General features: G+C 73.5%; 100 protein-coding genes, 3 tRNA genes, 2 pseudogenes and 1 riboswitch (2 of these 106 cut by a window edge). Of the genes and pseudogenes, 66 read left to right on the top strand and 39 right to left on the bottom strand.

What is annotated here, in order from left to right:
* The 4 genes from dxs to AB0F01_RS17165 all read left to right on the top strand — a co-directional run.
* Nucleotides 1-884, top strand: the 3' portion of a protein-coding gene (dxs, locus tag AB0F01_RS17180; protein ID WP_362095735.1) for a 1-deoxy-D-xylulose-5-phosphate synthase. The gene continues 1,111 nt to the left of window position 1, outside the view; the window shows 884 of its 1,995 coding nt (coding positions 1,112-1,995); its start codon lies off the left edge, out of view; its stop codon occupies nt 882-884.
* Nucleotides 881-2,299 carry an aspartate aminotransferase family protein gene (locus AB0F01_RS17175; protein ID WP_362095732.1) on the top strand — a complete coding sequence of 473 codons (1,419 nt, stop codon included), beginning with the start codon at nt 881-883 and terminating at the stop codon, nt 2,297-2,299. Before dxs ends, AB0F01_RS17175 begins: the two co-directional genes overlap by 4 nt.
* Before the next feature lie 85 nt (nt 2,300-2,384).
* The gene (locus tag AB0F01_RS17170; protein WP_362095729.1) at nt 2,385-3,008 is read left to right on the top strand and encodes an XRE family transcriptional regulator; all 624 of its coding nucleotides are present in this window, start codon (nt 2,385-2,387) and stop codon (nt 3,006-3,008) included.
* Nucleotides 3,009-3,013: 5 nt separating this feature from the next.
* A complete protein-coding gene (locus AB0F01_RS17165) occupies nt 3,014-3,124 on the top strand; it encodes a DUF6126 family protein (protein ID WP_362096044.1) in 111 nt (36 codons plus the stop codon).
* A 44-nt stretch (nt 3,125-3,168) separates the two neighbouring features.
* Here the strand turns inward: AB0F01_RS17165 and AB0F01_RS17160 are convergent, their stop codons facing one another.
* Entirely contained in the window at nt 3,169-3,966 is a 798-nt protein-coding gene (locus AB0F01_RS17160) for a tyrosine-protein phosphatase (RefSeq protein ID WP_362095727.1), read from the bottom strand.
* Between the two features lie 402 nt (nt 3,967-4,368).
* Nucleotides 4,369-4,535, top strand: a riboswitch (cyclic di-AMP (ydaO/yuaA leader).
* Between the two features lie 4 nt (nt 4,536-4,539).
* On the opposite strand from AB0F01_RS17160, the gene AB0F01_RS17155 reads away from it, so the two are divergent.
* Both AB0F01_RS17155 and AB0F01_RS17150 read left to right on the top strand, forming a co-directional pair.
* The gene (locus AB0F01_RS17155) at nt 4,540-5,484 is read left to right on the top strand and encodes a peptidoglycan DD-metalloendopeptidase family protein (RefSeq protein ID WP_362095724.1); all 945 of its coding nucleotides are present in this window, start codon (nt 4,540-4,542) and stop codon (nt 5,482-5,484) included.
* A 252-nt stretch (nt 5,485-5,736) separates the two neighbouring features.
* Nucleotides 5,737-6,555 (top strand): SGNH/GDSL hydrolase family protein, encoded by an 819-nt coding sequence (locus AB0F01_RS17150; RefSeq protein ID WP_362095721.1) that lies wholly within the window; start codon nt 5,737-5,739, stop codon nt 6,553-6,555.
* 177 nt (nt 6,556-6,732) lie between these two features.
* Here AB0F01_RS17150 and AB0F01_RS17145 read toward each other — a convergent pair whose 3' ends face one another.
* Nucleotides 6,733-7,356 (bottom strand): TetR family transcriptional regulator C-terminal domain-containing protein, encoded by a 624-nt coding sequence (locus tag AB0F01_RS17145; protein WP_362095719.1) that lies wholly within the window; start codon nt 7,354-7,356, stop codon nt 6,733-6,735.
* 505 nt (nt 7,357-7,861) lie between these two features.
* On the opposite strand from AB0F01_RS17145, the gene AB0F01_RS17140 reads away from it, so the two are divergent.
* Entirely contained in the window at nt 7,862-8,974 is a 1,113-nt protein-coding gene (locus AB0F01_RS17140; RefSeq protein WP_362095716.1) for an MBL fold metallo-hydrolase, read from the top strand.
* Nucleotides 8,975-9,085: 111 nt separating this feature from the next.
* On the opposite strand, the gene AB0F01_RS17135 is transcribed toward AB0F01_RS17140, so the two are convergent.
* Nucleotides 9,086-9,946 carry a helix-turn-helix transcriptional regulator gene (locus AB0F01_RS17135; RefSeq protein WP_362095714.1) on the bottom strand — a complete coding sequence of 287 codons (861 nt, stop codon included), beginning with the start codon at nt 9,944-9,946 and terminating at the stop codon, nt 9,086-9,088.
* A gap of 209 nt (nt 9,947-10,155) precedes the next feature.
* Here AB0F01_RS17135 and AB0F01_RS17130 point away from each other — a divergent pair, with 209 nt between their 5' ends.
* The 17 genes and pseudogenes from AB0F01_RS17130 (at nt 10,156) to ugpC (ending at nt 27,073) form a co-directional block, all read left to right on the top strand.
* On the top strand, nt 10,156-10,869 hold the full coding sequence (locus AB0F01_RS17130) for an SDR family oxidoreductase (protein WP_362096041.1): 714 nt from the start codon (nt 10,156-10,158) through the stop codon (nt 10,867-10,869).
* Nucleotides 10,866-11,771 carry an SDR family oxidoreductase gene (locus AB0F01_RS17125; RefSeq protein ID WP_362095711.1) on the top strand — a complete coding sequence of 302 codons (906 nt, stop codon included), beginning with the start codon at nt 10,866-10,868 and terminating at the stop codon, nt 11,769-11,771. Before AB0F01_RS17130 ends, AB0F01_RS17125 begins: the two co-directional genes overlap by 4 nt.
* Nucleotides 11,772-12,020: 249 nt before the next feature.
* Nucleotides 12,021-12,230: a 4-oxalocrotonate tautomerase family protein gene (locus AB0F01_RS17120; protein ID WP_362095708.1), complete on the top strand. Its 210-nt coding sequence runs from the start codon at nt 12,021-12,023 to the stop codon at nt 12,228-12,230.
* 916 nt (nt 12,231-13,146) lie between these two features.
* Nucleotides 13,147-14,940, top strand: a pseudogene (locus AB0F01_RS17115) (ATP-binding protein); the annotation flags it as partial.
* A 1,187-nt stretch (nt 14,941-16,127) separates the two neighbouring features.
* Nucleotides 16,128-16,562, top strand: a complete 435-nt coding sequence (locus AB0F01_RS17110; protein WP_362095706.1) for a roadblock/LC7 domain-containing protein — start codon at nt 16,128-16,130, stop codon at nt 16,560-16,562.
* Nucleotides 16,563-16,564: 2 nt separating this feature from the next.
* Complete coding sequence (locus AB0F01_RS17105) at nt 16,565-16,936, top strand: DUF742 domain-containing protein (RefSeq protein WP_362095703.1); 372 nt, start codon at nt 16,565-16,567, stop codon at nt 16,934-16,936.
* Nucleotides 16,914-17,567 carry an ATP/GTP-binding protein gene (locus AB0F01_RS17100; RefSeq protein WP_362095700.1) on the top strand — a complete coding sequence of 218 codons (654 nt, stop codon included), beginning with the start codon at nt 16,914-16,916 and terminating at the stop codon, nt 17,565-17,567. Before AB0F01_RS17105 ends, AB0F01_RS17100 begins: the two co-directional genes overlap by 23 nt.
* A 60-nt stretch (nt 17,568-17,627) precedes the next feature.
* Nucleotides 17,628-18,203, top strand: a complete 576-nt coding sequence (locus tag AB0F01_RS17095) for a GAF domain-containing protein (RefSeq protein WP_362095697.1) — start codon at nt 17,628-17,630, stop codon at nt 18,201-18,203.
* A 180-nt stretch (nt 18,204-18,383) separates the two neighbouring features.
* A complete protein-coding gene (gene tdh, locus AB0F01_RS17090; protein ID WP_362095694.1) occupies nt 18,384-19,412 on the top strand; it encodes an L-threonine 3-dehydrogenase in 1,029 nt (342 codons plus the stop codon).
* A 97-nt stretch (nt 19,413-19,509) separates the two neighbouring features.
* On the top strand, nt 19,510-20,709 hold the full coding sequence (locus AB0F01_RS17085) for a glycine C-acetyltransferase (RefSeq protein WP_362095692.1): 1,200 nt from the start codon (nt 19,510-19,512) through the stop codon (nt 20,707-20,709).
* Nucleotides 20,710-20,760: 51 nt separating this feature from the next.
* The gene (locus AB0F01_RS17080) at nt 20,761-21,666 is read left to right on the top strand and encodes a LysR family transcriptional regulator (protein ID WP_362095689.1); all 906 of its coding nucleotides are present in this window, start codon (nt 20,761-20,763) and stop codon (nt 21,664-21,666) included.
* Between the two features lie 92 nt (nt 21,667-21,758).
* Nucleotides 21,759-22,118, top strand: coding sequence for an MmcQ/YjbR family DNA-binding protein (locus AB0F01_RS17075; protein ID WP_362095686.1), 360 nt, complete (start codon nt 21,759-21,761; stop codon nt 22,116-22,118).
* A gap of 132 nt (nt 22,119-22,250) precedes the next feature.
* Nucleotides 22,251-22,324: transfer RNA gene (locus tag AB0F01_RS17070), tRNA-Pro, on the top strand.
* 310 nt (nt 22,325-22,634) lie between these two features.
* Nucleotides 22,635-23,954, top strand: coding sequence for an ABC transporter substrate-binding protein (locus AB0F01_RS17065; RefSeq protein WP_362095683.1), 1,320 nt, complete (start codon nt 22,635-22,637; stop codon nt 23,952-23,954).
* 70 nt (nt 23,955-24,024) lie between these two features.
* On the top strand, nt 24,025-24,987 hold the full coding sequence (locus AB0F01_RS17060) for a sugar ABC transporter permease (RefSeq protein WP_362095680.1): 963 nt from the start codon (nt 24,025-24,027) through the stop codon (nt 24,985-24,987).
* A complete protein-coding gene (locus AB0F01_RS17055) occupies nt 24,987-25,820 on the top strand; it encodes a carbohydrate ABC transporter permease (RefSeq protein ID WP_362095677.1) in 834 nt (277 codons plus the stop codon). Before AB0F01_RS17060 ends, AB0F01_RS17055 begins: the two co-directional genes overlap by 1 nt.
* A gap of 68 nt (nt 25,821-25,888) precedes the next feature.
* The gene (ugpC, locus tag AB0F01_RS17050; RefSeq protein WP_362095674.1) at nt 25,889-27,073 is read left to right on the top strand and encodes a sn-glycerol-3-phosphate ABC transporter ATP-binding protein UgpC; all 1,185 of its coding nucleotides are present in this window, start codon (nt 25,889-25,891) and stop codon (nt 27,071-27,073) included.
* 59 nt (nt 27,074-27,132) lie between these two features.
* Here ugpC and AB0F01_RS17045 read toward each other — a convergent pair whose 3' ends face one another.
* From AB0F01_RS17045 to AB0F01_RS17035, 3 genes are all read right to left on the bottom strand, one after another.
* Nucleotides 27,133-27,660, bottom strand: coding sequence for an NUDIX hydrolase family protein (locus AB0F01_RS17045; protein ID WP_362096038.1), 528 nt, complete (start codon nt 27,658-27,660; stop codon nt 27,133-27,135).
* A gap of 106 nt (nt 27,661-27,766) precedes the next feature.
* Nucleotides 27,767-28,099 carry a DUF3140 domain-containing protein gene (locus tag AB0F01_RS17040; RefSeq protein WP_362095671.1) on the bottom strand — a complete coding sequence of 111 codons (333 nt, stop codon included), beginning with the start codon at nt 28,097-28,099 and terminating at the stop codon, nt 27,767-27,769.
* A 108-nt stretch (nt 28,100-28,207) separates the two neighbouring features.
* A complete protein-coding gene (locus AB0F01_RS17035; RefSeq protein WP_362095668.1) occupies nt 28,208-28,687 on the bottom strand; it encodes a DNA starvation/stationary phase protection protein in 480 nt (159 codons plus the stop codon).
* A gap of 279 nt (nt 28,688-28,966) precedes the next feature.
* Here AB0F01_RS17035 and AB0F01_RS17030 point away from each other — a divergent pair, with 279 nt between their 5' ends.
* Together AB0F01_RS17030 and AB0F01_RS17025 are read left to right on the top strand one after the other, a co-directional pair.
* Nucleotides 28,967-30,154: a thiolase family protein gene (locus AB0F01_RS17030; RefSeq protein ID WP_362095665.1), complete on the top strand. Its 1,188-nt coding sequence runs from the start codon at nt 28,967-28,969 to the stop codon at nt 30,152-30,154.
* 385 nt (nt 30,155-30,539) lie between these two features.
* Nucleotides 30,540-31,313, top strand: a complete 774-nt coding sequence (locus tag AB0F01_RS17025; protein WP_362095662.1) for a sulfite exporter TauE/SafE family protein — start codon at nt 30,540-30,542, stop codon at nt 31,311-31,313.
* On the opposite strand, the gene AB0F01_RS17020 is transcribed toward AB0F01_RS17025, so the two are convergent.
* Together AB0F01_RS17020 and AB0F01_RS17015 are read right to left on the bottom strand one after the other, a co-directional pair.
* Nucleotides 31,267-32,664 carry a diacylglycerol kinase family protein gene (locus AB0F01_RS17020; RefSeq protein ID WP_362095659.1) on the bottom strand — a complete coding sequence of 466 codons (1,398 nt, stop codon included), beginning with the start codon at nt 32,662-32,664 and terminating at the stop codon, nt 31,267-31,269. The genes AB0F01_RS17025 and AB0F01_RS17020 overlap by 47 nt on opposite strands.
* Nucleotides 32,665-33,070: 406 nt before the next feature.
* On the bottom strand, nt 33,071-33,625 hold the full coding sequence (locus tag AB0F01_RS17015) for a DUF309 domain-containing protein (protein ID WP_362096035.1): 555 nt from the start codon (nt 33,623-33,625) through the stop codon (nt 33,071-33,073).
* A 120-nt stretch (nt 33,626-33,745) separates the two neighbouring features.
* Between AB0F01_RS17015 and AB0F01_RS17010 the strand changes: the two genes are divergently transcribed.
* Nucleotides 33,746-33,819, top strand: a tRNA-Pro gene (locus AB0F01_RS17010).
* A gap of 151 nt (nt 33,820-33,970) precedes the next feature.
* Here AB0F01_RS17010 and AB0F01_RS17005 read toward each other — a convergent pair.
* Nucleotides 33,971-34,507, bottom strand: a complete 537-nt coding sequence (locus tag AB0F01_RS17005) for a GNAT family protein (protein WP_362095656.1) — start codon at nt 34,505-34,507, stop codon at nt 33,971-33,973.
* A 36-nt stretch (nt 34,508-34,543) separates the two neighbouring features.
* Here AB0F01_RS17005 and AB0F01_RS17000 point away from each other — a divergent pair, with 36 nt between their 5' ends.
* Both AB0F01_RS17000 and AB0F01_RS16995 read left to right on the top strand, forming a co-directional pair.
* Nucleotides 34,544-35,143 carry a TetR family transcriptional regulator gene (locus AB0F01_RS17000; RefSeq protein WP_362095653.1) on the top strand — a complete coding sequence of 200 codons (600 nt, stop codon included), beginning with the start codon at nt 34,544-34,546 and terminating at the stop codon, nt 35,141-35,143.
* Nucleotides 35,144-35,309: 166 nt separating this feature from the next.
* Nucleotides 35,310-35,972, top strand: coding sequence for an NUDIX domain-containing protein (locus tag AB0F01_RS16995; RefSeq protein ID WP_362095650.1), 663 nt, complete (start codon nt 35,310-35,312; stop codon nt 35,970-35,972).
* 7 nt (nt 35,973-35,979) lie between these two features.
* On the opposite strand, the gene AB0F01_RS16990 is transcribed toward AB0F01_RS16995, so the two are convergent.
* Nucleotides 35,980-36,795, bottom strand: coding sequence for a TetR family transcriptional regulator (locus AB0F01_RS16990; RefSeq protein WP_362095647.1), 816 nt, complete (start codon nt 36,793-36,795; stop codon nt 35,980-35,982).
* Between the two features lie 435 nt (nt 36,796-37,230).
* Between AB0F01_RS16990 and AB0F01_RS16985 the strand changes: the two genes are divergently transcribed.
* The 9 genes from AB0F01_RS16985 (at nt 37,231) to AB0F01_RS16945 (ending at nt 49,369) form a co-directional block, all read left to right on the top strand.
* Nucleotides 37,231-39,330 carry a hypothetical protein gene (locus AB0F01_RS16985; RefSeq protein WP_362095644.1) on the top strand — a complete coding sequence of 700 codons (2,100 nt, stop codon included), beginning with the start codon at nt 37,231-37,233 and terminating at the stop codon, nt 39,328-39,330.
* An 8-nt stretch (nt 39,331-39,338) separates the two neighbouring features.
* Entirely contained in the window at nt 39,339-41,012 is a 1,674-nt protein-coding gene (pelF, locus tag AB0F01_RS16980) for a GT4 family glycosyltransferase PelF (RefSeq protein WP_362095641.1), read from the top strand.
* Nucleotides 41,009-42,409, top strand: coding sequence for a hypothetical protein (locus tag AB0F01_RS16975; protein WP_362095638.1), 1,401 nt, complete (start codon nt 41,009-41,011; stop codon nt 42,407-42,409). Before pelF ends, AB0F01_RS16975 begins: the two co-directional genes overlap by 4 nt.
* Before the next feature lie 29 nt (nt 42,410-42,438).
* Entirely contained in the window at nt 42,439-43,179 is a 741-nt protein-coding gene (locus AB0F01_RS16970) for a sugar phosphate nucleotidyltransferase (protein ID WP_362095635.1), read from the top strand.
* A complete protein-coding gene (locus AB0F01_RS16965; RefSeq protein ID WP_362095633.1) occupies nt 43,176-44,096 on the top strand; it encodes an NAD(P)-dependent oxidoreductase in 921 nt (306 codons plus the stop codon). Before AB0F01_RS16970 ends, AB0F01_RS16965 begins: the two co-directional genes overlap by 4 nt.
* A 12-nt stretch (nt 44,097-44,108) precedes the next feature.
* On the top strand, nt 44,109-45,041 hold the full coding sequence (locus tag AB0F01_RS16960) for an endo alpha-1,4 polygalactosaminidase (RefSeq protein WP_362095630.1): 933 nt from the start codon (nt 44,109-44,111) through the stop codon (nt 45,039-45,041).
* A 27-nt stretch (nt 45,042-45,068) separates the two neighbouring features.
* A complete protein-coding gene (locus tag AB0F01_RS16955; RefSeq protein ID WP_362095627.1) occupies nt 45,069-46,409 on the top strand; it encodes a nucleotide sugar dehydrogenase in 1,341 nt (446 codons plus the stop codon).
* Nucleotides 46,406-47,377: an NAD-dependent epimerase/dehydratase family protein gene (locus AB0F01_RS16950; RefSeq protein ID WP_362095624.1), complete on the top strand. Its 972-nt coding sequence runs from the start codon at nt 46,406-46,408 to the stop codon at nt 47,375-47,377. Before AB0F01_RS16955 ends, AB0F01_RS16950 begins: the two co-directional genes overlap by 4 nt.
* A gap of 123 nt (nt 47,378-47,500) precedes the next feature.
* On the top strand, nt 47,501-49,369 hold the full coding sequence (locus AB0F01_RS16945; protein ID WP_362095621.1) for a glycoside hydrolase family 15 protein: 1,869 nt from the start codon (nt 47,501-47,503) through the stop codon (nt 49,367-49,369).
* A gap of 219 nt (nt 49,370-49,588) precedes the next feature.
* Here AB0F01_RS16945 and galE read toward each other — a convergent pair whose 3' ends face one another.
* From galE to iolC, 7 genes are all read right to left on the bottom strand, one after another.
* The gene (gene galE / locus AB0F01_RS16940) at nt 49,589-50,713 is read right to left on the bottom strand and encodes a UDP-glucose 4-epimerase GalE (protein WP_362095618.1); all 1,125 of its coding nucleotides are present in this window, start codon (nt 50,711-50,713) and stop codon (nt 49,589-49,591) included.
* Between the two features lie 197 nt (nt 50,714-50,910).
* On the bottom strand, nt 50,911-51,696 hold the full coding sequence (locus tag AB0F01_RS16935; RefSeq protein WP_362095615.1) for a GntR family transcriptional regulator: 786 nt from the start codon (nt 51,694-51,696) through the stop codon (nt 50,911-50,913).
* A 36-nt stretch (nt 51,697-51,732) separates the two neighbouring features.
* The gene (locus tag AB0F01_RS16930) at nt 51,733-53,226 is read right to left on the bottom strand and encodes a CoA-acylating methylmalonate-semialdehyde dehydrogenase (protein ID WP_362095612.1); all 1,494 of its coding nucleotides are present in this window, start codon (nt 53,224-53,226) and stop codon (nt 51,733-51,735) included.
* A 31-nt stretch (nt 53,227-53,257) separates the two neighbouring features.
* Nucleotides 53,258-55,129, bottom strand: a complete 1,872-nt coding sequence (iolD, locus tag AB0F01_RS16925) for a 3D-(3,5/4)-trihydroxycyclohexane-1,2-dione acylhydrolase (decyclizing) (protein WP_362095609.1) — start codon at nt 55,127-55,129, stop codon at nt 53,258-53,260.
* Nucleotides 55,126-56,019, bottom strand: coding sequence for a 5-deoxy-glucuronate isomerase (gene iolB, locus AB0F01_RS16920; RefSeq protein ID WP_362095607.1), 894 nt, complete (start codon nt 56,017-56,019; stop codon nt 55,126-55,128). Before iolB ends, iolD begins: the two co-directional genes overlap by 4 nt.
* A gap of 14 nt (nt 56,020-56,033) precedes the next feature.
* Nucleotides 56,034-56,909: a deoxyribose-phosphate aldolase gene (locus AB0F01_RS16915; protein ID WP_362095605.1), complete on the bottom strand. Its 876-nt coding sequence runs from the start codon at nt 56,907-56,909 to the stop codon at nt 56,034-56,036.
* Nucleotides 56,910-56,924: 15 nt separating this feature from the next.
* Nucleotides 56,925-57,917, bottom strand: coding sequence for a 5-dehydro-2-deoxygluconokinase (iolC, locus tag AB0F01_RS16910; protein WP_362095604.1), 993 nt, complete (start codon nt 57,915-57,917; stop codon nt 56,925-56,927).
* A gap of 316 nt (nt 57,918-58,233) precedes the next feature.
* On the opposite strand from iolC, the gene AB0F01_RS16905 reads away from it, so the two are divergent.
* The 5 genes from AB0F01_RS16905 to AB0F01_RS16885 are packed head-to-tail and all read left to right on the top strand — an operon-like array spanning nt 58,234 to nt 63,195.
* Nucleotides 58,234-59,253 (top strand): sugar ABC transporter substrate-binding protein, encoded by a 1,020-nt coding sequence (locus AB0F01_RS16905; protein WP_362095602.1) that lies wholly within the window; start codon nt 58,234-58,236, stop codon nt 59,251-59,253.
* Nucleotides 59,253-60,329: an ABC transporter permease gene (locus AB0F01_RS16900; protein WP_362095601.1), complete on the top strand. Its 1,077-nt coding sequence runs from the start codon at nt 59,253-59,255 to the stop codon at nt 60,327-60,329. Before AB0F01_RS16905 ends, AB0F01_RS16900 begins: the two co-directional genes overlap by 1 nt.
* A gap of 5 nt (nt 60,330-60,334) precedes the next feature.
* On the top strand, nt 60,335-61,246 hold the full coding sequence (locus AB0F01_RS16895; protein ID WP_362095598.1) for an ATP-binding cassette domain-containing protein: 912 nt from the start codon (nt 60,335-60,337) through the stop codon (nt 61,244-61,246).
* A gap of 1 nt (nt 61,247) precedes the next feature.
* Nucleotides 61,248-62,150, top strand: a complete 903-nt coding sequence (locus AB0F01_RS16890; protein WP_164337364.1) for a sugar phosphate isomerase/epimerase — start codon at nt 61,248-61,250, stop codon at nt 62,148-62,150.
* A 25-nt stretch (nt 62,151-62,175) separates the two neighbouring features.
* The gene (locus AB0F01_RS16885) at nt 62,176-63,195 is read left to right on the top strand and encodes a Gfo/Idh/MocA family oxidoreductase (protein ID WP_362095595.1); all 1,020 of its coding nucleotides are present in this window, start codon (nt 62,176-62,178) and stop codon (nt 63,193-63,195) included.
* A gap of 480 nt (nt 63,196-63,675) precedes the next feature.
* Here the strand turns inward: AB0F01_RS16885 and AB0F01_RS16880 are convergent, their stop codons facing one another.
* The 4 genes from AB0F01_RS16880 to AB0F01_RS16865 form a co-directional block, all read right to left on the bottom strand.
* Nucleotides 63,676-63,828: a hypothetical protein gene (locus AB0F01_RS16880; RefSeq protein WP_362095592.1), complete on the bottom strand. Its 153-nt coding sequence runs from the start codon at nt 63,826-63,828 to the stop codon at nt 63,676-63,678.
* 113 nt (nt 63,829-63,941) lie between these two features.
* Complete coding sequence (locus AB0F01_RS16875) at nt 63,942-64,946, bottom strand: Gfo/Idh/MocA family oxidoreductase (protein WP_362095590.1); 1,005 nt, start codon at nt 64,944-64,946, stop codon at nt 63,942-63,944.
* Between the two features lie 98 nt (nt 64,947-65,044).
* Entirely contained in the window at nt 65,045-65,821 is a 777-nt protein-coding gene (locus AB0F01_RS16870) for an SDR family oxidoreductase (RefSeq protein WP_362095588.1), read from the bottom strand.
* Nucleotides 65,822-65,838: 17 nt separating this feature from the next.
* On the bottom strand, nt 65,839-67,029 hold the full coding sequence (locus tag AB0F01_RS16865; protein WP_362095587.1) for a phytanoyl-CoA dioxygenase family protein: 1,191 nt from the start codon (nt 67,027-67,029) through the stop codon (nt 65,839-65,841).
* A gap of 116 nt (nt 67,030-67,145) precedes the next feature.
* Here AB0F01_RS16865 and AB0F01_RS16860 point away from each other — a divergent pair, with 116 nt between their 5' ends.
* The gene (locus AB0F01_RS16860; RefSeq protein WP_362095584.1) at nt 67,146-68,177 is read left to right on the top strand and encodes a LacI family DNA-binding transcriptional regulator; all 1,032 of its coding nucleotides are present in this window, start codon (nt 67,146-67,148) and stop codon (nt 68,175-68,177) included.
* 239 nt (nt 68,178-68,416) lie between these two features.
* A complete protein-coding gene (locus tag AB0F01_RS16855; protein ID WP_362095581.1) occupies nt 68,417-69,031 on the top strand; it encodes a TMEM175 family protein in 615 nt (204 codons plus the stop codon).
* Nucleotides 69,032-69,104: 73 nt separating this feature from the next.
* On the opposite strand, the gene AB0F01_RS16850 is transcribed toward AB0F01_RS16855, so the two are convergent.
* Nucleotides 69,105-70,280, bottom strand: coding sequence for a Gfo/Idh/MocA family oxidoreductase (locus AB0F01_RS16850; protein WP_362095579.1), 1,176 nt, complete (start codon nt 70,278-70,280; stop codon nt 69,105-69,107).
* Between the two features lie 122 nt (nt 70,281-70,402).
* Between AB0F01_RS16850 and AB0F01_RS16845 the strand changes: the two genes are divergently transcribed.
* A complete protein-coding gene (locus tag AB0F01_RS16845) occupies nt 70,403-71,512 on the top strand; it encodes a LacI family DNA-binding transcriptional regulator (protein WP_362095577.1) in 1,110 nt (369 codons plus the stop codon).
* Here AB0F01_RS16845 and AB0F01_RS16840 read toward each other — a convergent pair.
* Nucleotides 71,496-71,849, bottom strand: coding sequence for a cupin domain-containing protein (locus AB0F01_RS16840; RefSeq protein ID WP_362095574.1), 354 nt, complete (start codon nt 71,847-71,849; stop codon nt 71,496-71,498). The two genes, AB0F01_RS16845 and AB0F01_RS16840, sit on opposite strands and share 17 nt — an antisense overlap.
* A gap of 153 nt (nt 71,850-72,002) precedes the next feature.
* On the opposite strand from AB0F01_RS16840, the gene AB0F01_RS16835 reads away from it, so the two are divergent.
* The 3 genes from AB0F01_RS16835 to AB0F01_RS16825 all read left to right on the top strand — a co-directional run bounded on the left by AB0F01_RS16835 (nt 72,003) and on the right by AB0F01_RS16825 (nt 74,135).
* Nucleotides 72,003-72,076 (top strand) — tRNA-Pro (locus AB0F01_RS16835).
* 303 nt (nt 72,077-72,379) lie between these two features.
* Nucleotides 72,380-73,594, top strand: a complete 1,215-nt coding sequence (locus AB0F01_RS16830) for a helix-turn-helix transcriptional regulator (RefSeq protein WP_362095572.1) — start codon at nt 72,380-72,382, stop codon at nt 73,592-73,594.
* A gap of 124 nt (nt 73,595-73,718) precedes the next feature.
* A complete protein-coding gene (locus AB0F01_RS16825; protein ID WP_362095570.1) occupies nt 73,719-74,135 on the top strand; it encodes an ATP-binding protein in 417 nt (138 codons plus the stop codon).
* Nucleotides 74,136-74,274: 139 nt separating this feature from the next.
* Here AB0F01_RS16825 and AB0F01_RS16820 read toward each other — a convergent pair whose 3' ends face one another.
* From AB0F01_RS16820 to AB0F01_RS16795, 6 genes are all read right to left on the bottom strand, one after another.
* Nucleotides 74,275-75,072 carry an N-formylglutamate amidohydrolase gene (locus AB0F01_RS16820; RefSeq protein WP_362095567.1) on the bottom strand — a complete coding sequence of 266 codons (798 nt, stop codon included), beginning with the start codon at nt 75,070-75,072 and terminating at the stop codon, nt 74,275-74,277.
* Between the two features lie 92 nt (nt 75,073-75,164).
* Nucleotides 75,165-76,322: a homoserine O-acetyltransferase gene (locus AB0F01_RS16815; RefSeq protein ID WP_362096033.1), complete on the bottom strand. Its 1,158-nt coding sequence runs from the start codon at nt 76,320-76,322 to the stop codon at nt 75,165-75,167.
* The gene (locus tag AB0F01_RS16810; RefSeq protein ID WP_362095564.1) at nt 76,319-77,668 is read right to left on the bottom strand and encodes a bifunctional o-acetylhomoserine/o-acetylserine sulfhydrylase; all 1,350 of its coding nucleotides are present in this window, start codon (nt 77,666-77,668) and stop codon (nt 76,319-76,321) included. Before AB0F01_RS16810 ends, AB0F01_RS16815 begins: the two co-directional genes overlap by 4 nt.
* A 527-nt stretch (nt 77,669-78,195) precedes the next feature.
* Nucleotides 78,196-80,418, bottom strand: coding sequence for an NADP-dependent isocitrate dehydrogenase (locus AB0F01_RS16805; protein WP_362095561.1), 2,223 nt, complete (start codon nt 80,416-80,418; stop codon nt 78,196-78,198).
* 156 nt (nt 80,419-80,574) lie between these two features.
* The gene (locus tag AB0F01_RS16800; protein WP_362095558.1) at nt 80,575-81,672 is read right to left on the bottom strand and encodes a mechanosensitive ion channel family protein; all 1,098 of its coding nucleotides are present in this window, start codon (nt 81,670-81,672) and stop codon (nt 80,575-80,577) included.
* Nucleotides 81,673-82,063: 391 nt separating this feature from the next.
* Complete coding sequence (locus tag AB0F01_RS16795; RefSeq protein WP_362095556.1) at nt 82,064-83,089, bottom strand: lysylphosphatidylglycerol synthase domain-containing protein; 1,026 nt, start codon at nt 83,087-83,089, stop codon at nt 82,064-82,066.
* Between the two features lie 278 nt (nt 83,090-83,367).
* Here AB0F01_RS16795 and AB0F01_RS16790 point away from each other — a divergent pair.
* Nucleotides 83,368-85,215 (top strand): annotated as a pseudogene (locus AB0F01_RS16790) (ABC transporter ATP-binding protein); the annotation flags it as partial.
* A gap of 382 nt (nt 85,216-85,597) precedes the next feature.
* On the opposite strand, the gene secD reads toward AB0F01_RS16790, so the two are convergent.
* The 4 genes from secD to AB0F01_RS16770 form a co-directional block, all read right to left on the bottom strand.
* A complete protein-coding gene (secD, locus tag AB0F01_RS16785; protein WP_362095553.1) occupies nt 85,598-87,970 on the bottom strand; it encodes a protein translocase subunit SecD in 2,373 nt (790 codons plus the stop codon).
* Between the two features lie 71 nt (nt 87,971-88,041).
* A complete protein-coding gene (locus AB0F01_RS16780) occupies nt 88,042-88,461 on the bottom strand; it encodes a hypothetical protein (protein WP_362095550.1) in 420 nt (139 codons plus the stop codon).
* Nucleotides 88,458-89,126, bottom strand: a complete 669-nt coding sequence (locus AB0F01_RS16775; protein WP_362095547.1) for a response regulator transcription factor — start codon at nt 89,124-89,126, stop codon at nt 88,458-88,460. Before AB0F01_RS16775 ends, AB0F01_RS16780 begins: the two co-directional genes overlap by 4 nt.
* Nucleotides 89,123-90,076: a HAMP domain-containing sensor histidine kinase gene (locus AB0F01_RS16770; RefSeq protein ID WP_362096030.1), complete on the bottom strand. Its 954-nt coding sequence runs from the start codon at nt 90,074-90,076 to the stop codon at nt 89,123-89,125. The genes AB0F01_RS16775 and AB0F01_RS16770 overlap by 4 nt, the downstream gene beginning before the upstream one ends.
* A gap of 297 nt (nt 90,077-90,373) precedes the next feature.
* Here AB0F01_RS16770 and AB0F01_RS16765 point away from each other — a divergent pair, with 297 nt between their 5' ends.
* The 6 genes from AB0F01_RS16765 (at nt 90,374) to AB0F01_RS16740 (ending at nt 95,780) form a co-directional block, all read left to right on the top strand.
* Entirely contained in the window at nt 90,374-90,700 is a 327-nt protein-coding gene (locus AB0F01_RS16765; protein ID WP_362095544.1) for a TraR/DksA C4-type zinc finger protein, read from the top strand.
* 52 nt (nt 90,701-90,752) lie between these two features.
* The gene (locus AB0F01_RS16760; RefSeq protein ID WP_362095542.1) at nt 90,753-91,124 is read left to right on the top strand and encodes a TraR/DksA C4-type zinc finger protein; all 372 of its coding nucleotides are present in this window, start codon (nt 90,753-90,755) and stop codon (nt 91,122-91,124) included.
* Nucleotides 91,125-91,239: 115 nt separating this feature from the next.
* A complete protein-coding gene (locus AB0F01_RS16755; RefSeq protein ID WP_362095539.1) occupies nt 91,240-92,043 on the top strand; it encodes a hypothetical protein in 804 nt (267 codons plus the stop codon).
* 213 nt (nt 92,044-92,256) lie between these two features.
* A complete protein-coding gene (locus tag AB0F01_RS16750) occupies nt 92,257-92,868 on the top strand; it encodes a hypothetical protein (RefSeq protein WP_362095536.1) in 612 nt (203 codons plus the stop codon).
* Between the two features lie 682 nt (nt 92,869-93,550).
* Nucleotides 93,551-94,060 (top strand): hypothetical protein, encoded by a 510-nt coding sequence (locus tag AB0F01_RS16745; protein ID WP_362095533.1) that lies wholly within the window; start codon nt 93,551-93,553, stop codon nt 94,058-94,060.
* 268 nt (nt 94,061-94,328) lie between these two features.
* On the top strand, nt 94,329-95,780 hold the full coding sequence (locus AB0F01_RS16740; protein WP_362095530.1) for an SPFH domain-containing protein: 1,452 nt from the start codon (nt 94,329-94,331) through the stop codon (nt 95,778-95,780).
* Nucleotides 95,781-95,833: 53 nt separating this feature from the next.
* Here the strand turns inward: AB0F01_RS16740 and AB0F01_RS16735 are convergent, their stop codons facing one another.
* The gene (locus AB0F01_RS16735) at nt 95,834-96,478 is read right to left on the bottom strand and encodes a CBS domain-containing protein (protein ID WP_362095527.1); all 645 of its coding nucleotides are present in this window, start codon (nt 96,476-96,478) and stop codon (nt 95,834-95,836) included.
* A gap of 542 nt (nt 96,479-97,020) precedes the next feature.
* Between AB0F01_RS16735 and AB0F01_RS16730 the strand changes: the two genes are divergently transcribed.
* Nucleotides 97,021-98,025, top strand: a complete 1,005-nt coding sequence (locus AB0F01_RS16730) for a nitroreductase (RefSeq protein WP_362095525.1) — start codon at nt 97,021-97,023, stop codon at nt 98,023-98,025.
* Between the two features lie 341 nt (nt 98,026-98,366).
* Here the strand turns inward: AB0F01_RS16730 and AB0F01_RS16725 are convergent, their stop codons facing one another.
* Complete coding sequence (locus AB0F01_RS16725; protein ID WP_362095522.1) at nt 98,367-98,789, bottom strand: pyridoxamine 5'-phosphate oxidase family protein; 423 nt, start codon at nt 98,787-98,789, stop codon at nt 98,367-98,369.
* 398 nt (nt 98,790-99,187) lie between these two features.
* Between AB0F01_RS16725 and AB0F01_RS16720 the strand changes: the two genes are divergently transcribed.
* From AB0F01_RS16720 to AB0F01_RS16685, 8 genes are all read left to right on the top strand, one after another.
* Nucleotides 99,188-99,664 carry a hemerythrin domain-containing protein gene (locus AB0F01_RS16720; RefSeq protein ID WP_362095519.1) on the top strand — a complete coding sequence of 159 codons (477 nt, stop codon included), beginning with the start codon at nt 99,188-99,190 and terminating at the stop codon, nt 99,662-99,664.
* A 248-nt stretch (nt 99,665-99,912) separates the two neighbouring features.
* On the top strand, nt 99,913-103,593 hold the full coding sequence (locus AB0F01_RS16715) for a nitrate reductase subunit alpha (protein ID WP_362096027.1): 3,681 nt from the start codon (nt 99,913-99,915) through the stop codon (nt 103,591-103,593).
* Nucleotide 103,594: 1 nt separating this feature from the next.
* Nucleotides 103,595-105,334 (top strand): nitrate reductase subunit beta, encoded by a 1,740-nt coding sequence (gene narH, locus AB0F01_RS16710; protein ID WP_362095516.1) that lies wholly within the window; start codon nt 103,595-103,597, stop codon nt 105,332-105,334.
* Nucleotides 105,331-105,993, top strand: coding sequence for a nitrate reductase molybdenum cofactor assembly chaperone (narJ, locus tag AB0F01_RS16705; RefSeq protein WP_362095513.1), 663 nt, complete (start codon nt 105,331-105,333; stop codon nt 105,991-105,993). Before narH ends, narJ begins: the two co-directional genes overlap by 4 nt.
* Complete coding sequence (gene narI, locus AB0F01_RS16700; protein ID WP_362095510.1) at nt 105,990-106,757, top strand: respiratory nitrate reductase subunit gamma; 768 nt, start codon at nt 105,990-105,992, stop codon at nt 106,755-106,757. Before narJ ends, narI begins: the two co-directional genes overlap by 4 nt.
* A gap of 106 nt (nt 106,758-106,863) precedes the next feature.
* Nucleotides 106,864-108,150 (top strand): precorrin-6y C5,15-methyltransferase (decarboxylating) subunit CbiE, encoded by a 1,287-nt coding sequence (gene cbiE / locus AB0F01_RS16695; RefSeq protein ID WP_362095507.1) that lies wholly within the window; start codon nt 106,864-106,866, stop codon nt 108,148-108,150.
* Entirely contained in the window at nt 108,147-108,896 is a 750-nt protein-coding gene (cobM, locus tag AB0F01_RS16690; protein ID WP_362095504.1) for a precorrin-4 C(11)-methyltransferase, read from the top strand. The genes cbiE and cobM overlap by 4 nt, the downstream gene beginning before the upstream one ends.
* 179 nt (nt 108,897-109,075) lie before the next feature.
* Nucleotides 109,076-109,381, top strand: a complete 306-nt coding sequence (locus AB0F01_RS16685) for a glyoxalase superfamily protein (protein WP_362095502.1) — start codon at nt 109,076-109,078, stop codon at nt 109,379-109,381.
* 163 nt (nt 109,382-109,544) lie between these two features.
* Here AB0F01_RS16685 and AB0F01_RS16680 read toward each other — a convergent pair whose 3' ends face one another.
* Nucleotides 109,545-110,663 (bottom strand): cobalt-precorrin-5B (C(1))-methyltransferase, encoded by a 1,119-nt coding sequence (locus tag AB0F01_RS16680; protein ID WP_362095499.1) that lies wholly within the window; start codon nt 110,661-110,663, stop codon nt 109,545-109,547.
* A gap of 42 nt (nt 110,664-110,705) precedes the next feature.
* Between AB0F01_RS16680 and AB0F01_RS16675 the strand changes: the two genes are divergently transcribed.
* Complete coding sequence (locus AB0F01_RS16675) at nt 110,706-111,503, top strand: cobalt-precorrin-6A reductase (protein ID WP_362095496.1); 798 nt, start codon at nt 110,706-110,708, stop codon at nt 111,501-111,503.
* A gap of 16 nt (nt 111,504-111,519) precedes the next feature.
* Here AB0F01_RS16675 and AB0F01_RS16670 read toward each other — a convergent pair whose 3' ends face one another.
* The 3 genes in view from AB0F01_RS16670 to cobG are tightly spaced (each overlapping or abutting the next) and all read right to left on the bottom strand, a layout consistent with a single transcriptional unit that may run on beyond the window.
* Complete coding sequence (locus AB0F01_RS16670; RefSeq protein ID WP_362095493.1) at nt 111,520-113,034, bottom strand: precorrin-2 C(20)-methyltransferase; 1,515 nt, start codon at nt 113,032-113,034, stop codon at nt 111,520-111,522.
* Nucleotides 113,031-113,702, bottom strand: a complete 672-nt coding sequence (locus tag AB0F01_RS16665) for a precorrin-8X methylmutase (RefSeq protein ID WP_362095490.1) — start codon at nt 113,700-113,702, stop codon at nt 113,031-113,033. Before AB0F01_RS16665 ends, AB0F01_RS16670 begins: the two co-directional genes overlap by 4 nt.
* Nucleotides 113,699-114,361, bottom strand: partial view of a precorrin-3B synthase gene (gene cobG / locus AB0F01_RS16660; protein ID WP_362095487.1) — the 3' portion only. It continues 735 nt past the right edge of the window; the window shows 663 of its 1,398 coding nt (coding positions 736-1,398); the start codon falls outside the window, past its right edge; its stop codon occupies nt 113,699-113,701. Before cobG ends, AB0F01_RS16665 begins: the two co-directional genes overlap by 4 nt.

Genomic DNA, 114,361 nt, shown 5'->3' with positions numbered 1-114,361 from the left:
CCGTCTCGGCGGCGGGGCTCGCCACCGGCGGCCTCCACCCGGTCGTCGCCGTCTACGCCACCTTCCTCAACCGCGCCTTCGACCAGCTGCTGATGGACGTCGCGCTGCACCGCTGCGGGGTCACATTCGTCCTGGACCGGGCCGGCGTCACCGGCGCCGACGGACCCTCCCACAACGGCATGTGGGACCTGTCCGTCCTCCAGGTCGTCCCCGGCCTGCGGATCGCGGCCCCCCGGGACGCGGACCAGCTGCGCGCCCAGCTGCGCGAGGCGGTCGCCGTCGAGGACGCGCCGACCCTGCTGCGCTTCCCGAAGGAGTCCGTCGGCCCGTGCGTCCCGGCCGTGGACCGGATCGGCGGCATGGACGTGCTGCACCGCGCCGACGCACCCCAGGTGCTGCTGGTGGCCGTCGGCGTCATGGCACCGGTGTGCCTGCGCGCGGCGGAGCTGCTGGAGGCACGCGGTATCGGCTGCACGGTGGTCGACCCCCGCTGGGTCAAGCCCGTCGACCCCGAGCTTCCCGGGCTGGCCGCCGGGCACCGCCTGGTGGCCGTCGTGGAGGACAACAGCCGCGCGGCCGGGGTCGGTTCCGCCGTCGCGCTGGCCCTGGGGGACGCCGAGGTCGACGTGCCCGTGCGCCGGTTCGGCATCCCGGAGCAGTTCCTCCCGCACGCCAAACGCGGCGAGGTGCTCGCCGACATCGGTCTCACGCCCGTCGAGGTGGCCGGCCGGATCGGCGCGAGCCTCGCCCTGCGGCACGAGCCGCGGGACCGGCCGCCGGGCCGGCCGGGGGAGCCGGAGCGCCCCGAGCACGCCCCGAGCCTGGGACCGACCCGGCGGACCCCACCGCCCCCGTCACCACAGCCACAGGAGCACCAGGCATGACCACTGCGGAGTCCGCCTCGGAGTCGTCGCAGGCCGGAGGGTTCGACCTCGCCGGACTGCTGGCCGAGCGCGGGGCGGAGCGCTACGAGCTGCACGCCCGGTACCTCAACCACCAGCTGCCGCGCATGCTGCACACCATCGGCTTCGACAAGGTCTACGAGCGCGCCGAGGGAGCCTACTTCTGGGACGACGACGGCAACGACCACCTGGACATGCTGGCCGGCTTCGGGGTGATGGGCCTCGGGCGCCACCACCCCGTCGTCCGCAAGGCGCTGCACGACGTCCTGGACCTCTCGCCGGCCGACCTCACCCGCTTCGACTGCCAGCCGCTGCCCGGCCTGCTGGCCGAGAAGCTGCTCGCGCACAGCCCGCACCTGGACCGGGTCTTCTTCGGCAACAGCGGGACGGAGGCGGTGGAGGGCGCGCTGAAGTTCGCCCGGTTCGTGACCGGCCGGCCGCGCGTCCTGTACTGCGAGCACGCCTTCCACGGCCTGACCACCGGATCCCTGTCGGTCAACGGCGAGTCCGGTTTCCGTGACGGCTTCGCCCCGCTGCTGCCCGACACCGCCGTGCCGCTCGGCGACCTGGACGCCCTGGAGCGGGAGCTGCGCCGGGGCGACGTGGCCGCCCTGATCGTCGAGCCGATCCAGGGCAAGGGCGTGCACGAGGCGCCCCCCGGCTACCTGCGCGCCGCGCAGGAACTGCTGCACCGGCACAAGGCGCTGCTGATCGCCGACGAGGTGCAGACCGGCCTCGGCCGGACCGGTGACTTCTACGCCTACCAGCACGAGGAGGGGGTGGAGCCGGACCTGGTGTGCGTGGCGAAGGCGCTCTCCGGCGGCTACGTGCCGGTGGGGGCCACGATCGGCAAGGACTGGATCTTCAAGAAGGTGTACTCGTCGATGGACCGGGTGCTGGTGCACTCGGCCAGCTTCGGGTCCAACGCCCAGGCGATGGCGGCGGGTCTGGCGGTGCTGTCGGTCATGGAGAGCGAGCAGGTCGTGGCGAACGTGCGCGCGACCGGCGAGCTGCTGCGGTCCCGGCTGGCGGCCCTCACCGAGAAGTACGAGATGCTCGCGGAGGTGCGCGGCCGGGGGCTGATGATCGGCATCGAGTTCGGCCGGCCCCGCTCACTGAAGCTGCGCGGTCACTGGGCCATGCTCCAGGCGGCCCGCAAGGGCCTGTTCGCCCAGATGGTGGTGGTGCCGCTGCTCCAGCGGCACCGGATCCTCACCCAGGTGTCCGGGGACCACATGGAGGTGATCAAATTGATCCCGCCGCTGATCATCGGTGAGGCGGAGGTGAATCGGTTCGTGGACGCCTTCACGGCGGTCATGGACGACGCGCACCAGGGCGGCGGCCTGATGTGGGACTTCGGCAGGACGCTGGTGAAGCAGGCGGTGGCCAACCGCTGACCGCCCCGTGCGTCGGCAGCCCACAGGTTTTTGCCTGTCAGGCAAGAAATTTGCCCGCCGGGCAATACGGGTGCTGAATAGGAGCATGAGCTCCCCCGAGACAGAGCCGTCGGCCGAACGGTCCGAGGCGCTGGGTCTGGTCGCGCCGCAGTTGCGGGCACTGCGGCGCCGGGCCTCCCTCACCCTGGAAACCGCGGCCCGCGACGCGGGCCTGTCGCCCGCCCACCTCTCCCGGCTCGAGACCGGACAGCGTCAGCCCTCCCTGCCGATGCTGCTGTCCCTCGCGCGTGTCTACGGTACGACGGTCGCCGAGCTCCTCGGTGAGGCGGCCCCCGAACGGGACGCGGTGGTGCGTGCCGCCCGGATGGACCCCACCACCGCCGGAGGCTGGACCTACTGGCAGGCCGGCGGACCGGGACGCGGCATGCAGGCCCTGCGGGTGCGCGTCCCGCACGGCTCGCAGGGCGACATCGTGCGCGTGCACCCCGGCGAGGAGTGGCTGTACGTCCTGCGCGGACGGCTGCTGCTGCGCCTCGGGGAGACGCAGCACCGGCTCGACCCGGGCGACAGCGCGCACTTCGACTCCCTCACCCCGCACCGGATCGCCGCCCAGGACCCCGACGGGGTCGAGCTGCTGTTCGTACACTCCCTGTTGCAGAGCCCCACGTCGGCGCTCTGTCTCGGCCCCGCCCACGGAGACGCCTCGTGAAGAACATGGAAGAGAAGTTCCCCCGCGCCCTGTGGGTGCGCCTGTTCGTCTACGTCGTGGCGGGCCACGTCGTCGCCGGCTTCATCTACGTGCTGTTCACGGTGGGCGCGCAGTAGGACGGGCCGGGGCGGTCGCGCCCCGGCCCGGTGTGCGCGGGCGGTCAGTCCAGCAGGCGGGCGCGCAGCCGCTCCCGGGTCGCGGGGGCGAGGGCCAGGCCGCGCTCCAGGTAGGCGTCGACGCCGCCCCACGTCTCCTCGACCGTCTCCAGGGCCGCCGTCAGGTACTCCGCGCGGGCGTCGAACAACGGGTTGAGCAGGTCCATGACCTCGGGGGAGTAGGCCGAGGCGGAGTCCCCGTTGCGCTGCACCTTGTAACGGCGGTGCCGCTCGTTGGACTTCAGGTAGTCCTCGAAGATCGCGTCGCGCTCCACGCCCACCGCCAGCAGCGTCACCGCCACCGACAGGCCCGCCCGGTCCTTGCCCGCCGCGCAGTGCATCAGCGCGGGGACGCTCTCCTGCGCGAGCGCGTGCAGCACCTGGGAGTGCTCGGCGGTGCGGCCCTTGATGGTGGCCCGGTAGGAGGCGATCATCCGGTCCGCGCCCTTGCCGTCGGCGAGGATCGAGCGCAGCTGCTCCAGGTCGCCGTCGCGGACCATCCGCCAGAACTCCGCCCCGTCGGCCGGGTCGCTGAGCGGCAGGTTGACGTTGCGCACGCCGGGCAGCGCGACGTCCGGTCCCTCCAGCTTCTGGTCGGCCGCGTTGCGGAAGTCGAAGACGGTGTGCAGTCCCAGCGACGACAGGAAGGCGGCGTCCTCGGCGGTCGCGTGGGCGAGGTGGCCGCTGCGGAACAGCACCCCGGGCCGGACGCGCCGGCCGTCCACGGTCGGCAGCCCGCCCACGTCACGGAAATTGCGCACCCCGGTCAGCTCGGGCTCGGTCGACGGGACGTGCTGCGTCACGGGGGCTCCTCCCACTCGGCGTCGCCGGCGCGACTCGCCGACGGCACCTCGACGATACGACATCACCGTCCGGGAAGAAGTCCTGATTCGGCGTTTAGGGCGTTCTGTCCTTTTAGGGGATTTCGCCATAACGTGCCCCGATAGAAAGGGAGATGGGGAGGGGGCGCGTGAGCATCGTCATAATGGTGACGGCGCGTTGTCGCCATGTGCACGTAATTCCCGTGCGGCACAGGCCCGTTCGGGAGGCAGCCGGGCCGGAAGACGACGCACGGTGACGTCAATTGTCCGAGTGGATCACGGAAAAGGGCGTTCAGGGGGAACCCCTCGCTTGTCCCTTTGCGTCTTGGTCGCTTACGTTCGCCACCGATCCGGACGGACGCCTAATCCTGCCGCCGCCCGGAGCCCGCACACTCACTGACCCGTGAACGGCAGGAGCGGGGGACCCACAGGTACGACTGCCTGTTACCGGTCTTCCGGAGAAACAGGCTTGGGGTTAAGCCGCGCCCTGCGCGGCCGGGCATCTCCAGCCCGAACCCGACAGCTCACCTCGCAGGCGCCGGAGAGGAATTCGTCATGCCCGCCAAGGGTAAGCACCGCCGTCCCAGGACCCTGCGTCTCACCCGTTCCATCGCCGTCGCCGGAACCGGTGGCGCCGCTCTCGCCCTGCCGCTCCTCGGCGCCACCGGCGCCCACGCCGCCACCCCCCAGGCGGCTCCGGAGAAGGCCGTCCAGAGCGTGTCCACCGGCGCCAAGGCCGACGCCAAGGACACCGCGAAGAACGGCGAGACCCGCACCTACGTCGTGAAGTCCGGGGACTACCTGGCTAAGATCGCCGACAGCGAGAACGTCGACGGCGGCTGGAAGCAGCTCTACGCCGACAACCGCGAGGCCGTCGGCGACGACCCGTCGCTCATCCACCCCGGCCTGAAGCTGTCGATCGACGGCAAGGCCGCGCCGAGCGCCCCGAAGAAGTCCTCCTCGGCCCCGTCCGCCCAGGACGCGCCGAAGAAGAAGACCGCGCCCGCCAAGCCCTCCGCCGGCAAGAGCGAGGCCCCGGTCAAGAAGACCGCCCCGCAGTCCACGGGCGCCAACCAGGCCGCCAGTGCCTCCGGTTACACCTCCCCGGTGCCCGGCGGCGGCGTCGGCACCGGCTACAAGGTGGCCGGCGGCATGTGGTCCAGCGGCTACCACACCGGTGTCGACTTCAGCGTCCCGACCGGGACCTCGCTGAAGGCCGTCGGCTCCGGCACCGTCGTCTCCGCCGGCTGGGCGGGCGCGTACGGCAACGAGGTCGTCATCAAGCTCAACGACGGCCACTACGCCCAGTACGCCCACCTGTCCTCGCTGTCCGTCTCGGCGGGGCAGACCGTGACCGCCGGTCAGCAGGTCGGCCTGTCGGGTTCCACCGGCAACTCGACCGGCCCGCACCTGCACTTCGAGATCCGCACCTCGCCGAACTACGGCGCGGACGTGGACCCGGTCTCCTACCTGCGCTCGAAGGGCGTCGCCATCGGCTGACCCCCTCGCGCGATCTCCGCGCGGAACCTGCCTGACACGCCGCCGAAGGCCGGACCCGATCCCCGGGTCCGGCCTTCGGTGCTGCGCGGAGAAGCGGAGAGTGGAGCAGTGGAGAAGAGGGGAGAGGAGGGGAGAGGAGGGGGGGAGGAAGCGGGGGAGGAGGCAGGCGGGCGGGACGTGGCTTATCTCACCGTCCGTCAACCCTTTCCTACGGTCGCGTAGGTCACATTCGAAAAGGAATCATGGGTGACTGTGGCAGACGATTCGAAGAGTGACAGCAGAGTAGAGATCGGGTCGTACGTGGCGGTGGGGGACAGCTTCACCGAGGGAGTCGGCGACCCCGGCCCCGACGGCGCGTTCGTCGGCTGGGCCGACCGGCTCGCCGTGCTTCTCGCCGACCGCCGGCCCGAAGGCGCCTTCCGGTACACCAACCTCGCGGTGCGCGGGAAGCTGCTCGACCAGATCATGGCCGACCAGATCCCGAAGGCGGTGGACCTCGCCCCGGACCTGGTCTCCATCTGTGCGGGCGGCAACGACATCATCCGGCCGGGCACCGACCCGGACGAGGTGGCCGAACGGTTCGAGCGGGCCATCGCGGCCCTCACCGCCGTGTCCGGCACGGTGCTGGTCGCCACCGGCTTCGACACCCGGGGCGTCCCCGTGCTCCGGCGGCTGCGCGGCAGGATCGCCACGTACAACGGACACGTACGGGCCATCGCCGACCGCTACGGCTGCCCGGTGCTCGACCTGTGGTCCCTGCGCAGCGTCCAGGACCGCAGGGCGTGGGACGCCGACCGGCTCCACCTCTCGCCCGAGGGGCACACCCGGGTGGCCCTCCGGGCGGGTCAGGCCCTCGGCCTGGCGGTTCCGGCCGACCCCGAGCAGCCCTGGCCCCCGCTCCCGGTCCGCGGCACCCTCGACATCCGGCGCGACGACGTGCAGTGGGCACGCGAGTACCTGGTCCCCTGGATCGGCCGCCGTCTGCGCGGGGAGTCCTCCGGGGACCACGTCACGGCCAAGGGCACGCTGTCCCCGCACGCCATCAAGGAGCGGATCGCCGCGGTGGCGTGAGGGGGAGGGGCGCGCCCGTGCTTCCGGGGCGCGCCCGGCCCGGGCGACGCGGGCCGGGCACGCCCGCGGGCGGTGGCGGGGCGCCGCGAGGCGGGGGTATGAGACCGGATGCGAGCAGAAGCCGGACGCGGGCAGCACCACGGGAGAGTTCCCGGCTGCCGACGCGCGGTCGCGCGCTCAGCGCGCCGCCGTCGCGGTGAGGGCCCGACGTTCCACGCCCAGTTCGCGGGCCAGCGCCTCGTCCACCCAGGCGAGTGCCCGGCTCCTCGGCACCGCCGCGCCGTACGACGTCATCTGCACCGCGAGCCCGTCGAGCAGCGCGGTCAGCCGCAGGGCCGTGCCGGCCGGGTCGGGGCACCGGAACTCCCCGGCGCTCACGCCCTCCCGGATCACCTCGGTCAGCGCGGCCTTCCACTGCCGGTCCAGATCCCCGGCGACCTCGCGCAGCGCCGGCTCGCGCAGCGCCATCGACCAGCTCTCGATCCACAGCCGCCAGCCCTTGGCCGTACCCGTGGGCGCGTACCACCGCACGGCCGCACGCAGCCTGCGCAGGGCGGTCGTACGGCGGCCGAGCAGCTTGCGCAGGTGCGCCAGGTCACCCTCGGCCGCGTACGCGAAGGCGGCGGCGACCAATTTCTCCCTGGTGGAGAAGTGGTACAGGACCAGGGCGTTGCTCACGCCCAACGCCGAGGCCACGTCGGAGATCCGGACCGCTGCCGCTCCCCGCGCCTCGATCTGCTCGATGGTGGCCCGCAGCATCTCGCCCCGCCGCTCCGCCACGCTCAACCGCACCCTGGTCACGCCCGTCACCCTAATCGGGCGCCACGGCACCGCCCAAGAGGCGCTCCCCACCCGGGGCTTGCCCCCGTCCCGCCGGCCTGCGAGCACCGGGCCCGCTCACCCGGCGGCACGGGGACGGTGGAGCTGTTCCACCGCACCGTCGCTCCACCGCGACCACCGGCAGCCGCTGCTCACCGAGGGATGCGCTACCGTCCCGCCCGGACGCCCGCCGGGCCGGACGCACCTCGCACAGGCCGCGGCGCGCCCACGGGCCGGACGCACCTCGCGGAGGCCGCACGGCCGTCGCCGCCGCCGGAGCCGATTCGGTGCGGCGGTCGGTCGGACCGGCCGAACATGGCTGCCTTGTCGGACCGGCCGCACATGGCTGCCCTGTCGGACCGGCCGCACATAATGGAGAGTCCGAACGACTCTCCCAGGAGGTTCCGTGGCCGGCTCCCCCTCCCGAACCTCACCCCTGCGAGCGTGGCGGTCCGCCGCCTTCGGCGCGGATCCCGCCGGGGAGCGCATGGCGCGCATCCGCAGCTCACCGCACTTCCGGGACGGGGTCTTCCAGAATCCCGGCGGTCCCTCGCGGACCCGGCCCTCCGGCTCGGCGCGCGAGCTCGCGAAGGTCTACTTCGACAGGGAACGCCGGGCCCGCCGCGCTCCCACCGGGACCATCCCGGTGCACGCCACCACCCTCGCCGACCTCGCCCGCCCGCCGGCCGACGGACTGCGCGTGACCTGGATGGGTCACTCAGCCGTGCTCGCCGAGATCGACGGGCACCGCGTCCTCTTCGACCCGGTGTGGGGCGAGCGCTGCTCCCCGTTCCCCTTCGCCGGACCGAAGCGGCTGCACCCCGCGCCGCTGCCCCTGGCCGCGCTCGGTCCGGTGGACGTCGTGGTGATCTCCCACGACCACTACGACCACCTGGACATGCCCACCATCAAGGCCCTGGCGGGCACCGACACGCTGTTCGCCGTGCCGCTCGGCGTCGGGGCCCACCTCGAGCACTGGGGCGTCGCCCCGTCCCGGCTCCGGGAACTGGACTGGCACGAGTCGACGCGGGTCGGCGGACTCACCCTCACCGCCACCCCCGCCCGGCACTTCTGCGGCCGGGGGCTGCGCAACACCCAGCACACCCTGTGGGCGTCCTGGGTCGTCGCCGGCGAGCGGCACCGCGCCTACCACAGCGGCGACACCGGCTACTTCGAGGGATTCCGGGACATCGGCGCCGGCCACGGCCCCTTCGACGTGACGATGATCCAGATCGGAGCCTACTCGGACTTCTGGCCCGACATCCACATGACTCCCGAGCAGGGCGTCCGGGCCCACCTGGACCTCCAGGGGGGCCGTCCCGGCGGTGTGCTGCTGCCCATCCACTGGGGCACCTTCAACCTGGCCCCGCACGCGTGGGCGGAACCGGGGGAGTGGACGCGGGACGCGGCCCGCGACGCCGGGCAGCCGGTGGCGGTGCCCCGCCCCGGTGAACCCTTCGAGCCCGGGGGGACGCTGCCGGACCAGCCGTGGTGGCGGGCGGTCTCCCGTCCGGTCGCCCGTCCGTGGCGGCGTCCCGGGCGCGTCGAGGAGGCTCCCGGTACGGACACGGGTGACCTGGACCTCGCCGGAGGGCGTTGACGTAGGCAGGCGCACGGGGGCGAGGGCGTGCCGGACCGCCGGTGTCCCGCCGGACCGGGACGTGGGGGTGTCCACGGCCGGTCCCGGGCCGGTGACCGGGCCGGGCACTGCTCATGGGTGGACGGTCTGCGTGCCGACGACGGACAGCAGGTCCAGGAGGCCGGCGCTGTCGGTGCCGACGGCGGGGGTGAACCAGAGCAGCCGCTGACGGCCGTCCTCGCTGAACAGGTTGAGGCAGTCGACCTCGACCAACCCCAGTGCCGCGTGGAGCAGTCGCTTGCGGTCGTTGCGCCGGAACGCCACGTCGTGGTCGTCCCACAGCGCGGCGAACTCGGCGGAGGAGTCGCACAGGGACGCGATCATCGAGGCGGCTTCGGTGTCGCGGGCGTCCCGCCGTGCCGCGGCTGCCCTCAGGTCCGCGACGAAGGCCCGGGACTGGTGGGCGTGATCGGACTCCGGGTACAGCTGCCGGGCCTCGGGCTCGGTGAACCACCGGTACACGAAGCTGGCCCGGGCGCCCCGCAGACCGGACTGGTCCCCGAGCAGCGCCACCGCCAGGGGGTTCTGGACGAGGGTGACGTGCAGGTCGGTGATGACCTGGGCCGGGGTCGACGTCATGCGGGTGAGCAGGTCGAGCATGCCCGGGTGGACGTGCGAAGCGGGTCCGCCGGAGGCGGGCACCGGGCGGTCGGCCAGGTGGTAGAGGTAGTCGCGTTCGTCGGCGGTCAGGCGCAGGGCCCGGGACAGCGCGGCGAGCATCTGTTCGGAGGGCTGCGAGCCGGCGCCGCGTTCGAGCTCGTTGTAGTAGTCCACCGACGCGCCGGCGAGCTGGGCGACCTCGTCGCGGCGCAGCCCGGGCACCCGGCGGCGGGGCCCGTGGGGCAGACCCACGTCGGCCGGGCGGATGCGGGCACGCCGGGAGCGCAGGAAGGCTCCCAGCTCGGTGTATCGCGCGGACCCCATGTCTGTCATTGTGCGTCCGGCCGGGCCGCCGACCCAGGGGATGACATCCCCTGGTTGCGCCCTCCGTCACCGCGCATCGTGGAGGCATGACTCCCACACATCCCCCTTCCTCTTCCTCTTCCTTTTCCTCTTCCCCTTCCTTTTCCTCGGCCCCTCCGCCTTCTCCGTCCGCCGCACCCTCCGGTTCCGCCTCACCCTCCGCGCCGGGGCGGGTCGCGATCGTCACCGGCGGGTCGCGGGGCATCGGCCGGGCGGTCTCCCTCCGGCTCGCCCGGGACGGCCTCGCCGTGGTGGTGAACTACGCGAGCGACGCGGGCGCCGCCGAGGAGACCGTGGCCGCGATCACCGCCGCGGGCGGGCGGGCGATCGCCTTGCGTGCCGACGTGGCGGACGAGCACGGTACGGCAGCCCTCTTCGACCGCGCCGAGCGGGAGTTCGGCGGCGTGGACGTCGTGGTGAACTGCGCCGGGCGGCTCGCGCTGTCGCCCATCGCCGACCTCGACCTCGCGGTGCTCGACGCCATGCACCGCACCAACATCCGGGGTGCCTTCGTCGTCGCCCAGCAGGCGGCCCGCCGACTGCGCGCGGGCGGCTCGTTCGTCGGCTTCTCGACCTCCGTGGTCGGCACCCGGTTCCCCGCCTACGGCGCCTATGTGGCGAGCAAGGCCGCCGTCGAGTCGATCACACTGATCCTCGCCCGCGAGCTGCGCGGACGGGACGTCACCGTGAACACCGTCGCCCCCGGCCCCACCGCCACGGACCTGTTCCTCGACGGCAAGACGCCCGAGCAGATCGACCAGCTCGCCAAGGCCCCGCCGTTGGAGCGGCTGGGCAGTCCGGAGGACATCGCCCACGCGGTCGCCTTCCTGGCGAGCCCGGAAGGGCACTGGGTGAACGGGCAGGTGCTGCGGGCCAACGGGGGGCTGGTGTGAGCGCGGGGGCCGAGGTCGTCGTCGTCACCGGCGCCTCCAGCGGCTTCGGCAACCTCACCGCACGGGCCCTCGCAGAGGCCGGTCACACCGTGTACGCGGGCATGCGCGCCACCACGGGACGCAACGCCCCCGCCGTGGCCGAGCTCGCCGGGTTCGGCGAGGACCGCGGTGTGCGGATCACCGCCGTGGAGATGGACGTCCAGGACCAGCGGTCGGTCGACGCCGCGGTCGACCGGGTCACGGCGGAGCAGGGCCGTGTCGACGTGGTGGTCCACAACGCGGGCCACATGGTCCTCGGGCCCGCCGAGGCCTTCACCGTCGACCAGCTCGACGATGTTTATGACGTCAACGTGCTGTCGACCCAGCGGGTGAACCGCGCCGTGCTGCCGGTCATGCGCCGGCAACGGCGCGGCCTGCTCGTCTGGGTCGGCTCGTCCTCGACCCGCGGCGGACACCCGCCCTTCCTCGGCCCCTACGTCGCCGCCAAGGCCGCGATGGACGCCCTGGCCGAGAGCTATGCCGCCGAGCTGATCAAGTTCGGCATCGAGACGACCATCGTCGTCCCCGGGGCCTACCCGCACGGTACGAACCACTTCGCCCACGCGGGGACACCCGCCGACGCCGCGCGTGCCTCCCGGTACGACGCTCCCTACGGCCGGATCAGGGACACCCTGGCCCAGGCGCTGAACGACCTCTTCCCTCCGGGGCACGAGGCCGCCGAGGTGGCCGACGACATCGTGCGCGTCGTCGGCCTGCCCCACGGCGAACGCCCCTTCCGCACCCACGTCGACCCCAGCCGGGACGGCAGCGCGGTGGTGTCCGTCGTCCACGACCGGATCCGCGCCGAGTTCTTCCGCCGCATCGGCCTCGACGAACTGCTCACTCCGCACGCGAGCCTGTGACCGAGCCGTCGACCACGCGAGCCGAGCCTGTGACCGCGCGAGCCCCCGATCACGAGGGCCCCCGATCACGAGGGCCCCGATCACGCGAGCCGCGGTCCTGCGCCGGACCCTGACCCGACCGCGCTGTCCCGACCCGGCAGAACGGGCCACGGCCGGACCGGACCGTTCCGCGGAGTCCAGCCCGTGACGGGTCGTCCGGGCCCACTCCGGGCCCTCCCGTCACGCACCTACCGAACCAAGGAGACACCCATGCCCTTCGCCCACTTCAAGGTCCCTGCGGGGACCCTCGGCACCGAGGACAAGAGGAAGATCGTCGAGCGCACCACCGACCTGTACGCGGAGATCTACGGCGAGCGGGCCCGCGCCACCACCGTCGTCCTGGTCGACGAGGTCCCCGACGGCGGCTGGGGAGTGGCCGGCCAGGTCCTCACCGCCGCCCTGCTCAACGGCGACGACTGACCTCGGCGCCGCACCGTCACCCGCCCGGCCGGCAGGGCCCGGTCCCGGGGGGCCGAGGCCGCCGGGGCCCCTCCCGGGCCGCGAACGGCCCGAGCCGGCGCCCTGGCCGGAGCCCGAGCGGGCGCGCAGCCAGGGCGCCGGCTCGGGCCCGCACCCGTCCGCGCGGGCGACCCTGGCCAGGACGCTACGGACAGTGACATTTTCCGCTCGGGTGTACCGGTGACGCGCGGCTGCGCCGGCCTGGTCGACGGGCCAACGGGGAACATGTGTGCGGCGTCCATGTGGCGTCGGCGGGTCGGCTGCTCCCCTTGGCTGCGTGACCGTGAACGACCAGGTCCGACCACTTCTTGACCGCTTCTCGCTGAGATGGCGGCTGGCTTATCGGTCTGTCGTACGAAGCCTCATACCAGAGCGGGACGTCTGCCGTAGGAGTTTGTCAACTGCCCGCCGCACGTGATGCGGTGGCAACTACGGTGAGTGTCGGTCGGGCGACGCGTGGCCGACATGTCTCGTCCCCTCGGCCCGGCCGGTACGACGACGCAGCGACGACTCGGTCGGCCCGCGCGGCAGACCGCGGGCATCGCGTCAACCACAGGTCGGACCAGGGAGCGGGGACCGGTACGTGCAGGCACAAGGCGGACGAGGGAGCGGGCGGGGCGAGGGCCCCCGCCGCCCGGGCCCGGCCGGCGGCGCCCCGGGCGTGAACGGCGCACACGGGGCCTCCGGCACCCCGCGCGGACGAGCGGCCGACGGCCGCACCGGCACCGGCGCTCCGCCCGGACCGGCGGCCGCGCCCGGCGGCGCCCGTGACACGGCGACGCCCGGGGCGGTGACCGGCACCGGGCCGGTGCCCGTCGTCCGTGGGCAGGGTTCCCGGGGTGTCCGGGGCCGGACCGGCGAGCCCGGCCGGGGCGCGGTGAGCCCCTCGGGCGGTCCCGCCGGCCGCCGCTCGGGTGCGCGGGGCGCACCCGACGCCCGCGGCCCGGCCGCGCGCGGCGAACGGCGCGAGGGCGGACGCCACGGGCGGCCCCCCGCCCGGTCCGCCGCCGCACCGGCCGAGACCCACATACGGCCCCAACTGCTGCGCCTCGCCGTGCTGCCGCCGGTCGCGGTGGCCCTCAGCGGGTGCGCGGCCGTGATCTTCGCCGTGCGCTCCTCCGGCGTGCGGCCCGGCCCGACGATGTGGGGCGTGCTCGGCGGTGCCGTGTCCGTGGCCCTCGCCGGCATCGTCATCGCGGCGGTGGCCGCCGACCGCGTCGCCCGGCTGGTGCACGACCGTCTCACCACCCTGCGCCGCAGCACCGCCCGCCGCGAGGCCGACCTGCGCACCCTGGTCGAGGACCTGCGCCGCGGCGACGGCCCGCCGGACCGCGGTCACCGCGGCGAACCTCCCGCCGACGCCGATGACTTCGACCTGCTCGCCGCCGACCTCACCCGCGCCCACGACGGCGCCGTCACCGCCGTGGTCCAGGCCTCCCGCCTGTCCAGCCAGGCGGGCAGCGAACAGAAGCTGGAGGTCTTCGTCAACCTCGCACGGCGCCTGCAGTCCCTGGTGCACCGCGAGATCTCGATCCTCGACGAGCTGGAGAACGAGATCGAGGACCCCGACCTGCTCAAGGGCCTCTTCCACGTCGACCACCTCGCCACCCGCATCCGCCGCCACGCCGAGAACCTCGCCGTCCTCGGGGGCGCCGTCTCCCGGCGGCAGTGGAGCAACCCCGTCTCCATGACGGAGGTGTTGCGGTCGGCGATCGCCGAGGTCGAGCAGTACTCCCGGGTCAAGCTCGTGCCGCCGATCGACGGCACGCTGCGCGGGCACGCCGTCGCGGACGTCATCCACCTCCTCGCCGAACTCGTCGAGAACGCCACGGTGTTCTCCGCGCCGCACACCCAGGTCCTGCTGCGGGCCGGCCTCGTCACCTCCGGCCTCGCCGTCGAGGTCGAGGACCGCGGTCTCGGCATGCCCGCCGGCGAGCAGGAACGGATGAACGCCCTGCTCGCCGACCCCGACCAGGTGAACGTGGCGAGCCTGCTCGCCGACGGCCGCATCGGGCTGTTCGTGGTCTCCCAACTCGCCAAGCGGCACGGCATCCACGTGCGCCTCCAGACCAACATCTACGGCGGGATCCAGGCCGTCCTGGTGGTGCCGCAGGCCCTGCTGGGCACCGAGCCGGAAGCGGAGCCGGCGGGCACCACGGGCCCCGGCGGTCCGGTGACCGCCCCGCACCCCGGCGGCCCCGCGGTCACCGCCGGACACGCGAGGCAGGGCGGCGCTCCCTCCCTCGCCCCCGCCCCCCCGTCCGCCACCGCACCGCAGCGACCGTACGGCGCACCCGCCGGCCCCGCCGGCCCCGTCGGCCCCGCCGACTCCTCGGCCCCGGCCGCCACCGGAGCCCCGGCCGTCCCCCCGCCGCTGCCCGCACGGAGTGGACGCGAGCACCGGCCCACCCCAGCCGAGGCCAGGCCAGGCATCAGCGCCGAGGACCGGCTCGTACTGGAGGAGAACGGTCTCCAGCCGCTCACCCCGCGCGGCGGCGCGGTGCGCGGCACCATGGACAAGCCCCGGCTGCCCCGTCGGCGCGCCCAGGAGCACATCGCACCCCAGCTCCGGGACGCTCCCGCCCCCCGCCAGGAATCCGAGGACGTCGTCGGCCACGACCCCCACCTCATGGCGGCCTTCCAACGGGGCATCAGCCTCGCGGAGGCCCAGCACCAGCTCGAATCCGACGCCGACGAGCCCCGCACCCCGGACGCGGTGACCGGCACCGCCGACGCGGGCACCGGTCCGACGGACGCGGGCACCGGCGGCGACGGCACGGGTTCCGCCCCGGCCGTCGACTCCTCCCCGGGCCACCCGGCCCACGGCCTCACCGCCCCGGACCGTCCCGCCCCCGGCTCCGTCCTCACCTGGCTCCGGGGCCCCGAACCCACGCCGTCGTCCCCCACGCCGTCGCACCCCACGACCTCGCACCCCATGGCGTCGGAACACATGGCTCCTGAACACACGGCTGAACACATGGCTCCGGAACACACGGGCCAACCCCACACGTCCTCCCCGCCCACGAGCGCGCCGGCGACGGACACCCACCCCATGGGTCCGCACACCATGGACCCCGGGTCCATGGGCGCTCCGTCCATGGACTCCCCGTCCCTCGACGCCCCCTCCACGGACGCTCCGTCCAGGGGCGCCCACCCCACTGCCCCCCACCCCACTGCCGTCCACGCCGTCGATGGCCACCCCACAGGTGCCCCCTCCCCGAACCGGCCGGACGCGGACGGACACCACCGGGACCCCGGCCCGTGGGACTCGGGCCACTGGAACCTCGACTTCCAGCCGGCACCGGACCCGGACTCCCCGGCACGGTGGCCCCTCCCGCCGGTGACTTCGGCCCAGCCGCACCTGCCCCGGCAGTCCACCCCGGAGCCTCACATCCAGCCGCAACAGCCGCAGCAGCCCCAGCCCCAGCCGCAACAGCCGCAGGAGCCCCAGCCCCAGCCGCAGCCGCACCCGCAGGCCCCCTCCCCGCCCCGGTCCTCATCCCCGTCACCGCCTCTGTCGCCCACCGGGACGCACGCCACGGACCACCCTCCGACGGACCCGGCCCCGACGGCCGCCTCGCTGCCGTCCACGCCGTTGCCGACCTCCACCGGCACGCCCACGCCCTACCTGGACGCGCTGGCCGACCTCGCCCCGCACCCGCGGGACGACGGGACCGCGGCCCGTCCCGCCCCCGCCCACCGGCAGGACGGGAACCCGCCCACCGGATGAGCAGCACCCCCACCACCATCACCCCCAGCACCGTCACCCCGACCACCGTCACCCCCACCACCCCGACGACCTCAGCGCCCACCCCCGGCGCTCCCGCAGACCTTCGTACCCCTAGGAGTCGATCCACCATGGCGAGCGATGCGCCGACCGCCCACACATCCGACCTCGACTGGCTGATGAGCGGTCTCGTGCAACGCGTACCGCACACCTCCAGCGCCGTCCTGCTGTCCTGCGACGGACTGGTGAAGTCCGTCCACGGCCTTGACCCGGACAGCGCCGACCACATGGCCGCCCTGGCCTCCGGCCTGTACTCCCTCGGCCGCAGTGCCGGCATCCGCTTCGGCGACGGCGGCGACGTCCGCCAGGTCGTCGTCGAGCTCGACTCGACCCTGCTGTTCGTCACCACCGCCGGGTCCGGCACCTGCCTCGCCGTGCTGGCCGGCCGCGAGGCCGACGCGGCGGTGCTCGGCTACGAGATGGCGATGCTGGTCAAGAGCGTCCGGCCGTACCTGATGACCGCCCCCCGTCAGCACTCCGTCGAACCCCCGGCGATGAGGCCTTGAGCGTGGCGACGGCCGGTGACGGGCCCTGGCTCGACGACGCGGCCGGACGGCTGGTGCGCCCTTTCACCGTCAGCGACGGCCGCACCCGCCCCACCGTCGCGCTCGACCTGATGTCGCAGGTGATGGCCACCGGTGCCACCCCCCTCGGCTACCTGGGCCCCGAGCACACACAGGCACTCGACCTGTGCCGCGCTCCGCTCCCGGTCGCCGAGGTCGCGGCACACCTCACGCTGCCGATCGCGGTCGCGAAGGTGCTGCTGGCCGACCTCGTCGACTGCGGGGCGCTGACCACCAAACCCCCCGCGTTCCACCACACCCCGACGGACCGGGCCCTTCTGGAGGCAGTGCTCGATGGACTACGACGACAGCTCTGACCACGGCGACGGCCGCGCGTACGGCGCCGCACCCGGGACCGGCACCGCAGCCGATCCCTTTCCCACCGCCCTCAAGATCCTGGTGGCGGGCGGCTTCGGGGTCGGCAAGACGACCTTCGTGGGCGCCGTCAGCGAGATCGCGCCGCTCAGTACGGAGGAACTGCTCACCACGGTCAGTGCCGCCACCGACAAGCTCGACGGCATCGAGAACAAGGTCGAGACGACCGTGGCCATGGACTTCGGCCGCATCACCCTCGACGCCGAACACGTGCTGTACCTGTTCGGCACCCCGGGCCAGGAACGGTTCTGGTTCATGTGGGACGAACTCTGCGAGGGCGCCCTCGGCGCGGTCATCCTGGCCGACACCCGGCGCCTGGAGGAGTGCTTCGCCGCCGTCGACTTCTTCGAGCAGCGCGGCCTCGGATTCATCGTCGCCGTCAACGAGTTCGACGGCGCCTTCCGCTACGACCCCGAGGAGGTGCGGGCCGCCCTGGACCTGCACCCCGGGATCCCCGTCGTCCGCTGCGACGCCCGGATCTCCAGCTCCGGTGTCCAGACCCTCCTGACCCTCGTCCGCCACCTCATCGCCCACGCCCCGGCCCCCACCACGGGCTACGGCGCCCACATGTGATGCCCGCACACCGCCACGGAGCCCGTATATGAGATTCGCCCACACCCCGGGAGACCGCCCATGAGCTACGACCCGCCACGCCCGGCCGGTCGTCTCCTGCTCACCCCCGAGGACCGGGACGCCCCCGCCCGCACCCGGCGGCTGCGCGAACTGGGCCTGGGGGAGCACCCGGAAGCCGCACTGGACGCCTTCGCGTACGGCCTCGCGGAACTCACCGGGACGCCGTACGCCATGGTCAACTTCCTGGGGGAGCACGGGCAGTTCTTCGCGGGGCTGCAGACCCCGGCCGCCGCCCCGGTGGTCCGCGGCGACGGCACCGGCGCGATGCTGGGCCGCGTCCTGCCCCGCGACCACGGCTTCTGCCCGCACGTGGTGGTCCGGCGCAAGGCGCTGGTGCTGGAGGACGTGAGCGACTACCCGCGGTTCGCGGGCAACCCGGTCGTCGACGAGTTCGGTGTGCGCTCCTACCTCGGCGCCCCGCTCATCGACAGCACCCACATGGTCCTCGGCACCGTCTCCGTCTGCGACGTCCAGCCGCGGGCCTGGGGCCGGGAGGGCCTGGCCGCCATCAAGGAGCGGGCCGCGGAACTCGTCGGGCGCCTGGAGCGCCGGCAGGGCGACGGGCTGCCCCCGTAGCCCACGCGCGCCCGCCGGACGGGTGACGGCGTGAAGGAAAGCTGTGGCCGCGCTTAAGAAATCCTCGATGGACCCCCGAGGGTGTTGTACGGCAGATTGCAGTGCGCATCCCCTCTTCGTCCCGGCCCGGGGCCTGCTCCGGCATGCCCGCGGCGGGACCTCACCCACAGGAGCCGTAGCTTGAAGGCGCTGGTCAAGCAGAAGGCGGAACCCGGGCTGTGGCTCGCGGACGTCCCGGAACCCGCCGTCGGACCGGGCGATGTGCTGATCAAGGTGCTGCGCACCGGGATCTGCGGCACGGACCTGCACATCCGGGCCTGGGACGGCTGGGCCCGGCAGACGATCACCACCCCCCTGGTCCTCGGGCACGAGTTCGTCGGCGAGGTCGTCGAGACCGGCCGGGACGTCACCGACATCCGCCCCGGTGACCGGGTCAGCGGCGAGGGCCACCTGGTGTGCGGCAAGTGCCGCAACTGCCTGGCCGGACGCCGCCACCTGTGCCGGGCCACCGTCGGCCTCGGGGTGGGCCGCGACGGCGCCTTCGCCGAGTACGTCGCCCTGCCCGCCGGCAACGTGTGGGTGCACCGGGTCCCCGTCGACCTCGACGTCGCCGCGATCTTCGACCCGTTCGGCAACGCCGTGCACACGGCCCTGTCCTTCCCGCTCGTCGGCGAGGACGTCCTGATCACCGGCGCCGGGCCGATCGGCCTGATGGCCGCCGCGGTGGCCCGGCACGCCGGCGCCCGGCACGTGATGATCACCGACGTCAGCGAGGAACGTCTGGAACTCGCCCGCAAGATCGGCGTGAGCCTGGCGCTGAACGTCGCCGAGTCCTCCATCGCCGACGGACAGCGGGCCCTCGGCCTGCGCGAGGGCTTCGACATCGGCCTGGAGATGTCCGGCCGGCCCGAGGCCATGCGCGACATGATCGCCAACATGACGCACGGCGGCCGCATCGCGATGCTCGGCCTGCCGGCCGAGGAGTTCCCCGTCGACTGGGCCCGGATCGTCACCTCGATGATCACCGTCAAGGGCATCTACGGCCGGGAGATGTTCGAGACCTGGTACGCCATGTCCGTCCTGCTGGAGGGCGGCCTGGACCTCGCCCCCGTGATCACCGGCCGCTACGGCCACCGCGACTTCGAGGCGGCCTTCGAGGACGCGGCGAGCGGCCGTGGCGGCAAGGTCATCCTCGACTGGACCTCGTAGGCCGCGCCACCGCCCGCCCGCCGGCGTCACGGCCGGTCCCGTGACCGCCCGCCGGCCCGCCGACCCTCACCCGCCAGCACCTTCCAGGAGCCCCCTCATGTTCGACTCCGTGCGCGACGACCTCCGCGCCACCCTCGACGAGATCCGCGCCGCCGGCCTGCACAAGCCGGAGCGCGTCATCGGCACCCCGCAGTCCGCCACTGTGAACGTCACCGCGGGCGGACGCCCCGGGGAGGTCCTGAACTTCTGCGCCAACAACTACCTCGGTCTCGCCGACCACCCCGACGTGATCGCCGCGGCGCACGCCGCCCTCGACCGCTGGGGCTACGGCATGGCCTCCGTCCGCTTCATCTGCGGCACGCAGGAGGTGCACAAGGAGCTGGAGGCCCGCCTGTCGGCGTTCCTCGGCCAGGAGGACACCATCCTCTACTCCTCCTGCTTCGACGCCAACGGCGGTGTCTTCGAGACGCTGCTCGGCCCGGAGGACGCGGTGATCTCCGACGCGCTGAACCACGCGTCGATCATCGACGGCATCCGCCTGTCCAAGGCGCGCCGCTTCCGCTACGCCAACCGCGACATGGCCGACCTGGAGCGGCAGCTGAAGGAGGCCGCCGACGGCGGCGCCCGCCGCACGCTGATCGTCACCGACGGCGTGTTCTCCATGGACGGGTACGTGGCCCCGCTGGACGAGATCTGCGACCTCGCCGACCGGCACGGTGCCATGGTCATGGTCGACGACTCCCACGCCGTCGGCTTCGTCGGCCCCGGCGGGCGCGGCACGCCCGAACTGCACGGCGTCATGGACCGCGTCGACATCATCACCGGCACCCTCGGCAAGGCACTCGGCGGTGCGTCCGGCGGCTACGTCGCCGCCCGCGCGGAGATCGTCGCCCTGCTGCGCCAGCGTTCGCGCCCCTACCTGTTCTCCAACACGCTGGCCCCGGTCATCGCCGCCGCCTCGCTGACGGTCCTCGACCTGCTGGAGTCCGCCGACGACCTGCGGGTGCGGCTGGCCGAGAACACCGCCCTGTTCCGCCGCCGGATGACCGAGGAGGGCTTCGACATCCTCCCCGGCGACCACGCCATCGCCCCGGTGATGATCGGCGACGCGGCCCGCGCCGGTCGCATGGCGGAACTGCTGCTGGAGCGCGGGGTCTACGTGATCGGCTTCTCGTACCCGGTCGTGCCGCAGGGGCAGGCGCGGATCCGCGTCCAGCTGTCCGCCGCCCACTCCACGGACGACGTGAACCGCGCGGTGGACGCCTTCGTCGCGGCCCGGGCGGAGCTCGACGCCTGAGCGGAGCGCGCGGCGGCGGGCGCGACCACCGCGTTTGAGACAATCGGTCGCATGATCGAGGCACGGCGGCTCCACATCCTCCGCGCGGTGGCGGACCACCGCACGGTCACGGCGGCGGCCGCCGCGCTGTACCTGACCCCCTCCGCCGTCTCCCAGCAGCTGGCCGCCCTGGAGCAGGAGACGGGGCACCGCCTCGTGGAGCGCGGTGCCAAGGGGGTCCGGCTGACGCCGGCCGGGGAGATCCTGCTGCACCACACCCACGCGGTCATGGCCCAGCTGGAGCGTGCCGAGGCCGAGCTGGCCGCCTACGGCTCCGGCTCGGCCGGCACGGTCACGGTGGCGTCCTTCGCCACCGGCATCGCCGAGGTCGTCGCCCCCGCGGTGGCCGGGATCGCCCGGTCCGCGCCCGGCATCCGCATCCGCGTCCAGGACGCCGAGGGCGACGCCAGCCTGCCGATGGTGCTGGACCGCCAGGTCGACGTCGCCGTGGCGGTCGAGTACCGGGGGGCGCCGTCGGCCGACGACCCGCGCCTCACCCACCTGCCCCTGTACGCGGAGCCCTTCGACGCGGTCGTCCCGGTCGGCCACCGCCTCGCCGACGCGGCCGAGGTGCCGCTGGCCGAGCTGGCCAAGGACCCCTGGATCGGCCCCTACCCCGGCAACCCCTGCCACGACGTCGTCGTCCTGGCCTGCGAGCACGCCGGTTTCCAGCCCCGGATGGAGCACTCCTCGGACGACTTCCGCGCGGTGGTGGCCCTCGCGGCGGCCGACGTGGGGGTGGCCCTCGTGCCCCGTTCGGCGCTGCGCGGCACGGACCTCACCGGTGTCGTGGTGCGGCCGGTGGACGGTGCGGCGCCGACCCGCCGGGTCTTCGCCGCCGTCCGCCGGGGAGCGGAGGAGCACCCGCTGATCCGGCCCGTCCTGGACGCGCTCGGCGAGGCCGCCGCCCGGACGTGACCCGGGTGCCGCGGGGCCCCGGCACGGCTGCCGGAACCGCCGCGCCCCGCCGCCCGGGGCCGGTGTCGGTGGCTGCCGCTACGGTGCCTGTCATGCCGGATGCCGACGACGTACGACGTATCGCCCTGTCCCTGCCGGAGACCACGGAGAAGACCGCCTGGAGCATGCCCACGTTCCGGGTCGCGGGCAAGATGTTCGCCACCCTGCCCGAGGACGAGACGTCGATCGCCGTGCGGTGCCCCGCGCAGGAGCGGGACGAACTGGTGCTGGCCGAGCCGGAGAAGTTCTGGATCGCGGACCACGAGGCGAAGTTCGCGTGGGTCCGCGCCCGGCTCGCGGCGCTGGAGGACGAGGAGGAACTGCGCGTCGTCCTCGCCGACTCCTGGCGCCAGGCCGCACCGCCGCGGCTCCTCCAGGCGCACCCCCGCCTGGGGCTGCCGCCCGGGACGTGACGGCCCCGGGGCACGGGCAGCACGACAGGGGCGCCGGCCCCGGCGCGGGAAAGGGATGCGCGATCACCGGCCCGAGTGCGGTATTGTTTCCGTGCGCGTCCGGCCGGGGGGAAGCCCAGGTCAGACGGGCAACGGGACGTGGCGCAGCTTGGTAGCGCACTTGACTGGGGGTCAAGGGGTCGCAGGTTCAAATCCTGTCGTCCCGACCGGCTTCACGCGGGTCGCAGGCCGTCTTCTCAGCGATGGGAAGGCGGCCTTCGTCGTGTCCGGGCCTCGGCCGTGTCCCGGACGTCATGCGGGGCCTCGGCCGTGTCCCGGACGTCATGCGCCGTCCTCGATCGTGTCCGTGTCCGTGTCCGAAGCGTTCGCCCGGAACAGCGTGAATGCCCGATACGGGAAGTCCGGCGTCGGATGTCCTTGATGTTGCCTTCTGTGCTGCTTAATGTTCCCCGGGACACAGACCTTCGCGGGCCGCAGAACCCGCGTTCACCGTCCCGGAAGCGAGGTGTGCAGCGCGTGCGCGTGACGTGCGGGTGCCGACCGGTTTCGGCGAGCACCAGGAAGCGCCGGCGCCCCCGGGGAGCACGGCGGACGCGGGCCCTGGTCGCGCTGGCGCTGCTGGCGTCGACGCTGGCCGCCTGCGGCGACGACGGCGGTTCCGGCCGCCCCACGCTCAACTGGTACAACTTCCCCGACGACTCCGGCGCCCTGCAGTCGGCCGCCGACCGGTGCAGCAAGGCCTCGGGCGGCCGCTACCGGATCAACTACAGCAAGCTCCCCCGGGGCGCCGACGACCAGCGCCAGCAGCTCGTGCGCCGGCTCGCCGCCGAGGACGAGTCCATCGACATCATGGGTCTCGACGTCACCTGGGCCGCCGAGTTCGCCGAGGCCCGCTGGATCCGCGAGTGGACGGGCGAGAACAAGCGCCGCGCCACCGAGGGCACCCTCGACGTGCCGCTCCAGACGGCCACGTGGAAGGACAAGCTGTACGCGGTCCCGTACAACACCAACACCCAGCTGCTGTGGTACCGCGAGGACCTGGTGCCCACCCCGCCCAAGACCTGGGCCGAGATGCTGGAGATGGCGGGCGAACTGGCCCGGCAGGGCAAGCCGCACTACGTGGAGATCCAGGGCGCCCAGTACGAGGGCCTCACCGTCGGGTTCAACTCGCTGATCAACAGCGCGGGCGGCTCCATCCTCAACGAGAGCGCCACCGAACCCTCCCTCGGCCCGCCCGCGGTCCGGGCCGCCACGATCATGCGCGACCTCGCCAACTCCCCGGCGGCGGACCCCTCCCTGCCCAACCAGATGGAGGACCAGAACCGCCTCGCCATGGAGTCCGGGGTGGCCGCCTTCGAGATCAACTACCCGTTCGTCTATCCGTCGATGAAGGCGAACAACCCCGAGCTGTTCAAGAACTTCCGCTGGGCGCCCTATCCGCGCGTGGACGCCGACCGGCCCTCCCGGCCGACCATCGGCGGCATCGACCTCGCCGTCAGCACCCACTCCCGCCACCCCGACCTCGCGTTCGAGGCGGCCCTGTGCCTGCGCAACCGGGAGAACCAGCTCACCGCCGCCATCGACGGCGGACTGCCCCCCACCCTGCGCGCGATCTACGACGACCCGGCGTTCATGAAGGAGTACCCCTTCTCCAAGGAGGTGCTGGCCGCGCTGGAATCCGCGAGCGTCCGGCCGATCACCCCGGCCTACCAGAACGTGTCGATCGTCGTCTCCCACACGCTGTCCCCGCCGGCCGACATCGAGCCGGAGAGTTCGGTCGCCACCATCGAGGGTCAGATCCACGATGCCCTGGAATCCGAGGGTGTGATCCCGTGAACCACCGCCCCCCGCAGCACTCCACCGCCCAGCGCCCCGCCGCGCCGGCCCGTCGGCCGGGTGGTTCCGCATGAGCACCATGGCCGGCCCGGACGGGGCCCCGCCGCCCGCCGGCGGCACCACGACCGCTCAGGACGACAAGGCCAAGGCCGCCCTCTCGGCCGGCGCCCGGCAGGAGCGGCGCCTGGGCTGGATGCTCTGCGCACCGGCCGTCATCGTGATGGTCGCGGTGACCGCCTACCCCATCGGTTACGCCATCTACCTGTCCCTGCAACGTTACGACCTGCGCTTCCCCGGTCAGGCCGAGTTCGTGGGCCTGAGCAACTACGGGGCGGTCCTGTCCTCCCCGTACTGGTGGGACGCCTTCTGGGTCACCCTGTTCATCACGGCGGTGTCCGTCGCCATCGAACTCGTCCTGGGCATGGGCCTCGCCCTGGTCATGCACCGCACCCTCTTCTGGCGCGGCACGGTGCGGACCGCGGTGCTCATCCCGTACGGGATCGTCACCGTGGTCGCCGCGTTCTCCTGGCAGTACGCCTGGACCCCGAACCTCGGCTACCTCGCCGAGCTGCTGCCCGAAGGGGACGCGCCGCTCACCGAGCAGTGGCCGGCGCTGTGGCTGATCATCCTCGCCGAGGTGTGGAAGACCACCCCGTTCATGGCCCTGCTCCTGCTCGCCGGCCTCGCCCTGGTCCCCGAGGAGACCCTGAAGGCGGCCATGGTGGACGGCGCGAGCGCCTGGCAGCGGTTCATCCGGGTGATGCTGCCGCTGATGAAGCCGGCCATCCTCGTGGCGCTGCTGTTCCGCACCCTCGACGCGTTCCGGATCTTCGACAACATCTACATCCTGACCTCGGGCGCCCAGGGCACCGGCTCCGTGTCGATCCTCGGCTACCACAACCTGTTCACGGCGCTGAACCTCGGCATCGGGTCGGCGATCTCGGTCCTGATCTTCATCTGTGTCGGGATCATCGCCTTCACCTTCGTCAAGCTGTTCGGTGCCGCCGCACCCGGCGCGGAGGTGAAGCGCTGATGGCCGCCGCAGGCAGCACGCACGCGACCCGATGGGGCGTCATCAACATCGTGGTGGTGCTGTACGCCCTGTTCCCGGTGTGGTGGATCGCCGCACTGTCGTTCAAGGACCCCAGCACCCTCACCGACGGCAACTACATCCCGCGGGACTGGACCTGGGAGAACTACAAGGGGATCTTCGAGACCTCCGAGTTCACCCGGGCGCTGATCAACTCGATCGGCATCGCCCTGATCTCCACCGCGATCGCGGTGGCCCTCGGCACCATGGCCGCCTACGCGGTCGCCCGGCTGCGGTTCCCCGGCAAGCGCCTGCTCATCGGGATGTCGCTGCTGATCGCGATGTTCCCGCCGATCTCGCTGGTGTCGCCGCTGTTCAACATCGAGCGGATCATCGGCATCTTCGACACGTGGCCCGGCCTGATCGTGCCGTACATGACCTTCTCGCTGCCGCTGGCGATCTACACCCTGTCGGCGTTCTTCCGGGAGATCCCCTGGGACCTGGAGAAGGCCGCCAAGGTCGACGGGGCCACCCCCGCGCAGGCCTTCCGGATGGTCATCGTCCCGCTCGCCGCACCCGGCGTGTTCACCACCGCCATCCTCGTCTTCATCTTCTGCTGGAACGACTTCCTGTTCGCGATCTCGCTGACCTCCACGGAGTCCGCGCGGACGGTGCCCGCCGCGATCGCGTTCTTCACCGGCAGTTCCCAGTTCCAGCAGCCCACCGGGTCGATCGCCGCCGCAGCCGTGGTGATCACCGTCCCGATCATCGTTTTCGTCCTGCTCTTCCAGCGGCGGATCGTCGCCGGACTGACCTCCGGGGCGGTCAAGGGATGAGCGCGGACGCACCGCGCCGCCCGCGCCGCGGCCGGACCCGGCAGGCCTGAGGCAAGGAGGAACCACCCATGGCCGAGATCGTCCTCGAGGGCGTCACCAAACGTTTTCCCGACGGTTCCGTCGCCGTGCGGGACGTGGACCTCACCATCGCCGACGGCGAGTTCGTGATCCTCGTCGGCCCGTCCGGATGCGGCAAGTCCACCACCCTCAACATGATCGCCGGGCTGGAGGACATCACCGAGGGCACCCTGCGCATCGGGGGCAAGGTCGTCAACGACCTCGCACCCAAGGAGCGGGACGTCGCCATGGTCTTCCAGAGCTACGCCCTGTACCCGCACATGAGCGTGCGCGAGAACATGGGCTTCCCGCTGCGCCTCGCCAAGGTCGACAAGGAGACCATCGACTCCAAGGTCGAGGAGGCGGCCCGGGTGCTGGACCTCACCGAGTACCTGGACCGCAAGCCGGCCAACCTCTCCGGCGGGCAGCGCCAGCGGGTCGCCATGGGCCGGGCCATCGTCCGCGACCCCAAGGCGTTCCTGATGGACGAGCCGCTGTCCAACCTCGACGCCAAGCTGCGCGTGCAGATGCGCACCCAGATCTCCCGGATCCAGCGCCGCCTGGGCACCACCACGGTGTACGTCACCCACGACCAGGTCGAGGCGATGACGCTCGGCGACCGGGTGGTGGTCATGCGGCAGGGACTGGTCCAGCAGGTGGGTACGCCCGCCGAGCTGTACAACTCGCCCCGGAACCTGTTCGTCGCCGGATTCATCGGCTCCCCGGCGATGAACTTCCTCAACGCCGCCATCGACGGCGACCGGCTGCGCTCACCGTTCGGCGATCTCCCCCTGGACGACGCCACCCGGCAGGCGCTGGAGCGGCGCAACGCCCCCCGCGACGTCATCATCGGGCTGCGCCCGGAGGCCTTCGAGGACGCCGAGCTGGCCCGGGAGGACAGCGGCGCCGAGATCACCGTCACCGTGGACGTGCTGGAGTCGCTCGGTTCCGACGCCTACGTCTACTTCAGCGCCGAGGGCGGGCCGGCGCGGACCGCCGAACTCGAGGAACTGGCCACCGACTCGGGCCGGGGGGACACCGGCGCCGGGGACGCCCAGCAGGTCGTGGCCCGGCTGGACGCGGCGACCCGCGCCCGCGAGGACGAGCCCGTGCGCCTGCTGGTCGACATGCGCAAGGCGCACATCTTCGACCCGTCGACGGGCAAGAACCTCACCCACCCGCAGGCGGACGACTGACCGCCGGTCTCGTGTCCGGGCGCCGCCAGGGCGGCCCGGACACGGGACCGGACGGCCGGTCAGATCACACAGCCGACGTGGGCCAGTGCCTGCTTGAGCAGCACCCCGTGGCCGCCCGGCATCTCGCTCTGGACCGCCGGGGACAACGCCTCCTGCGGGCTGAACCACACCAGGTCCAAGGCGTCCTGACGGGGCCGGCAGTCGCCCGCCACCGGCACGACGTAGGCCAGCGACACAGCGTGCTGCCGGGGGTCGTGGTACGGCGTGACGCCGTGCGTCGGGAAGTACTCCGCGACCGTGAACGGCTGGAGCGACGCCGGGACGCGGGGGAGTGCCACCGGTCCGAGGTCCTTCTCCAGATGGCGCAGCAGGGCGTCCCTGACCCGCTCGTGGTGCAGCACCCGGCCGGAGACCAGCGTCCGGCTGACCGTTCCGTCGGGTCCGATGCGCAGCAGCAGGCCGACGCTGGTGACTTCGCCGCTGTCGTCGACCCGCACGGGGACGGCCTCGACGTACAGGATCGGCATGCGGGCGCGGGCCATCTCCAGGTCGTCCGTGGAGAGCCAGCCGGGCGTGGTCTCGGTCATGTCTGACATTGCTTGATCATACTTTCAACCGTGCGGACGCGGGGAGGAGCCGCACCGGACGCCTCCGGCCGCGGCCACGCACGCGGCCGGTCCCGCCGTCCGCCGCTCACGCCTTGAGCGGGTCGTGCCCCAGGGTCATCAGCCGGTGCCGCCGGCGGGTGTCACCGGCGGCGGGCTCGTTCTCCGGGTCGGCCTGTGCGCCGACGGCCTCCACGACCTCGCTCATCACCCGCAGGTCGTCCTCGGTGAGGTCGGTGCGGCGCTTCTGCAGGATGGCGAGGACGTGCTGCCCGGTGGCGGTGCCCGCCTCCTCGGGCAGCGGCTCGGCCTCCTCCTCGGCGTCCCGGACCCGCAGCCAGGCCGAGAGTTCCGCGGAGGTCATGTTCACCGCACGGTGGAAGTCCTCCCACAGCGCGTCGAGTTCGAGGGGATCGGTCATCGTGTGGCCCCTTGCCTGCGTAGGGTGCGGCCGGGTCCGGCGGACGCCGGACGGCCGCCGTGCTCGGGTGCCGTGCCGGCCGCGACGGGCGCGGTGGGCGGGGCGCGGTCAGGACTCGGGGTAGTTCTCCGCCTCGAACATCCAGCGCTGCTTCTCCAGTTCGGCCGTGATGGCGATCAGCAGGTCCTGGGTGACCGGGTCCGCCGTCTCCGTCGCCTCGATGTGGCCGCGCAGCCGCTCGACCGCCGCGCCCAGCGCCTCGGTCATCACCCGCACGGCCTCCGTGTCGCGCAGCCAGCCCTCCTGCGGGGCGGGCAGCGAGAAGGCCTTGGCGACCGTCTCGGGGCGGCCGTCCGGCGAGATCCCCAGGGCGGCGGCCCGCTCCGCGACCGTGTCGGCGTGGCCGCGCGAGGCGGCGACGACCTCGTCCAGCTGGAGGTGGACCGAGCGGAACCGCGGGCCCACCACGTTCCAGTGCGCCTGCTTGGCGATCAGCGACAGGCCGAGAAGGTCCACCAGCGTGTCCTGGAGCGCCTCGCCGGCGGTCTTGCGGGCGTCGTCGGGCAGGGGGCTCTTCACAACGGTCATGGCTGACTGCTCCTTCTCGGGATCGTCGTCGGTGTCAGTCGGTGTCGGTCGGTGTCAGGGAGGGCAACGGCGGTGCGCGGGGCGCTCCGGGCCGCTTCCCCAGACGCGCGGGTGCCCCGGCCGTCCTGCGGCAAACGCCCTCGTCGGAGTCCCTGCGCGGGCCGCCGGTGGTGCTTCCCAGTGGCCCGCGCGGCGGTCTATAGTCCGAAACTAGCGGTGCTAATCACTCAGGCCGCCGGTGACCCGGCAGGGGGCCGGCGTCCGGACAGGAGTTCCCCCGTGCGTCCCGTCCACTTCGCGGCCGCCCGCCGCACCCCCATCGGCTGGCTCCGCGGAGCCCTCTCCACGGTGCGGCCCGACGACCTCGCCGCCGCCGTCGTCCGCGGCCTGGTCACCGACGTGCCGGCGCTGGACCCGGCGCGCGTGGACGACGTCTACTGGGGTGCCGCGAACCAGGCCGGCGAGGACAACCGCAACGTCGCCCGCATGGCCGCGCTGCTCGCCGGGCTGCCCGAGACCGTCCCCGGCGCCACCGTCAACCGGCTGTGCGCCTCCGGGCTGGAGGCGGTCACCACCGCCGCCCGCACCATCGCCGCCGGTGAGGCCGACATCGTCGTCGCGGGCGGCTCCGAGTCGATGAGCCGCGCCCCCTTCGTGCTGCCCCGCCCCGACGAGGCGCTCCCGCACCGCATCGAGACCGTCGACACCCGCCTCGGCTGGCGGCTGGTCAACCCCGCGATGAAGGAGCTGCACGGGCTGCTGTCGATGGGGGAGACCGCCGAGGAGGTCGCCGAGCGGCACGGCGTCACCCGCGAACGCCAGGACGCGTTCGCCCTGCGCAGCCACCGGCGGGCGGCCGACGCCCGCAAGAACGGCCACTTCGACGACGAGCTGCTGCCCGTGCGCCGCCCGGACGGCGTGGTCGTCGACGCCGACGAGTGCATCCGTGAGGACACCTCCCTCGAGAAGCTGGCCCGGCTGAAGCCGGTCTTCCGCGCCGGGGGCTCCGTCACCGCCGGCAACGCCTCCCCGATGAACGACGGCGCCGCCGGGCTGCTCCTCGTCAGCGAGGAGGCCCTCAACGAACTCGGCCTGGAATCACTGGGCCGCTACGTCGCCGGGGCGTCGGCGGGCGTCCACCCGGACGTCATGGGGCTCGGCCCGGTCCCCGCCACCCGCAAGGTGCTGGCCCGCGCGGACTGGACCGTCGACGACCTCCAGGAGGCCGAGTTCAACGAGGCGTTCGCGGCACAGGCGCTGGCCTGCGTGGACCAGCTCGGCATCGACGAGGACCTGGTCAACCCCAGCGGCGGTGCCATCGCCCTGGGTCACCCCCTCGGCTGCTCCGGTGCCCGCATCCTCACCACCCTGCTCCACCGCATGCGCCGCACCGGCGCGGAACGCGGGCTGGCGACCATGTGCGTGGGCGTGGGGCAGGGCAGCGCGGTGCTGGTGGAGCGGCACTGAGCCCGGTCACGACGCCCCGCACGCCCTCACGCCGCACCGGCCGAGAGCCTGAGTACGGTCCAGTGCGAGGCCGGTCGAGAGCCTGAGTACGGTCCAGTACGCGGTCGGAGCCCGGGTGCGGTCCCGTACGAGGCCGCCCGAAAGCCTGAGCAGGGTCCAGTACGAGGATGTCCAGCCGGCCCGCCGAGAGCACGCGCCGGGCGCCGCCCCTCGACCGGCGAACGTCGCCTGCCGCGGCACTGGACAGCCGTAGGCGCCCGCCCGGGCCGGCGCCCCCGTCCCGGGACCCTTCGGCGCGGTCCCCGGCGCCCTGCCCCGGGCGGCGCGACGCCCGAGGCACCCCGTGGTCGGACCAGGCTTGTCCGGACATAGCATCGGTTCCCTGATGAACACGATGACGCTCTGGCACCTCACCGGCTGGGAGTTCGCCGCGCTCGCCTTCGCCGCGCTGCTCGTCGGCTTCTCCAAGACCGCCGTGAGCGGGGCCAACACGGTCAGCCTGGCGGTCTTCGCCGCGGTGCTGCCCGCCCGCGCCTCCACCGGGGTCCTGCTGCCCATCCTGATCGCCGGGGACGTGATCGCCGTCCTGGTCTACCGCCGGCACGCCCACTGGCCCACGCTGTGGCGGCTGTTCCCGGCCGTCGCGGTGGGCGTCGTCGTCGGGACCGTCTTCCTGATGTGGGCGGACGACGCGATCGTCCGGACGGCCATCGGCGCGATCCTGCTGCTGATGACCGCGATCACCGTCGTCCGGCGGCGGAAGGCGGCGCGGGAGGACGAACCGCCCGCGGTCACCACCCGGGCCGGCCGCGTCAAGGCCCGCTCGTACGGGATGCTCGGCGGGTTCACCACCATGGTCGCCAACGCGGGCGGCCCGGTGATGTCGCTCTACCTGCTCTCCGCGGGCTTCCGCAAGCTCGGCTTCCTCGGCACCTCGGCGTTCTTCTTCCTCATCGTCAACGTCGCCAAGGTGCCCTTCAGCGCCGGCCTGGGCCTGATCGACGCCGACTCCCTGCTGCTCGATGCGGCGCTCGTGCTGTTCGTGCTGCCCGGGGCGCTGCTCGGCAAGTGGGCCGTGGACCGGATCAACCAGCGCCTCTTCGAGCAGATCGTCATCGTGGCAACTGTGGTGGGAGCCCTGCAGTTGCTTCTGCGCTAGGACGGAAGAACCGGCTCGGTGCCGCGGTGCGGCCGACGGTCGCCGCCAGCTTGCGCAGCCGCCGCCAGTCCAGGCGCGGCGGCGCCTGGGCCACCCCGGGCCGCTTGCGGGGCACCCGGACCCGCAGCGCGCCGGGCGCGACCCGGCAGTGCACCGGGGTGGGCAGCACCAGGGCCTCCCCGTCGACCCCGACCTCGACCTCGTCACGGTCCGCCTCGACCACCGCCTCCCGCGCGGTCAGGATGGTGAGGCCGCTCGGCTCCGGTCCCAGCAGCAGGGCCGCGGCGTCCACCGCGCCCTCCACCTTCACCCCGAGCACCCCGAGTACCCCGGTGTCGATCCGGTCGCGCCGGCCGAGCCCGAACGGGTCGTCGGTGCGGTACGGGTTGTTGCTGATCAGCACGGCCTGCGGCGCGGTGATCGTCGTGTCGCCGGCCCGGGCCACCAGCCGGGGGCCCTGCTGGCCGGTGAGCAGGTCGGGCAGCAGCTCCAGGCTGGTGCCGATCTTGTCCTCCCGGTAGGCGGGGCTCTGCACGATCGCCGCGTACGCGCCGAACGAGGCGTTGTTCACGAACGGACGGTCACCCGCGAACCCGAGGTCCACCCGGATCTCCACCCCGTCCGTCAGCGCGTCCAGGCAACTCGAAGGATCGTCGCGGTCCAGCCCGAGGTCCAGGGCGAAGTGGTTGCGGGTGCCCGCGCTGATCACCAGGAACGGCAGATCGTGCTCCGCCGCGACGGCGGCCACCAGGGCCTGCGTTCCGTCGCCCCCGGCGGCCCCCAGCAGGTCCGCGCCGTCGGCCACGGCACGCCGGGCCAGCTCGGTGACGTCGACGTGCCGTTCCGGGTCGAGCAGGATCACCCGCGCACCCAGCCGTTCGGCCTTCTCCCGCAGCCCGAAGCGGTCCACCTTGCCGCCCCCCGAACGGGGGTTCATGATCAGAACCGGCCGCCGGGGCGGCGGCGTCCGGCGCTCCCGCTCCTGCCGGGGCTGCCGACCGCCGCCGGTGCCCCGCAGCGCGTACCGGCCGCTCCAGACGGCCAGGCACCACAGCGCCAGCGACACCGGCAGCGACCAGAACAGGGTGACCGCGAACAGGACGAGCACCGCCACCGGCACCCCGACCGCCACCAGCGCGGCCAGCCATCGCAACGGGCCGCGCAGGGTCAGCGTCCACCAGATCGCCGCCGCGCTGAGCGCCAGCGCCGCGGCGCCGCACAGGAGCAGCAGCAGCCCGCGCACCCCGCCGTCGAGCAGCGGGACCAGCACGGCGGAGGTGGCCGCGGCCAGCGCGGCGCGTGCCGCCCACCGCTGGGCACGGTAGGCCCGCCTGCTCAGGTCCACGGCCATCACTCCTCAGGTCGACCGCGTCATCGTAGGGTCTGCGCGGGCGGGGACGGGGCGGCATCCCGGTTCCCGGTCACCTGGGCGGGCGGCGGGTACGCGGCGTCGACCGCACCGCACCACCAGCGCGGGCAGCCCGGCCGCACGACCAGCGTCGCACGCCGGGTGACGGCAGCGGGGCAGCCTGATCACGGTTGTCGCAGCGCCGTGACCGACGGATCCGCGCCGGGTCGGTTCCGGCAGCCGACCGGTTTCCGCGACCGGCGGGTTTCGGCGGTCGGCCGGGGCGCCCGGACCTCACCTGCGCCCCGTTCGATCCGGACGGCAACCTCGCCGCCAACGCGGGAGCCGCCATCGCCGGAACCGAAGCCCCCGCCGTGGGCGCCGTCCGCCGGGGAGTGTGCGTGCCGGGTCAGGCGCCGCCGCGCAGGCGGGGGGCCGCGGCCACCGGGTCGACGGGAAGGGCGGACCCGCTCTCCACGCCCGTCGCCAGCCCTCGGGCCCAGGCGATCACGCCGGCCAGGTCCATCCCGTGCGGCCGGGGGTCGCCGTCGGGCTCCGCCGCCCACTCCTCCACAGCGCCGGCCCCGCGCCGCAGCAGACGGGCACCGCCCGTGAGGTTGCCCCGCGCCGCGTGGGTCAGGCCCACGGCGAGCTGGGCGAGCCCGCGCCACAGCTCCCGATCCTCGTCCGGGCCCGACTTCCAGGCGTCCTCGAACACCTCGTGCGCGTGGAAGGGTTTGCCCTCGTCGAGCAGTCGCTGGGCCTCGGCGACGCTCTGTGCGGGGGGCCGCACGACACCCTCGGGCTGCCGCGGCACGCCCTCCGCGCCGTACGGCAGGGGCCGTCCGAGCCCATCACGCGGCCGGGCGTTGCGCGCCCTGCCCTCGCTGTCGCGGTCCCGCGCGGCCTGCGCCCGGCTTGCCGCCGGACCGCCCCCGCCGTTCGCCCCGTCCGCTTCGTCCATGCTGCCCATCATGCCCATGCACCGATTGTCCCCCGCCGGTCCCCGCTTCGGCCGGGGCCCCGGTGTGCGGTAAGGTGCTGTCCGCGCGATCACGTGGTGGTGACACCGGGTGGCGCGCACCGGGACGTGGCGCAGCTTGGTAGCGCACTTGACTGGGGGTCAAGGGGTCGCAGGTTCAAATCCTGTCGTCCCGACGCAACAGCCCTGGTGAGACTGAGCTTCTCACCGGGGCTTCGTCGTGTTCGAGGGGCTGTTTCCATGGTCGTCGCGTCGTCGGTGGAGCGGTGAAGGTCCTTTCCGGTGCGTGTCACGCTCGGCGAAAGCGCCTCGAGGTCCTGGGCCGGTTCACGGGGCGATGTCGCAGAGGTAGTGGACGAGGGCGACCTCCTGCCCGGAGGGAGCAAGGTCGCGGGTCGTTTCGCCCTTGATGAAGCCCGCCTGTTCGAGGACACGCTGAGACGCCCGGTTCTCAGGCGCAGTGCGAGCCGTGAGCCGGACGAGGCCGCTGCGCCCGGCGAACTCGATGCCGAGACCGAGCGCGGCCCGGGCCACGCCCTCACCACGGTGGTCCGGGTGCACCCAGAAGCCGACCTCGGCAGAGTCCTGTTGCGTGCCGAAGAGCACGAGGCTCCCGGCGAAGGCGTCCGTGGCGGGGTCGGCGACGGTCAGAACCGCGAGGTCACCGCGCTTCAGGCCGTCGCGGATCGTCCCGTGGACCAGGGCGGTCACGGACGCCTCGGTGTATTCCGGCTCGGGCAGATGCGCGTACCGACGAACGGCTGGGTCGGTGGTGCCGGAGGCGTAGGCGCTTGCGTCGTCCGGACGCATCACCCGCAGGACTGCCCGGCTGCCGCGAAGCGGGAGGACTCTGGAATCCAGCATGCCGCAAAACTAACATAGTACGGATAGGGTGAGGCCGTGAGTTATTGGGAGCACCGCAAGCCCGTCCGAAGAGCACGCGCCGTTGATGTGCGCGACCTGGCCCGCGTCGCGGTCGAGTTGCTCGACGAGGGCGGACTGCGCGCCCTGACGGTGCGCGCGGTCGCCCTTCGTCTGGACGTCGCCGCAGCCAGCCTGTACTCGCGCATCGCATCAGTGGATGATCTCTACGACCTCGCACTCGACGACGCCCTCGGGCAGGACTCCGAGGCGCAGCGAGCCCTCCTGGAAGCGGAACTGCACCCGCTGATGCTGGCCTACTACCGGCACCTGGTCCGCCACCCCTGGGCTTGCCAGGTCATCGCCATGCGCGCACCGCGAGGTCCTCACTACCTCCGCCTCTCCGAGCGACTGTGCACTCTGCTCGCCCGACGAGGATCGGCCGATCCTCTCGGCGATGCGTACGCCCTGTCGAACTTCGTGATCGGAAGTGCGGCGACCGCCCCTGCCGCGCATCACGAACCGGACGCGCCGGTCGATCAGGAGGTCGCCCCGTTCTACGCGTCACTCCACTCGGCGCACAGGCTCGACCCCGAAGCCGTCCTCGACGCGGGTCTTCGCGTTCTGCTGCACCGATAGTCTCCGTGGCGCCCTCGGTTCGTCCCGTCGGATCGCCGTTGCCGGACCGCCGGGCGACGGAGAAGCAGATGCTTCTGATAGAAGCGAGCATGACCAACGTGCCACCGCCACCCCCGCTCACCGCCCCCGCGTCCCCCGCTCTCCCCGCCCTGCCCGGCGGTCCCCGGTGACCGCCGGGATCGACGCCCCCGACCGTCGGGGACGCACCGGACTCGACCGCGCCGGCCGGGACCTCACGGGCAACCCCCGTGTGAAGGTGCGGGACGTGCGGCTGCTGTCCAGCCACTGGTACGTCGAGCGGACGACGACGTTCGACTTCCGGCACGCCGACGGGAGTTGGAGCACCCAGGAGCGCGAGACGCACGACCGGGGCAACGGCGCCACCATGCTGCTGTACGACCCCGAACGCGAAACCGTGCTGCTGACACGTCAGTTCCGCTTCCCGGTGTACGTCAACGGCCATCCCGACGGCATGCTGATCGAGACTCCGGGCGGTCTGCTCGACGACGAGGACGAGCACCCGGAGGTCGCCGTGCGGCGCGAGGTGGTGGAGGAGACCGGGCACACCATCGGCGCCGTCCGGCATGTCTTCGACGTCTACATGAGCCCTGGTTCGGTCACCGAACGCGTCAGCTTCTACGCCGCCGAGTACGGCCCCGCCACCCGCACGCACTCGGGCGGCGGCCTCGGTGAGGAGGGGGAGGACATCGAGATCCTCGAACTGCCCTTCCGCCGGGCTCTGGAGATGATCCGGACCGGGGAGATCAACGACGCCAAGACCATCATGCTGTTGCAATGGGCGGCCCTGGACGGGCCGTTCGCACGCTGACGGGGAGTCAGACGAAGCGGTCCAGCAGGGCGTCCAGCCCGGCCGCCAGCCCTTCGGGCCCACCCGGCGCGGCCAGCGCCGGGGCGGTCTCCCGCAGCCGGGGCAACTCCTGTGCCGGCATGCGGTGCAGGCCCAGCCGGAACGCCGGGTCGGGCTCGTCCGGCGCGTCGACCACGGGCTGCACCTCGACGGACACGTAGCCCAGGAGCCAGGCGGTGAACGCCCGGAAGACCGCTGCCGCCCGCGCGTCGTCGAGGCCGGACTCCCGCAGCAGGGCGAGGACCCGCTCGTGGTTGCGCAGCACGGCGAGCGGCCTGCGGGCCAGCGGGACCGCGAGCATCCGGGTGGCGAGCAGCGGCACGGCACGGGGGTGGGCGAGGCAGACGTCGTAGGTCGCCCGCGCGATCCGGTGGAGCCGGTCCCGGACCGTCCCGCCGTCCTCCGGCCCCCTGACCGGCCCGCCGGCCCCCTCCGGTCCCCGGGTCTCCGGTCGCCCTCCGGCTTCCGGTGCGTCGGTCTCCGGTGCCGGTCCGTGTGCGCCCCGGCCCGCGGTGGCCGGTGCGGCGTCCAGGCGCTCCTCCAGTTCCAGGTACAGCGCTTCCACCAGGCCGTCCAGCAGGGCGTCCTTGCTCGCCGCGTACCGGTAGAGGGCCATGGCCTCCACGCCCAGTTCCGCGCCCAGGCGGCGCATGCTCAGCGCCGACAGGCCCTCCTCGTCGACCAGGGCGAGGGCCGCGGCCAGCACCCGCTCCCGGCTGAGCCTGCCGTAGCGCCCCCGGTCGCTGGCGCGCCGTGCGGGGCCGTTGCCCGAGCTGTTCGCCATACCGTCTCTCCTCCTCGCCGCGCGGCCGCCCTGTCGCGCCTCCGCGCCACCGCACCGCCGCGGCGCACCCGGACGTCCCGGAGGCGCCGCGTATACGAGGTAAACACGGGCGGGGCCTCCTGGCTCCGGGGGCGCGCTTGAACGCCCGCCTTTCCGGGTTCACACTGTACGTGTACATCGTAAATATCGTGTCCGGTCCTTTTCCGAGGCCCCGGTCGCCGTTCCGTTCGCGGGTGCTGCGGCCGGGGCCGCCGCCGTCCGCCGGGCGGCCGGGCGCCGGATCCGGTGCCGGCGGTCCGGCCAGCGGAAACGCGGCGACCCGCGCGTCTTGACCATTCGGACATATGGGTGCAATCTGGTGTCCGTATACGTCGTAAGTTTACGTACTTTCGGCACCAGCGACGGGCTTCACGCCCCCGACGCACGGGATGTCCGATGAGGTCGACCGCCCTGACTCTCCAGCCTCGCGGCCCGCTGGTCCTTCTCGCCCTGGTGGTCGTGGGGATCGTCCCGCTGCTCATCACCCTCGGCGTGGCAGCCCCCGGGACCGGCCGTCAGGCGGCCATGGCGCGGAGCGCGGCCCCGCCCCAGCCGCCCGTGCCGGCCAAGCAGCTGGTGCCGGTGCGCGGCGACGCTCCCCCCGACGGGCCCGTGCGGCCGGGGGAGCAGGTCGCGCTGCGCCAGCTCGTCGTCGCCACGGACGAGAAGGACGTCGGCCTGGCGGCCTGGCGTTCCGTGCTGGACCGGATCGGCACGCCCTACGACGTCCTGCTGACCCGCGAGGACCCAATCGACCGGGACGCGCTGGTGCGCGACGACGGCACGGGCAGGTACAACGCGATCCTCCTGAGCAACAACACCCTGACCGACGCCTCGGGTTCGTCGAGCGGCGTCAGCCGGGCCGAGTGGGACCGGCTGTGGGAGTACGAACGCACCCACCGGGTGCGGCAGGTGTCGCTGGACGCAGCCTCCCCGGACACCCTGCCGTGTCTGCGTGCCGAGTCCGAGGAACCGGTGGGCGAACGGCCCGTCGACGTCCGGCTGACCGCCGAGGGGCGGAAGATCTTCGACTACCTGGCCCCCGACGCCGTGCTCCCGCTCTCCGAGAGCTACGTGTACCGCTCCCGGCCGGAGGCCGGATGCCGTGCCGAACCCTTGCTGACCCTCGGCACGTCGGTGGTCGGCTACGTCGACCCCGGCGCGGACGCGGGCCGGGAGGAACTGAACGTGGGCTTCTCCGTCGGACCGGACGAGACGATGAGCAACCTGCTCGGCTTCGGCCTGGTCCGCTGGGCCACCCGGGGCGTCTTCCTCGGCGAGCAGCGGCACTGGCTCAACGTCGACGTCGACGACTGGTTCCTCGCCACGCAGCGCGGCCCGACCCCGGAGAGCGGGCCGGTCCCGAGCTACCGGGTCACCGGCCCCGAGGCGCTGGCGCTGAGCCGGGAACAGCGGGCCTTCCGCGCGCGGTACCCCCTGGTCGGCGACTTCCGGCTCAACCTCGCCTACAACGGCAGCCTGCTCCACCCCGACGCACCCGCGACCTGCGACCCGGACGGCTCGCCGGACGCCCTGACCAGCTACAGCCTGTGCCTCAAGGACGAGTTCCGGTGGATCAACCACACCCTGACCCACCCCCAGATGAAAGCCACGCCGTACGAGCGCGACTACGACGAGATCAACGACAACCTGGCACGGGCGGCGGCCGTCGGCCTCCCGGTGCCGACGACGGTGCTCAAGACCCCCGAGTACTCCGGGCTGGGTGTCTACGCGGACCGGCCGGACACCTTGGACGCCCCGGTGGACCACGGTCTGGAGGCGTCCAACAAGGACCTGCTCCGCGCGGCCTCCGACCTCGGCGTCGACTACGTGCACGGCAACATGGACTTCCCCAGTCACCGGCCCTCCTGCTTCAACTGCGGCATCCGCCACCCGCTGCAGCGCGACGTGATGGTGGTTCCGGACTGGCCGACGATGGTGGCCTTCCAGGCGACGGATCCGGCCGAGCAGGTGGCGCTGTACCGCGACCTCGCCACGGTGCCGGAGGACGGCCCGGCCGTCCGCGCCGACTACCGCCGCACCATCGACGAACAGGCGGACGTGGCGCTGGAGCACCTGATGAGCGGCTCGGTCTACAGCCACACCCTGCACCAGGGCAACGTGCGCGCCTACGAGTCCGGCCGCAGCCTCACCTTCGACTGGCTCGACGCCCTGCTCGCCCGGTACAGCCGCTACTACGACGTGCCGCTGCGGAACGTCGACTGGGTCACCCTCGCGGCCTACGTCGACCACCGCACACGGCACTTCGCCGAACTCGACCACCACGAGGACGCGGTGTGGAACCGGGTCACCGGCGCCGTCACCTACACCCCGCGCGGCGACGGGTCCCTGTTCGTCACCGGCGTGGAGACCAGGCCGGCGACCGACGCCGACCAGCGCGGGCCGGACGAGGCGGAGCGCTACGGCTCCGACGACGTCTCCCGGCTCGGCCTGACCGAGGGAGAGACCGTGACCCTGACGGCGAGGCCGCGATGACCGGCCGGGTGGACCTGCGAGCCGACGGGTGGCCGCCCGTCACCGAACCCGGTCCGGAGGTCACCGGCACTTCGCGGTCCGGTATTCCGTGGGCCGACACCACGCGGTCCGACGTTCCGCCGTCCGGCGACCCGCGGCCCGGCACGCCGCCGTCCGGTACGGGGCCGGCCGCCGACGGGCGCAGGCCGCTGCGGGTGCTGCTGGTGTCCGAGGGCGCCTACCCCTTCCACCCGGGCGGGGTCAGCCTCTGGTGCGACCAGATCGTCCGCGGCATGCCCGAGCACACGTTCACCGTCGTCGCGCTCACCGTCGACGGCACCGAACCGGTGGTCTGGCCCGCCCCCGCCAACCTCACCGAGGTCGTCGGCGTACCGCTGTGGGGCGACCCGCCCCGGCGGTCCCGGCGCGCCCGGCGGACCCCGCCCCCCGACGCCTTCACCGAGGCCCACGAGCACATCCTGCGGACCCTGGCCCGCCCCCCGGAGCCGGGCCCCGCCGCGGCGCGCCGGGCCGCCGAGTCCTCCGTGCCCGCCCTGCGCGCCCTCCACGACCACGCCCGCACCGGCGACCTGCGCGCGGCCCTGACCGGCGACGAGGCCCTCGACCGGATGACCCGCGTCTGGCGGGAGGCCGGCGATCGGGAGGCCGCCGGGGCCGGACCGCTGGGCCTGCACGACGCCTACACGGCGGCCGACCTCATGGAACACACCCTGCGCCCGCTCTCCCACCCCCCGGTCGACGCCGACGTGTGCCACCTCGCGATGAACGGCCCCAGCGCCCTGGTCGGGCTGGCCGCCAAGTGGGCCCACGGCACGCCCCTGGTGATGTCCGAGCACGGCGTGTACCTCAGGGAGCGGTACCAGGACGCCCTCGGCGACGACGTGCCCCCGGGCGCCCTGATGATGCTCCGCTTCCACCGGGCGCTGGCCGAGGCCGCCTACCACTGCGCCGACGTCCTGGCACCGCACTCCCGCCACAACCGCCGGTGGCAGCTCCACGGCGGGGCCGACCCGGACCGGATCCGGACCATGTACAACGGGATCGACCCGGCCGACTACCCCGTGGCCACCGGCGAACCCGACGTCCCGACGGTCGTCTACGTCGGGCGGGTCGACCCGATGAAGGACCTGCACACGCTGATCCGCGCCTTCGCCCTCGTCCGCGACGAGGTGCCGGACGCCCGGCTGCGCATGTTCGGCCCCGTCGCGGCCGACCAGCGGGCCTACCACGCGAGCTGCCTGGCGCTCATCGACGAACTGGGCCTGACGGGGACCGCGGTCTTCGAGGGCCGGGTGCCGCGCCAGGTGGACGCCTACGGGGCCGGTCACCTCACCGCGCTGACCAGTGTCTCCGAGGGCTTCCCCTACACCGTCGTCGAGTCGATGTCCACGGCCCGGCCGCAGGTCTGCACGCAGGTCGGCGGGGTGCCGGAGGCGGTCGGCGACGCCGGGATCCTCGTCCCGCCCGGCGACCACCGCGCGGTGGCCGGGGCGTGCGTGCGGCTGCTCCGCGACGCCGGACTGCGCCGCCGCCTCGGGGACGCGGCACGGGCCCGGGTGCTGGAGCGGTTCACCCTGGCCCAGTGGACCGACGGCTACCGCGCGCTCTACGACACCCTGGTGCCGCATCAGCCGCCGCCCGGCCGCCGCGCCGCGGGGCGGGAGAGGGTGACGGCACCGTGAACCCCGTCGACCGGACCGGAACGCCGCGCGGACCCGACGCGGTCGGGACGCTGCTCGCCACCCTGGAACCCCAACTGCCGACCGCGGTGGACGAACTGCAGATCGCCACCCTGCTCGAACGGCGCGGCCTGACCGACGAGGAGGCCCGACGCCGTTACGGACAGGACGTGTTCGACCTGTCCCGCACCCTGTTCCTGCGCCTGCCCTCCCGCCCGCACCGGCCCCCCGCCGAACCCCCCACCCCCCGCGCGGCGAAACTGCTCGCCCACGGCCCGCTCTACGCCGTGCCCAGCCTCGTCTACCCGGCGGTGCTCATCGCGCTCGGCGGGCCCGCCCTGGTGCGGGGCATGCTCCTCGCCACCACCCTGGGCTGGGTCTGGGGCATGGGCACCAGCGTGGCCGCCTACCGGCTGCTCGGGCAGGGCCGGCCGCGGGCGGCGGCCCGCCTGTGGCGGCGGCTGACCCTGCTGGGGCTGGGCGTGGCCGTCGCGGACGCCGCCCTCCTCGCCACCACCGGCGACGGCGGAACCGGCCTGGTCGCCTTCGTCGTGGCCCAGGTCGGCTACCAACTCGCCTCGGGCATCCTGCTGTTCTACGGGATGGAAGCCCGCCTCGCGCTCGTCGCCCTGCCCGCGGCCGGCCTGGGCACGGCCTACATCCTGCTCGGCTTCGACGCGGACCGGGCCGCTCCCGTCCTGGCCGCCGGAGCCGCCACCAGCACGCTGGCCCTCGGCGCCGCCTGGTGGGCCACCCGGGCGCGCGGGGAACCCACCGGACCCGCCCGGCCGGACACCCTGCGGCCCACGCTGATCGGCACCCTGCCGTGCGTCTGCTACGCGATGCTGTCCGCACTGTTCCTGATGTTCAACAGCGCCCGGTTCATCACCGCCCCCCTGGAACTGGCCATCACGGTCGCCCCCCTGGTGCTGGGCATGGGCGTGCTGGAATGGCGCTCGCACCGCTTCCACGCCCGTGCCGTCGCCCTGCTGCGCCGCACCGCCGCGACCGCCGACTTCCGCCGCCTGGCCTGGCGCCTGCTGCTGCGCGAACTGGGCCTCGGCATGCTGGCCCTGACCGCCCTCGGCGCCGTGCTGCTCGCCGTCCTCGCCTCGGCCGGGATCCTCACCGCCCGGTCGGTGCTGCTGCTCGGCGCGTACCTGCTCCTCGGCGGGGCCTACTTCGCCGGCTACATCCTGGTCAACCACGGCGAGTTCCGCCTCGTCCTCACCGCCGTCGGCGCGGTGACCGCCCTCGACATCGCCGCCACGCTCGCGTTCTCGTCCCACTTCGCCCCGTACGGAGAGGTGCCCGTCTTCCTGGCCGGCTGCCTCACGCTGCTCGCGCTGTTCCTGACGGCGCTGCGGCTCACCATCGGACGGGTCGCCCCCTACCGGTGACCCCCAACTTGAGCAGAGGAGCTGACGTCATGCACGTCGTCATACTCGCCGGAGGACGCGGCGTCCGGCTGCGGCCCTACACGACGGCCCTCCCCAAACCGCTGATGCCGATCGGCGGGGAGTACGCCATCATCGACATCATCCTCCAGCAGCTCGCCTCGCAGGGGTTCACCCGTGTGACCCTCGCGGTCGGCCATCTCAGCTCGCTGGTCAAGGCGTTCGTCGGTGACGGGTCCCGCTGGGGCCTGCGGGTCGACTACGCCGACGAGGACCGGCCGCTGTCCACCATCGGCCCGCTGTTCAACTTCCTCGACCGGCTGCCCGAGCACTTCCTCGTGATGAACGGCGACGTCCTCACCGACCTCGACTACGCCGCCCTGCTGCGGGACCACCGCGCGTCGGGCGCGCCGCTGACCATCGCCGGCTACCGGCGCCAGGTGAAGATCGAGTTCGGCACTCTGGAGACGGTCGGCGGTCGGCTGGTCGCCTTCACCGAGAAGCCCACCCTGTCCTACGGCGTCAGCATGGGCGTCTACGCCGTCTCCGGCCGGACGCTCGCCCGCTACCCGAAGAACACCCCCCTGGGATTCGACCAGCTCGTGCTCGACCTGCTGGCCCGCGGCGAGAGGCCGCTGGTCCACGACTTCGACGGCTACTGGATGGACATCGGCAGCCCGGAGGACTACGAACGGGCCAACCTCGCCTTCCCGAGCATGCGGTCCACACTGCTGCCCGCCGCCCGGGAGACCCGGAAGGCGGTCGCCGGATGACTGCCACCGTCCTGCTCTTCGGCGCCTCCGGCTTCCTCGGCACCCCGGTCGCGGAACGCCTTGCCCGGGACGGACGCGTCGGCACCCTCGTGCGCGTCAGCCGGCGGGAGAGCCCGGACGGTGCCGGCGGGCCGTGGCTGCGGCACGACCTCGTCGCGGACGGCACCGACGCCCTGGCGCGGCTGCTGCACCGGGTCGGCCCCGACGCGGTCGTCAACTGCGCCGGCCGCCTGTCCGGCGGTCCGGTCGCGCTGGTCGAGGCGAACGTCCTGGTCACCGCGCGGCTCCTGGAGGCCATGCGGATCGCGGCCCCGTCCGCCCGGCTGGTCGTGCTCGGCTCCGCCGCCGAGTACGGCACCACCACCCGCGGCGTCCCCGTCCGCGAGGACGCCCCGACCGCCCCGCTCAGCGCGTACGGCGTGACCCGGCTGGCGAGCACCCGGCTGGTCGAGCTGACCGCCCGGGACGGCGCCCTGGACGCGGTGGCGCTACGGGTGTTCAACCCCGTCGGCCCCGGTCTGCCGCCCGAGAACCTGCTCGGCCGGGCCGCGCAGGCGCTGCGCGAGGCCGCTCGCACCGGCGCCGACCGCATCACCCTCGGACCGCTCGACGCCCACCGGGACTTCGTCGACGTCCGGGACGTGGCGGCGGCCGTCGTCCGGGCCGCGCTCGCCCGGCATGTGCCGGAACCGGTGCTCAACGTCGGCAGCGGCGGGGCCGTCGCGGCACGCGACGCGGTCGCACTGCTCGCCCGCACGGCCGGGTTCACCGGCCGGGTCGCCGAGACCGCCCCGGCACCGTCCCGTTCCCGCGCCGTCCCGTGGATCGCCGCGGACGTGGAGCGGATCCGTTCCGCCCTGGACTGGAAGCCGGAGCACGACCTCGCCTCGTCGGTCCGCGCCTGCTGGGAGGGCTGAGGAGCCGTGATCATGCCGTGGAGGACAGCGCTCCTGGTCTGCTGCCTCGCCGTGCTCGCCGGATGTGTCGACCCCGGCGGAACGGGGAGGCAGGCACCCGCGCCCGTCGGAGCGTCGGCCCCCGACGACGCCGGGGAGATCACCGGCGCGGTGGTCCAGCTGCAGGCGTACCGGGACGGGAAGCTGGACGAACTGGCGGGCAGCTCACACTCGTTGGCCGTGATCGACCTGGCGCGGGACGCCTCGGCGTCCTACTTCTCCGCGGACGAGATCGGCCGGCTCAAGCGGTCCGGCAAGACGGTGCTCGCCTACTTCGAGATCGGCTCCCTGGAATGGTTCCGCCCGGACTACCCGGACCTGCGGGACCGCCACCCCGATCTGTTCCTCCAGGAGTGGGCCGAGTGGCCCGGCGAGTTCTTCGTGCGGTACTGGGAGCGACGGTGGTGGCAGGAGGCGATCCGGCCGCGCGTGGACCGGGCGCTCGCCGCCGGGTTCGACGGGGTCTACCTGGACTCCGTCGTCGCCTACGAGGAGATCGCCGCCGACCGGGTGCCCGGCCTGGACATCGAGGAACGCGGCGCGCGCATGGTCGAACTGATCCGCAGGATCAGCGACCACGCCAAGCGCGCCGAACCGGACTTCCTGGTCTTCCCGCAGAACGCGCCCGAACTGCGGCACCACCCCGGCTACCTCGACGCCGTCGACGGCATCGGCATGGAGGAACTTTTCTACCGGGCCACCGACCTCCCCTGCGACCTGGACTACTGCGCCCCCAACCTCCGCGAGACCCGCGCCCTGCGCCGGGCCGGCAAGACCGTCGTCGCCATCGACTACGCCACCCGTCCCGAGAACATCGCCGACGCCTGCCGCAGATACCGCGAGGAGGGCTTCGCCGGCTATGTGACCGTCCGCGACCTGGACGTGGTCTCCCCGCCATGTCCCTGACCGACTGACCGACAGGAGAAGCACACCATGACGCAGCACACACCCCCCTTCCGCCGGATCGGCGTGATCGGCATGGGCTACGTCGGCCTCACCCTCACCGCGGCCCTGGCCCGCAAGGGCTTCGAGGTCCACGGGGTCGACGTGCAGCCGGCCGTCCTGCGGTCCCTGGCCCGGGGCCGGCCCCACGTCTACGAACCGGGCGTCGACGAGACCTTCGCCGAACACATCGGCACCCGGATCCACATCGCGTCCGAACTGCCTGACGACCCGGTGGACGCGGCCGTCCTGTGCGTGTCCACCCCCGTCGACGAGGACACGCACGAGCCGTACCTGAAGAACCTGGCCGCGGCGGCCGAACACGTCGCCCGGCGCTGCACGCCCGACACCCTGGTGGTCGTCCGCAGCACCGTGCCCGTCGGGACGAGCCGGGACGTGGTCCTGCCCCGGCTGATGGACGCCTGGGGCCGGGCCCGCCTGGTGATGGCGCCCGAGCGCACCATCCAGGGCCGGGCCCTGAGCGAACTGACCGGCCTGCCCCAGGTCGTGGGCGGACTCGACGAGGACAGCCTGCGCCGCGGACGCGCCCTCTTCGAAGGACTCGCCGACCGGGTCCTCGCGGTGTCCAGCCTGGAGGCCGCCGAACTGGTCAAGCTCACCAACAACTGCCACACCGACGTCATCTACGCCTTCGGCAACGAACTGGCCCTGCTCAGCGAACGGTTCGGCCTGGACCCGCTGGAGGTGATCCGCGCGACCAACCTGGACTATCCGCGCCCGGACATCGCCAGGCCCGGCTACGTCGGCGGCGGCTGCCTGTCCAAGGACCCGTACATCATGGCCTTCGCCGGTGAACACGCCGGCCACCGGCCCGCCTTGATCGGCGCCGCCCGGAAACTCAACGAGGACCTGCCGGTGCACGTGGCGCACCGCGTGACCGGGGCCCTGCGGGCGCTCGGCGGCACCACGCTGTACGTGCTCGGCTGGGCGTACAAGGGCTGGCCGCCCACCGACGACATGCGCGGCACCCCGATCGCCGCCATGATGCCGGTCTTCGACGCGGCCGGGCTGCGGGTGCTCGGCCACGACCCGCTGGTCGGCGCCGAGGTCATCCGCGCCCACGGAGGTGAACCCGTGGACGACGTGTTCGCCGGCTTCCGCGAGGCCGACGCCGTCCTGGTGATCACCGACCACCCCGACTACCGCGGCCTCGACGTCGCCCGCGCCCTGGACGGCTCCCGCGTCCGCCTGGTCTTCGACTCCTGGCGGATCCTCGACGCGGTCGCCGTCACCGACCGGGGCGTGCGCTACGAGGGCCTCGGCTACACCTCGGCGGCCCCGGCCGCCCCGGTCCCGGTGGTGACGGCATGAAGGCGCTCATCCTGGGCGGCGCGGGCTTCATCGGCCTGCACCTGGCCCGCAGCCTGCTGGCCGACGGCCACCGGGTGACCCTGGTGGACGACTTCTCCCGCGGCCGGGACGACGCGGACCTCGCGTCCGTCGACGCCGAGGTGCTGCACGCCGACCTCACCGTGCCCGCCGACTACCGGGCGATCCCGCACGGGTGGGACCAGGTGTACCTGCTCGCCGCCGTCGTCGGCGTACGCAACGTCGAACGCGACCCCGCGCGCGTGATCCGTGTCAACAGCCTCGCCGTGCTCAACGCGCTGGACTGGATCCGCCCCGGCGAACGCCTCTTCTTCGCCTCCACCAGCGAGGTGTACGCGGGCGGCGTCAACGCCGGCACGGTACCGGTGCCCACCCCCGAGACGGTCCCGCTGAGCGTCCGGGACGTCACCGCCCCCCGGTTCGCCTACGGGGTGAGCAAGATGCTCGGCGAGGCCGCCGTCGTGCACACCGCCCGGGCCCGCGGCATCCCCTGCGTCATCGGCCGCTTCCACAACGTCTACGGCCCCCGCATGGGCGAGGCCCACGTCATCCCCGAGGTGGCCCTGCGGGCGCTGCGCGGCGAGGACCCGTTCCGGGTGTACGGCGCCGAGCAGTCCCGGGCCTTCTGCCACGTCGACGACGCCGTCGACGCGGTCCGCCGGCTGATGATGCCCGGTGTCGCCGACGGCCGGATCGTCCACATCGGCAACGACCGCGAGGAGACCGCCGTCACCGACCTCACCAAGCTGATCCTGCGCGTCGTCGGACACGACCCCGAGATCACCTACGCCCCGGCCCCGCCGGGGTCGGTGGCGCGCCGCTGCCCGGACCTGCGGCTGCTGCGGTCCCTCACCGGGTACGAGCCCGCCGTGTCCTTGGAGGACGGCGTGCGGGACACCGTCGCCTGGTACGCCCGCAGCCGTGCCGCCGGGCACGCGCGCGCCGGATGAGCCCCTCACCCGCACCCCGCCCGCCCACGAAGGGGGCGAAGGCCATGGAACCGCATCCGCTTCCCGGGCCGCACGGCCGCACCCCGGGCCTGCGGCGCGGCGCACCACCGCGGGGCGCCCGCCATGACCCCGCGCATTGAGGACTACGCGCTCATCAGCGACCTGGAGACGGCCGCGATGGTGAGCCGGCAGGGCTCGATCGACTGGCTGTGCCTGCCCCGTTTCGACTCCCCGGCCTGCCTGGCCGCGCTGCTGGGCACGCCGGAGCACGGGTTCTGGCGGGTGGCGCCCGTCGCCCGCGGTGCCTGCGACCGCCGCGCCTACCGGCCGGACACCCTGGTGCTGGAGTCCGTCTGGGCTAGCGACCGGGGGGCCGTCCGGGTCACCGACTTCATGCCGCCCCGGACCCGGTGGCCCTGTGTCGTCCGGATCGTCGAGGGGCTGTCCGGCAGCGTCGCCATGCGCAGCGAGCTGCGGCTGAGGTTCCACCAGGGGCGGGTCGTGCCGTGGGTCCGCCGGGAGGGCTCCCGCACGGTCGCGGTGGCCGGCCCGGACGCCGTCTGGCTGGACGCCGACCCGGCCGTGCCGGGGGGTTTCGGGGCCGCCGGGGGCGGGGGCGAAGGGCGCACCCGGGGCGCGGGGGAGGCCGGGGGCTCCGGAGGCGAGGCCACCGTCCTGGACTTCACCGTGCGGGCGGGGCATCGTCTCGCCCTGACGCTCGCCTGGTCGCCCTCGCACCGCGAGGTGCCGCCCGAACCGCTGTCCGTCCCGGCGGGGGCGGCGCTGGAGCAGACCACCCGCTTCTGGCGGGACTGGGCCGCCCAGTGCCGCTACCGGGGACCCTGGCGGGAGGCCGTCGTGCGGTCCCTGATCACCCTCAAGGCCCTCACCTACGCCCCCACCGGCGGCATCGTCGCGGCGCCCACCACCTCCCTGCCGGACCGCATCGGCGGCGCGGAGAACTGGGACCACCGCTACTGCTGGCTGCGCGACTCCAGCCTCACCCTGTCCTGCCTGCTGCGCAGCGGCTACCGGGAGGAGGCCACCGCCTGGCTGGACTGGCTCGTCAGAGCCGTCGCGGGCGACCCCGCCGACCTGCAGACCGTGTACGGCGTCCAGGGGCAGCGGCTGCTGCCGGAGACCGAGGCGCCCTGGCTGCCCGGCTACGAGGGGTCGCGGCCGGTACGGTTCGGCAACTCCGCGGTGGGCCAGTTCCAGCTCGACGTGTACGGCGAGGTCGTCGACGCGCTCTGGCTGTCGCTGCGCGCCGGGATCGCGATCCCCGCCCATCTGTGGCACCTGGTGGAGACGCTGATGGCGTTCCTCCAGCACCACTGGCGCGAACCCGACCAGGGCCTGTGGCAACTGCGCGGCGGGCGGCGGCAGTTCGTGCACTCCAAGGTGATGGCGTGGCTGGCGGCCGACCGCGCCCTGCGGATGGGCGAGCTGCTCGGCCGCAACGGCTCCTGTGCCGGCTGGCGGGCCATGCGCGCGGAGGTGCACCGGGAGGTGTGCCGGGAGGGCTGGGACCCCGCCCGGCAGACCTTCGTGCAGTCCTACGGATCGTCCGCCCTGGACGCCTCCGCCCTGCTCATCCCCCGGCTCGGCTTCCTGCCGCCCGGGGACCCGCGGGTGCGGGGCACCGTGCGGGCGATGGAACGGCTGCGGCACGGCGGGTTCGTCCGCCGCTACGGCCCCGACGGCGACGACGCCCCGGAGGGCACGTTCGTGTCGTGCTCCCTGTGGTACGCCGACGCCCTGGCCGCCACCGGCCGCCCGGGCCGGGCCCGGGAGGAGTTCGAGCGGGTCCTCGACATCCGCAACGACGTGGGACTGCTCGCCGAGCAGTGGGACCCCGACACCGGACGCCAACTCGGCAACGCCCCGCAGGCGGTCAGCCACCTCGCCCTGGTGAAAACGGCCTTCGCCCTGAGCCGCGACGACGCCCGCCCGGCCCGCCGGCCCGTGGCGGCGGCGGCACACCGGTCCTGAGGCACACGGCGCCCCGGCCGGCGGGCGTGCGGGCAGCGCGGGTGTGCGAAGTCCGGGGGCGTGCGGGCGGCGCGGGTGTGCGGACTCCGGGGCGTAGGGGCACGCGGGCACGCGGGCGCGCGGCGCAGGGCGCCGTCGCCGCGCGAAGCCCTGCTCGCTCGCCCGCCCGGGCGCCGTCCGCCTACGGGGGCGCCGTCCGCCTACGGGGGCGCCGTCCGCCTACGGGCGGGGCGCCGGGTCCCGGTAGCCGTGCGGGTTCAGGCACTGGAAGTGCCAGGTGTCCCGGCACACGTCCGCCAGGTCCCGGGCGGGACGCCAGCCCCAGGCACGGGTGAGCGCGGTCGAGTCGGCCACGAGTTCGGGGACCGCGCCGGGGTCCCCGGGCAGCACGTCGAACGGCACCGGCCGCCCGGTCGCCGCGGTGAACGCGCCGATCACGTCGTGCACCGAACTTCCCCTGCTCCGCGCCAGGTTGTACACCGTCATGCCGGGCCGGTCGGCGAGGTGGTCGAGCGCCACCCGGTGCGCCTCCACGGCGTCCATCACGTGCAGGTAGTCGCGGACCAGGGTGCCGTCGGGGGTGGGGTGGTCGTCGCCGCGCACGTCGAGCCTCGGCCGCCGGCCGTCGGCCACCAGGGCCAGCTGCGGGAGCAGCGAGTCGGGGGCGTTGCGCTGGTCCTCGCCGAGCAGGCCGCTCGGATGGGCGCCGGCGGGGGTGGAGCAGCGCAGCGCCACCACGGTGCACTGGGGGCAGTGCCGGCAGACGTCCTCCAGGATGCGCTCGCAGACCCACTTCGACATCGCGTACGGCGTGACGGGGCGCGGCGGCGTCCGCTCGTCCAGCGGGCCGCGCCCCGCCTCGCCGTAGACCGCGTAGGAGGAGTGGTACACCAGGCGGTGCACCCCGTGCTCGTGCATGGTGCGCAGCAGGGCGGTCGTGCCGCCGACGTTGGTGTCGTAGAAGCCGACGGGCATCCGGGTCGAGCGGTGCTCGGACTTGTGCGCGGCGAAGTGCACGACCGCGTCCACGGAGTGCCGCGCGAAGACGGCGGACAGGGCGGTCCGGTCCCGGATGTCCAGCTGGTACACCGCGCCGACGAACCGCCCGGCGACGCGTTCCACGCGGGAGAAGACGCGGGGCGTGCTGTTGGAGTAGTCGTCGACCACGATCACCTCGTAACCGTGGTCCAGGAGGTCGGTGCAGGTGAGGCTGCCGACGAAGCCCGCCCCGCCGGTGACGAGGACGGTCGAGGCGGCCCAGCCGCGCGCCTCGGCGCCGGGCCCCGGCCGGCGACGGCCGGCGGGGCGGGACGCGTGGGAGGACTGCGGCTGGTTGCGCTCCATGAGCGGTTCCTAGCGAGGCTGACACCATATGTTTACGGTGTATATGTCCGATGGTCCTGCATCGCCGCCGGGGAGTCAAGGCAGGCCGGACCGCCCCCGGCCGAAGCGGCCAGGGGCGGGAGGGCGGGGGGAGGGGAGCGGGGCCGGGAGGCCGGGCGGCGGTGCGGGACGCCCGGCGAGCCCCCGCGGCCCCGGGCTCAGGACCTGACCAGCAGCTGGAAGTCGAAGGTGTACCGCGAGGCCCGGTAGATGTGGGTGCCGAACTCCACCGCCCGCCCGGTGTCGTCGTACGCCGTGCGCTGCATGGTCAGCAGGGCGGCGCCGGGCCGCTCGTCCAGGCGGCCGGCCTCCTCCGCGGTGGCCGAGCGGGCGCCCACCGTCTGGCGGGCGCTGTGCAGGGTGATCCCGGCCGCGCGCATCATCCGGTACAGGCCGGTCGACTCCAGCCGGGCGTCGTCCAGGTCCAGGAGGTCGGTGGGCAGGTAGTTGCTGAGCAGGGCGACCGGCTGTCCGTGCGTGCTGCGCAGCCGCTCCAGGTGGACCACCTCGGCGCCCTCCGCCAGACCCAGCGCGGCGGCCACGTCCGCGGAGGCGGCGACCGTCTCGTGGCTGACCACCGCGGTGGCCGGTCCCTGCCCGGCTGCCTCCATGTCGTCGTACAGACTGCTCAGTTCCAGGGGGCGCCGGACCTGGCTGTGCACCACCTGGGTGCCCACCCCGCGCCGCCGGACCAGCAGCCCCTTGTCGACGAGGGACTGGATGGCCTGGCGGACGGTGGGGCGGGACAGGCCGAGGCGGACCGAGAGGTCGACCTCGTTGCCCAGCAGGTTGCCCGGGGCGAGCACGCCCTGGTCGATGGCGCCCTCCAGCTGCTGGGCGAGCTGGTGGTACAACGGCACCGGACTGCCCCGGTCCAGGGCGAAGTCGACTGAGCTGAGCGCGGAGCCGGTCTCGGCGCGTGCGGGGTCGCCGGTCTTCGCCATGGCGCGGACCTTCCTGGTGGGGGAGCGGACGGGTGGTCAGGAGTTGCTGGGGAAACCGAGGTTGATGCCGGCGTCCGACGGGTCCGGCCAGCGGGTGGTGACGACCTTGCCGCGGGTGTAGAAGGCGATGCCGTCGTTGCCGTAGATGTGCAGGTCGCCGAAGAGGGAGTCCTTCCAGCCGCCGAAGGAGTGGTAGCCGACGGGGACCGGGATCGGCACGTTGACGCCGACCATGCCGGCCTTGACCTCCAGCTGGAAGCGGCGGGCGGCGCCGCCGTCCCGGGTGAAGATGGCGGTGCCGTTGCCCCAGCGGGAGGAGTTGATCAGCTCGATCGCCTCGTCGTAGGTCTTCGCCCGGACCACGCACAGCACCGGGCCGAAGATCTCGTCCCGGTAGGCGTCCGCCGTCACTGGTACCCGGTCCAGCAGGGAGACGCCGAGGAAGAAGCCGTCCTCGTGGCCCTCGACCGTGAGGTCCGTGCCGTCGACCACGACTTCGGCGCCCTGCGCCGCCGCGCCCGCCACGTAGGAGGCCACCTTGTCGCGGTGCTCGCGGGTGATCAGCGGGCCCATCTCGGACGCCGGGTCGTCACCGGGGCCGATGCGCAAGGCCCGCGCCCGCTCGGCGATCCGGCCGACCAGCTCGTCGCCGGTGTCGCCGACCGCGACGACCACCGACACCGCCATGCAGCGTTCGCCGGCCGAACCGTAGGCCGCGTTGATCGCCTGGTCGGCGGCCAGGTCCAAGTCGGCGTCCGGCAGCACCAGCATGTGGTTCTTGGCACCGCCCAGAGCCTGCACGCGCTTGCCGTGCTCGACGGCCTTGAGCTGGATGTGCCGGGCGATGGGCGTGGAGCCGACGAAGGACACCGCCTCGACGTCGGGGTGCTCCAGGAGCCGGTCCACCGCCTCGCGGTCGCCCTGCACCACGTTCAGCACGCCGTCGGGCAGCCCCGCCTCGGCGGCCAGTTCGGCCAGCCGCAGCGAGGCCGACGGGTCCTTCTCGGACGGCTTGAGGACGAAGGTGTTGCCGCAGGCGATGGCCAGCGGGAACATCCACATCGGCACCATGGCCGGGAAGTTGAACGGCGTGATGCCGGCCACGACGCCCAGCGGCTGGCGGATCGAGGCGACGTCGACCCGGGTGGAGACCTGGGTGGACAGCTCGCCCTTGAGCTGGACGTTGATGCCGCAGGCCAGCTCCACGATCTCCATGCCGCGCGCGACCTCGCCGAGGGCGTCGGAGTGCACCTTGCCGTGCTCGGCGGTGATCAGCGCGGCGATCTCGTCGCGGTGGGCGTCCAGCAGTTCCCGGTACTTGAACAGGATCGCCGTCCGCTGGGCCAGCGAGGAGGCGCCCCAGGTGGTGAACGCGTCCTTCGCGGCGGCGACGGCGGCGTCCACCTCGTCGGTGCTCGCGAACGCGACCTGCTTCTCCTGGACACCGGTGGCCGGGTTCCAGACCGGGCCGAAACGGCCGGAGGTGCCGTCGACGGGCTTGCCGCCGATGAAGTGGCTGATGGTCTTCATGTGCGCAACGGACCTTTCGTCAGTGGGAGTTCTACAGGTGGCGGCGGCGGACGGCGACCTCGCGGTCGTAGACCTCGCGGGCCCGGACTGCCGCCTCGCGGTCCGCCACCTCGGCCACCGGCACGTCCCACCAGGCCTCGGCCGGGGGAGCGGTGGGCGACGGGTCCGTCTCCACGTACACGCACGTGGGACGGTCGGAGGCGCGGGCCTCGGCGAGCGCGGACCGCAGCTCGCCCACCGTCTTGGCGCGCAGCACGTCCATGCCGAGGCTGGCCGCGTTGGCCGCCAGGTCGACGGGCAGCGGGGCGCCGGTGAAGGTGCCGTCCTCGGCCCGGTGGCGGTAGGCGGTGCCGTAGCGCTCGCCGCCGACCGACTCCGACAGGCCGCCGATGGAGGCGTAGCCGTGGTTCTGGATCAGCACGACGTTGACCGGCAGGCGTTCCTGCACGGCGGTGACGATCTCCGTGGGCATCATCAGGTAGGTGCCGTCGCCGACCAGCGCCCACACCGGCGTGCCGGGCGCCGCCTGCTGCACGCCCAGGGCGGCCGGGATCTCGTAGCCCATGCAGGAGTAGCCGTACTCCAGGTGGTACTGGCGGGGGCTGCGCGCGCGCCAGAGCTTGTGCAGGTCGCCGGGGAGCGAACCGGCCGCGTTGATCACCACGTCCTCGTCGCCCACCACCGCGTCCAGCGCGCCGAGCACCTGTGTCTGGGTGGGCACGGCACTGTCGTCGTCCGCCCGGTAGGCGCCCGCGACGATCCCGTCCCAGCGCTCCTTGCCGGCCCGGTACTCGGCGGCGTAGTCCTCGCCCACCCGGTGCCCGGCCAGCGCGGCGGTGAGCTGCTCCAGGCCGGTGCGGGCGTCGCAGACCAGGGTGCGCGCGGCCATCTTGTGGGCGTCGAAGGCGGTGACGTTGAGGTTGAGGAAGCGCACGTCCGGGTTCTGGAAGAGGGTGCCGGAGGCGGTGGTGAAGTCGGTGTAGCGGGTGCCGACGCCGATCACCAGGTCGGCGGTGCGCGCCAGGTCGTTGCTGACGGCGGTGCCGGTGTGGCCGATGCCGCCGAGGTCGGCGGGGTCGTCGTGGCGCAGGGAGCCCTTGCCGGCCTGGGTGGAGGCGACGGGGATGCCGGTGGCGTCCGTGAACGCCTTCAGCGCCCCTTCGGCCTCGCTGTGGTGGATCCCGCCGCCCGCGACGATCAGCGGGCGGCGCGCGGACCGGACCGCCTCGGCCGCCGCGGCCAGCTCGACCGGGTCCGGCGCGGGGCGCCGGACGTACCAGACGCGGTCGGCGAAGAACTCCTCCGGCCAGTCGTACGCCTCCGCCTGCACGTCCTGGGGCAGGGCCAGGGTGACCGCGCCGGTCTCGGCGGGGTCGGCGAGCACCCGCATCGCCTGGAGCGCGGACGGGATCAGGGCCTCGGGGCGGGTGATCCGGTCGAAGAAGCGCGACACCGGGCGCAGCGTGTCGTTGACGGACACGTCGGGTCCGCCCGGGTGCTCCAGCTGCTGCAGCAGCGGGTCGGCGACCCGGCCGGCGAAGTAGTCGCCGGGCAGCAGCAGCACCGGCAGGCGGTTGATGGTGGCCAGCGCGGCGCCGGTCACCAGGTTGGTCGCGCCGGGGCCGATGGACGTCGTCACCGCCTGCGCGGAGAGCCGGTTGAGCTGGCGGGCGTGGCCGACGGCCGCGTGCACCATGGACTGCTCGTTGCGGCCCTGGTGGTAGGGCATGACGTCGGCGTACTCGACGAGGGCCTGCCCGATGCCCGCCACGTTGCCGTGGCCGAAGATGCCCCACGTCCCGGCGACGAGCCGGCGGCGCACGCCGTCCCGCTCGGTGTACTGGGCGGACAGGAACCGCACCAGGGCCTGCGCGGTCGTCAGTCGGCGGGTGGCGGCGCTCATGCGGACCTCTCCGGGGCGGTGTAGAGGGGCAGACGGGGGTCGACGGGCTGGTCCGGCCAGGTGTCGCGGATCCAGGCGTGGTCGGGGTGGTCGCAGATCAGCCAGGCGCGCTCGTCCTCGGGCCCGGCCATCACGTTGAGGTAGTACATGTGGTGGCCGGGCACCGCCATGGAGGGCCCGTGCCAGCCGTCCGGGATGAGGACGACGTCGCCGTCGCGCACCTCGGCCAGCACGTCGGTGTCCCGGCCCGGCCCGGAGGGGGAGACCCGCTGGTAGCCGAGGCCCGGGGTGCCGTCGTGGGCGGCGAACTCGAAGTAGTAGATCTCCTCCAGCACGGACTCCTCGCCCGGCCGGTGCTCGTCGTGCTTGTGCGGCGGGAAGGACGACCAGTTGCCGCCCGGGGTGAGCACCTCGACGGCGATCAGCTTGTCGCACTCGAAGACCCCGGCCGCGCCGAAGTTGTTGACCTGGCGGGAGCAGTTGCCGGTGCCGCGCAGCTCCACGGGCACGTCGGAGGCGGGCCCGTAGCGGGCGGGCAGCCGGCGGGTGCAGCGGGCGCCGGTGAGCGCGAACCGTCCCCCGGCGGCGCTGGTGATCCCCGCCCGGGCGTCGCGCGGGACGTAGGCGAAGTCGGTGACGCCGTCGAACACACTGGTGCGGCCGGTGAGTTCGAAGGTGTCGTGGCCGAAGTCGTCGTCGGCGGTGACCGTGCAGCCGCCGCTCAGCGGCAGGACGATCCACTCGCTCTCGCCGGTGTCGAAGGTGTGGCTGCCGCCGGGCGGCAGTTCGAGCACGCGCAGGCTGGAGTAGCCCCAGCCGGCGCTCTCCGGGCTGATGTCGACCCGGTGGGGGCCGGCCGAGGCGCGGCCCGCGGGGAGGTGATGCGTCATGGCAGCCTTTCGTCTCACAACAGGCCGACGGCGGTGTCCACCGCCGCCTCCACGGTGCCGGAAGCCGGGTAGAGCAGCGAGCGGCCGACGACCATGCCCTGCACCTGGGGCAGCCGCAGGGCCTTGCCCCACCGCTCGTAGGCCGCGTCCTGGTCGCCGACCTCGCCGCCGAGCAGGACCACGGGCAGGGTGGAGGTCTGCAGGACCTCGGCCATGTCGTCGGCGTCGTCGGTGACCGGCAGCTTCAGCCAGGTGTAGGCGGAGGTGCCGCCGAGGCCGGAGGCGATGGCGACGGACCGGGTGACCGCCTCGGCGGAGAGGTCGTTGCGCACCCGGCCGTCGACGCGGCGGGATATGAACGGCTCCACGAACACCGGCAGCCGGCGCTCGGCCATCGCGTCGATCGCGCGGGCGGTGGACTCCAGGGTGGTCAGCGAGCCCGGGTCGTCGTAGTCGACGCGGACCAGCAGCTTGCCCGCGTCGAAGCCCAGGCGCTCGATGTCCTCGGGCCGGTGGCCGGTGAAGCGGTCGTCCATCTCGAACGCGGCGCCGGCCAGGCCGCCGCGGTTCATGGACCCCATGACCACCTTGTTCTCCAGCGCCCCGAGCAGGAGCAGGTCCTCCAGGATGTCGGCGGTGGCCAGCACCCCGTCGACGCCCGGCCGGGACAGCGCGACGCACAGGCGTTCCAGCAGGTCGGCCCGGTTGGCCATGGCCAGGGGCCGGCCGCCGACGCCGAGCGCGCCGCGGGCCGGGTGGTCGGCGGCCACGATCATGAGCCGTCCGCTGTCGCCGACGAGCGGGCGGCGGGCCCGGCGCGCGGCCGCCTCCGCGACGGCCTCGGGATGACGGGCCCGGACCGTGGTGAGGTCGGGGATGCTGAGATTCAAGACAGGGGCTCCGTTTCAGGGCTGGCTCGGCCGGCCGGCCGCGGTCGGCGACCCGGTCCGGGCGAGGAGGTCCGCGACCTCCGGTGCGGTCGGCATGGCGGACGAACAGGCGAGGCGCGAGGCGACCAGCGCGCCGGCGGCGTTGGCGTGCCGCATGGTCTTCTCCAGGTCCCAGCCGGCCAGCAGCCCGTGGCAGAGGGAGCCGCCGAAGGCGTCGCCCGCGCCGAGACCGTTGACCACCTCGACCGGTACCGGCGGCACCTCGGCCCGGGTACCGTCGCGGTGCACCGCGAGCACGCCCTTCGGGCCCTGCTTGACCACGGCCAGCTCCACGCCCGCCGCCAGCAACGCCTCGGCGCAGGCCGCGGGTTCGCGTACGCCGGTGGCGACCTCGCACTCGTCGAGGTTGCCGACCGCGACGGTCGTGTGCCGCAGTGCCTCGCGGTAGTACGGGCGGGCCTCGTCGGGGTCGCGCCAGAACATCGGGCGCCAGTCCAGGTCGAAGACGGTGGGGCCGGACTTGGCCCGGGCCTCCAGGGCGGCGAGCGTGGCCGAGCGGCTGGGCTCCTCGCTGAGCCCGGTGCCGGTGACCCAGAAGATCCCGGCGGCGCGCACCGCCCCGAGGTCCAGGTCCTCGGCGTGGATCTCCAGGTCGGGGGCCTTGGGGCGGCGGTAGAAGTACAGCGGGAAGTCGTCCGGCGGGAAGATCTCGCAGAACGTCACGGGCGTCGGGTACGCGGCGACCGGGGTGACCCAGCGGTCGTCGACGCCGAAGTCCTTGAGCGCCTCGTGCAGGTAGGTGCCGAAGGGGTCGTCCCCGGTGCGGGAGACCAGGGCGGTGGAGCGGCCCAGCCGGGCCGCGGCGACCGCGACGTTGGCGGCCGAGCCGCCCAGGAACTTCCCGAACGTCTCCACCTTCGGCAGCGGCACTCCGGTCTGCAGGGGGTAGAGGTCGACCCCGATGCGGCCCATCGTGATCAGGTCGAAATACTGTGGTGAGACGGTCATTGAGCGACGCTCCTCGAGCTGCTGGGGATGCGGGTCCCGAGGCGCCCTGAAACGGTGGGGGGCGTCGTTCCGGGGGCCTGCCGCCTCTCAGGTGTAGGTCGCGGAGGGCGGCGGTGTCAAGAGTTTGTACTTACATTCGGACTAGCTCGTGAAATGATGTCTTAACAAAGTATTGACAGCGGGCGCGACTCGGGATTTGATCCGGTCCCAGCACACCAGCCGTTTCCACGGCACAGACCCCGGACTCCCGAGGCTCCGGGCCGGATCCTCGGACTCCAGCCCTTTCCCCGTGTAGCACAGTGAGGTGCAGGCAACGATGGACCGCTCTTCGCACACCCGCTCCCGCAGAATCGCCCCGTTCGTCGCGGTGGCCGCGGCAGCCGCCCTGACCCTCGCCGGCTGCTCCAGCGGCTCCGGCGGCAAGAAGTCGGAGGAGGGCGGGGCCGAGGCATCGGCGGGCAAGGCCTCCACGCCCCGCATGACCGTCGCCCTGGTCACCCACCAGGCGCCCGGCGACACCTTCTGGGACATCGTCCGCAAGGGTGCCGAGGCCGCGGCGGCCAAGGACAACATCAAGCTGGTCTACTCCGCCGACCCGAACGCGGGCAACCAGGCCAACCTGGTGCAGAACGCGATCGACCAGAAGGTCGACGGCATCGCCGTCACCCTCGCCAAGCCCGACGCGCTCAAGGGCGTCATCGCCAAGGCGGAGGCGGCCGGCATCCCGGTCGTCGGCCTGAACTCCGGTCTCAGCGACTGGAAGGACCTCGGCCTGCTGGAGTTCTTCGGCCAGGACGAGTCCGTCGCCGGTGAGGCCTTCGGCAAGAAGCTCAACGAGGTCGGCGCCAAGAACACCGTCTGCGTCATCCAGGAACAGGGCAACGTCGGCCTCACCCAGCGGTGCGCCGGCCTGGAGAAGACCTTCGAGGGCAAGACCCAGGTCCTGAACGTCAACGGCACCGACATGCCGTCGGTGAAGTCGACGATCACCGCCAAGCTGAAGCAGGACTCCTCGATCGACTACGTCGCCACCCTCGGCGCCCCCTTCGCCGCGACCGCGGTGCAGTCGGTCGCCGACGCCGGCAGCAAGGCGAAGGTCGCCACCTTCGACCTCAACAAGGACCTGACCAAGGCCATCAAGGCCGGCGACATCCAGTTCGCCGTCGACCAGCAGCCCTACCTCCAGGGCTACCTCGCGGTGGACGGCCTGTGGCTGTACAAGAACAACGGCAACTACAGCGGCGGCGGCGAGCAGCCGGTCCTCACCGGCCCGGCCTTCGTCGACGAGTCCAACGTCGACGTCATCGACGGCTTCGCCGCGAAGGGCACTCGGTGATGACCATGGCGCAGCAGGCTGAGCCGGCGGTGACCCCACCGCCGGCCCCCGGCCCCAAGGAGAGCGACGGACGTACCGTGCGGCGCCCGCTGGCGCTGCGCCTCCTCGCCCGTCCCGAGGTGGGCGTCTTCCTCGGGGCCCTGGCCATCCTGGTCTTCTTCCTGATCATGGCGCCGACCCTGCGTCAGGGCAGTTCGATGTCGACGGTCCTCTACCAGTCGTCCACCATCGGGATCATGGCGCTGCCCGTGGCGCTGCTGATGATCGGCGGCGAGTTCGACCTCTCCGCCGGCGTCGCCGTCGTCACCTCGGCGCTCACCGCGAGCATGCTCAGCTACCAGCTGACCATGAACGTGTGGGTCGGTGTGATCGTCGCCCTCGTGGTGTCCCTGGCGGTCGGCATGTTCAACGGCTGGATGCTGGTCAAGACCGGTCTGCCCAGCTTCCTGATCACCCTGGGCACCTTCCTGATGCTCCAGGGACTCAACCTCGCGGTGACCAAACTCGTCACCACCAACGTCGCCACCGACGACATCAGTGACATGGACGGCTTCGACCAGGCCAAGGCCCTGTTCGCGTCCTCCTTCGACGTCGGCGGCGTCCAGGTCAAGATCACGGTGGTGTGGTGGCTGGTCTTCGCCGCGCTCGCCACCTGGGTCCTGCTGCGCACCAAGTACGGCAACTGGATCTTCGCCGTCGGCGGCAACAAGGAGAGCGCCCGCGCGGTGGGCGTCCCCGTCACCTTCACCAAGATCTCGCTGTTCATGCTGGTCGGCTTCGGCGCCTGGTTCGTCGGCATGCACAACCTGTTCTCCTTCAACACCGTGCAGTCCGGCGAGGGCGTGGGCCAGGAGCTCATCTACATCGCCGCGGCGGTCATCGGCGGCTGTCTGATGACGGGCGGCTACGGCTCCGCCATCGGCCCGGTGTTCGGCGCCTTCATGTTCGGCATGGTGCAGCAGGGCATCGTCTTCGCCGGGTGGAACCCCGACTGGTTCAAGGCCTTCCTCGGCGTGATGCTCCTCGGCGCCGTCCTCATCAACCTGTACGTCCAGCGCACGGCGACCCGGAGGTGACCGCAATGACCGACAAGACCACCGGCACCCACGGTGCCGCCCCGGAGGCCACCCCGCCCGCCGGCGACCACCCCCTGGTGGAGCTTCGCGGCGCCGGCAAGTCCTACGGCAACATCCGCGCCCTGCACGGCGTCGACCTCAGCGTCCACCCCGGCAAGGTGACCTGCGTCCTCGGCGACAACGGCGCCGGCAAGTCCACCCTCATCAAGATCATCTCCGGACTGCACCAGCACACCGAGGGCGAGTTCCTCGTCGACGGCGAGCCGGTCCGCTTCTCCACCCCGCGCGAGGCACTCGACCGCGGCATCGCCACCGTCTACCAGGACCTCGCGGTCGTCCCGCTGATGCCGGTCTGGCGGAACTTCTTCCTCGGCTCCGAGATGACCAAGGGCCCCTGGCCCGTGCGCCGCCTCGACATCGAGCGGATGAAGAAGACCGCCGACGAGGAACTGCGCAACATGGGCATCGTCCTGGACGACCTGGAGCAGCCCATCGGCACGCTCTCCGGCGGACAGCGCCAGTGCGTCGCCATCGCCCGCGCCGTCTACTTCGGCGCCCGCGTCCTCATCCTGGACGAGCCCACCGCCGCCCTCGGCGTCAAGCAGTCCGGCGTCGTCCTGAAGTACATCGCCATGGCCCGCGACCGCGGCCTCGGCGTCATCTTCATCACCCACAACCCGCACCACGCCTACATGGTGGGCGACCACTTCAACGTGCTGCGCCTGGGCACCCTGGAACTCTCCGCGTCCCGCGGCGAGGTCGGCCTGGAGGAACTCACCAACCACATGGCGGGCGGCGCCGAACTGGCCGCCCTCAAGCACGAGCTGGCGCAGGTCCGCGGCGTCGACACCGAGGAACTGCCCGGGGACGGCGACGCCCCGGCCCCCGCCGCCGCAACACCGGAAGGAAAGTCCTGACATGGCAGTCGCGCTCGACCGCATCAGGGTGGGCTCCGCCCCCGACTCCTGGGGCGTCTGGTTCCCCGACGACCCGCAGCAGGTGCCCTGGCAGCGCTTCCTCGACGAGGTCGCCGAGGCCGGCTACTCCTGGATCGAACTCGGCCCCTACGGCTACCTCCCCACCGACCCCGCCCGCCTCAACGACGAGGTGCAGCGCCGCGGCCTGAAGGTCTCCGCCGGCACCATCTTCTGCGGACTGCACCGCGGGCCGTCCGAGTGGGACGCCACCTGGGAGCAGGTCAGCCGGGTGGCCGCCCTCACCCGCGACATGGGCGCCGAGCACCTCGTCGTCATCCCCTCCTTCTGGCGCGACGACAAGACCGCCGAGATCCTGGAGGCCCCCGAACTCACCACCGAGCAGTGGCGCCACCTGAGCACCGGCATGGAACGCCTGGGCCGCGAGGTCCGCGACACCTACGGCCTCGACATCGTGGTCCACCCGCACGCCGACACCCACATCGACACCGAGGAGCACGTCGAGCGGTTCCTCGACTCCACCGACTCCGACGTGGTCAACCTCTGCCTCGACACCGGCCACTACGCCTACTGCGGCGGCGACAGCGTCAAGCTGATCGAGACCTACGGCGAACGCATCGGCTACCTGCACCTCAAGCAGGTCGACCCGGACATCCTCGCCGACGTCGTCAAGAACGAGATCCCCTTCGGACCCGCCGTACAGCGCGGCGTGATGTGCGAACCGCCCGGCGGCGTCCCCGAGCTGGAGCCGGTCCTGGTGGCCGCCCAGAAGCTGGGCGTGGACCTCTTCGCCATCGTCGAGCAGGACATGTACCCCTGCGAACCCGACAAGCCGCTGCCGATCGCCGTCCGCACCCGCAAGTTCCTCCGCTCCTGCGGCGCCTGACGAACCGACAGGAAGGCGGTACGCCATGAACCGGCGCGAACCCCTGGGCATCGCCGTCATCGGGGCCGGCCGGATGGGCGCCGACCACGTGCGCCGCATCGACCGGACCATCGGCGGTGCCCGGGTCGCCGCCGTGGCCGACGTGGACGCGGACCGGGCCGAGGCCGTCGCCGCGGACATCGAGGGCTGCACCGCCCACACCGACCCGGCCGCCGCGATGACCGCCCCCGGCGTCGACGCCGTCCTCGTCGCCTCACCCGGCCCGGCCCACGAGGCCACCCTCCTCGCCGCGTTCGAGCACGACCTGCCCGTCCTGTGCGAGAAGCCCCTCACCCCCGACGCGGCCTCCGCGCTGCGCGTCATGGAGGCCGAACAGGCCCTCGGCCACCGCCGGGTCCAGGTCGGCTTCATGCGCCGCTACGACGCGGAGTACGTGCGGCTGAAGGCCCTGCTGGACAGCGGGCAGCTCGGCCGCCCCCTGATGCTGCACAACCGCCACCGCAACGTGGCCAGCCCGGCCTTCTTCACCAGCGCCATGCTCATCACCGACTCCGTGGCCCACGAGGTCGACGCCACCCGCTGGCTCCTCGGCCACGAGATCCGGGCCGTGACCGTGCTGCGGCCCGCCGCGTCGGCCGGCGCCCCCGAAGGGCTGCGCGACCCGCAGTTCGTCGTCCTGGAGACCGACGGCGGCGCCCTCTCCGACGTGGAGATCTTCGTCAACTGCGGCTTCGGCTACCAGGTCCAGGCCGAGGCGGTCTGCGAACGCGGCACCGCCCGCATCGGCGACGGCCACGCCCTGGTCACCCACACCGCCGGCCGCTGGGGCGGCACCATCGCCCAGGACTGGAGCGAACGCTTCGCCCAGGCCTACGACGACGAGGTCCGCGCCTGGGTCGACGGCATCCGCCGCGGCGAGGTCACCGGCCCCAGCACCTGGGACGGCTACGCGGCGGCGGCCGTGTGCGAAGCCGGGGTGCGCGCCCTGGAGGGCGGCGGACGGGTCGAGGTCGACCTGGTGGACAAGCCGGACCTGTACCGGTGACCCGCCGGGCCGGTGCGGGTGATCCGCCGGCCTTGCGCGGGTGACCAGCCGGGCCTGTACCGGTGGGACTCCGGTGCGGCCCCGCACGGTGACGCGATCATGCGGTGACGCCGACGGAAGGCGGGACGGCCCCTTGGGGTGGCCGTCCCGCCTTCCGGCCGTCCCGCCTTCCGGCCGTCCCGCCTTCCGGCCGTTAGCTTCCCTTCCGTTCGTTCCCGCCCGACGCCGACGCCGACGCCGACGCCGACGCCCTGCGCGGTCGGGCCGGCAGACCGGCAGACCGGCAGACTGGCGGCGGGGCAGCCGGGATGGGCCGACGTCACCTCTCCCCGGTCTCCCGGGTCTCCCTGACCGCGCGGGGGTTTCCGATCTCGCGGGTTTCCACGGCGTCGCCCGCCGACGGCTGCTCCGTCAACTCGCGGTCCCCGGCGGCGAGCGCGGCCCCGTCCTACGGACAGGGCCGGCCGGTGGCGTGGGGGTTCAGGAGACCCCGGCTTCCGGACGAGGCGGCCCGTGGAAGGCCTTCGCCTCCGGGGCGGTCGACAGCCCCGTACTCGCGAGCGAGCCGGTGACCTGCCCCGCATCGCGCGCGTCGGCCGGCGCCTCGGCGCGGAAACGGTCGTGGGCGGTCACCGTCGAAGCGACGGTGACCGCCCACGCGGGCCGGACCGGTCAGGGCGCGCCCGGTGCTCCGAGCCGCTCGCGGGACCCGGTGTGCAGGGGCCGCGCAGCCCGGCCCGGTCCGCTCATGCCCGGCGTACCTCCTCCAGGGTGACGGGCCGGTGCTCGTGCAGCGACAGCGTGCACGCCTCGGCGATCCAGCCGGCCTCCAGCGCGTCCTCGATGGTGCACGGCGAGGGCCGGGTACCGGCCACCACCTCGGTGAACGCGGCCAGTTCGGCCCGGTAGGCGTCGGTGAAGCGGTCCATGAAGAAGTCGTGCGGGGTGCCGGCGGGGAAGGTGGCGCCCGGCTCCACCGACCGCAGCGGCAGCTTGTCCTCCAGGCCGACCGCGATGGAGTCCTCGAAGCCGTGGATCTCCATGCGCACGTCGTAACCGCGGGCGTTGTGGCGGCTGTTGGAGACGACGGCGAGGGTGCCGTCGTCCAGGGTGAGGACCGCGCCGGTGGTGTCGGCGTCGCCGGCCTCCCGGATGTAGTCGGCGCCCCGGTTGCCGCCGGCCGCGTAGACCTCGGTCACCTCCCGGCCGGTCACCCAGCGGATGATGTCGAAGTCGTGCACCGAGCAGTCCCGGAAGATGCCGCCCGACGCGGCGATGTACGCGGCCGGCGGCGGCGCCGGGTCCAGGGTCGTCGACCGCACCGTGTGCAGGGTGCCCAGCTCCCCGCTGCGCACGGCGTCCCGCGCGGCGACGAACCCGGCGTCGAAGCGGCGGTTGTAGCCGATCTGCACCGGGACGTCGCTGCCCGCGACCTGTTCGAGGACCTGGACGCCCTCGGCCATGGTGCGGGCCACCGGCTTCTCGCAGAAGACCGGGACGCCCGCCTCCACGCAGGCCAGGATCAGCCCCGGGTGGGCGTCGGTCGCGGCGGCCACCACCACGCCGTCCACCCCGGCCGCGAGCACGGCCTCGGGGGAGTCGGCGACCTGGGCGCCGAACCGCTCGGCGGCGGCCTTCGCGGCCTGGGCGTACGGGTCGGACACGACGAGCGACTCGACGGCGTCGAGTCCGGACAGGGTCTCGGCGTGGAAGGCGCCGATCCGGCCGAGGCCGAGGATTCCGATGCGCATGGGGGTGGTGCTCCTTGAGTACGGGGTGCGGGGACGGATGCGGGTGGCGGGGTGGCCGGTGCCCGCCGGTGCGGCGGACCGGCGGGCACCGGGGGCGGTCAGTCGAGTCCGCCGAGGACGTTCTGGTCCCAGTCGATGACGGACCCGGTGACGACCCCGGAGCGGTCGGACAGCAGCAGGACCACGAAGTCGGCGATCTCGTCCGGCTGGCCCAGCTTGCCCATCGGCAGCCGCTCGGCGGCCCGGTCGCGCCAGTCGTCGCCGGCCCCGTGGAAGGTGCGCTGGGTGGCGTCCTCCCCCTCGGTGGCGGTCCAGCCGATGTTCAGCCCGTTGATCCGGATGCGGTCCCACCGGTGGGCGTGGGCCGCGTTCCGGGTCAGGCCCATCAGTCCGGCCTTCGCGGCGACGTACGGCGCGAGGAACGGCTGCCCGCCGTGCGCCGACGAGGTGATGATGTTGACGATCGTGCCCGGCGCCTCGCGCCGCACCATGTCCGCGACCGCGGCCTGCATGGCGAAGAACGGCGCCTTCAGGTTGATCGCGATGTGCTGGTCGAACAGCTCGGGCGTGGTGTCCAGCAGCGTCCCGCGCGAGGTCAGCCCGGCCGAGTTCACCAGGCAGTCGACCCGGCCGTACTCCCGCACCACCTGCGCGACGGCGTCCTTCGCCTGCCCGGCGTCGGCCAGGTCGGCGCGGACGAACGACGCCTTGCCGCCCGCCGCCGCCAGCTCGGCCACCAGGGCCTCACCGGGCTCGGGGCGCCGCCCGGTGACGGCCACGACCGCCCCCTCGCGGACGGCGGCCCGCGCGATGGCGGCACCGACGCCCTGACTGCCGCCGTTGACGAGGACGACCTTGTCGTCGAGAAGTCCCATGGATGTTCCGGTTCCTTTCAGCTCGCGCGCCGCCGGGCGGCGGTCCGCAGCGCGTCCCGCAGGGTGCGCGCGGTCCATCCCTCGCGCAGCGCCCGCCGTACCACGTCCGCCTGCGAGGGCGGGGCCAGACCCTCGACCGGCGGGTCGTTGTCGAGGTTGGTGGGGAAGGGGTAGCCCTCGGCGCTCGCGGCGATCACGTTCTCCAGCCACTGCTCCCCGGCGCCTTCCTCGCGGCGCCGCAGCAGCACCGGGTAGACCGCGCCGGCCACCGCCTCGCGGTCGACCGACTCCATCGCCCGGCCGAACGCGGACGAGACCTGGAGCAGGTTCGCCATGCGACGGATGTCCGCCGAGTGGTTGGCGCCGGCGGCGTGGAACAGGGCCGGGTTGAAGAACACCGCGTCGCCCTTGGCGAGCGGCAGCTGCACGTGATGCTCGTCGAAGTACGCCTGGAACGCGGGTCGACGCCAGGCGAGGTAGCCGGGCTCGAACTTCTGCGAGTGCGGCAGGTACAGCGTCGGCCCGGACTCGACGGGCATGTCGCAGTGCGCGACCGCGCCCTGCAGGGTGAGGACGGGGGAGAGGCGGTGCACGTGCGCCGGGTAGCGGGCGGCGGCCTCGTCGGAGAGGAAGCCGAGGTGGTAGTCGCGGTGCACGGTCTGCGCGGCACCGCCCGGGTTGACGACGTTGACCTGCGACGTGACCTGGTAGCCGGGGCCCAGCCAGGCGGTGGAGACCAGCGCGATCACGTCGTTGGCGTAGTAGTCCGCGAACACCTCCGGATCGTGCAGGGCCGCCTTCTCCAGGGCGTTCCACACCCGGTCGTTGGCGCCCGGCTTGGCGAAGTGGTCACCGGCGGCGGCGCCCGAGGCGCGCTGCTCGGCGATCAGCGCGTCGAAGACGGCGGTGGCCCGGTCGACGACGTCCCCGTCGGCGAAGGCGCCCCGGATCACCACGATCCCGGGGCCGTCGGCGAGGGCGCGGACCAGTTCGGACTGGGCCGCGCGGCGGTCGGCGAGAGCCAGCCGGTCGGCGTCGTACAGCAGCACGTTCCGCTCGGTGCCCGAGGCGTGCGGGTAGGCGGCGGGGTCGGTCGTCTGCTCGACCAGCGCGCGGAAGGCGTCCAGGTCGCAGTCCCGCTCGGACAGCCAGGCGGCGGACGCGGACTCGGGGGCGGCCGGGGAGGGGGTGGAGGCGGAGACGGACATCTTCGTCCCTTCGGGTCACGGGGCGACTCGGTTCTGTCATTCTTGTCAGTACAAAGCCTTCGAACAACCAGCAGCGAGCCATCAAAAACCCCTCAACGGCCGGAGGAGCGGAACGCATGGGCCACCCCTTCCCGATCCGGGAAATCGCACGTCAGGCGGGTCTGAGCGAGGCCACCGTGGACCGGGTGCTCAACGGGCGGGGCGGCGTGCGGGAGAGCACCGCGCAGGAGGTGCACCGGGCCATCGCCGACCTGGACCGCCAGCGCACCCAGGTCCGGCTGGTGGGCCGGACCTTCATGCTGGACATCGTCATGCAGTCGCCGGAGCGCTTCTCCACCGCCGTACGCGCCGCCCTGGAGGCCGAACTGCCCGCCCTGCACCCGGCCGTGGTCCGCTCCCGCTTCCACTTCCGGGAGACCGGACCGGTCACGGAACTGGTCGCCGTCCTGGACCGGATCGGCCGGCGCGGCTCGCAGGGCGTGGTCCTCAAGGCGCCCGACGTCCCCGAGATCACCGCCGCCGTGGGCCGGCTCGCGGCGGCCGGCATCCCCGTGGTGACCCTGGTGACCGACCTCCCGGCGAGCGCCCGGGTCGGCTACGTCGGCAGCGACAACCGCGCCGCCGGGGCCACCGCCGCCTACCTGATGGGCCAATGGCTCGGCGACCGCCCGGGCAATGTCCTCACCAGCCTCAGCAGCGGCTTCTTCCGCAACGAGGAGGAGCGCGAGATGGGGTTCCGCAGCGCCATGCGCGCCCGCCACCCCGAGCGCGCCCTCGTCGAGATCGCCGAGGGCCAGGGCCTGGACGCCACCCAGTACGACCTCGTCCGGGCCGCCCTGGACCGCGACCCGGAGATCCGCGCCGTGTACTCGATCGGCGGCGGCAACATCGCCACCCTCCGCGCCTTCGAGGACGCCGGACGGGAGTGCGCCGTCTTCGTCGCGCACGACCTCGACCAGGACAACACCCGCCTGCTGCGCGAGCACCGGCTGTCCGCCGTGCTCCACCACGACCTGCGCCAGGACCTCCGCGAGGCGTGCCACATCGTGATGCGCGCCCACGGCGCCCTGCCGCCCGCCGGGCCCAGCCTGCCGTCGGCGATACAGGTGGTCACGCCGTACAACATGCCGTTGCGCGGCCTCGGGTGACGGGTGACCGGGTGACGGGCTGACGGCTCGACGAGGTGACGGGGCGGCGGCGGGACGGCCGTCGGGATGGGGATGGCGGACGTCTGACCCCGGGGAGCCGGCTCGGGGCAAGCGTGCGCCGGTGGACGGGTGGGGGCCGGCGGGCGGACGGGCTGCGGACCGCACGCGGACCGGGTGAACCGCCGGCGGCCCGGGCGTGTATCCCGGGCCCGACCGGCCCGGATGCCTACCGTCGGCCCATGAAGAAGCCGAACCCGGAGGGCGACCCGGACCGTCTGCTGACGCTCGCCGACGGGGTGTTCGCCATCGCCATCACTCTGCTCGTCCTGGACCTCTCGGTACCGCAGGGCCTCAGCGCCGACGACTACCACCAGGAACTGCGCGACCAACTGCCCAACCTGGGCGCGTACGCGATCAGCCTGCTGGTGCTGGCGAGCTTCTGGCGCGACCACCGGGCGATGTTCCGCACGGTCCGGCAGGTGGACGGTCAGGTGATCTCGCTGACCGTCGTCGGACTGGGCCTCGCGGCCCTGCTCCCGTTCCCCACCTCGCTCATCTCCGAGTACGGCGACGAGACCGTCTCCGTCGTCGTCTACTCGGCGGCGGTCGCCGCTCTCGGCCTCGTCCACCTCGCGCTGGCCGGCGTCCTCTCCCGGCGCCCCTGGCTGCGCGACGACACCGGTCCGGTGCGCGACGAACTGCTCTCGGCCGTCGACCTGGGCGCCACCGTGGCGGTGTTCCTGATCACCATCCCGCTCGCCCTGCTGATCGGTCCGGCCGCCATGTGGTGGTGGGTGGTGCTGGTCCCGGTCAAGGTGTGGCTGGGCAACAAGGCGAACGCGGCGGCCGGATGACACCGGCCCACGGCCTCAGGGCCCGGTGCCGCTCGGCGGACGGAGCGGCGAACCGCTGCCGTCCCCGGTGCGCTCAGCCGCCCGCGGCGTCCTCGACACCCACCGGCACCCACGCCCCCCGCTCCACCGAGAGGGCCATCGCGTCCAGCACCCCCGCACTGTGGACCGCGTCCGTGAGGGTCGCGCCGTGCGGGACGCCCTCGGCGACCGAGCGGAGGAAGCGGTACGCCTCGATCACCTTCAGGTCGTCGTACCCCATGGCGTTGGCGGCGCCCGGCTGGAACGCGGCGAACTCCCCGTCCCCCGGGCCCACGTGGACCGTGCTCACCGGCTGGTCCTGGTAGGAGGAGCCGCGGCTGACGCCCAGCTCGTTCATCCGGCGGAAGTCCCAGAAGACCGCGCCCTCGGTGCCGTGCACCTCGAAACCGTAGTTGTTCTGCTCGCCGACGGAGACGCGGCAGGCTTCCAGCACGCCCCGGGCTCCGGAGGCGAAGCGCAGCAGGCAGTTCACGTAGTCCTCGTTCTCCACCGGCCCCAGCTCACCGCCCGACGCCCTGGAGTGGCCGGCCGTCGCCCCGGTCGGACGGGCCCGCTCCGGCACGAAGACGGCGGTGTCGGCGGTGAGGGAGGCGATGTCCCCGAGCAGGAAGCGGGCCAGGTCCGCGCCGTGCGAGGCCAGGTCGCCCAGCACCCCGCTGCCGCCGCGTCCCCGCTCGTAACGCCAGGTCAGCGCGCCGTCGGGATGGGCGGCGTAGTCGCTGAACAGCCTGATGCGCGCGTGCGTGACCGTGCCGATGCCCCCGGAGGCGATCAGCTCGCGGGCGGCCTCCACGGCCGGCGCGTTGCGGTAGTTGAAGCCGACCGCGCCCTGCACCCCCGCCCGTGCCACCGCGTCGGCCACCGCGCGGGCGTCCCCGGAGGTCAGGCCGACCGGCTTCTCGATCCAGATGTGCTTGCCCGCCTCCGCCATCGCGACACCGATCTCGCGGTGCAGGAAGTTGGGCGCCGTGATGCTGACGGCCTTCACCCGCGGGTCGGCGGCCACCTCACGCCAGTCCCGGGTCGCCGAGGCGAAGCCGAACTGCTCGGCGGCCTCCTCCGCCCGGCCGGGCACCTCCTCCGCCACCGCGACCAGTTCCGGACGCAGACCGAGCCGGGGGTAGTGGTGCGCCACGCGCGCGTACGCCTGGGTGTGCACCCGCCCCATCCAGCCGAACCCGACGACGGCGACACCCAGCGCATCCACCATGAGAGCCTCTTCTTTGGACCGATCCAGAATGTGTCCCGGTCACACTGAAGGCCACGTCACAGCAGTGTCAAGGCATGGAGAGGCATTGACGGCGGATCGCTCCGTATGGAACGGTCCAAGCCATGAGAGCGCCGACGATCCGCGACGTGGCCGAACGGGCCGGTGTGTCCAAGTCCCTCGTCTCGCTCGTCCTGCGCGGCGCCGGCCCGGTACGGCCGGAGAAGCGGGACGCCGTGCTGCGGGCGGCGCGGGAACTCGGCTACCGGCCCAACACCGCGGCGCGCAGCCTCAGCGAGCGACGCGCTCGGCCGCACCCCGCCGACCAGGACCCCGCCGACCAGGACCCCGCCGGCCCGGGCCCGGACCCGTCGGACCCCCGGACCACCCCACTGGTCGGCGTGCTCCTCAACGACCTGCGCAACCCCTGGTTCGTCGACCTCCTGGAAGGACTCGGCTCCCTGCTGGACGCGAGCGGGCTGCGGATGGTCCTCGCCGACGCCCGCCTCAACCGCCGCACGGGGCAGGACCCCGTCGACCCGTTCCGCGACCTGGACGTGGACGGCCTGGTCGTGGTGGGCACGCTGCCCGACCCGGCCGCGCTCGGGGAGATCGCCGAGCGGATCCCGGTCGTGCTGGCCGGCGCCCGCGAAGCCGTGCCGCCGGAGGCGGACGTGGTGGCGGGCGACGACGAGCACGGAACCCGGCTGGTCACCGAGCACCTGATCGGCCTCGGCCACCGCCGCATCGCGCACCTCGCCGGCTACGGCGCCGTGGGCGCCCTGCGGCAGCGCGCGTTCGAGGAGACGATGCGCCGCCACGGCCTGGCCGACGAGGCCCGCGTCGAGCCGGGCGACATGACCGAGGAGGGCGGCTACCGCACCACCGTCCGTCTCCTCAGCCGCCCCGGCCGCCCCACCGCGATCCTCGCCGTCAACGACATCACCGGCGTCGGCGCCCTCTCGGCGGCCGAGGAACTGGGGCTGCGCGTCCCGCACGACGTGTCCGTCACCGGCTACGACAACACGAGCATCTCCCGGCTGCGCCACCTGTGGCTGACCACCGTCGACAACGCCGGCCACGAGGTCGGCCGCCGCGCCGCGCGCCGCCTCCTCGACCGGCTGGAGCACCCGGGCGGCGCCGGTCAGGTGCGGCTGGTGACACCGACCCTGGAGATCCGGGGCACCAGCGGCCCCCCACCGCCCGGGTCGGGAGGCGTCACTCCGGGAGCGTGATGCAGTACGCCTTGCGCAGCGTCTCGTGCACGGTCCACGTCGTCCGGTCGCCCTCCCGCAGCACGGCCATGTCACCCGGCCCGACGCGCAGGGTCGGCCCGCCCTCCACCTCAACCGTCGCGGAGCCACTGATCACCACGAACATCTCGTCGGCCTCCGTGTCGGTGACGACGCCCGGGGTGATCTGCCAGATCCCGCGGATCCGGCGCCCGTCCGCCGACTCCCACACCACCCTGCCGGTCACCTCGGGGGTTCCGGACACGATCTGCTCGGGGGTGAGCGGCTCGGGCGCGAGGTCGGCGTCGGCGATGCGGAGGACGAAGCTGCTGTCGGTCATGCACCGACGCTAGACCGCCCCGGCCCGCCGACAGCAGCGACAGAGTGTGCGACGTCCGCCCCCGTCCCCGACACTCCGTCGCGGGACGGACGCACCTCGCGCATGGGGTAGGGTTGACCTGCGTGATCACGCGGTTCGCCGCGCGGAACGCATCGGGACGTGGCGCAGCTTGGTAGCGCACTTGACTGGGGGTCAAGGGGTCGCAGGTTCAAATCCTGTCGTCCCGACTTCACGAAGTCGCAGGTCAGGGCCGGTTACGGAATCATCCGTAACCGGCTTTTCCCACGGTGAGGAACCGTCGGGCTGTTGTCCTGGGCCCCGAGGCCGGAAGGTCACGCCGATCAGGCTCGGCGGGAAGCGGCTGCGCGGGGCGGGCATCAGCCCGTTCCCTCCCTCGGAGGCCGGCCCGCGAATGGCATCCGGCCCGAGGCGCCACCGTGGCGGCCCGGTGCTCGGTGCTCCGTGTTGTTCCGGAGCCCGCTGAGCCGCTTCCTCCGCCGACGGACCACGGGCAGGCGTACCGTGACAGCGTGGCGAACGAAGACCTGGGGAAGACTCTGCGGCGCCTGCGTCGGCTGGCCTCGTTGACTCAGGAGGAGCTGGCCGAGCGATCCGGCATTTCCGTCGACGTGATCCGTCAGCTCGAACAAGGACGGAAGCGTTCGGCGCGTCTGCCCACGCTGCACGCCCTGGCCAACGGTCTCGGAGTGGAACTGACGACGCTGCTCGGTGATCCGCCCGCCGTGGCCGCCACCGGAGAGAACGATGGTCCTCGCTTCGTGGCCGTGCGCCGTGCCGTCATGCCCGCGCTCTGGGGACCGCGGCCCGAGCCGCCTGGGCGGGACTTCTCCCTGGACCGCCTGCGGGAACAGATCGCTGAGGGCTGGTCGCAGTACCACTCCGCCGAGTTCGACACCGTGATGAAGGTACTGCCGGACCTGATCGCGGATGCTCGCTCCGCCACCGTTTCGAGGAGCGAAGCGGAGCGCAGGCGTGGGTTCGCGGCTCTGGGGAAGGCACTTCAGCTGGCCGGACACGTGGCCGTGCGGATGGGCAAGACCGACCTCGCCCTGATCGGCCTGGAGCGTGCCATAGACGCTGCGGGGCAGTCCTCCGATCCGCTGCTCGTGCCGATGATCGTGAACTCCACCGCGTGGACGTACCAGCGACAGGGCCGACTCGAGGACGCGTTGAGCATCGCCCTCCGCGTGGCCGACGGTATGAGGGACGAGGGCCGCACCGAGACGGCCGATGGCCTGAAGGTGTGGGGCGCACTGACGATGAGCGCCGCGACGTCGGCCGCGCGCAGCGGCGACTACCAGCGCGCAGCCGCCATGATGGAGACGGCCGAGAAGGAAGCCGCCTGCGTCTCGAAGTTGCCCGACGGGGGAGACCATCGCATGGTCAGTGTTTTCAGCCCTTCCTCCGTCCGCATCGAACGGGTCCGGCTCGCCGTGCAGTACGGGCACCCGCAGGACGCTCTGGCGCTCGCGAAGGGGATGCGGCTGAGCAAGGACACGCCCCCGTCGTGGCGTACATGGCTGCTGCTGGACGTGGCCCGTGCCCACACGGACACCGGGGATGCGGCCGGAGCGGTGAAGACACTGGAGTCACTGCGCCGTGTGGCGCCGACCTGGATGCAGCACCACACTTTGGCCGTTGCCATCGTGCGCGATCTGTGGGCGCTGCCCAACCACCCGCCGGGACTGCGGCCGTTGGCGGAGTTCCTGGGTGTCACCCCCTAGCGTGGTGAAAGTGGGACGTTGCGTCCCTGTCAGTGTTCCGGGCAGGTCGCTTCCATGAGCGGACAATGCCTTGGCGGCCGTGCGAACGGCACCGGGGCCGGCCGATCCGAGGAAGCAGAACGACATGCCGCAACCTGCAACGCGCGCCCGCCGGACCGGGTGCCCCGGGTACAGCGAGACCCTGCCCCGCCTGCCCGAGAGCGCAGCGCCCGCCCGATGCCTGGTCAGTACGGCCTGTGCCGCGTGGGGACTGGGCGACCTGGCCGAGGACGCGGCCTTGGTGGTCTCCGAACTGGTGGCCAACGCGGTCCGGCACGCGCGCAAGGGCACCCTCCGGGTGGTGGTCGAGAGGCCCGGCGCGGACCTCGTCCGCATCGGCGTCGTGGACTTCTCCCGCGAGCACCCGGTGCCCAGGGCGCACGGCCCCGAGGACGAATCCGGTCGTGGTCTGGTCCTCGTGGCGCACCTGGCGGAGGACTGGGGAACCGATCCGTTGCCGTGGGGGAAGCGGGTATGGGCGGAGCTGCGAGGGAGGGGTTGAGGACAAGTGCGCGACGGAGACGGCTCGGCCGGTCAGCGTGTCGAGCCGTCCGGGGCAGGCGTCGCCGTGCCGGACAGCGAGCCGCGGGCACCGACGCCTGTCTGACGCCCGTCGACGCGCCAGGATCGCGGCCCCGCCGTCAGCCGGACACCGCGTCGACCAGGGCGGCCAGGGCCGTGGCGAGGGTGTCCAGGCCCGGTCCCGCCGGGCCGCCCGGCTCCGTCATGTAGGTGTCCCGGCGGATCTCGACCATCAGGGCCGACACCTCCGGCCGTTTCTCGAAGAACTCCAGCGGCACGTACGTCCCGGCGAACGGGCTGTCCAGGCCCGTCTCCCCGCACGGCGCGAATGCCGCGCGGGCCGCGTCCAGCAGGGCGGGCGGGGTGTGGAAGGCGTCGGTGCCCAGGCAGACCGCCGGCCGTGGGCCGTCGCCGTGCAGCTCGTAGGGGAGCGGGGCGCTGGGGTAGGAGTGCACGTCGATGATCACCGCCCGGCCGGTGGCGGCGAGGCGGTCCGCCACCGCGTCCGACATGGCCCGCGCGTAGGGCGCGAAGTACCGCTCGATCAGCGGGGCCGGGTCGAAGCCGTCGGGCCGCAGCGTCTCCCGGTGGGTGGTCCGGGTGTAGACCGCACCCATGCCGACGGCGAGCATCTCCTCCCGGTCGTCGGGGAAGCGTTCGGGGTCGACCACCAGCCGGGACAGCCCGTTCACGAACCGCCACGGTCTCCGCCCGGCGAGGCCGGCCGCCGCCCCGGCCAGCGCGGCCGTGTGGGCGTCGGTGATGTGGTCCAGCTCGCGCTCCAGGGCGGCGTCGTCCAGCACGATGGCGGAGCGCACGGCGGCGGGTATCTCCCGGGAGGAGTGCGGCACATGGAGGATGACGGGCGAGTCCGCGTCGCCGGGGAGGAACGCGAACGGCGGCGGGACCTCGGTCATGGGGCTGCTCCAGGGGCGTCGTCGGTGGTGTACGCGGCGACCACGCTGCCACACGCCACCGACAACGCCCCCGTCGCGGGCCTCCGCCGTGCCTACGCCAGCAACTCCCGCACCAGCGCGCCGACCTGCTCGTCCTCCAGCAGGAAACCGTCGTGCCCGTACGGCGACTCCAGCAGCCGGAGCCGGTCGGCACCGGGGATGTGCGCCGCGAGCTCGGCCTGCTGGGCCGGCGGGTAGAGGCGGTCGGAGTCGATGCCCGCCACCAGCGTGCGGGCGGTCACCCGGCGCAGGGCGTCCCGGACGCCGCCCCGGCCGCGTCCCACGTCGTGGCCGTTCATCGCCTCCGTCAGCACCACGTAGCTGCCCGCGTCGAAGCGGCGGACCAGCTTGGCGGCGTGGTGGTCGAGGTACGACTCGACCTGGTACCGGCCGCCCCGCCACGGGTCCTCCGCGCCCTGCGGCTCCCGCCCGAACCGGGCCGCCAGTTCGGGCTCGCTGCGGTAGGTGACGTGCGCGATGCGACGGGCGAGGCCGAGCCCCGCGTGCGGGCCGCCGCCCGGGGGCGCGTCGTGGTAGTCGCCGTCCCGCCAGTGCGGGTCGGAGCGGATCGCGTGCAGCTGGAGCGAGGCCCAGGCGATCTGCTCCGCGCTCGCCGCCGCCGACGTGGCGAGCAGGAGCAGCCCCGCCACCCGCTCCGGATACGACACCGCCCACTCCACGGCCCGCATGCCGCCCATGGAGCCGCCGACCACCAGCGCCCACCGGTCGATGCCGAGGGCGTCGGCCAGCGACGCCTCGGCGGCGACCTGGTCCCGCACGGTCAGGTACGGGAACGCGCCGCCCCAGGGGCGCTCCCCGCCGGGGCGCGGCGAGGCGGGCCCGGTGCTGCCCTGGCAGCCGCCCAGCACGTTCGGGGCGACCACGAACCAGCGGTCGGTGTCGAGCGCCCGCCCCGGTCCGATGAGGCCGTCCCACCAGCCCGGCGAGGGATGACCGGGCCCGGCGGGTCCGGCCGCGTGGCTGTCACCGGTGAGGGCGTGCAGCACCAGCACGGCGTTCGAGCCGTCCGGGGCCATCCGGCCCCACGTCTCGAACGCCAGTCGGACACCGGGGAGTTCACCGCCGGCCTCCAGGGGCAACGGCTCGTCGAGCGCGTGCCACCGGCGCCGACCGGGCGGGTCCCCCTCCCGCCAGGCCCCGGAGGCCGGCGGGAGGGGGACCTGGGTCCCGGAGCGGAGCACGCTGCTCAGGAGGCCTCCTTCGCCGCGCGGAAACCGGCCTCCAGGTCGGCCTTCAGGTCGGCGAGGTTCTCGATGCCGACCGACAGCCGCACCAGGCCGGGCTTGGTCCCGGTCGCCTCCAGCTGCTCCTCGTCGAGCTGGCTGTGGGTGGTGGACGCCGGGTGGATGATCAGGCTGCGCACGTCGCCGATGTTGGCGAGGTGGCTGAACAGCTCCACCCCGTCGACGAACCGCTTGCCCGCCTCGACGCCGTCCCGCAGCTCGAAGGAGACGATGGCGCCCGCACCGTTCGGAAGGTACTTCTGCGCCGCCTCGTACCAGGGGCTGGACGGCAGGCCCGGATAGTGGACGACGGAGACCTCGTCGCGCTGCTCCAGCCACTCGGCGAGCGCCAGCGCGTTGGACGAGTGCCGCTCCAGGCGCAGGCTCAGCGTCTCCACGCCCTGGAGCAGCAGGAACGCCGAGTGCGGGGCGATCGCGGGCCCGAGGTCGCGCAGCAGCTGCACGCGCAGCTTGACGGCGAACGCGCCGGGGCCGAGGGCGGGCCAGTACCGCAGGCCGTGGTAGCTGGGGTCGGGCTCGGAGAAGTCCGGGAAGCGCTCGGCCTGCGCGCCGAAGTCGAAGGTGCCGCCGTCCACGACGACGCCGCCGATCGTGGTGCCGTGCCCGCCGAGGAACTTGGTCGCCGAGTGGACCACGATGTCCGCGCCGTGCTCCAGCGGGCGCAGCAGGTAGGGGGTGGGCACCGTGTTGTCCGCGATCAGCGGGACACCGGCCTCGTGCGCCACGTCCGCGACGCCGCGTACGTCGAGGACGTTGCCGCGCGGGTTGCCCAGCGTCTCGGCGAACAGCGCCTTGGTGTTCGGCCGGATCGCCGCCCGCCAGGCGTCGAGGTCCTCGGGGTTCTCGACGAACGAGACCTCGATGCCGAACTTGGGCAGCGTGTGGCGGAACAGGTTGTAGGTGCCGCCGTAGAGGGAGGCGGACGAGACGACGTGGTCCCCGGCTCCGGCGAGGGTCAGCAGGGCCAGCGTCTGGGCCGCCTGGCCCGAGGCCAGGGCCACCGCGGCCACCCCGCCCTCCAGGGCGGCGACGCGCTGCTCGAAGACGTCCTGGGTGGGGTTGTGGATGCGGGTGTAGATGTTCCCCGGCTCCGCCAGGGAGAACAGGTCCGCCGCGTGCTGCGTGTCCCGGAAGGCGAACGAGGACGTCTGGTAGATCGGGGTCGCCCGGGCGCCGGTCGTGGGGTCGGGTTCGGCACCCGAGTGGACCTGCTTGGTCTCGAAGGACCAGGCCGCCGTGGCGGGGGCATCGGCCTCGGGGGTGTGGCCGGCGGATTCGGTGGACTGGCTCATGGTGCTCCTCGGGCGAAGTGGCGACGCGTGGCCGTGGGGGTTCGCGGACGTTCCGGTGGGGGCGCGGGGCGCGACCGGGTGGTCCCGGGCCGGGTGCCGGGAACCGCCCGCCGACGCGACCGTCGGCTTCCGGTGTGCCCCACCGGTGCTGCGGTGACACGTGCATGGCCGGGGTGCCAGCAGGTGACACGCTCGATGATAGGCCGGGCATCCGCGAAAATGAGACGGCATCTCACTAGCTGGAAGCTCTCTTCACACGGTGTTCATGAACACCGCGGCACCGCCTCCGCACCCGGCTCCCCACCCCGCTCCGCGCCCGGCTCCGCGCCCGACTCCGGACACGGTTCCGGACAGAACTCCGCGCACGGATCCGCACGCGCCTGGGGGCACAGCTCCGGACACGGACCCGCACGCGCCTCCGGACACGGCCCCGGCCCCGCCTGGCGGGACTCCCTCCGGACACGGCTCCGCCCCGGCCGGAAGCCCGGCCGGGGCGGAGTGCGCGGCGCTCGCGAGGAGCGGTGGCGTCAGCTGCTCAGGGACGCCAGTGCCTCGTTCCAGGTGGCGGACGGCCGCATCACGGCGGCGGCCTTCACCGGGTCGGGCTGGTAATAGCCGCCGATGTCGGCCGGCTTGCCCTGGACGGCGATCAGCTCGTCGACGATCTTCTGCTCGTTCGCCGCGAGCGTCTCGGCGAGCGGCGCGAACGCCTTCGCCAGGTCGGCGTCGTCGGTCTGCGAGGCCAGCTCCTGCGCCCAGTACAGGGACAGGTAGAAGTGGCTGCCGCGGTTGTCGATGCCGCCGACGCGACGGGTCGGGGACTTGTCCTCGTTGAGGAAGGTCGCCGTGGCGCGGTCCAGGGTGTCGGCGAGGACCTTGGCACGGGTGTTGCCGGTGGTCGTGGCGTACTGCTCCAGCGACGGCACCAGCGCGAAGAACTCACCGAGGGAGTCCCAGCGCAGGTAGTTCTCCTTGACCAGCTGCTGGACGTGCTTGGGGGCGGAGCCGCCCGCGCCCGTCTCGAACAGGCCGCCGCCCGCCATCAGCGGGACGATCGACAGCATCTTGGCGCTGGTGCCCAGCTCCAGGATCGGGAACAGGTCGGTCAGGTAGTCGCGCAGCACGTTGCCGGTGACCGAGATGGTGTTCTCGCCGCGGCGGATGCGCTCCACCGACAGCTTCGTCGCCTCGACGGGGGGCAGGATACGGATGTCCAGGCCCTCGGTGTCGTGCTCGGTCAGGTACTGCTTCACCTTGGCGATCAGGTTGGCGTCGTGAGCGCGGTCCTCGTCGAGCCAGAAGACGGCCGGGTCGCCGGTGGCGCGGGCGCGGGTCACGGCCAGCTTCACCCAGTCGCGGATCGGCGCGTCCTTGGTCTGGCAGGCGCGGAAGATGTCACCGGTGGAGACGGCCTGCTCCAGGACCACGTTGCCGGCCTGGTCGACGAGGCGGACGGTGCCCGTGGTGGGGATCTCGAACGTCTTGTCGTGGCTGCCGTACTCCTCGGCCTTCTGCGCCATCAGACCCACGTTGGGCACCGAGCCCATGGTGGACGGGTCGAAGGCGCCGTTGGCGCGGCAGTCGTCGATCACGGCCTGGTAGACGCCGGAGTAGCTGGAGTCCGGCAGGACCGCCAGGGTGTCGGCCTCCTGGCCGTCCGGGCCCCACATGTGGCCGGAGGTGCGGATCATGGCCGGCATGGAGGCGTCCACGATCACGTCGGAGGGGACGTGCAGGTTGGTGATGCCCTTGTCGGAGTCGACCATGGCCAGCTCCGGGCCCTCGGCCAGCTCGGCGTCGAAGGACGCCTTGATCTCGGCACCTTCGGGCAGGGCGTCCAGGCCCTTGTAGATGCCGCCGAGGCCGTCGTTCGGGCTGAGACCGGCCGCGGCCAGCTTCTCGCCGTACTGCGCGAACGTCTTCGGGAAGAAGGCGCGCACCACGTGGCCGAAGACGATCGGGTCGGAGACCTTCATCATCGTGGCCTTCAGGTGCACGGAGAACAGCACGCCCTCCTGCTTGGCGCGGGCGACCTGCGCGGTCAGGAACTCGCGCAGCGCGGCGACGCGCATCACGGAGGCGTCGACGACCTCGTCCTTGAGGACGGGTACGGACTCGCGCAGCACGGTGGTGGTGCCGTCGTCACCGACCAGCTCGATGCGCAGCGCGCCGTCCTCGGCGATGACGGCCGACTTCTCGGTGGAGCGGAAGTCGTTCTCGCCCATGGTCGCCACGTTGGTCTTGGAGTCGGAGCTCCAGGCGCCCATGCGGTGCGGGTGCGACTTGGCGTAGTTCTTCACCGAGGCCGGGGCGCGACGGTCGGAGTTGCCCTCGCGCAGCACCGGGTTCACGGCCGAACCCTTGATCTTGTCGTACCGGGCGCGGATCTCGCGCTCCTCGTCCGTCTTCGGGTCGTCCGGGTAGTCCGGAAGCGCGTAGCCCTGCTCCTTCAGCTCGGCGATCGCGGCCTTGAGCTGCGGGATCGACGCCGAGATGTTGGGCAGCTTGATGATGTTCGCGGCGGGCGTCTTGGCCAGCTCGCCGAGCTCGGCGAGGGCGTCCGGGATGCGCTGGTCCTCGGTCAGGTACTCCGGGAACACGGCGATGATGCGGCCGGCCAGCGAGATGTCACGCGTCTCCACGTCGACACCCGCCTGAGAGGCGTACGCCCGGACCACCGGCAGGAAGGAATACGTCGCGAGGGCCGGGGCCTCGTCAGTGTGCGTATAGATGATGGTCGAGTCAGTCACCGGGTGCTCCGCTCCACGTCTGCAACATTGCTCGACATCAAGATATCTTGTGGGCGCTCCGGGCTCGACAGGGGTCCGCGCCGAGTCGCGGCGGGTTCCGGCCGGTCACCCGCCACGCGGCACGGCCGGCGTGGCGGGGACGGGGCGGGCGGCCGCTCAGACGGGCCTGGTCAGCGTCATGTCATCCGGGGCGTGCTCCGGCTCGCGCTGCTGCGGGATCATGACCGTACCCTGCTGGATCGCGACGGTCCGCGCCGGCGACGGGATGCGGATGCCCTCCTCGCGGTAGCGCCGGTGCAGGCGCTTGATGAACTCGTGCTTGATCCGGTACTGGTCGCTGAACTCGCCGACGCCCAGGATGATCGTGAAGCCGATCCGCGAGTCGCCGAAGGTGTGGAAGCGCACCGCCGGGTCGTGCTCCGGCACCGCGCCGGTGATCTCCGTCATCACCTCGGCGACGACCTCCATGGTCACCCGCTCGACGTGTTCCAGATCGCTGTCGTAGGACACCCCGGCCTGCACCAGGATGGTCAGCTTCTGCTCCGGGCGCATGAAGTTGGTCATGTTGGTCTTGGCGAGCTGGCCGTTGGGGATGACCACCAGATTGTTGGACAGCTCCCGCACGGTCGTCTGCCGCCAGTTGATGTCCTCCACGTAACCCTCCTCACCGCTGCTCAGCCGGATGTAGTCGCCGGGCTGGACGGTCTTGGAGGCCAGGATGTGGATGCCCGCGAACAGGTTGGCGAGCGTGTCCTGCAGGGCGAGGGCGACGGCCAGACCGCCGACCCCGAGGGCGGTGAGCAGCGGGGCGATCGAGATGCCCAGGGTCTGCAGCCCCACCAGGAAGCCGATCGCGAGGACCAGGATCCGGGTGATGTTCATGAAGATCGTCGCCGACCCCGCGACCCCGGAGCGGGACTGGGTCACCGACCGCACCAGCCCGGCCACCACCCGGGCCGCCGACACCGTGGCGGCGAAGATCACCAGCAGGGTCAGTACCTGGTTGACGTTGTGCTGCACGGTCCGGGTCAGAGGCAGGGCCGCCGCGGCGGAGGCGACACCGCCGGCGATCGCCGCCCACGGCGCGATCATGTGCAGCGCGTCCACGAGAACGTCGTCCCCACGCCAGGTGGTGCGCTCCGCCAGCCGCGCCAGCCGGCGCAGCAGGAGCCGCAGCAGGAAGGCCGCCAGCAGGCCGCCGGCCAGGGCGATGCCCGCGTACAGCAGGTCATCGACGGTGAGGGCGCGGGTCACCGCACCGCTCCGGCGAACGCGTGGTTCGACGACGGTATGTGAAGGTGTGTCACGTTGTTCACCTGTTCGGGATTCCGGGAAGGCCCGGAAGGGTCCGGTGGGAAGAGATCGGCGCGCCGGGCGGCGGACCCGCGACCGGCACGACCCGCTCATCCTGCCGTATGCGCAGGGGGAGTTCGTGCCGAACCCGGCGCGATCGCGCCGCTCGGCGCGGGAGACTACGGCCGGGCGGACGGCGGTGTCGTGCGGATCACTCCGGCGCGGTGCACCACAGGTGCGGTGCCTCCGGACTCCGTGACGTCTCCCGGCAGGCCCCCCGTGACGCCCCCCGGGCCCCGTGACGTCTCCCGGACCCGCCGTACGGTGCCGCCCGCCCCGCCCCGGGCTCCGCTCAGATCACCTTCGTCCGCACCAGCACGCCCAACGTCAGCGCGCCCGGCAGCAGCGGCAGCCACACGGTGATCACGCGGAAGGCCAGCACGACGGCCGTGGCCACCGCGGCGGCCCCGCCCACCGCGACCAGCGCCACCACCAGCGCCGCCTCCACCGAGCCCAGGCCGCCCGGGGTGGGCACCAGCGCGACCGCGACCGTGGCCGCCAGGTACGCCAGGGCCAGGTGCGCCACCGGCACGTCCAGCGCCAGGGCCCGCGCCACCAGCACCAGCGCCGCCGTCTGCAGCGCGGGGAAGACCAGCGCCCCGCCCCACAGGGCCAGCGCCCGGGTGGGCCGGGTGTGCACCGACCGCGCCTCGCCCAGCGCCGTCCGCAGGAACGACGCCGCCCCCGTCCGCAGCCGCCGTACGCACAGCAGCACGCCCACCGCGAGCAGCAGCACCCCGCCCACCGCACACAGCAGCGGGCCGAAGGCCCCCTGGGGGAGCAGTGCGTCCAGGCGCAGCGCACCCGGGCAGGCGAGCAGCAGCACGCCCAGCAGGGCCACCCGGCCGACCGACTCCGCCAGCAGGTACAGCGCGAGGGCCGCCGAGGAACGCGCCGCGGACAGCCCGCACACCGTCATGAACCGCAGGTTGACCGCGCTCGCGCCCAGCCCGGTCGGCAGCAGGTGGTTCGCCGCGCCGGCCGCGAACTGGGTGGCCACCAGCCGTCGCGCCGGCAGCCGTTCGAGCACCGCGCCCTGCCGGGTGCACGCGGCGGCCGGCCAGGTCAGGCAGGTCGCCCCCACCGCGGCCAGCAGCCACGGCCAGCGCGCCTGACCCAGGTGCGCGAACCCCTCGGCGAGCACGGACCGGTGCCGCACCGCGACCACCGTCACCAGCAGCAGCGGCAGTACGCACAGGATCCGGCGCACCGTCCGCCGCACGTTCCCGGACTGCCGTCCGCCCCGCCGCTCACCCGCGGCGGAGTGCGGCGGGACGGACGGCGGCCGGTGGGCGGGGAGTTGCGGGGAGAGCGTCATGCGGACCTTCGCTTCACGCGGGGAGGAGGCACCGGGCCGGGCGGGTGGAACCGGGCCAGGGGAGGGGAGCGGCAAGTACGACGGGGACGGGAGCGCGACGAGGAGGGGAGCGGGAGGCCGGACCGGGGACGGGAGCGGGAGGTCGGACCGGGGAGAGGAGGAGAAGGCGGGGGAGCGCTGTGAGTGGGGGACGGGTGGGGGCACGCGGTGGAACGGGGCCGTGGCGGGCGGGCGTTGACCTCAATGATGCTTGAGGTCGTACTGTCTCGCCCATGAGCATGGAGACAACGGCCTGGACACAATTGCACAGCGTCATGACCGCCCAGGAGGAACGGCGCCCCCTCGCCCGGGTGACCCTCCGGCGCATCGGCGCGTTCGCCCGCCCGCACCGCCGCCGCATGACCCTGTTCGTGCTGCTCGGCACGGCGACGGCACTGCTGGCCGTGGCGACCCCCGTCCTGGCCGGCCGGGTGGTGGACACCATCGTGTCCGGCGGGGACGAGGGCACCGTCGTCCGGCTGGCCCTGCTGATCGCGCTGATCGCCCTGGCCGAGGCGGCCCTCGGCATCCTCGGCCGGCGGCTGTCGGCGACGCTGGGCGAGGGCCTCATCCTCGACCTGCGCACCGCCGTCTTCGACCATGTGCAGCGGATGCCGGTGGCGTTCTTCACCCGTACGCGTACGGGCGCGCTCGTCTCCCGTCTCAACAACGACGTCATCGGCGCCCAACGAGCCTTCAGCAACACGCTGTCCACCGTGGTGGGCAACGTGGTCACCCTGGTGCTCGCCCTCGCCGTCATGCTCACGCTGTCCTGGCAGATCACGCTGCTCGCCCTCGTCCTGCTGCCCGTCTTCGTCGTCCCCGCCCGCCGCATGGGGAGCCGGATGGCCCGGATGCAGCGCGAGGCCGCCGCGCTGAACGCCGCCATGGGCACCCGGATGACCGAGCGCTTCTCCGCCCCCGGCGCCACCCTCGTCAAACTCTTCGGGCGCCCGGAGGAGGAGTCGGCCCAGTTCGCCGAACGGGCCCGCCGGGTACGGGACATCGGCGTGCGCACCGCCACCGCCCAGACGGTCTTCATCACCGCCCTCACCCTCGTCTCCGCCCTCGCCCTGGCCCTCGTCTACGGCCTCGGCGGCTGGTACGCGCTGCGCGGCGCCCTGGAACCCGGGGCGGTCGTCGCCCTCGCCCTGCTGCTGACCCGGCTCTACGCCCCGCTCACCGCACTGGCCGGAGCCCGCGTCGAGGTGATGAGCGCGCTGGTCAGCTTCGAGCGGGTCTTCGAGGTCCTGGACCTGCGCCCGCTCATCGAGGAGAAGCCGGGGGCGCGCGAGGTGCCGGACGGCCCGGTGTCCGTCGAGTTCGAGGACGTACGGTTCGGCTACCCGTCCGCCGACCGGGTGTCCCTGGCCTCCCTGGAGGAGGTCGCCGCCCTGGACACGCGCGGCGGCGCCGAGGTCCTGCACGGCGTCTCCTTCCGGGCGGAACCGGGCCGCACCGTCGCCCTCGTCGGCTCCTCCGGCGCGGGCAAGTCGACGATCGCCCAGCTCCTGCCCCGCCTGTACGACGTGGACGCGGGCGCCGTGCGCGTGGGCGGCGTCGACGTCCGGGACCTGTCCACCGCCTCGCTGCGCGCCACCGTCGGCATGGTCACCCAGGACGGCCACCTCTTCCACGACACGGTCCGCGCCAACCTGCTGCTCGCCCGTCCCGACGCCACGGAGGCCGACCTCTTCGACGCCCTGCGCCGGGCCCGCCTGGACGACCTCGTGCGCTCCCTGCCCGACGGCCTGGACACCGTGGTCGGCGAACGCGGCTACCGCCTCTCCGGCGGGGAACGCCAGCGCATGACGATCGCCCGGCTGCTGCTGGCCCGCCAGCGCGTCGTCGTCCTCGACGAGGCCACCGCCCACCTGGACAACACCTCCGAGGCGGCCGTGCAGGAGGCGCTCACCGAAGCCCTGGCGGACCGGACGGCGCTCGTGATCGCGCACCGGCTGTCCACGGTCCGGGCGGCGGACCTGATCCTGGTGCTGGAGGACGGCCGGATCGTGGAACGCGGCACCCACCGGTCCCTGCTGGCGGCCGACGGACGCTACGCGGAGCTGTACCGCACACAGTTCGCGGCCGGCGGGCCGTCCGGCGCCGTCAACGGCCTCTCCGGCGACGGCGGCGACGGCGGCGGCGACAGCCAGGCGTCCGCCGCGAGCGCTACAGCCGCCGGCGGCGCCGTACCCGTCGAGGGCAACCCGGCCGTCACCGGCACCCCTTCCCCGGCCCCGGTCCGCAGCCCGGGCGCCGCCGGGGATCACCACGACGGCCGGGGCGCCCCGGCCCCGGCGTGAGACAGGGGCGCCACCGCCCCCGGAGCCCGGCACCCGCCGGGGGCGGGCACCCCGCACGCCCCCGCGAACCCCGCACACGACGACGGCGCCGCCGCCCGCCCCCTGACCGGGGCGGGCGACGGCGCCGTGCTGCCGTCCGGAGGTCCTCACGGACCTCCCGGGGTCACTTCCCCTGGCTGACGGCCTTCGTCCGGCCGTCCGCCCGGGAGTCGCCGGCACCGGCCTTCGCCGGCGCCGAGCCGCCGCGGCTACGGCTCCTGCCCCGCCCGCGGGAGCGGCCGCCCTTGCCGCCACGGGAGTGGGCGTCCAGCTCGACGGCGAGCGGCGAGGCGGTCAGCACCGACGAGTAGGTGCCGACCAGCATGCCGATCAGCAGGGCGAGCGCGAAGTCGGTGAGCGAGTCACCGCCCAGCAGCGCCAGCGCGAACAGGATGAACAGCACACCGATACCGGTGTTCACGGTGCGCGGCACGGTCTGCAGGATCGCCGTGTTGGTCACGTCGCTCAGTGGTGCCTTGCTGTCCTTGCGCCACAGCTCGCGGATGCGGTCGAAGACCACGACGGAGTCGTTCACCGAGTAACCGATCACGGTGAGCAGCGCCGCCAGGAACACGCCGTCGATCGGCTTGCCCAGCCAGGCGAAGATACCGGTGAGGATGATCACGTCGTGCGCCAGCGCGCTCACCGCGCCGGTGCCGAACATCCAGCGGAACCGGAACGCCAGGTAGACCAGCTGTGCGGCGAGGGCCAGACCGAGCGCGATGAGCGCGTTGCGGCGCAGTTCGTCGCCCAGGCTCGGGCCGATCAGCTCGTCGCGGACCTTCTCGGCGCCGCCGCCGACCTTGTCGACGGCCTCCTGGACCTTGACGGCCTCCTGGTTGCTCAGCTCCTCGGTGCGCACCGTGAGCTGCTTGTCGCCGGACTCCTGCACCACGGCCTGCGGGAACCCGGCGTCGGCCAGGGCGGACCGGGCGTCGTCGGGGTCGACGCTCTGGGTGGTGGAGTACTCGATGAGCCGGCCGCCGGTGAACTCCACACCGAAGTTCAGCCCGCGCACCACGATGCCGGAACCGGCGACGACGAGCACGACCGCGGACACCGCCAGCCAGCGGCGCGGGGTGCTCATCATCTGCGGGTTGCGGCGGGTGAGGTACTCGCGGACCCGGCCGATGGAGGCCAGACCGGTGATCTGGGGACGCCGGTGCACCCACTGGCGGCGGACCGCGAAGTCGGCCAGCACCCGGGTGATCACCAGGGCGCTGATCATGGACGCGAGGACACCGATGCCCAGCGTGACACCGAAGCCCTTGACCGGGCCGGAGGCGAGGAAGAACAGCAGGGCCGCCGCGATCAGCGTGGTGACGTTGGAGTCGGCGATGGCGCTGAAGGCGCCCTTGAAACCGGCGGTGAGCGCGGACCGGCTGCTGGCCCGGTTCCGGTTGTGGTACTCCTCACGGGCCCGTTCGAAGACGAGCACGTTGGCGTCCACGGCCATACCGATGGCCAGCACGAAACCGGCGAGGCCGGGCAGCGTCAGGGTGGCGCCGAGCGCGGCCAGACCGGCGTAGGAGATGACGCCGTAGCAGGCCAGGGCGACCGTCGCCAGCAGACCCATGAGCCGGTAGACGACGATGATGAAGAGCGCGGTCAGCGCGGTGCCGACCAGGGCGGCCCAGGCGCTGGCCTCGATGGCCTCGGCACCCAGCGTGGGGCCGACCGTCCGCTGCTCGACCGTCTCGACCGGCACCGGCAGGGCGCCGCCCTTGATGAGCAGGGCGAGTTCCTTGGCCTCGTCGCTGCTGAAGGAACCGGTGATCTGGGTGGTGCCGCCGGTGATGCCCACGTTGCAGCCGACGCTGGGGTCGACCTGCGGCGACGAGATGATCTTGTTGTCGAGGACGATGGCGACGCGGCGCTTGGGGTCGCCCGCCGGGTTGCAGGCGGCCTCCCCGGTCAGGTTGGCCCAGTCCTTGTCGTTCTTGAAGTCCACGGAGACGAACCAGCCCGCGGCCCTCTGCTGGTCGAGGCCCGCCTCGGCGTCCTTGACGTCCTCACCGGTCATCTTCGCGGGCGCGAGGCGCAGCCGCTGGCCGTCCTCGTCGGCCAGGACGCGCTCGCCCTTGTCGTTCGGCTTCTCCTCCGCCTCACCGGTCTCCGCGCCGAGCACCGGGTGCACGGTCAGCTGGGCCGTCTGGCCCAGCACCTCGGCGGCCTTGCGCGGGTCCTGCAGACCCGGCAGCTCGACGATGATCCGGTTCTCGCCGGAACGGACGATGGACGGCTCGGCCACGCCGAGCGCGTCGACCCGGCCGCGCAGGACCTCCAGCGCCCGGTCGGTCGCCGCGGCGTCGGCCTTGGTGGTCTCGGTGGACCGGGTCTCCAGCACGATCTGGGTGCCGCCCCGCAGGTCCAGCCCGAGCCGGACCGGAACGGTGGCCGCGATGAACACGGCCAGGGCGACCACGGCGAACGCGAAGAACGCCCTGATCCGGTTGGAGCTCTTCGCCGCGGAGCTCTTCGATGTGGAACTTTTCACTGGTGCCTCCAGCGGGCACACCGCGGCCGACTACGGGCGCGGCAGGGGAGAGGGGGGAAGTACGGGAACTCTCATGCACTGGAGGACGCGGGCGGTGCCCGGCCGAGGTCCGACGGCACGTACGCGGTGACGAGCGGCCCGTGCCCGGCCGTCGGAGCCGGGCGGCCCGGCCCGGCCGGCACCCGCGGGGTGTACGGGGCAGTGAACAGGAGCTGGCCGGACGGCGTCGGGCGCTCCCCGGCGTCACGCAGCGACCGCAGCAGCAGCGTGCCGCTGCCGGTGTACGCCTCGTCGGTGTGCGCGTGGCTGTCGTACGGCTGGAAGGAGGCCGCCGGGACGGCCGGCGCGTCCGGGGACACGGGCTGTCCGGCGGGCACCAGCCGGGCGCCGTCGGTGAAGGCGAGCGTCAGCAGGGCCGCCGTCAGGGCCAGCAGGGCGGCGACGGCGCGGTGCGGAAGACGGGCGGCATGTCCCGGCCGGTCGGTGATCACGGCTCGACGAGTCCCGCCCGGATCGCGTACCGGGTCAGGTCCAGGCGGTCCCGGAGCCCCAGCTTGCTCAGCAGGTTCTCCCGGTGCCGCTGGACCGTCTTGACGCTGATGAACAGCAGCTCGGCGATCTCCTTCGAGGAGTGCCCCTCCGCGACCAGCTTCAGGACCTCCTCCTCGCGCGGCGTCAGCAGCTGCTCGGGGGCCTCCTCGCCGTGCCGGACCCGGTCGAGGTAGTTCCGGATCAGGGCGGTGACCGCCCCGGGGTACAGGAACGGCTCGTCCCGCATCGCCGCCCGGCAGGCGGCGACCAGATCCCGGTCCGCCACGGACTTCAGCACGTAGCCGCCCGCGCCCGCCTTGAGCGCCTGGAACAGGTACTGCTCGTTGTCGTGCATGGTCAGCATCAGGATGCGCAGACCGGGCTTGAGCGCGGACAGTTCGCGCGCCGCCTGCAGACCGGTCAGCCGCGGCATGGCGATGTCCAGCACCGCCAGGTCGATGTCGTGGGTGCGGGCCATCGCGATGGCCTCGGCGCCGTCCCCGGCCTCGGCGACCACCTCGAGGTCCGGCTCCCGGTCCAGGATGAGCCGGACCCCGCGACGGACCAGGGCGTGGTCGTCGGCGAGCAGAATCCGGATCTTGGCCGGGTGGTCCTGGTGGTTCATGACTGCTTCCTGACGGCGGGCACGGTGAGCCGGATCCGGGTACCGGACGGTGACACGGGGCTGATGTCCAGTGTGGCCCCCAGCAGCAGCGCGCGTTCCCGCATTCCGCGGATCCCCGCGCCCTCGCGGGCCACACCGATGCCGCGGCCGTCGTCGCTCACTTCCAGCACGACCGAGTGGTCCCCCTTGCGCAGGCTCACCCGGACAGTAGTGGCATCCGCGTGCCGGGCGACGTTGGTCAGTCCTTCCTGCGCCACACGGTAGATCACCAACTCGGTCTCGTGGTCCAGTGCGGGCAGGTCCGCATCGTAACCGCGCAGCACGCGCAGTCCGGTATGGGTGGCGAATTCGGTGGCGAGCGAGGCGATGGCGCTGACCAGGCCGAGGTCCTCCAGCACCCCCGGCCGCAGCCGGCGCACCAGGCGGCGGACCTCGTCCAGACTCAGCCGGGTGATCTCCTGCGCCTGCTGCAGTTCCTCCCGGAGCGGGTCGGACGCCTCGTCGGCGGCCCGCTTGAGGGCCAGCAGGATCGCCGTCATGCTCTGCCCGACCTCGTCGTGCAGCTCCTGGGCGATGCGGCGCCGCTCGGCCTCCTGCGCGAGGATCGCGCGGGCACTGCTCGCGGCCCGCTCCTTCTCCAGCCGGTCCAGCATCGCGTTGAACGTGCTGACCAGGTCGGAGACCTCACCGCCCCCGTGCACCGGCAGACGCTGACCGGGCCGCAGCAGGTCGACGGTGGCCATCAGCCGGGTCACCCGGTCCAGCGGGGCGAGTCCGATGCGCAGCAGCGTGGCGTTGGCGACCAGCATCACGGCGAGACCGCCGACCAGGATGACCGCCTCGGTCAGCAGAATGGGCACGGACACCGTCACCGGGGCCCACAGCAGCAGGCCCGTGGCGAGTCCGAGCACCACCGCGTTCAGGCCGAAGATCCGCCAGTACAGGGACACCGAGGTCTCGCCTTCCTCTTCCTTGTCCGGCTTCGCTGTCGACATCACCGCGCCGGGTCGGCGGCGGCAGCGGCCCTTGTCCCGGTCGCCCCGGCGAACAGCGGCCAGCGTCAGGGGCCTTCGTCCCCCTCGTCCATGGGCTCCGCGGCCCATTTTCCCCCGGGCACACTACCCCGGCCGGGCGGGGTGGGTCCCGCGACCCCGCACAGATGGGCTCCGTGGCCGATGGGCGCCGGACGGACTTGCGGCCATGGTGAAGACACCACCCCCTTTTCCTTCTTCAGAGAGGACTTCTTCGTGTCGCTGGACCTGCCCCGCACCGAAGCGCGTACCGACAACCCGGCCTCGGACGAGATCCGTCGCCGCCTGGAGCACGCCCGATCAACGCGCCTCGCCCAGCTCAAGGCCCTGGACGAATCGGGGCAGAGTGCCGACGACCACCTGATGTCGAACCAGAAGGAATCGATCCAGCGCGTGCTCACCGAGATCGAGGAGGCCTTCGCACGGGTCGAGGACGGCACCTACGGCACCTGCCTGGGCTGCTCCAAGCCCGTGCCGCCGGAGCGCCTGGAGATCCTGCCGCACACCCGGCACTGCGTCGGCTGCCAGCGCCGAGCGGCCTGACACCGGCCCTCCCGGGCCCGTCGTCCTCTCTCCACTGAGCGCAAGGGGTGCAGTGGTGACCCACCAGACCATCGGTGAGCACAACACGGTCCTCACACCCGAGGACCTCGCAGCGCTGCGCGAGAACCTGCTGGAGCAACGGCTGTTCCGACAGGAACAGCTGCGGCAGTTCGCCGCGGACCCGCAGCCGCGGGCCGAGATGCTTCCGCAGCGGGACGCCGGCGAGATCGAGGTCGGCATCCGGCTGGCCGCGTCCGCCCGCATGGTGCTCGCCGACGTCGAGGCGGCCCTCGACCGCATGGACACCGACACCTACGGCAGCTGCCACCTGTGCCGCCGCCCGGTGGAGCGGGAGCGCCTGCTGATCGTGCCGCAGGCCCGCTACTGCGCCCGCTGCCAGCAGGTGCGGGAGGCCGCACGATGACCACTGCGCACCGGCCGCGCCCCCTCGCACCGGCGCGGCCCCCGGCCCGGGCGGCCACCTCCCGCCCGGGCCGGCCCCGCACCCGGGGCCGCCGCGCCGAACGGAGGACCGTCCCGTGACCGTCATCCGGCGTACCCGCCCGGTCTCCGGGCGGCACGCGCACTGGCCGCTGTGCCGGCGTTGCGCCGGCATCGCCCTGGACCTCGGCAGTGCCCGCACCCGCGCCTGGATCGCCGGCCGGGGCATGGTCCTCGACGTCCCCACCGTCACCTTCCCCGGCAACGGAGCCATCCACCCGATCCAGCGCGGCACCATCGTCGACACCGCGGGCACGGCCCGCATGCTCGACCGGCTGCTGGGCCACCGCATGCCGCGGTTCGGCCGCCCGCTGGTCGTCGTCACGGCCCCGGTCCTGGACGGCCTCGCCTTCCGGACCGAGGCCCGGACGGCGGTCGAGATCCTCCGCCCGCGCGCCGTCATCACCGTCCCGGGCGCGCGGGCGGTGGCCCGGGCAGCGGGCGCCGACGACACCGCACCGCTGCTCGTCGTCGACATCGGCGCCCACCTCACCGAGGCGGTGCTGCTCTCCGGGGGCGCGGTGACCGACGCCCGCCGCACCGCCCTGGGCACCGACGACCTCGGCGACGGCACGCCCCCCGAACGCATCACCGACGCCGTGGTGGAGATGGTGACCGCCATGCTGCGACAGGACCGCACCTCGACGACCCGCACCGCCCTGCGCCGGGGCGTCCTGCTGTCCGGCGGCGGCGCCCTGCGCCCCGACGTCACCCACGGCCTGCCCGGGCGCCTGGGCTGCCCCGTCCAGCCCGTGACGTCACCGCACACCGCGGCGGTACGGGGCGCGGCCGGCCTGCTCGCCGCCGAGCACCACCACCCGTCGGCCTCCGGCGCCGTCTGACCCGGCCCGCACCGTCTGACCGGCCCGGCCCGGCCCACGCCTCCCGCGACCGGCCCGGCGCGCCCTGCTGGTCCTCCTGTTCCTCCTGTTCCCCTCTCGTCCATCTCCCCTCCCCTCTCGTTCCTCCTCCGGTCTCGCTGCTCCTCCCGCTGTCTCGTTTCTCCTCCTGTCCCGTTGTCCCTCCCGCGCGACACCTCCCGAAGGGAGCCCCACGTGGCGGACGAGCCACCTCCCGCGGAGCCTCCCGATCCGCCCCGCGGGCGCACGCCCCGGCGCCGCAACCCCCTGCGCCGACGCACGGACGCCCTGCGGACCTGGTGCGGGCTGGGGGTCTTGGCCGTCGTAGTGGTCCTCACCCCGGTGGCCGCCGTCGTGGTGGCCGACCGCGCGCACCGGCACTACGAGGCCGTCGCCCGGCACCAGGCGCAGACCCGCCACGAGACGACCGCGACCCTTCTCCGCGACGCCCCGCGCCACCCGACACCCGGGCCGGACGGGGAGGAGACCCGTCACCCGGCCGAGGTCCGCGTCGTCACCCGCGAGGGGCGCACCCGTACCACCACCGTCGACGTCCCCTCGGGCCTGCCCGCCGGCAGTCCGCTGCGGATCTGGGTCACCGCCGAGGGCGAGGCCACCGAGGCACCGCTGACCGCCCGGGACGTCCGCAGCCGCAGCAGGGGCTGGGCGTTGATGGCCGCCCTCGGGGTCGTCCTCACCGGTGCGGCCACCCACGCCGCGGCCCGCCACGCGCTCCGCCGCCGGGACCTGGCCGCCTGGGACGCCGCCTGGGCCAGGACGGCACCGGACTGGACGTCGCCCTCCTGAGCCCGCGCCGCACGCGTCAGCGGGCCCCGGTGGGCCCCGGCCCCCGGTGGTTCAGCGGGCTCCGGGGTCGGGGACTTGATCCGGCGCGGGGTGAGTACGGTCTCCGCCGAGGTCACGCCGGGCGGCGTCCCGACGCCGGCCGTGAGCGACCCGTACAGGTCGTCCGGGGTGCGGCACAGGGCGGAGACGGCCGGGTTGATCCGGCCGGTGACGGCCGCGGCGAACCGCACCGCCGCCTGCCCGGCGACGGCTGCGCCGGCGTCCGCTGCGCCGGCGTCCGCGAGGGCACGTACGGCGCGCCACTGCGCGGACCAGCCGGTGCCCCGCCGGTGCGGACGTCCGGCATCACGACATCCGCCGGAGCCGGAGCGCCGATCCCCCACGCGTGCGGCCGGAGCGGCCGGATTCGGCGGGTTCCGGCGGAGGGCTGCCGGGCCCGGGCAACGCGCCCGGTCCGGACGGCCCGTGCCGTGCGGCACGGACCGGTGGCCGCCGCTCCGGGGAAGGCCGACCTCGCTCCACGTGACGCGACACGGGCCGCCGTCCGCGGCCGGAACGGGCTCGTCCGGGGAAAGGCGGCATCAAGAACGCGTAAAGACTGCCGGGATCAGGCAATGAACGGTTCGCGCGGTCCATGACACCATGGAGATGCGGGAGGTCGTCGAGTGGAAGCGGGGCCCGGATGAACTGGTTCGTGGGTCTCGGCATCGCGGGTCTCGTCGTGCTGCTGTTCTCGCTGATCTTCGACGGGCTGCTGGAGGGCCTGTTCGGGGGCCTGTTGGACGGGATGCTCGACGGGTTCCTGTCGCTGCCGGTCATCGCCGGATTCGTGTCCATGCTCGGCTTCGGCGGGGCCATCACCCTGGGGACGACGGGTCTCGGCGTCACCGGTGCCACGGCCGTCGGCGTCCTCACCGGGGTGGCCGCCGGCTGGCTGACCTGGCGCTTCAGCCGCGCCCTGATGAGTGATCAGGACGCCGCCGCACCGCGCGGCGGGGACCTCGTCGGGTCCTCGGCCTCGGTGGTGACCGCCATCCCGGCGGGCGGCTACGGCGAGGTGATGGTGTATCTCGCCGGGCAACCGCTGAAGCTGGCGGCCAAATCCCAGGTGCCGGTGGCGCGCGGGGCCGAGGTCTGGGTCGAATCGACCCTGTCGGCCACCTCCGTCTCCGTCCGCCCCGTCGAACGCTGACCCCGCTGCGGTTCGTCGCGCGAACCGTCGTCGAACCGTCCGTATCCGTCCCCAGCGGTCGCACCGACCCCTCCTTGCCCACCCGTCCTTCCGCACCCGCCACTCCCTACCCGCGACTTCCCACCCGTCCCTCCGTCCCCGTCCGTCGCGGGCCGACCGCCCGCACCGTCCGTCCCGGCCGGCGCGCCCGTCCGCACCCGGCCGTTCCTTGTCCGCCGCAGATTCGATTCGCCGTCCCCCCGGGAAGGCTGAGGGGATCCACGTTCACATGAGCCCTGTACTGATCGCAGTGATCGGAGTCGTCGTACTCCTGGTCCTGCTGGCCCTCGTGGTCGTCACCCGCTACAAGGTCGCCGGTCCCAGCGAGGCGTTCATCGTCACCGGCCGACGCGGCAAGAAGTCCACCGACCCCGACACCGGCCGCATCTTCACCGACAACAGCGGTCAGAAGGTCGTCGTCGGCGGCGGCGTCTTCGTGGTGCCGTTCGTGCAGCAGAAGTTCACCCTCGACCTCTCCAGCCGGCACATTCCCGTGGCCGTCCGGGGCGCCGTCACGCTGCGCGGTGTGAAGGCCAACCTGGAGGGCGTCGCCATCGTCAAGGTCGGCGGCACCGAGGACTCGATCCGCGCCGCCGCCCAGCGGTTCCTGATGCAGCAGAACGGCATCGTCGGGTTCACCCAGGAGGTCCTGTCCGGCGCGCTGCGCTCGATCGTGGGCCGGATGTCCGTGGAGGACATCATCCGGGACCGGGCCGCCTTCGCCGGCCAGGTCGCCGAGGAGGCCGAGGCCAGCCTGTCCGGCCAGGGCCTGGTCCTGGACGCCTTCCAGATCCAGGACATCACCACCGAGGGCTCCTACCTGGAGGACCTGGGCCGCCCCGAGGCCGCCCGCGCCAAGCAGGAGGCCGACATCGCCGAGGCCGTCGCCCGGCGCGCCTCCGAGCAGGCCCGGCTCAAGGCCGAGGAGGAGATCGCGATCGCGCAGCGCACCTTCGCGCTGAAGCAGGCCGAGATCAAGGCCGAGACCGACGAGGCCGCCGCCCGCGCCGCCGCCGCCGGACCGCTCGCCGAGGCCGCCCGCCAGCAGGAGGTCCTCGGGGAGCAGGAGAAGGTCGCCACCCGGCAGGCCGCCCTGACCGACCGCGAACTGGACACCAAGGTCCGCAAGCCCGCCGACGCCGCCCGCTACCAGGCGGAGCAGGAGGCCGAGGCCCGGCGCATCGCGCTCGTCAAGGAGGCCGAGGCGGCCGCCGAGCGGGCCCGGCTCACCGGTGAGGGCGAGAAGGCGCAGCGTGCCGCGCTCGCCGACGCCGTGCGCATCGAGGGTGACGCCGACGCCGCCGCGATCGCCGCGAAGGGCGCCGCGGAGGCCGAGGCCATGCACAAGAAGGCCGACGCCTTCGAGCGGTACGGCGACGCGGCCGTGCTGCAGATGCTGGTCGAGGTGCTGCCGCAGGTGGTCGCCAAGGCCGCCGAGCCGCTGTCCGCGGTGGACAAGCTGACGGTGATCTCCACGGACGGCGCCGGCCAGCTGCCGCGCACGGTCGCCGACAACGTCGCCCAGGGCATGGAGCTGCTCAGCTCCACCACCGGCGTGGACCTCGGGCAGCTGCTCCAGGGCCTCGCCCAGCGCGGCAAGGCCGCCCCGGCGGCGGCTCCCGCCGCGGCTGCCCCGGCCTCCGGTGCGGCCGGCGGCGGCAAGGTCGACATCACCGAGTGACGTTCCGCCCGCGGTGCCCCGGACGCCCACGGCGTCCGGGGCACCGCGCGTTCTCAGCCCGACAGGTCGAACCGCACGTCCACGACGCCTTCGACGGCCCGGGTCAGCCGGGCGGCCACCGGGACCAGCGAGGTGTCACGGACCCGCCCGCCGAGGGTCACGACCCCCTCCCGCACCGTCACCCGGACCGAGTCCCCGGTGTCCTCGCGGAACAACGCGGGCAGCACCTCCCGGCGCACCTCCGCCGCGATCTCCTCGTCCTCCCGCAGGAACACCTTCAGCAGGTCGGCACGGCTCACGATGCCGCACAGCGCGCCCGTCCCGTCCACGACCGGCAGCCGCTTCACCCCGGTCCGCGCCATGATCCGCGCGGCCCGCGCGAGGGTGGCGTCCGCGCCGACGGTGACGGCCGGCGCCGACATCAGCTCCCCGGCCGTCAGCGCGCCCGCCTTGGCGAGGTCGGGGAGGCGGCGCAACTGGGTGTGCCGGTCGGGATCGCTGTCCCGGAACTCCTCCTTCGGCAGCAGGTCCGCCTCGGACACGATCCCCGCCACCCGTCCCCCGTCCGCCACCACGGGGAGGGCGCTGACCCGGCGTTCCTGCATCGTGCGGACGATCTCCTTGAAGGCGGCGTCACGGCCGACGGAGGCGACGGACCGCGTCATCACGTCGCTCACGGTGTACGGGGTGGCGTGCATGGTGCCTCCTCGGGCTGCGGCGCCCCGGCCTGCCGGGCGGATGACCGGACCCTACCGCCGACGCCGGCCGACGCCGGCCGACGCCGACGATGCCGGTCGATGCGCATCGAAGGCGACCGACGCTTGTGCGGACGTCGACGCCGAGGGCCTTGGCCCCGTTGTCGCGGGGCGGGCTCTCCCCGGACGGTGACCCCGAGGGCGCCCCGGACGGTCGCCCGGGTGCGCCCCCGACGGATGCCCGGGGTCGTCCCCGACGGTCGGGTGCGGGCCGCACGCGGTCCGTCGGGGACGGCCGTCGGGGACGGACCGGACCGGACTCCGCGCGGGCCGTCCCCGGAGCGGGCGGTGCTCCCTGACCAGCGTGAGCGGGGGGCCGGCGGAAGGGAAGGGCCGGTCGGCCCCCGGCCGGGGACCTCGGGGCCGCCGGACGGACACCGCCCGGCGGGGGACCCTGGTGGTAGGAGCACCCCCGTCCGCCGGTGACGACCGCGCGGCGGTCCGGGCTCCTCGGCGGTGCCCCGCCGGCGCGAGAGGAGAGTCCCATGGCTTCGTCGCCCCTCGACGAGAAGACCGTGACCGCACTGGTCACCGACGCCGTGAAGGCGCCGTCCATGCACAACGCGCAGCCCTGGCGCTTCCGCCACCTCGCGGCCCGGCGCGTGCTCCGGCTGTGCGCCGACCTGGAACGTGCCATGCCCCGCACCGACCCCGACCACCGGGCCCTCCACATCGGATGCGGAGCCGCGCTGTTCAACCTGCGCGTCTCCGCCGCCCACGCGGGATTCGCCCCCGTCACCACCCTGCTGCCCGACCCGGCCGAGCCGGCGCTGCTCGCCGAGGTGCGGCTGGACGAGCCGGGCGGCGACGCCCGGGCGGCAGCGGAAGCGGCCGGTCTCGCACGGCTGCACCCGGCGATCCGTCGGCGTCACACCAGCCGCCACCCGTTCGCCGACAAGGAGATCCCCGAGGACCTGCGGAACGCGCTGCGGGACGCCGCTGCCCGCGAGGGGGCCGACCTCCTGTTCGCCGGTCCGTGGCACGCCGACACGCTGCTCGACCTGGTCCGGGACGCGGAGAGCCGCGACGCCCTCGATCCCGCCGCCCGCGAGGACCTGCTGCGCTGGACCCGCCTCGGTGCGGACGCCGACGTCGCCGTGGACGGAGTTCCGGAGTACGCTTTCGGCCCCGGCAAACGGGGTGGCAGGGCCCCCGTGCGGGACTTCGCGGGACGGCGCCCGGTGGCCGACCGCGGCTCCACTGCCTTCGAGGAGGTTCCCCAGCTGGCGGCGCTGAGCACCCGGGGCGACGGCCCCGAGGCATGGCTGCGCGCCGGACAGGCCCTGCAACGGGTCCTGCTGGAGGCCACGCTGGCCGACCTGGCCACCTCGCTGACGTCGCACGCCCTGGAGACACCGGCCCTGCGCCTGCTGGCCCGCGACCCGGCGTCCGGCACCGGGGACGTGCAGATGGTGCTGCGCCTGGGCTACGGCCCCCGGGGCCCGGCCACCCCCCGCCGTCCCGTACGGGACGTGCTCGACACGGAGTGACGGCAGGGACCGGGACGAGGTCCCCTTCCGTCCGTCACCTACGGGACTCAGGGACGCCCCCCGAACAGAACCCTAGGGACCCCTACGGAACCCTAGGGAACTCAAGGGGTCACCTAGCAGGGGCCGAGGGGTCACCTACGGGGGGCGTCACCCACGGGGCCCAGGCGTCACCCATGGGTCTCGGGGGGCCGGCCACCCAGGGACGCGCTCAGGGTCCCCCACGGGACCCGGGCCGTCTGCGGGGGAGGAAGGACCTCGGGGAGGGACCTCAATGTGCGCGCACCCCGCCGTCCGGGACCGGAGCGCGGGGGAACGTCCCGCGAGGCCGGCCGCCGTCCCGTTCACAGCGCGGCGGCCGACGCGTTCAGCTCCCGGCCGGTGACCATCTCCGGTTCGATCCGCACGTAGACCCCGTCGAGCATCGGCATCCACGAGGTGTGGCCCAGCAGCGCGAGCCGGTCCCGCTCGGCGGGGTCGGTCACGACGGCTGCCCGGCCGGTGACGACGACGCTCCAGCCCGACCGCGTGTCCGTGTGGAACTCGTCCGCCTCGAACGCCACGACCACCCCGTCGATGGCGCGCACCAGGTCGGAGGAGGCGGAGGTGCACAGGATGACGGAGGAGTCGGCGTCCAGGGAGAAGTTGACCGGGAGCACGGCGGGCAGCGCGTGCCGGGTGTAGACCACCCGCCCGACCGGCGCCCCGGCCAGCAGGCGCAGGCACTCCTGCCGTCCGAGGGCACGGAAGACATCGTTCTGGAACATCTGCCCATGGTCGCCGCCGGGCCCCGCCACGACTAGGGCCGACCGGCCCCGTTCACGCTGCCCCTTCGCGTACGACGCCGACGGCCCCGCTCCCGCCCCGCTCCCGCCCCGGATCCGCCGTCACGCCACATCACCGTCCCGCTGCACCGCCGTCCCGCGCCCCACCGCCCCACCTCCGGCGCACCCGCCCACCGCCCCGCCCCCCGTGCCCGTGCCCACCCACCCCGGCGTCCCACCCCCGTGCGCACCCGCCCCGGGGGCCGTTCCGCGTCACATCCGGGACCTTCGGCCCCCTCCGTGCGCAGGGCACCGCCGGGAGACTGATCACGAGGGCACCACCCGGCGGCCGGGCACCCCGCCGTGCCGGACCCGACACCGACCACCTCGGGAGTTGCGCGATGTGCGAGTACTGCGGCTGCCAGTCCCTGACGGCGATCGACGAGCTGACCCGTGAGCACGACGAGGTGGTCCGTCTCATCAGCCACCTGCGCTCCGCGCACCGGGCGGGCGACACGGCCCGGATGGCGCGGACCGCCCGCGGTATAGCGGCGGTGCTCGGCCCGCACACGCAGGTCGAGGAACACGGCCTGTTCCCCGCCCTCGCCGCCGACTTCCCCGACCGGATCGCGGACCTGGAGGCCGAACACCGGCGGGTCGACGCCGTCCTGGCGGAGGCCGCCGACGGTGTCGTCCCGGCCGACCCCGCCTGGCCGGACCGGCTGATGGCGGCCATGGACCTGCTGCGCGACCACATCCTCAAGGAGCAGGACGGCGTCTTCCCGGCCGCCCTGGCGCTCCTGGGCACCGAGGAGTGGGAGGCCGTCGAGGCCGAGCGGGCCAGGGTGGGCGGTGCCCCGGCCCGGTCCGCCGGCTGACCGTCCGGCGTCCGCCACCGGGAGCGCGCCCGCCCGCTCCCGGACACCACGGTCCGCGGGGATCCGGGGCCGGGAATCACCGGATGGGCCGGGCGTGGTGATTGACCTTCAGGCGGGTGGCGGTCATAGAGTCGGGCCGCCGGACCGAACACCAGACCACGGGCGGCGCGCCCGGGAGTGGAGTAACCGCGGTGAGTACGGAGACGAATCCCGAGCGGATCCGCCACCCCGAACGGGCCCGTGCGGGGATGGACGGCGAGCTGGCGGAGGCGCTGGTCCGCTCCCGCCGGTTCTTCAGCCGGGCGGAGGTCTCACCGGACCTGCGCACGCTGCACCGCAAGGGCGGCCGTGGAGCCGACGAGTTCTACCGGGACCGCTGGTCGCACGACAAGGTGGTGCGCTCCACCCATGGCGTGAACTGCACCGGCTCCTGCTCCTGGAAGGTGTACGTCAAGGACGGCATCATCACCTGGGAGGCCCAGCAGACCGACTACCCGTCCGTCGGCCCCGACCGGCCCGAGTACGAGCCGCGCGGCTGCCCCCGCGGTGCCGCCTTCTCCTGGTACACGTACTCGCCGACCCGGGTGCGCTACCCCTACGTCCGTGGGGTCCTGCTCGCGATGTACCGGGAGGCCAAGGCACGGCTCGGTGACCCGGTGGCGGCCTGGGCGGACATCGTCTCCGACCCGGAACGCGCCCGCCGTTACAAGCGAGTGCGCGGCAAGGGCGGTCTGGTGCGGGCGAGTTGGCAGGAGGCGACGGAGCTGGTGGCCGCCGCCCACGTGCACACCATCCGCCGCTGGGGCCCCGACCGGCTCGCCGGGTTCTCCCCGATCCCGGCGATGTCGATGGTCTCCCACGCGGCCGGGGCGCGCTTCTACTCGCTGCTCGGCGGGGTCATGCTCTCCTTCTACGACTGGTACGCCGACCTGCCCGTCGCCTCCCCGCAGGTCTTCGGCGACCAGACCGACGTGCCGGAGTCCGGCGACTGGTGGGACGCCGGCTACCTGATCATGTGGGGTTCCAACGTGCCGGTGACCCGGACCCCGGACGCCCACTGGATGGCCGAGGCCCGCTACCGGGGCCAGAAGGTCGTCGCGGTCTCCCCGGACTACGCGGACAACGTGAAGTTCGCCGACGAGTGGCTCTCCGCCCAGCCCGGCACCGACGGCGCCCTGGCCATGGCGATGGGCCATGTCGTCCTCAAGGAGTTCTTCGTCGACCGGTCCACCCCGTACTTCACCGACTACGTCAAGCGCTACACGGACCTGCCGTTCCTCGTCACCCTCGACGAGAGCGAGGACGACCCGGGTGCCCTCCAGCCCGGCAAGTTCCTCACCGCGGCCGACCTGGGCGGCGAGCAGGCGGCGGCCGAGCACGCCGCGTTCCGCACGGTGCTGCTGGACGCGGCCGACGGCCGGCCCGTGGTCCCCAACGGCACCCTCGGCGACCGCTTCGGCGAGTCCGGTACCGGCCGGTGGAACCTGGACCTCGGCGACACCGACCCGCTGCTGTCCGCCGAGGGCGGCGACGCGGTCCCGGTCGCCGTGCGCCTGCCCCGCTTCGACGTCCCCGGCGGCGCCGCCCCGATGCTGCGCGGCGTCCCCGCCCGCCGGGTCGGCGGACGCCTGGTCACCACGGTCTACGACCTGCTCCTCGCCCAGTACGGCGTGGCCCGCCCGGGCCTGCCCGGCACCTGGCCCTCGGGGTACGACGACCCGGACGAGCCGTACACCCCCGCCTGGCAGCAGGCCGTCACCGGCGTCGACGCCGGTCGCGCGGCCCGCATCGCGCGGGAGTTCGCGGCCAACGCCGAGGAGTCCCGCGGCCGTTCGATGATCATCATGGGCGCGGGCACCAACCACTGGTTCCACTCCGACACCATCTACCGCGCCTTCCTCACCCTCACCACCCTCACCGGCTGCCAGGGCGTCAACGGCGGCGGCTGGGCGCACTACGTCGGCCAGGAGAAGGTCCGCCCGATCACCGGCTACTCGGCGATCGCGACCGCCGCCGACTGGAACCGGCCCGCCCGGCAGATGATCCAGACCGCCTACTGGTACCTGCACAGCGACCAGTTCCGCTACGACCCGTTCTCCGCGGACACCCTCGCCGCCGGGGGCACGGGCGGGCCGTTCGCCGGACGCAGCACCGCCGACGTCATCGCGCAGTCCGCCCGGCTCGGCTGGATGCCCTCCTACCCGACCTTCGACCGCAACCCGCTCGACCTGGCCGACGAGGCCGAGGCGGCGGGCCGCACCGCCGCCGACCACGTGGTCGGCGAACTCAAGGCAGGGCGGCTGAGGTTCGCGGGGGAGGACCCCGACGCGGAGGAGAACTTCCCGCGCGTGCTCACCGTGTGGCGGGCCAACCTGCTCGGCTCCTCCGCCAAGGGCAACGAGTACTTCCTGAAGCACCTGCTGGGCACCGACTCCTCCGTGCGGGCCACCGAGGCGCCGCCCGACGCCCGCCCCCGGGACGTGCGCTGGCGGGACGAGGCCCCCGAGGGCAAGCTGGACCTGCTGCTCACCCTCGACTTCCGGATGACCAGCACCACCGTCTTCTCCGACGTGGTGCTGCCCGCGGCCACCTGGTACGAGAAGCACGACCTCTCCAGCACCGACATGCACCCCTTCGTGCACGCCTTCAACCCGGCCATCGCCCCGCCCTGGCAGACCCGCACCGACTGGGACACCTTCCGCACCCTCGCCCGGGAGTTCAGCCGCCTGGCCGGCACCCACCTCGGGGTGCGCACCGACGTGGTCGCCGCGCCCCTGATGCACGACACCCCCGACGAGATGGCCACCCCGCACGGCAGGGTGCGCGACTGGAAGGCGGGGGAGTGCGAACCGGTGCCCGGGCGCACCCTGCCGAAACTGGTCACGGTCGAACGGGACTACGGAGCCGTCGCCGACAAGATGGACGCCCTCGGCCCGCTGCTGGACACCCTCGGCGCGACCACCAAGGGCATCACCTTCGACGTCGGCCGCGAACTGGACCACCTGCGGCACAAGAACGGCACCGTGCGCGGCGGCGCCGCCGACGGACGGCCGTCCATCGCCCGGGACGCCCAGGCGTGCGAGGCGATCCTCGCGCTGTCCGGCACCACCAACGGCCGCCTCGCCACCCAGGGTTTCCACACCCTGGAGGCCCGCACCGGCCGGCCGCTCGCCGACCTCGCCGCCGAACACGAGGGAAAGCGGATCACGTTCGCGGACACCCAGGCGGCGCCGGTCCCCGTCATCACCTCGCCCGAGTGGTCCGGCTCCGAGAGCGGCGGGCGCCGCTACTCCCCGTTCACCGTCAACGTCGAACGCCTCAAGCCCTGGCACACGCTCACCGGACGCCAGCACTTCTACCTCGACCACGACTGGATGACCGCCCTCGGCGAACAACTACCGGTCTACCGGCCCCCGTTGAACATGGACGCCCTGTTCGGCGAACCCCGGATCGGGGAGGTCGGCGAACTCGGTGTGACCGTGCGCTACCTCACCCCGCACAACAAGTGGTCCATCCACTCCGAGTACCAGGACAACCTGTTCATGCTGTCCCTCTCCCGGGGCGGGCCCACCGTCTGGATGAGCACCCTGGACGCGGCCAAGATCGGCGTGCGGGACAACGACTGGATCGAGGCCGTCAACCGCAACGGCGTCGTCGCCGCCCGCGCCGTGGTCTCGCACCGCATGCCCGAGGGCACCGTCTACATGCACCACGCCCAGGACCGCCTGATCGACGTCCCGCGCACCGAGACCACCGGCCGGCGCGGCGGCATCCACAACTCCCTCACCCGCCTGCTGATCAAACCCAGCCACCTCATCGGCGGCTACGCCCAGCTGTCCTACGCCTTCAACTACCTCGGCCCGACCGGCAACCAGCGCGACGAGGTCACCGTCATCCGCCGCCGCGCCGACCAGGAGGTGGAGTACTGACATGGCCACCACGGAGGACCCCACCACCGCCGAGGCCCCCATCGGGCGCGTCATGGCCCAGATGGCCATGGTGATGAACCTCGACAAGTGCATCGGCTGCCACACCTGCTCGGTCACCTGCAAACAGGCGTGGACCAACCGCAGCGGCGTCGAGTACGTCTGGTTCAACAACGTCGAGACCCGGCCCGGGCAGGGCTACCCCCGCCGCTACGAGGACCAGGACACCTGGCGCGGCGGCTGGGAACTCAACAAGCGCGGACGGCTCACCCTCAAGGCGGGCGGCCGGTTCAAGAAGCTGGTCACGATCTTCTCCAACCCCGTCCTGCCCGCCCTGGACGACTACTACGAGCCCTGGACCTACGACTACGAGACCCTCATCAACGCGCCCCTGCAGGAACACACCCCGGTCGCCCGCCCCCGGTCCGTGATCACCGGCGAGGACATGAAGATCACCTGGTCGGCGAACTGGGACGACAACCTCGGCGGCTCGGACCGCCACGGCGAGAAGGACGTGCTGCTCGGCCAGGTCTCCGAGAAGATCAAGCTCGAGTTCGAGCAGACCTTCATGTTCTACCTGCCGCGCATCTGCGAGCACTGCCTCAACCCGTCCTGCGCCGCGTCCTGCCCCTCCGGGGCGATCTACAAGCGCGAGGAGGACGGCATCGTCCTCGTCGACCAGGACCGCTGCCGCGGCTGGCGGATGTGCGTCACCGGATGCCCGTACAAGAAGGTCTACTTCAACCACCGCACCGGCAAGGCCGAGAAGTGCACCTTCTGCTTCCCGCGCGTCGAGGTGGGCCTGCCCACCGTCTGCTCCGAGACCTGCGTCGGCCGGCTGCGCTACATCGGCCTCGTCCTCTACGACGCCGACCGCGTCCTGGAAGCCGCCTCCACCCCCGACGACACCGACCTGTACGAGGCACAGCGGCAGGTCTTCCTCGACCCCGACGACCCCCGCGTCGTCGCCGCCGCCGAACGCTCCGGCATCCCCCGCGACTGGATCGAGGCCGCGCAGCGCTCACCCGTGCACGCCCTGATCAACACCTACAAGGTGGCGCTTCCGCTGCACCCGGAGTACCGCACCCTGCCCATGGTCTGGTACATCCCGCCGCTCTCCCCGGTCGTCGACGCCGTCCGCGACACCGGCCACGACGCCGAGGACCACCGCACCCTGTTCGCCGCCGTCGACGCCCTACGCATCCCCGTCGACTACCTCGCCCAGCTGTTCACCGCCGGCGACCCCGCCCCCGTCGACGCCGTGCTGCGCCGCCTGGCGGCCATGCGCGCCTACATGCGCGACATCAACCTCGGCCGCGAACCCGACGCCTCCATCCCCGCCTCGGTCGGCATGGGCGAGGAACAGATGTACGACATGTACCGGCTGCTCGCCCTCGCCAAGTACGACGAGCGCTACGTCATCCCTCCCGCACACGCCGAACAGGCCCACCAGCTGGAGGAACTCGCCACCGAGTGCAGCCTCGACTACGAGGGCGGACCCGGCATGGGCGGCTCCGGACCCTTCGGCGAGACCTCCGGCGGTGCCGCCCCCATCGCCGTGGAGAACTACCACGCCCTGCGCGACCGGCAGACCGCCGACACCCCGGCCGCACCCCCCGACAAGGCCAACCGGGTCAACCTCCTCGACTGGGACGGCAGGAGCGCCCCACCCGGCCTGTTCCCGCCCCGCCCAGGGCCGGACGAGGACCCCGGCGACGCGGGCGAGGTGACACCGAAGCCATGAGGAAACGCCTCCGCCCCGCCGCCCGCACCCGCCCCTGGCACCCCGTCGCCTGGCAGACCCAGTCCCTGCTCCTCGCCTACCCCGACGACGACCTCCCCGGCCGGCTCGCCCTGGCCCGCCGCGCCGCCGCCACCCTGCCCCACGACGTCGCCCGCCCGCTGCTCGACTTCGCCGCCCACGCGGACCGTACCGGCCCCGACGCCCTCGCGGCCGCCTACGTGGACACCTTCGACCACCGCAAACGCTGCTGCCCGTACCTGACCTACTACGCGCACGGCGACACCCGGAAACGCGGCCTCGCCCTGGTCCGCCTGAAGCAGGCGTACGCCCGGGCCGGCTGGCGGCTGAGCGACGACGAACTCCCCGACCACCTCGCCGTCGTCCTGGAGTTCGCCGGCACCGAACCCGCCGCCGGACACCGGCTGCTCACCGAGCACCGCGCCGGCCTCGAACTGCTGCGGCTCTCCCTGCGCGACGCCGACTCCCCCTGGGCGCCCGTCCTCGCCTCCGTCTCGGCCACCCTGCCCGCCCTCGCCGGCGACGAACGCGAGGCCGTCGCGCGCCTGGCCGCCGAGGGCCCGCCCGAGGAACAGGTCGGCCTCGACCCCTACGCGCCGCCCCACCCCGCACCCCTCCCGCCGGCCGGAGGCCCCCGATGACCCCACCCGCACCCACCCTGCCCCTGGCCGTCGAATCCGGCACCGGCGGCATCCTGCTGTGGGTCGTCCTGCCCTACATCAGCCTTGCCGTGTTCGTCCTCGGCCACGTCTGGCGCTACCGCTACGACAAGTTCGGCTGGACCACCCGCTCCTCCCAGCTCTACGAGCGGCGGCTGCTGCGCATCGGCAGCCCCCTGTTCCACTTCGGCATCCTGCTGGTCCTGCTCGGCCACATCGGCGGACTGCTCATCCCGGAGAGCTGGACCGAGGCCGCCGGGATCAGCGAACACACCTACCACGTCCTCGCGGTCGTCCTCGGCGTCGCCGCCGGCATCGCCACGGTCGGTGGCATGATCATCCTGATCTACCGCCGCCGCACCGTCGGCCCGGTCTTCTCCGCCACCACCGTCAACGACAAGGCCATGTACCTGTCCCTGGCCGTCACCATCGGCCTGGGCCTCGCCGCCACCGTGGCCGCCAACGTCGTCGGCGGGGGCTACAACTACCGCGAGACCATCTCCCCCTGGTTCCGCTCCGTGTTCTACCTGCAGCCCGACCCCGACCTGATGACCGGCACCCCGCTCCTGTTCCAGCTCCACGCCCTGAGCGCCCTGCTGCTGTTCGCCTTCTGGCCCTTCACCCGCCTCGTCCACATGCTCACCGCCCCCCTCGGCTACCTCACCCGCCCCTACATCGTCTACCGCAGCCGCGACGAACGCCTCGGCAACCGGCCCCCGCACCGCGGCTGGGAACGCACCGGCTGACCTCCCCGGACACCGGGGAACGGGACCCCCACCCTGGGCGGCGGCGGGCAGCGGGCCACCCCGTAGAGTGCCTACCGATGCCCTCCGGACCCCGAGGAACCCGCACGTGACGCCCGCCCGACCCGCCCCGACCGCCACGGTGACCGTCGTCGGGATCGGCGCCGACGGCTGGCAGGGACTCCCGCACACCTCCCGCGCCGCCCTCCTCAACGCCCGGACCGTCATCGGCGGCCCGCGCCAACTGGCCCTGCTGCCACCGGAGTGCGGCGCGGAACGGGTGCCCTGGCCCTCACCGCTGCGGCCCGCCGTCCCCGGCCTGCTCGCCGCGCACGCCGGCCGCCGGATCGCCGTCCTGGCCAGCGGCGACCCCATGTTCCACGGCATCGGACGCACCCTCACCGAACTCCTCGGCCCCGACGCCGTCCACGTCCTGCCCCACCCCTCCTCCGTCACCCTCGCCTGCGCCCGCCTCGGCTGGCCGGCCGAGGACACCGAGGTCGTCACCCTCGTCGGCCGCCCCACCGCCCGCCTCGCCGCCGCCCTGCACCACGGTCGCCGCCTGCTCGTCCTCAGCGCCGACGCCACCACGCCCGCCGACGTCGCCGCCCTCCTGCGCGACCGCGGCTTCGGGCCGAGCCGGATGCGGGTCCTGGAACAGCTCGGCGGCCCCCGCGAGCGCACCACCGACTGGACCACCGCCGACGACCACGCCGGCCCCGAGAGCGACGCCGACCCGCTGAACGTCGTCGCCGTCGACTGCCGGCGCGCCCCCGGCACCCCGCACCTCGGCGCCGTCCCCGGACTCCCCGACAGCGCCTACGAGCACGACGGCCAGCTCACCAAGCGGCACGTCCGCGCCGCCACCCTCGCCGTCCTCGCCCCCGCCCCCGGCGAACTGCTGTGGGACGTCGGCGGCGGCTCCGGATCCATCGCCGTCGAGTGGCTGCGCACCCACCCCGCCTGCCGCGCCGTCACCGTGGAACGCGATCCCGTCCGGGCCGCGCGCATCGCCCGCAACGCCGACCGGCTCGGCGTGCCCGGCCTGGACGTCGTCACCGGCACCGCCCCCGCGGCGCTCGCCCGACTGGCCCGCCCCGACGCCGTGTTCATCGGCGGCGGGCTCACCACCCCCGGGCTCCTCGACGCCTGCTGGGACGCCCTCCCGCCGGGCGGACGGCTCGTCGCCAACACGGTGACCCTGGAGTCCGAGGCGCTGCTGGCCGACGCCCGCCGCCGCCTCGGCGGCGAACTGGTGCGGCTGGCCGTCGCGCACGCCGTGCCCGTGGGGGGCTTCACCGGCTGGCGGCAGGCGATGCCGGTCACCCAGTGGGCCGTGGAGAAGACGCCCGGACCGACCGGACCCGACGCGAGCGCACCAGGAGCAGACAGATGACCGTGTACTTCATCGGCGCCGGCCCCGGCGCCGCCGACCTGATCACCCTGCGCGGCGCCCGCACCCTGGCCGCCTGCCGGGTCTGCCTCTACGCGGGCAGCCTGGTGCCGCGCGAACTCCTCGCCGAATGCCCTCCCGACGCCCGGCTGGTGGACACCGCCCGGCTCGACCTCGACGAGATCACCGCCGAACTGGTCCGTGCCCACGAGCAGGGGCACGACGTGGCCCGGCTGCACTCGGGCGACCCGTCCGTGTTCAGCGCCGTCGCCGAGCAGATGCGCCGCCTCGACGCCGCCGGCGTGCCCTACGAGGTCGTCCCCGGCGTGCCCGCCTTCGCCGCGGCGGCCGCCGCCCTGAAGCGGGAACTGACGGTGCCGACGGTCGGGCAGACCGTCATCCTCACCCGCGTCGCCCAGCAGGCCACCGCCATGCCCGAGGGCGAGGACCTGGCCACCCTCGGACGCAGCGGCGCGCTGATCGTGCTCCACCTGGCCGCCCGGTACGTGGACCGCGTGGTCGAGGAACTGCTGCCGCACTACGGAGCCGACTGCCCCAGTGCCGTGGTGGCCTACGCCTCCCGCCCCGAGGAAGTGGTCCTGCGCGGCACGCTGGACGAGATCGCGGGGAAGGTGCAGGACGCGGGCATCCTGCGGACCGCCGTCATCATGGTCGGCCGCACGCTCGGCGCCGAGCAGTTCCGCGACAGCCACCTGTACTCGCCGGACCGCGAACGCCATGTGTGCTGAGCGGGCGGGCCGCTTCCCCGGGTCCGATGAGCCGTCGTGCTGCTTCTCCTCCGGGTTCGCCGAGCCCTCCGGCTGCTTCTCCTCCGGTTCCGCCGAGCCCTCGGGCCGGTCCTCCGTCTCCGCCGGGCAGACCGCCGGAGGTCTCGGTGCCGGCTGAGCAGGCGATTCCCGTCCTCCGCGTGCGGGACACCGCCGCGGCGGCCCGCTGGTACGGGCGGCTGGGCTTCACCGTCCGCTGGGAGCACCGGTTCGGGCCGGACTTCCCGTGTTACGCCGAACTCGCCCGCGGCCCGGTCCGGTTGCACCTGTCCGAGCACGAGGGTGACGCGCCGCCGGACGGACTGGTGTACCTGCGCCTCGCTCCTCTCGACGCGGTCGCCGAGGAGTTCGGCGTCCCGGTCCAGGAGATGCCCTGGGGACCGGAGGTCGCCCTCCGCGACCCGGACGGCAACCGCCTGCGGGTGGGCCCGCCGGACCCGGACTGAGCCGGTCCCGGCGGTGACCGGTCCGGCGCCGACGAACACCACCGCGGCCCGCAGCGACCGTTGATGTCGGCCTGACGGTCCGTCGGTTGGCCGGCCGGCCGGTCGGTCCGCCGGTCTGCCACTCCGCCGCTCCGCCGCTCCGTCGGTCCCTCGGTCCGTCGGCTCAGGCCACCGTGCTGCGGCCCACCACGGTCCCCGCCCGGTCGATGCAGATCACGTCGACCGCGACCGGCGCCCCGCGCAGCACCGCCAGGGCCTGGTCGCGGGCCGTCGTCGCCACCAGGTCGCCGAGCGGCACCCCGGCCGCCCGGCACAGCTGGAGCGCGGCGAGCCCCGTGTTGGCGGCGGCCACCTCGGCCACCAGCGTCGCGTCGGCGCCGCCCCGCCGCGCGAGGTCCGCGAGGAAGCCCTTGTCGACCTGCGACCGCCCCGAATGCAGATCCAGGTGTCCCGCGGCCAGCTTCGACAGCTTGGCGAAACCTCCGCACACGGTCAGCCGGTCCACGGGATGGCGCCGGACGTACTTGAGCACCGCGCCCGCGAAGTCGCCCATGTCGAGCAGCGCGTCCTCGGGCAGCCCGTACTCGGTGACGACGGTCTTCTCGGACGTGGAGCCCGTGCACCCGGCGACATGCGTGCGGCCCGCCGCCCGGGCCACGTCCACCCCGCGCCGGATCGAGTCGATCCACGCCGAGCACGAGTAGGGCACGACGATGCCGGTGGTGCCGAGGATCGACAGCCCGCCGAGGATGCCCAGCCGGGGGTTCCAGGTGGAGCGGGCGATCTCCTCGCCGTGGTCGACGGAGAGGGTGATCTCGACGTCCCCGGCGCCCCCGTGGCGCGCGGCGACCTCGGCGACGTGCTCGCGCATCATCTGCCGGGGCACCGGGTTCACGGCCGGTTCGCCCACCTCCAGCGGCAGCCCCGGCCGGGTCACGGTGCCCACCCCCGGCCCCGCCCGGAAGACCACGCCCCGGCCGGCGGGCAGGATGCGCACGGTCGCCCGCACCAGCGCCCCGTGGGTGACGTCGGGGTCGTCCCCCGCGTCCTTCACGATGCCCGCCATCGCGTGGCCGCCGGCCAGCTCCTCCGCAGCCAGCGCGAACGACGGCGTCTGCCCCCGGGGCAGCGTGATCGTCACCGGGTCCGGGAAGTCGCCGGTCAGCAGCGCGGTGTACGCGGCCGTCGTCGCGGCGGTGGCGCAGGCACCGGTGGTCCAGCCCGGCCGCAGACCGGTGTGCTTGAGTTGGGCGCTGCGACCGCCCCTGGCCTCGCTGCTCATGACGCGTACTCCCGACGGGAACCGAGAAGGGACGAACCTGCCGTGCACCTGCTGATCCTGGGCGGCACCACCGAGGCCCGGCGCCTCGCCGAACTGCTGGCGCGGTCACCGTCGCCCGGCCCCAGGGTGACGAACTCGCTGGCCGGACGGGTCGCGGCCCCGCGGCTGCCGCCGGGCGAGGTGCGCATCGGCGGCTTCGGCGGAGCCGACGGGCTCGCCGCCTGGCTGCGGGAGCACGCGGTGGACCTCCTCATCGACGCCACCCATCCCTTCGCCGGCACCATCAGCTTCAACGCGGCGCGGGCCGCCGCCACCGCCCATGTTCCTCTGCTCGCCCTGCGACGGCCCGGCTGGACCCCCGTCGAGGGCGACACCTGGCACGACGCGGCCTCCCTGGAGGAGGCGGCCCGCCTGCTGCCCGCGCTCGGCCGAAGGGTGTTCCTGACCACCGGGCGCATGGGCCTGGCCGCCTTCGCGGACCTGGACGAGCTGTGGTTCCTGGTCCGCTCCGTCGACCCGCCCGCCGCCCCGCACCCGGCGCGCATGGAGACGCTGCTGGACCGCGGCCCGTTCACCCTGGAGGGGGAACGGACGGTGCTGCGGCGGCACCGGATCGACGTGGTGGTCACCAAGGACAGCGGGGGAGCGGCCACCGCGCCGAAACTGACGGCCGCCCGCGAGGCGGGACTGCCGGTCGTGGTGGTCCGCCGGCCACCGGTGCCCGACGGGGTGCCGGTGGTGACCACCCCGGAGGAGGCGGCCCGGTGGGTCGGTGGGGCAGGCGCCGCCCGGCGGGCCGGGCAGGCGGAGGGGGCCCCGCCCGCCGGGGGCGGGGCCTGACCGGACGGCGCGGGGCTCACGCCTCCGGGTAACTGCGGGGCGTCCAGACGACGTCCGTGCCGTCCCCGTCGCCACCGCCGTCCCCGCGCTGCACGACCCGCGTCTGGGAGGAACCCACCAGCAGGATCGTCCGCATGTCGACCTCGGCCGGGTCCAGGTCCGCCAGCCGGACGATCCGGACCCGCTCGCCGGGCCCGCCCACGTCCCGGGCGACCACGACCGGTGTGTCCGGAGCCCGGTGCTCCAGGAGCAGCTCCCGGGCCTTGCCCACCTGCCAGGTGCGGCTGCGCGACCCGGGGTTGTACAGCGCCAGCACCAGGTCCGCCGACGCGGCGGCGCTCAGCCGTTCCGCGATGACCTCCCACGGCTTGAGCCGGTCGGACAGGGAGATCGAGGCGTAGTCGTGACCGAGGGGGGCGCCCGCGCGGGCGGCGGCGGCGTTGGCGGCGGTCACCCCGGGCAGCACCCGTACGGGGACGTCCGCGTACTCCTCGGCGGACGCCACTTCCAGGACCGCCGTCGCCATGGCGAACACCCCGGGGTCGCCGCCGGACACCACGGCCACCCGGCGTCCCCGCCGGGCGAGTTGGAGGGCGAACTCGGCGCGTTCGGCCTCCACCCGGTTGTCCGAGCCGTGCCGGCGCTGGCCGGGACGGGCCGGCACCCGGTCCAGGTAGGTGGTGTAGCCGACGAGGTCGTCGGCGGCGGCGAGCGCGCCGCGCGTCTCGGGCGTCAGCCACGAGGGGCCGGCCGGGCCGGTCCCCACCACGACCACCTCGCCGACCTCACCGGGCCGGTCCTCGGGGCGTTCCGTGTCGGCCCGGCTGGGCAGCACGGCCACCGAGAAGTACGGCACCGACCCGGCGTCCACGTCGACGAGCGGTGCGAGCCGCTCGCCCTCCATGGTGGCCCGCTCGACGTACCGCGCGTCCCCCAGTCGTCCCGAACGCTCCAGCGCCCGCCGGACCTTGGGGAAGGTGCGGCCCAGCTTCATCACCACGGCCACGTCGGTCGCGGCCAGCCGTGCCGTCAGCTCCTCCTCGGGCAGCGTGCCCGGCAGGACCGTGAGCACCTCCTCGCCCTCGGCGAGGGGCGTGCCCAGGCGGGCCGAGGCGGCGGACACCGAGGTGACACCGGGGATCACCTCGGTGTCGTAGCGGTCCGCGAGCCGCTTGTGCATGTGCATGTAGGAGCCGTAGAACAGCGGGTCGCCCTCCGCGAGGACGGCGACCGTGCGGCCCGCGTCCAGGTGGGCGGCGAGCCGGGCCGACGCCTCGGCGTAGAAGTCGTCCATGGCGCCCTGGTAGCCGCCCGGATGGTCGGTGGTCTCCGTGGTCAACGGGTAGACCAGGCGCTCCTCGACGTGGTCCGGGCGCAGGTGGCGGGCCGCGATCGAACGGGCGATGGACCGGCCGTGCCGGGCACTGTGGTAGGCGATCACGTCCGCCGACGCGATCACCTCGACGGCCCGCAGGGTCATCAGGGACGGGTCACCGGGGCCCAGACCGACCCCGTACAGCTTGCCGCTCACTCTTCCTCGCTCGCGATCGCGTTGAGGGCCGCCGCCGCGATGGCGCTGCCCCCGCGCCGGCCGCGCACCACCAGGTGCTCCAGTCCGGACGGGTGGGCGGCCAGGGCGTCCTTGGACTCGGCCGCGCCGACGAAGCCGACGGGCACGCCGATGACGGCGGCGGGCCGCGGGGCGCCTTCGTCGATCATCTCCAGCAGCCGGAACAGCGCGGTGGGCGCGTTGCCGACGGCCACCACCGCACCCTCCAGCCGGTCCCGCCACAGCTCCAGGGCGGCGGCGCTGCGCGTGGTGCCCAGCCGCGCCGCCAGCTCCGGCACGTTCGGGTCGGACAGCGTGCACAGCACGTCGTTGCCGGCGGGCAGCCGCTTGCGGGTGACCCCGCTGGCGACCATCTGCACGTCGCAGAGGACGGGCGCCCCGGCGCGCAGCGCCTCGCGGGCGCGGGCCACCACGTCCGGGCTGAAGGAGAGGTCGCGGACGAGGTCGACCATGCCGCAGGCATGGATCATCCGGACCGCGACCTGGCTGACGTCGGCGGGCAGGGCCGCGAGGTCGGCCTCCGCGCGAATGGTGGCGAAGGACTCGCGGTAGATGGCCGCGCCGTCCTTCTCGTAGGCGTACGTGGTCACGGTGTCGTTCTCGCTGCTCTCGGTCGTCGTACGGCTCATGGAAGGATCGCCGCCAGGGCGGCGGCGAATCCGGAGGGGTCGTCCAGGGACGTGCCGCGCGGGTCCTGTCCCCGGACGGCGGTGGTGAGGCGGTAGCCGCCGCCGGGCTCGGCGACCACGTCGACCCGGTCGCCGCGGGGGTGACCGCAGCGCCGCTCGCACCCGGACCAGTACACCGGCAGCGGGGCCCGGCCGGCCGCGGTGAGGGCCCGGCCGGCGTCCGCGCGCACGTCCGCACGGGACTTGGCGCAGCCCGGGCGGCCGGTGCAGGCGCCGACCCGCGGCCAGGGCGACGTGGCGTCGGTGACCAGCCCGATGGCGGCGAGCCGGGCGAGGACGTCGGCCGCCCGGCCGGGGCCGGCGTCCGGCGCGGGGACGACGAGGCCGCGCCACGGCGTGAGCCGCAGCTCACGCGTCGGGAACGCGGCGGCGGCCCGCATCACCTCCCGCCACTGGGCGGCGGTGAGCCGGCCGAACGGTGCGTGCGCGCACAGCGCGGCACCGGCCCGCCCGGGGGCCGGGCCGGCCGCTTCGACGGTGTCCCGCAGCTCGGTGGTGTCCCGGCCCTCGGTGGTGTCCCGGTTCTCGGTGGTGTCCCGGTTCTCGGTGGTGTCCCGGTCCTCGGCCGTGTCCCGGGCCACGCGGGCGCACCCGATGCC

The sequence above is a fragment of the Streptomyces sp. NPDC029526 genome (assembly GCF_040637405.1).
Lineage (GTDB): Bacteria > Actinomycetota > Actinomycetes > Streptomycetales > Streptomycetaceae > Streptomyces.
Note: the sequence above shows the minus strand (reverse complement) of the source record. Positions and strands in the feature narration are given on the sequence as shown.

Bases quoted from the DNA above. Each gene is read 5' to 3' on its own strand.
- AB0F01_RS17175 (WP_362095732.1), top strand. From the start codon at position 881: ATGACCACTGCGGAGTCCGCCTCGGAGTCGTCGCAGGCCGGAGGGTTC.
- AB0F01_RS17170 (WP_362095729.1), top strand. From the start codon at position 2,385: ATGAGCTCCCCCGAGACAGAGCCGTCGGCCGAACGGTCCGAGGCGCTG.
- AB0F01_RS17165 (WP_362096044.1), top strand. From the start codon at position 3,014: ATGGAAGAGAAGTTCCCCCGCGCCCTGTGGGTGCGCCTGTTCGTCTAC.
- AB0F01_RS17155 (WP_362095724.1), top strand. From the start codon at position 4,540: ATGCCCGCCAAGGGTAAGCACCGCCGTCCCAGGACCCTGCGTCTCACC.
- AB0F01_RS17140 (WP_362095716.1), top strand. From the start codon at position 7,862: ATGGCGCGCATCCGCAGCTCACCGCACTTCCGGGACGGGGTCTTCCAG.
- AB0F01_RS17135 (WP_362095714.1), bottom strand. From the start codon at position 9,946: ATGACAGACATGGGGTCCGCGCGATACACCGAGCTGGGAGCCTTCCTG.
- AB0F01_RS17120 (WP_362095708.1), top strand. From the start codon at position 12,021: ATGCCCTTCGCCCACTTCAAGGTCCCTGCGGGGACCCTCGGCACCGAG.
- AB0F01_RS17110 (WP_362095706.1), top strand. From the start codon at position 16,128: ATGGCGAGCGATGCGCCGACCGCCCACACATCCGACCTCGACTGGCTG.
- AB0F01_RS17100 (WP_362095700.1), top strand. From the start codon at position 16,914: ATGGACTACGACGACAGCTCTGACCACGGCGACGGCCGCGCGTACGGC.
- AB0F01_RS17095 (WP_362095697.1), top strand. From the start codon at position 17,628: ATGAGCTACGACCCGCCACGCCCGGCCGGTCGTCTCCTGCTCACCCCC.
- AB0F01_RS17085 (WP_362095692.1), top strand. From the start codon at position 19,510: ATGTTCGACTCCGTGCGCGACGACCTCCGCGCCACCCTCGACGAGATC.
- AB0F01_RS17080 (WP_362095689.1), top strand. From the start codon at position 20,761: ATGATCGAGGCACGGCGGCTCCACATCCTCCGCGCGGTGGCGGACCAC.
- AB0F01_RS17075 (WP_362095686.1), top strand. From the start codon at position 21,759: ATGCCGGATGCCGACGACGTACGACGTATCGCCCTGTCCCTGCCGGAG.
- AB0F01_RS17060 (WP_362095680.1), top strand. From the start codon at position 24,025: ATGAGCACCATGGCCGGCCCGGACGGGGCCCCGCCGCCCGCCGGCGGC.
- AB0F01_RS17055 (WP_362095677.1), top strand. From the start codon at position 24,987: ATGGCCGCCGCAGGCAGCACGCACGCGACCCGATGGGGCGTCATCAAC.
- ugpC (WP_362095674.1), top strand. From the start codon at position 25,889: ATGGCCGAGATCGTCCTCGAGGGCGTCACCAAACGTTTTCCCGACGGT.
- AB0F01_RS17045 (WP_362096038.1), bottom strand. From the start codon at position 27,660: ATGACCGAGACCACGCCCGGCTGGCTCTCCACGGACGACCTGGAGATG.
- AB0F01_RS17040 (WP_362095671.1), bottom strand. From the start codon at position 28,099: ATGACCGATCCCCTCGAACTCGACGCGCTGTGGGAGGACTTCCACCGT.
- AB0F01_RS17035 (WP_362095668.1), bottom strand. From the start codon at position 28,687: ATGACCGTTGTGAAGAGCCCCCTGCCCGACGACGCCCGCAAGACCGCC.
- AB0F01_RS17025 (WP_362095662.1), top strand. From the start codon at position 30,540: ATGAACACGATGACGCTCTGGCACCTCACCGGCTGGGAGTTCGCCGCG.
- AB0F01_RS17020 (WP_362095659.1), bottom strand. From the start codon at position 32,664: ATGGCCGTGGACCTGAGCAGGCGGGCCTACCGTGCCCAGCGGTGGGCG.
- AB0F01_RS17015 (WP_362096035.1), bottom strand. From the start codon at position 33,625: ATGGACGAAGCGGACGGGGCGAACGGCGGGGGCGGTCCGGCGGCAAGC.
- AB0F01_RS17005 (WP_362095656.1), bottom strand. From the start codon at position 34,507: ATGCTGGATTCCAGAGTCCTCCCGCTTCGCGGCAGCCGGGCAGTCCTG.
- AB0F01_RS16990 (WP_362095647.1), bottom strand. From the start codon at position 36,795: ATGGCGAACAGCTCGGGCAACGGCCCCGCACGGCGCGCCAGCGACCGG.
- AB0F01_RS16985 (WP_362095644.1), top strand. From the start codon at position 37,231: ATGAGGTCGACCGCCCTGACTCTCCAGCCTCGCGGCCCGCTGGTCCTT.
- AB0F01_RS16970 (WP_362095635.1), top strand. From the start codon at position 42,439: ATGCACGTCGTCATACTCGCCGGAGGACGCGGCGTCCGGCTGCGGCCC.
- AB0F01_RS16965 (WP_362095633.1), top strand. From the start codon at position 43,176: ATGACTGCCACCGTCCTGCTCTTCGGCGCCTCCGGCTTCCTCGGCACC.
- AB0F01_RS16960 (WP_362095630.1), top strand. From the start codon at position 44,109: ATGCCGTGGAGGACAGCGCTCCTGGTCTGCTGCCTCGCCGTGCTCGCC.
- AB0F01_RS16955 (WP_362095627.1), top strand. From the start codon at position 45,069: ATGACGCAGCACACACCCCCCTTCCGCCGGATCGGCGTGATCGGCATG.
- AB0F01_RS16950 (WP_362095624.1), top strand. From the start codon at position 46,406: ATGAAGGCGCTCATCCTGGGCGGCGCGGGCTTCATCGGCCTGCACCTG.
- AB0F01_RS16945 (WP_362095621.1), top strand. From the start codon at position 47,501: ATGACCCCGCGCATTGAGGACTACGCGCTCATCAGCGACCTGGAGACG.
- galE (WP_362095618.1), bottom strand. From the start codon at position 50,713: ATGGAGCGCAACCAGCCGCAGTCCTCCCACGCGTCCCGCCCCGCCGGC.
- AB0F01_RS16935 (WP_362095615.1), bottom strand. From the start codon at position 51,696: ATGGCGAAGACCGGCGACCCCGCACGCGCCGAGACCGGCTCCGCGCTC.
- AB0F01_RS16930 (WP_362095612.1), bottom strand. From the start codon at position 53,226: ATGAAGACCATCAGCCACTTCATCGGCGGCAAGCCCGTCGACGGCACC.
- iolD (WP_362095609.1), bottom strand. From the start codon at position 55,129: ATGAGCGCCGCCACCCGCCGACTGACGACCGCGCAGGCCCTGGTGCGG.
- iolB (WP_362095607.1), bottom strand. From the start codon at position 56,019: ATGACGCATCACCTCCCCGCGGGCCGCGCCTCGGCCGGCCCCCACCGG.
- iolC (WP_362095604.1), bottom strand. From the start codon at position 57,917: ATGACCGTCTCACCACAGTATTTCGACCTGATCACGATGGGCCGCATC.
- AB0F01_RS16905 (WP_362095602.1), top strand. From the start codon at position 58,234: ATGGACCGCTCTTCGCACACCCGCTCCCGCAGAATCGCCCCGTTCGTC.
- AB0F01_RS16900 (WP_362095601.1), top strand. From the start codon at position 59,253: ATGACCATGGCGCAGCAGGCTGAGCCGGCGGTGACCCCACCGCCGGCC.
- AB0F01_RS16895 (WP_362095598.1), top strand. From the start codon at position 60,335: ATGACCGACAAGACCACCGGCACCCACGGTGCCGCCCCGGAGGCCACC.
- AB0F01_RS16890 (WP_164337364.1), top strand. From the start codon at position 61,248: ATGGCAGTCGCGCTCGACCGCATCAGGGTGGGCTCCGCCCCCGACTCC.
- AB0F01_RS16885 (WP_362095595.1), top strand. From the start codon at position 62,176: ATGAACCGGCGCGAACCCCTGGGCATCGCCGTCATCGGGGCCGGCCGG.
- AB0F01_RS16875 (WP_362095590.1), bottom strand. From the start codon at position 64,946: ATGCGCATCGGAATCCTCGGCCTCGGCCGGATCGGCGCCTTCCACGCC.
- AB0F01_RS16870 (WP_362095588.1), bottom strand. From the start codon at position 65,821: ATGGGACTTCTCGACGACAAGGTCGTCCTCGTCAACGGCGGCAGTCAG.
- AB0F01_RS16865 (WP_362095587.1), bottom strand. From the start codon at position 67,029: ATGTCCGTCTCCGCCTCCACCCCCTCCCCGGCCGCCCCCGAGTCCGCG.
- AB0F01_RS16860 (WP_362095584.1), top strand. From the start codon at position 67,146: ATGGGCCACCCCTTCCCGATCCGGGAAATCGCACGTCAGGCGGGTCTG.
- AB0F01_RS16855 (WP_362095581.1), top strand. From the start codon at position 68,417: ATGAAGAAGCCGAACCCGGAGGGCGACCCGGACCGTCTGCTGACGCTC.
- AB0F01_RS16850 (WP_362095579.1), bottom strand. From the start codon at position 70,280: ATGGTGGATGCGCTGGGTGTCGCCGTCGTCGGGTTCGGCTGGATGGGG.
- AB0F01_RS16845 (WP_362095577.1), top strand. From the start codon at position 70,403: ATGAGAGCGCCGACGATCCGCGACGTGGCCGAACGGGCCGGTGTGTCC.
- AB0F01_RS16840 (WP_362095574.1), bottom strand. From the start codon at position 71,849: ATGACCGACAGCAGCTTCGTCCTCCGCATCGCCGACGCCGACCTCGCG.
- AB0F01_RS16825 (WP_362095570.1), top strand. From the start codon at position 73,719: ATGCCGCAACCTGCAACGCGCGCCCGCCGGACCGGGTGCCCCGGGTAC.
- AB0F01_RS16820 (WP_362095567.1), bottom strand. From the start codon at position 75,072: ATGACCGAGGTCCCGCCGCCGTTCGCGTTCCTCCCCGGCGACGCGGAC.
- AB0F01_RS16810 (WP_362095564.1), bottom strand. From the start codon at position 77,668: ATGAGCCAGTCCACCGAATCCGCCGGCCACACCCCCGAGGCCGATGCC.
- AB0F01_RS16795 (WP_362095556.1), bottom strand. From the start codon at position 83,089: ATGACGCTCTCCCCGCAACTCCCCGCCCACCGGCCGCCGTCCGTCCCG.
- AB0F01_RS16775 (WP_362095547.1), bottom strand. From the start codon at position 89,126: ATGAACCACCAGGACCACCCGGCCAAGATCCGGATTCTGCTCGCCGAC.
- AB0F01_RS16745 (WP_362095533.1), top strand. From the start codon at position 93,551: ATGAACTGGTTCGTGGGTCTCGGCATCGCGGGTCTCGTCGTGCTGCTG.
- AB0F01_RS16740 (WP_362095530.1), top strand. From the start codon at position 94,329: ATGAGCCCTGTACTGATCGCAGTGATCGGAGTCGTCGTACTCCTGGTC.
- AB0F01_RS16735 (WP_362095527.1), bottom strand. From the start codon at position 96,478: ATGCACGCCACCCCGTACACCGTGAGCGACGTGATGACGCGGTCCGTC.
- AB0F01_RS16730 (WP_362095525.1), top strand. From the start codon at position 97,021: ATGGCTTCGTCGCCCCTCGACGAGAAGACCGTGACCGCACTGGTCACC.
- AB0F01_RS16725 (WP_362095522.1), bottom strand. From the start codon at position 98,789: ATGTTCCAGAACGATGTCTTCCGTGCCCTCGGACGGCAGGAGTGCCTG.
- AB0F01_RS16720 (WP_362095519.1), top strand. From the start codon at position 99,188: ATGTGCGAGTACTGCGGCTGCCAGTCCCTGACGGCGATCGACGAGCTG.
- AB0F01_RS16715 (WP_362096027.1), top strand. From the start codon at position 99,913: ATGGACGGCGAGCTGGCGGAGGCGCTGGTCCGCTCCCGCCGGTTCTTC.
- narH (WP_362095516.1), top strand. From the start codon at position 103,595: ATGGCCACCACGGAGGACCCCACCACCGCCGAGGCCCCCATCGGGCGC.
- narJ (WP_362095513.1), top strand. From the start codon at position 105,331: ATGAGGAAACGCCTCCGCCCCGCCGCCCGCACCCGCCCCTGGCACCCC.
- narI (WP_362095510.1), top strand. From the start codon at position 105,990: ATGACCCCACCCGCACCCACCCTGCCCCTGGCCGTCGAATCCGGCACC.
- cobM (WP_362095504.1), top strand. From the start codon at position 108,147: ATGACCGTGTACTTCATCGGCGCCGGCCCCGGCGCCGCCGACCTGATC.
- AB0F01_RS16680 (WP_362095499.1), bottom strand. From the start codon at position 110,663: ATGAGCAGCGAGGCCAGGGGCGGTCGCAGCGCCCAACTCAAGCACACC.
- AB0F01_RS16665 (WP_362095490.1), bottom strand. From the start codon at position 113,702: ATGAGCCGTACGACGACCGAGAGCAGCGAGAACGACACCGTGACCACG.